The sequence below is a fragment of the Massilimicrobiota sp. An134 genome (assembly GCF_002160815.1).
Classification (GTDB): Bacteria; Bacillota_I; Bacilli_A; order Erysipelotrichales; family Coprobacillaceae; genus Allocoprobacillus; species Allocoprobacillus merdigallinarum.
The window spans coordinates 1-98,103 of record NZ_NFLH01000006.1; the positions used below are offsets into that span (position 1 = coordinate 1).

Here is a 98,103-nt window from a genome sequence, read left to right on the forward strand (position 1 = left end):
TGTACCCATGCCGAACACAGAAGTTAAGCATCACAGCGGCGAAGATAGTAGGCAACTGCGAAAATAGCACGCTGCCAGTCCATGTGAGGGAATAGTCATTCTATTCCCTCCCTTTTTTTATTCACTTATCTTTCCTTTTGTAGTAAAATGATTATAGGAAAGATATCCTTTATTCTTTGATATAATATTGTTTTAGATTGATTAAGAAGGGAGGATTTAATAATTGTTTACAATTATTATGAGTGCCTATGATGAAAGGAAAGAAAAAATATCTTTTAAATATTGCTGTTATTCTTCTGATTGGTGGAACAGTTATTTATTTATCTATAGGAAATCAATGGAAACAAGTTGTTGATGCTTTTGCACATGCTAAGATTTCTTGGATTATAGCAATGGCTATTGTCATGTTTTTATATTATATTTTCGATGCTTTTTCATTGTTATATTTTGGTAGATTTTATAAAAAGGATTATACTTATAAACAATCTTTTATAAATGCTATTAGTGGAACTTTTTTTAATGGAATAACACCATTTGCAAGTGGTGGACAATTTGCTCAAGTGTATATTTTTAATAAACAAGGGATTGCCCCTACGTATTCTGCAAGTATTTTATTGATGTGTTTTATTTGTTATCAGAGTGTACTTGTTATTTATACGGGTATTGTGTTAATATTTAAATATCAGTATTTTATAGAACGTCCTGCTATATTTAGTTTGGTTGTGCTAGGATTCTTAATTAATTTTGTTGTGATTGCGGCTTTGTTTGGTGGTGCTAAATCTAAAACTTTACAGAATTTTCTAACACATACTATTCTTAAATTTTTAACTAAAATTCGTATTATTAAAGATTATGAATCGACATGTTTTAAAGTTAAAACATATTTATCTGATTTTCGTAATCAATTAGGACTTTTACAACGTAATAAACCAGTTTTAATACGTTCTTGTATTTGTAATGTTATTAAGTTAACTATTATTTACAGTATGCCTTTTTTTAGTGCAAAGGCATTAAATTTAGATGTATCATTTTATGATTTTTTTGATTTTATTGGACTTTGTTCATGCATATATTTAATTAATGCATTTTTACCTATTCCTGGATCAAGTGGTGGTAGTGAAGGTGTTTATCTTTTACTATTTAGTTTTTTAGGACCAGTAGGTGTGTCTTCTTCTATGTTCTTATGGCGCTTTATGTCATATTATATGGGACTTATTATAGGAGCATTAGTTTTTTCTCTTGATAAAGAAATAAATCGAACGAGATTGGAGTAATTTTATGAATATAGCTTTATTTAGTGATACTTATTTACCCGATATTAATGGTGTAGCGACATCTACACATATTCTAAAAAAAGAATTAAAAAAACATGGGCATCATGTTTTAGTTGTGACAACTATATTACCTCATAATAGTGATTATATTGATGAGGATGATGGAGTATTACGTTTGCCTGGTATTGATTTAAAAAAATTATATGGTTATCGTGCATCCAATATCTATTCTTTTAAAGGTATGAAAGAATTGAAAGAATTCCAGCCTGATATTATTCATATTCAGACAGAATTTGGGATAGGTATTTTTGGGAAGATAGCTGGTGAAATTTTAAACATTCCAGTTTGTTATACTTATCATACAATGTGGGCTGATTATTCTCATTATATTACGCCTGGGAATTTAAAAGCTGTGGATCAGGCGGCTAAAAAAATTATTGAAAAAATTTCTAAGATATATGGAAATAGCTGTTCTGAGCTTATTGTACCTTCACAAAAGACAGCTGATGCATTGAGAAAATATGGTATTTCTAATTCTATTCATGTGATTCCAACTGGTTTGGAACTAGAGGCATTTGCATTAGAAAATAAAAATCAAGGTTTAGTGGATCAGATTTTGCAGGAATATCATTTACAGGATAAGTTTGTTGTTATTTTTTTAGGTAGAATTGCTCCTGAGAAAAGTATTGAAATTTTAATAGATGCAATGTCTGATATTGTGAAAAAAGAAGATAAGATATGTCTTATGATTGTTGGCGGTGGGCCACAACTTGAAGAATTAAAAACTTTGGTTCATCAAAAAGGATTAGAAAGTCATATATTCTTTACAGGACCAAAAGAGAGTGAGTATGTCCCTTCGTTTTATCATGCAGCACAATTATTTGTTTCGGCATCAGTAACGGAAACACAGGGGCTGACTTTTATTGAGGCTATGGCTAGTGGGTTACCTGTTTTAGCAAGATATGACAAAAATCTGGATGGTGTTATTGTCGATGGTCATAATGGTTATTTCTTTAAAGACCAACAAGATTTAGTTGAGAAAATTATTCATATGTATCATTCTGATTTAACACAACTTTCTACTTGTGCGAGAAACGATGCACAAAAATATAGTAGTGAGAATTTTTATCAGCATATTCTACGTACATATGAACAGGCATTAGCAAAACATCATTATTGTTATAAAGTTGTTTCTATTACTCCTGAAAATAATCATCTATACACTGTTGCTTTTCAATTTGATCATCATCAAATTCTATTGAGTCTATCTGGACAGGTTATTGAACGTTATGGCTTATCTGTTGGACAAGTTGTAGATAGAGAAGAACTAGATGCTTTAAAAGATCAGGAACAAGTTTCTAAAGCTTATAAATTGGCATTAAAGTATTTAACATATAAAGATTATACTTATGCGAAAATGCAAAAGAAACTTATGGATAAAGGAGATTTTGATGATATTCAAGTAGAGATGACAATGGATTTATTGATGCAAAAAAATCTTATTGATGATGCTGAATACACTAGAAACTATTTTCAAAAGGCAAAACGATTGGGAATGGGAATGAACAAAATTATTTATCATCTCAAAAAAGAAGGTGTTTCACCATTTATCATTGATGAGTATTTGGAAGAATATTCCCAAGATTTGGAATATGATAAAGCTGTGGAGTTGGTACAAAAACTTTATAATGAAAATACCACAAGACCACAATACGCATTAATACAAAATATTAGAAATAAATTGTTTAATAAAGGTTTTTCACAAGATGTAGTGGAAAGAGCCATTGAAAATTTTGATTTTTCAATACCTAAAGAACATACTATGAATTTACTGACAAAAGAATATTATCGTGTATATAATCGTTATAAAAATAGATATCAATCTCATATTCTTAAAAGTAAAATTATTACTTTTTTAGTTCAAAAAGGCTATGAATATGATGATGTTATGGAAATTATTCAACAATTATGGGAGGACACAAATGATTAAAATTAAAGATATGAAATGTGGTGACGATAATGTGGAATTTACAGCAATGATTTCACATGTCACTTTAGGAAAAACAAATGGTGCTCATAAAAGTAATTACTTGAGTATTGTTTTTCAAGATGATACTGGGACAATTGATGCCAAGTTATGGAATGCCAGTCAGGAACATATTGAATCTTTAAAAACAGGTGCTGTTGTAAGAGCAAAAGGTGATATTATTAAATATAGCGATGATCGTCAAATGAAGCTTATATCTATTGATGATGTTTCATATCAACGTTCACAACAAATTCAGTTTTTGGTTAAGGCACCAATGGATAGTGAAATGATGATGAAAGAATTAAAACAATATATTCAGCGTATTTCTAATACAAAATTATATGTTTTAACGAAACATCTTTTTGAAAATAATTTTGAAAAACTTAAAGTTTATCCTGCTGCCAGTAAAAATCATCACGAATTTGTATCTGGTTTAGCTTTTCACACATTGTCTATGTTAAGAGTAGCTGATGCTTTAATGAATGTTTATCCTGAATTAAATGCTGATTTGTTATATTCTGGTATTTTGCTTCATGACATTGGAAAAACAGTTGAATTAAGTGGACCAGTTGTTCCAAGCTATACATTTGAAGGACAGATGTTAGGACATATCTCTATTGCACAATCCATGGTTTATGCTGCAGCACAGGAGCTTCATATTGAAGGTGAAGAAGTCACATTATTACAACATATGATCTTATCTCATCATGGGAAAAATGAATATGGTTCACCAGTACTTCCACAAATTAGAGAAGCAGAAATGTTGCATATGATTGATAATATGGATGCCAGAATGAATATGTTTAATAAAGCTTTAGATACATTGGAATCTGGAGAAACTTCAAAACGTATTTTTTCATTAGAGAATAGAACGATTTATAAACCAAAAATGTATGAATAAAAAAGAATTTATAAGTTTAATCACTTATAAATTCTTTTTTTTAGCAATATCGAGATAAAATTCTTTCCACATTTCTTTAACATGTTCTTTAGAATAATATTGACTGATTTCATATGAATAGTTTTGATATTGAGAATAGAACTGAGGATCATTTTTCAGTTTTAAAATATTTTTGATAAATCCTTCGTTGTCATCAGCAACAAGATATTTTTGAAATAAAATATCTTGATAAAGCTCTAAATTTCTTAATAGAAGCGGTTTTTGACTATTAATGGCTTCTAGGATAGACATTGGAAAAAGTTCGTTATATGAGGGCATAAATAGTATATCAGCCATATTATAGATGTCATTCATTGATTCACGAGGAACGATACCGATAAAATGAACATTATGAGGTGGGTTTTCATATATTTCCTTGAGTTCTTCATAACCATCAGTAATTTTTCCAAAAGAAAATCCACCGGCCCAAACGAAAGTTATATCAGGTAATTTTTTAGCAACTTCAATAAAATCTTTGACACCTTTTCGTGTTTGAACTTGTCCAACTCCTAATACAACAAAAGCATTTTCATCAATATGATATTGAGATCTCGTTTGTTGAATATGTTCTTTTTCCTGTTTATAGAAAGTTTCTTTAGATACAAAATTAGGAATATATTTAATTTTATGTTCATCAATTCCAAAACGTACCAAATCCTTTATAAAGATAGGATTAACAACAATCAGATAATCAGCAGTATTATAAAAATGAGTAATGTATTTTTTGAATACTGTTAAAGCTGAATGAGGTAATTGGATACTTCCATCTAATGTATCTGGTAAGAAATGAACATAAGCAACATTAATACCTTTGTTTCTTTTCATTTTCATGAGATACTGAGGTAAAATTGTATGACAATGGATAATATCGGCAGGTTTGGAATCATTAATCACAACATCAAAATAATCACTTAACTCGTTTTTAACTAAAGCAACTTGTTCAAGATAAGCACTCCCCACACCTTGACCACGAACTTTATCAGCATTCGATAACATATTAATTCTTATTTTATGCATAATCTTCTCCTTTTTGATAATTTTCTACTCAATATAAAAACACAAAACAAGAGTTATCAAACTCTTGTTTCTCTTATTTTGTTATTTTTTGATAAATATCATCTAAATTCACATCTTGGCTGCGATCTTGATAGTGAGCTTGAAAACCATCATCGCGATTGTAACGTGGAATAATATGAATATGAAAATGATGTACAGTTTGACCTGCAACTTCATTCATATTTGTTATTATATTAAAACCTTTTGCATGAAGCTGATTTTGAAGCTGTAATGCGACCTTTTGAACAACTTCCATCATATGTGCTAAAGTTTGGCTGTCAACTTCTAAAATGTGAGCATAATGATTTTTAGGAATAACAAGTGTATGTCCATCAGTTGTTTGGCTTAAATCAAGGAAAGCCATACAAATATCATCTTCATAGATAATTTTACCAGGAATTTCATGATTGGCAATCTTACAAAAAATACAGTTATCCATTTTTCATACCTCCTATATTTCATTTTACAATAAAAAAGGAATAAGGAAAAGCCTTATTCCAAATAATTATCAGAAATCTCTTTAATTTCTGTTTTTAATAAATCATCGTGAACTTCAAAATGATATTTCTTTAAATAAGCTCCTTCGGCTTTTTCTTGAACCTCTCCATCACTAGCAAGTGCTGAAACGATGCCATCCGTATTTTTATGAGCAGTATCATATAGATAAACAACAGCATAATTATCATCACTTAATTTAATAGCTTGACTGTAAACACCATCTTTTTCTACTTTATTAAGATCAGATAATTTATCTTTTAAATTATCGTCTAAAGAAGAATTTTTTGTGACAACGCCTGCATCTTCACCGTCACTGCCATAATCTTCTAATAATTGATCAAAAGCTTTTTCATCAGTTGATTTTTCAATGATTTCTAGCGCTTCAGATTCTTTTTCTACAACAATTTTTTTCATGCTGCAAACCTGATATTCTGCAATTAAATCATCTAAATGTTCTTCAATATATTTTTGACGTAATAATTCTTGTTTAACTTCAGGAATCAAAGATTCATTTAAATAATCTTCTTTTGATTCATAACCAAGATTCTGAGCATATTTTTCTAAATCTCCATCAGCATATTCTGCATATTCATCTTCTCTTTGTTGTACGAGTTTATCAATTTCTTCTTGATCAGTAATTTCTTTATCAGCAATATTATCAAGAATAGTTGTGACAATTTCTTGAGCACCATAATTATCTAATAAATATTCAAAATAATCTTGTTTTGTAATATCTAATTGACTTCCACTCATAAGTGAATCTTGAGCATCAGAAACTTGAACACTATAACTTGAAGAAGAACAACCATACAATAAACTACCGCATAATAACAACATGATTAGTTTTTTCATTATGAGTTCTCCTTTCTTAAATCATTGCGAATATCTAAATTCTCATCAACAATATCTTGAATAGTCTGTTTAATTGTATCATCATGGTAATTGATTTCATAAGTGTTAAAAGCAAGATAAACCATATAATCATCATAAGTTAATAATGGTGAATCAACATCAACAGTTTTTAATTCTTTTTTAATTGATTCTTGATCTGTACTTGTACATTTTACAAAATAAACTCCATCTGATCCCTGAATAGCTTCACTGACTTCTCCTTCTTTTAGTGTTCTGGCAGCAGTCTGCACTTCTTCACCATAGGTACTTGATAAATCCGTATTAGCATCAATAATACCAAGACTTCCTTTTGCGCTTTTTGTATTTTCATCATTAGAATAATCATAGGCGATATCTTCAAAACTCTTATTTGTTTTTAATAAAGATTGAACTTCCTTTAATTTGTCATTTTCTTCATTAGTTGGATTTTCTGGATCGCTCATAGATACTTTAATGATATGAACCATACGAGGAGAAGCTTGTTGATAATAATCTTCAAAGACTTCATCAAAATGATCATTAATATAATCTTTCAAGAATTCTGCATATTGTAAAGATTGAATCAAAGAATCTCTATATTCATCTAAATCTTCTACACCTGATGCTTCTAAAGCGCTTTGTAATTCTTCTTCAGCGCTATCTCCATATTGATTTTGATAGTTTGTTTCAATGTTTTTAACAATTTCATCAGCATTTTCTTCCATGTCATCGTTGGCTGGAAAATTATTACGAATAAGCTGGTCTAATACATACGAAAATAAAGCTTGCTTACCTTGAGTAGATGAAGCTAAATCCTGATATAAATCATCAGCTAGAAGACTGACATCATCAATTGAAGCAACAACATCTTTACCATCTTTCTGGACTGTTTTTGAACTACAACCACTGAGTAATAGAATGCTTGCAAGTGCCAAACTTATAAGCTTTTTTTGTTTCATAAGAACCTCCTTAGTATAAACAATATTATTATACACAATCTTTAGATTTTTTCAACTTTTGTAGGCAAGAACACAAAATTTACGATGATTTTACCATAATATATAGTGTGTATAGGAGGAATCATGATGGTAGAAAATTCGAATTGTTTTCATAGTGAGATTACGATAGCTTTATTTATTTTATTAATCATCTTATTTTTAATCAATATAAAGGGGGAATGGATATGTTAGCACATCAAGGGTCTTTTACACTCATTTTAGTTTTATTTATTTTATTGGTTATTATTTGTGGAATCTGCTAACGCAGTGATAAGACAGCAAAATCAATCTGCTGTCTTTTTTTAGAAAGTTTTTTTCAAAAATGGGATATAATAAATTTAATTATCGTATTGCTTGACTGAACAGGCATTTTACGTAAAATATATCTTCGAAAGGGGCGATTTTATGTCGACTTTAAAAATAGAAAATTTACATGTTGAAGTAGGAGAAAAAGAAATCCTGAAAGGATTAAATCTAGAAATAAACACTGGTGAAGTTCATGCGATTATGGGACCAAATGGAAATGGAAAGTCAACTTTACTTTCTACTATTATGGGGCATCCTAAATATACGGTAACACAAGGAAAAATCACACTTGATGGACAGGATGTTTTAGCTATGAGTGTTGATGAACGTGCTAGAGCTGGATTGTTTTTAGGAATGCAGTATCCTCAGGAAATCCCTGGTATAACAAATTCTGATTTTTTAAGAGCAGCGATAAATGCTAAAAGAGATGAACCAATATCTTTATTTAAATTTATTAGAACGTTAGATAAAAACATTGAAGAATTAGGAATGGATGAAAACTTAGCTCATCGTTATTTAAATGAAGGATTTTCAGGTGGAGAAAAGAAACGTAATGAAATTTTGCAAATGAAGCTTTTACAGCCACGTTTTGCATTGTTAGATGAAATAGATTCTGGTTTAGATGTTGATGCTTTAAGAGTCGTTGCTGGAGCTATCAATTCAATGCGTAGTGATGAGTTTGGATGTATTATGGTTTCTCATTATGAAAGAATGTTTGAATTGGTAAAACCAACACATGTTCACGTTCTTGTTCAAGGACAAATCGTTATGAGTGGTGGATATGAATTGGTTGAAAAGATTGATCAAGAAGGATATGAATGGGTAAAAGAATTAGGTTATGATATCGAACAAAACGAAAGACAACCTATTATATTAGAAGCTTGTGGTAAAAAAGGACAATAAAAGAATGCAAGCACAATTATTATCAAAGATTAAGCCCATTATTGATCTTCAGCAAGATCAGCTATCTTACTATATGATTCTTTCATCACAATCATCTATTGAAACCCGCTTGCCTCAAGATGTATTGTTTCAAGATGGTGTTTTAATGTTTCAAAATAAAAAGCCACTCACTTTTTATATGATTTATGCAGGAGATGAAGATTTACATATTGATATCCATTTTCAGGCTTATTGTCAGGTGAATCTGATTGAAATCAGAGTTCTTTCATCAAATTGTACGTTACATAAAACAATGAAACTTGATGAAGGAGCTACTGTTCATGCTTTCAGTGAAAATTTATCAGAGTCTGCCAAGAGTCTGGAAGATGTTTATTTACAGGCATATGCTAACTGTCAGTATGGTTATTCAGAACTGTCAGATGATGCATTTGAAGGTCGCTATCATTTTTATTTAGATGGACCAGAAGCCAACGCAAAAGTCAGAACGGCAATTCTTTCTAAGAATCAGGAAAATAAACATTATGAAATTTTAATTCAACATAATCAACCTATGACTTATGGTCAGATGGATAATTATGGTGTTGTGAAAGATAAAGGACGATTGGTTATTGATGGTATTGGAACGATTACCAAAGGACAACATGGGTCTTCTGCACATCAGACAAATAAAATTATGATGTTTGATGAATCTTGCTATGCATGTGCAAATCCTTATCTGTATATTGATGATTATGATGTTCAGGCTTCTCATGCAGCAGCAGTAGGAAAAATGGATGAAGAACATCTTTATTACTTACAAAGTAGAGGTTTAACAAAAAAACAGGCTATGCAATTGATTACTTATGGTTATTTAATGCCTGTTGTAGAGGTTATTGATAATGACATGATTAAAAAACATTTTGAACAGTCCTTATCAAAGGTAGGTGCCTGAGATGTTTGATGTATATCAGGTAAGAAAAGATTTTCCTATGTTAAATGGAAAAACGATGCAAGGACATCCATTGATTTATCTAGACAATGGCGCAACAACATTAAAACCACAGATTGTTATTGACAGTGTCTGCGATTATTTAACAAATTATTCTGGTAACGCCCATCGTGGTGATTATGATCTATCTCACGAGGTAGATGAGCACTATGAAAAAAGTCGAGAAATTGTTCAACAATTTATCAATGCAAAAAGAAAAGAAGAAATTGTTTTTACTTCTGGTTCAACAGATTCATTGAATATGGTTGCATATGGTTATGGATTGACTCATCTTCAACAAGAAGATGAAATTTTAATCACAGTTGCTGAACATGCTTCTAATACTTTACCATGGTTTGATGTAGCTCGTATAACGGGTGCTGTTGTGCATTATATTGATTTAGATGAAACAGGACGATTAACTTTAGAAAATGTGAAAAAGGCTGTGACTGATAAAACGAAAGTCATTGCAGTAGCTCAAGTCACAAATGTATTGGGATATCAGGCACCGATGCAGGAAATATGTGATTTCGCCCATGAACGCGGTATTGTTGTAGTCGTGGATGGAGCTCAAAGTGTTCCCCATCAGGTGACAGATGTACAAAAAACGGATATTGATTTTTTAGCATTTTCAGGACATAAAATGTGTGGACCCACAGGTATTGGGGTGCTATATGGTAAATATGAGCTTTTAAAAAATATGCAACCAACACGATTAGGTGGAGGATCAAATTCACGTTATAATAGTTGTGGTGTTGTGACATTAAAAAATCCTCCATATCGTTTTGAAGCAGGAACACCTCATATTGAAGGGGCTATTGGTTTAGGCGCAGCTATTCAATATTTGATGGGTATTGGCATGGATAATATTCATCGTTATGAATTGGAACTGAGAAAATATTGCATTGAAAAAATGCAACAATTAGATAATGTTGATATTTATAATCCAGATTCACAGGGTGCTATAGCTTTTAACATTAAGGGTGTCTTTTCACAAGATGCAGCCAGTTTATTTAACAGTTATGGAATTGCTATAAGGGCTGGACAGCATTGTGCTAAAATCTTAGATGAATTTTTAAAAGTTTCAACAACTTTACGCGCTTCATTTTATTTTTATAATACCAAAGAAGAGATAGATGCTTTTATTGACGTATGTAAAAAAGGAGATGACTTTTTAGATGCATTCTTTAAATGATCCTCAATTATTGAGAGAAATTATTATGGATCATTATGAACACCCACGTAATCGTGGCCTTGTTGATGATGATTCTTACCATAAAATTAATATGAATTCAGAAACCTGTATTGATAATTTAGATATTCAGGTGAAGTTTGATGGTGATAAGATTGAAGATGTTCGTTATGATGGAGAAGCATGTGCCATCTGTACGTCTTCAACTTCTATTATGAGTGAGTTGGTTAAAGGAAAAACCAAAGATGAAGCACAAAAAATTATTGATAATTATATGAATATGATTTATGAAAAGGATTATGATCCTGATATTTTGGAAGAGGCTATTGCTTTTCAAAATACACATAAACAGGCAAATCGTATTAAATGTGCTACACTTGGATGGAGTGGTCTTATTGCATTAATGAAAGAAAGTGAGGAATAAATCATGGCAACAATAGATATTGATATTCCTACAACGAATACTGATTATGATTTTAAAGATGAAGATGTTTCTGTTTTTAAAACACCTAAAGGTTTAAATGAAGATATTGTCAGAGAAATTTCTGCTATAAAAAATGAACCAGAGTGGATGTTAGAATATCGTTTAAAATCTTTAAAATGTTTCTTGGAAAAACCAATGCCAACATGGGGTGTTGACTTGAGTCAGATGAATTTTGATGAATATACATATTATAATCGACCAAGTGATCATTTATCAGATAAGTGGGATGAGGTTCCAGAAACAATCAAAAATACATTTAATAAATTAGGAATTCCAGAAGCTGAACAAAAGTTTCTAGCTGGGGCTTCAGCACAATATGAATCAGAAGTTGTTTATCATAATATGTTAGAAGAAGTTAAAGAAAAAGGTGTTATTTTCTTAGATATTGATAGTGGATTAAGAGAATATCCTGAAATCTTTAAGAAATATTTTGATACTGTCATTCCTTATAATGATAACAAGTTTTCTGCTTTGAATGGAGCTGTATGGTCTGGAGGTTCATTTATATATGTTCCACCAGGAGTTAAACTTGATAAGCCTTTACAGTCATATTTTAGAATTAATAGTGAAAGAATGGCTCAGTTTGAAAGAACTTTGATTATAGTAGATAAAGGTTCAGATATCCATTATGTAGAAGGATGTACAGCACCATCTTATTCTAAAGATTCCTTACATGCAGGAGTTGTTGAGATTGTTGTTTTAGAAGGAGCAAAATGTCGTTATACAACGATTCAAAACTGGTCTAAAAATATTTATAATTTAGTCACACAACGAGCTAAAGTCGCTAAAAATGGCTCAATGGAATGGGTTGATGGAAATATTGGTTCAGCTGTGACTATGAAATATCCAACTTGTATACTCGCTGGTGAAGGGGCTAAAGGAACATGTATTACAATTGCTGTGGCTGATAGTCATCAGATTTTAGATTCAGGTGCTAAAATGATTCATTTGGCACCAAATACATCAAGTCAGATTATTTCTAAATCCATTTCACGCAATGGTGGAAAAGTTAATTATCGTGGATTAGTGAGACATCAAAAGAATGCGACAAATGCTAAAAGTAAGGTTGAATGTGATACTTTAATTTTAGATGACAAATCAACGAGTGATACTGTTCCAACAAATATGATGATGAATAACGAATCCATTATTGAACATGAAGCAACAGTATCAAAAGTTTCAGAAGATCAGCTTTTCTATTTAATGAGTCGTGGATTGACAAAAGAGCAGGCTACAGAAATGATTGTCATGGGATTTATTGAACCATTCTCTAGAGAATTACCAATGGAATATGCTGTAGAGTTAAATCAGCTCATTAAATTAGATATGGGAGAAAACAGCATTGGATAAACAAAAGTTGCGTTCTATCATGAAAGAAAAACGTCAGGCTTTATCGCCAAAGACGTTTTCTTTATATAATCAAAATATCTTGTCAAAAGTATTATCCCATCCTCTCATTCAAGAAGCCAAAATCATTGGTTGTTATGTATCTTTACCAGGTGAAGTTGATACCTTTAACATGATTGAAAAACTTTTGACTGAAAAACGAATTTGTGTTCCTAAAGTTATTGGAAATGAAATGGAATTTTATGAAATCCATTCTTTCAATGATTTACAGGAAGGATGTTTTCATGTCTTAGAACCATTCAATTGTGTTAAAATATGCCCACAAGAGATTGATTGCATGCTTGTTCCATTACTTGCTTACGATCAGGATAACTATCGTGTTGGATATGGAAAAGGTTATTATGATCGTTATTTTCAAAAAGATTTTCAAGGTTATAAGATAGGTTTGGCTTATTCTTTTCAATATGTTGATCATATTGATTATGATGAATTTGATCACCCATTAAATGAAATTATTCATGAAGTGTCATAGTCATATGACATTTTTTGTTTTTAGAAACATATAATATTTTGGTGAAATATGATGAAAAAATGGATAATCATTGCCACTTGTATATGTATCTTTTTAACAGTGACTTTAGGAATCATTTATATTCAGCTTATTCCTTTATTAAAAGATTATGGAAAGATGGAAATTGAACGTTTCAATCAGCTTATTATTTCGCATTGTTATATGACTGATCAAAAACAATATGATGATTTGGTTATTATTGAAAGAAATGAAAATAATGAAATTGAATTGATAGATTTTGATATGATTAAAGTTAATCAGTTAGCATCACAAATCGTTTTAGATATTGAAAAAACATATGCTCAAATTGAAGAAGGAAGTTATCAGGCAAAAGATGAAAGTGCATATCAAAAAAGGGTGGAAGAAGTGAGTCAGACTGGAATTATAGCTTCTATATCATTGAATACATTATTTCATTTACCATCTTTTTTCTTACTGCCTAGCATACCTGTCAATTATAAACATCTTTCCAGTGTAGGAAGTTCAATAGTTAAAAACATTGAAAATTATGGTGTGAATCATGTCATGATAGAATTATCCATTGAAATTAGAATGAATATTGCGATGGTTTATCCGTTCTTTGAACAATATCATACACAAGTTATTTCTATTCCCATTTTATTAGAGATTTTTCAAGGACAAGTTCCTTTGGTTTATTCATCATAGAAAGAAGAATGTTTATGCAAGATTTTTTAAAGATGTATTATCATATGGATTGTCATCTTCATTCAACGGGCTACTTTTATATAGAGAAACAACTTTATTATTTATCCTATATTCCAGATCCTCATGAATTTTTAAATCGATATCATTATTATCGCTATTTAATGCATCAGTGTGGTATACAAGGTTATGATATAGTTAAAAATATTTATCAGGAACTTTTGACTCAAAACTATGTGTTGTTGCTTTATCATAAAGAACCATTATCAATAGAACGATATATTCAACAAACGATGATGGTTTATCCATTTCCTAAAATGAAGGTTCAACAAATTAAAGAACAATGGATTTGTAAAATAGACCAGGCCAGAGAAAAGGCAAAAGATTATGCTTATAGTTTTAAACATGACCAGGATATTTTATCATTAATCTATTATTATTGTGGATTAGCTGAGAATAGTATTAATATTCTTAATTATTTATTACAGATTGATAATCAGGCGACTTTGCCAGTATCTTTATCATTATCACAACCAGGTTTTCAATATATTTATGAACTGATCAATCCATGTTCATATATTTTTTCAACCCGTATGCGACATCTTGCCTGTTTAATGAAAAGTCAGATGTTGACGTTTTCACAGCTCCAGCAACTGTTAGAATCGCATTATTTTGATGTTTATGAAATTATTTATTTTTATGCCAGAATGTTATATCCATCTCACTTTTTTCACTGTCTGCTTTGTGGAAACCTTGATGAAAAAATGACATCATTTTTTTATCAACAGATGAAACAGGAGCGAGAAATGTACTATCAAATTTTTCATATTTTATCTTTTTATGTGACTCTACCCAAAATAAGTTGGATAAATCGTTAAAATATGGTATAATATTGCACAGTTAATTGAGAGGGTTGTATGTATGGATTTGATAAATAGTATAAAAAAGAATGAACATATAAGAGAGTCATTGATTCGTTTGAAATCATTAGAACAATGTGATTCTTTGCTTCAAAAAGATCAGCAATTCAAGCAGACATTAATTGAATTCTTATCTCATGAAGATCCTAAGATTCGAAAAAATAGCGCCATATTATTAGGAAAGTATGATGATACGGTTGATATATTATTAGATGCTTATGATAAAGAAAAAACAGAATATGTCAAAGAAGCTTATTTAGCAGGTATATCTTGTCATAATTGTCGTAGCTATATGAACAGACTCAAAGAGATTCAAAATAAGCTCATTCATGCTTCTGAAATGACAAAACATATTCAAGCCCAATTAAAGATATTAAATTCCCTGATTTTAAAAAATCAGGTACATAAACGTAAAATTATTAAATTAAAACATGAACCTGTTGATGTGGTATTAACATCATTGCCATACTATCAGTTTGTCTTATTTGAATCTGTGTTGCATTTAAAATACAAACCTGTTACACAAGGTGTATTGGTTCGTAGTGATTCATTATATGATTTATTGAATATTAGAACATATCGTGATATGTTGATTCCTTTGTCTGGTGCTACTGGATTAAATATTGATTTAGAAAGCATTATGGCTGGTTTTCAACGATGTCATTTGGAAGATATTTTAGATAAACTTTATGATGATCAGTCTATTTTTTATTTTAGAGTGGCTGATGAAACAAGAGAAAAACATCCAACTCTTATTAAAAAAGTTTCACAAGCTATATTTGAACTATATCCACAACGCTTGTTGAATACAACAGATGGTTATGATATTGAAATTGTTTTAAAAGAAATGAAAAAAGATAAGGTTAATGCTTATTTGCGTTTGACACATTTGAAAAGTTCTCGTTTTGAATATCGTCGAGAAATCATTTCTAATTCTATGCAGCCTTATATTGCTGCAACACTTGTTCAACTTGCAAAACCATATATGAAAGACCATGGAAAAGTTTTGGATCCATTTGTTGGATGTGGGACATTATTGATAGAAAGAAATTATGTCGTTCCTGCAAAGTTTGCGATGGGAATTGATGTTTTTGGTAAAGGTATTGAAGCTGCCAGAAAGAACAGCAAAGCAGCGGGACAGAATATCTATTTTGTGCATAAGGATGCATTACGTTTTGTGAATAATGAAATGTTTGATGAGATCATTACAGATATGCCAACATTACCACAAATGAATGATTATCAGCAACTGCAGGAACTTTATGATCGCTTCTTTGAGCGTATTCATCGTTTAGTTAAACCTAAAGGATATGTTTTTCTTTACACAAGTGAAATTTCCTTAGTTAGAAAGAATTTAAGACTTCAAGAGGGATATTTAACTCTTGTCGAACATTATGAAATTCCTCGAGGAAAAAATATGTTTTATTTCTTTATTATGCAGTTAAAATAACCTACAATGTAGGTTATTTTCTATTTTTCTAGTTTGGAGGTGTGTCGTTCATGTTTGCTTTACTTTCATTGCTTTTGATTCCTGTCATTATTTATTTTGCTTTTTATTTTCAAAGAATTATTTCCTTTTTTTATCCACAAAAGAATATTTTTATATCTATCATTTGTTTTTTGATAGCTGTTCTTTTTGTTTATCCAGCACGTAACTTTTTTAGCTTTTGGGCAGTCATTGTTTTGCATTTATTTGCTTTTTCATTATTAACTGATATGATCATGTGGTTGATACATAAAAAGAAAAGTAATCATATACTTGATTCTATTTATCGTTTAGGACTCATTCCGCTGTTATGTGTATGCATATTATTAGGGTATGGATATATAAATATGAAAGATGTTCATGCTGTTCAATATACGATTGAAACACAAAAACAGCTTTCACAAAATTATAAGGTTGCATTTATAAGTGATTTGCATTTTCCTAATACTATGAATAAAAATGAATTGATACAATATTGTAATGACATTTCAAAAGAAAATCCTGATTTTGTCTTATTAGGTGGAGATATTGTTGATGAACGAACAACTTTGCAGCAAATGCAGCAAACTTTCCAGGCTTTATCAACCATTCAAAATCAATACGGTATTTATTATGTTTATGGAAATCATGATCAGGCATTATATGCAAGTCAACCTGCTTTTACGCCTGAAATATTAAAACAGACAATTGAACAAAATAATATCCATATATTATGTGATGATAGTATCCGTATTCGGGATGAAATCACATTGATTGGACGAGATGATCGTAGTCATCAGCGTGTTTCAACTTCAGACTTATTACAGAATGTTTCCTCGGATGATTTTTTGTTGTTGGTGGATCATCAGCCTGTGGAACTAGATACAAACAATCAATTACAAATTGATTTACAAGTTTCAGGTCATACACATGGTGGACAAATGTTTCCTGTTGGCATCTTGAGTGAATGGCTTGGATTTGGTGAAATGAATTATGGCTATCGTCAATTATCACACATGCAAGTTGTTGTATCTTCAGGTATTGCAGGATGGGGATATCCGTTGCGTACAGGCTCTCAATCAGAGTATCTGATTATAAATATTCAAAGTCAACCATAAAAACCAGCTATCCTTGGATAACTGGTTTTTATGGTGCTGTATTTTGTGTTGATGAATGATCTTCATTAGGTATATCTTGATTGGTGTCATCAGTTTCTTCTTGTACAGGATCTTGAGATGGTGTGGTATCTTCTGGAACCTGATTATCTTCTTGAGAATTCTCTTCCTGATCTTGATTTTGAATATCTTGTTGAGATTGTTGGTCTTGTGAAGGTTGTTGATTTTGTGAAGATTGTTCTTGAATCTGTTGTTGTAATTGTTCGATTTCATTTTGTTGTTTCATGTAATATTGATAGCCAACATAACCAGCAAGACATAATGCTATTATAATAACGATAATAAATAGGAATAAAAAGAATTTTGAAAGAAACGAATGTTTCTTTTTTTCTTTAATGACTTTTGTATGATGTTTAGTTTTCTTTTTCGTTTTTTTCTTAACTTTGGTTCTTGGTTTTTGTTTTTTAGAAACAGGTTTATTTTGTGTTGAATGAGAGTTGATATATTCAGTTTCTTTTGGATCTTCATGAGAAGTGTCATGAAGATGTTCATCAAAATCATTATGAAGATCACTATTAAGATCATCATGATAATCATTGTTTTGCTCTTTTAAATCATTATCGTATGCAAAGTCATCATCTTCATCATCAAATGTAAATTTTTTTACCATTTTTATCACCTGTGTATAGTATGAACATTTTCTATGACTTTTATATTAACTTGATAGTTAATTATGTATTAAAATATATTTAGTAATACTAAATAGAAAAGAGCTGATTGAATGGATGAAAGATATGAAAGACAATTAAAAAAAGGAATTTTAGAAATTTTGGTTTTACAGCTTCTTTCACAAGAAAGGATGTATGGCTATCAGATGATTATGTGTATGAAAGAAAAAAGTCATGGTATGTTTGAAATGAAAGAAGGAACACTCTATCCTATTTTATATCGTTTAGAGGATAATGAATTGGTTGAGAGTCAATGGACGCCACCACAAAATAAAGAATTATCACGTAAATATTATTGCTTGACAGATAAAGGGAAAGAACAGCTCAAAGCATTGAAACAATTATGGAAAAATTTTTCAATGGTTGTTAATGAGATATTAGAGGAGAATGAATATGAATAAAGAAAAATATATAAAAAAAGTTATCAGATTATTAAATTGTTCTCAACAACAAAAGAAAAAAATTAAATTGGATTTAGAAAATGACATTGAAATGGCATTAAAAAATGGTGAATCATTTGAAGAAGTCATTCAAAGAATGGGGATACCAAAAGAATTGGCTCATGAATTTAATGAAAACATGGGTGTGAAAACACGTCGTTCTTATAAAAAAATAATTGGCATTATTATGGGTGTTGTCGCTGTATTGATTTTAGGTGTCTATTTATTGGTACGTTCTCTTATTCCTGAGTATCAGACATTAGGAACATCTGGATTATTTGATCAAAAAACAGTTGAACAGCATATGGAAGAAACAATTTTAGATGTATCACATCTTGACATACAAGCCATACTTGAAAATTGTGATGAAAAAATGAAAGAATCTATGTCAGAAAGTCTTCTCAAAGAATCAATTTTATCGTTAGGAGATTTGGGAGATTATCAACGTATAACAAGTCAGAGATATACAGAAATTAAACAAAACAATGATATTTGTGTTGTGGGAGAAGTTGTTGCATTATATGAACAGCGTAGTGTAACATACACAATAACTTTTAATGAAAATTATGAATTAATGGGGTTATATATGAAATGATGAAGAATATAAGTTATCTGTTAATGTCAATCACATGCTTTGTTTTTGCGTATGCACACTTTAAAGGAAATGTTTCGTTGGTTCATAGTTATCATAAAAGAAAAATAGAACAAGAGAATCTGATGTCATATTCAAAGACAATGGGAGTAGGTATGTTGATGTGTGGTTTGGGTTGTTTGATGAATCTTTTAGCTCGTTTATTACGTTTATTTGTGTTGGGTGAAATATTCATGGTTATTGGCATAATAGCGGGTGTTGGAATCATGCTTTATGCTCAATTGAAGTATAATCATGGTATCTTTTAGGAGGCGATAGAATGGGACTTGTGATATCTATCATATTTTTAATAATATCCATCTTATTATTAATGGGAAAAGGATCGTTTTTGATTGCTGGTTATAACACTGCTAGTGAAAAAGAAAAAGCAAAGTATAATGAAAAGAAATTATGTCGTATTGTAGGATTAGGTTTTCTTGTTATGACTTGTGGCTTGTTTTCTTTGTTTATGCTAAAAGATATAGGACTATATATAATGATAGGAACTTTTATTGTTGGAATGGCGATTATTTTTATTGGCAGTGAGTATGCCAGTGTAGAGCGTAATCAAAAGAAAACGAAAATGTCTATAGGAATAGGGGTATTGATTACTGTTATTTTGGGAGCTTTTATTATGGGTGTTATGTTTATAGGTGATATTGATATAGAATATAATGATGACTATGTTCAACTATCAGGAACTTTTGTATCATCTTCAAAAATTGATTATGATGATATTTTAAAAGTAGAATATTGTGATGATTTTGATATTGGTCGTAAGAAAAATGGTATCAATAATGCAGTTGTTGAAGCGGGCAGATATTATAATGATGAATTTGAGAATTATCGTCTTTATGCATACACGCATAGTTCACACTATGTTATTATTTATACAGAAAATGAAATTTTTGTTGTAAGTGGAGAAAATGAAAAACAGACTCAAAATATTTATAATCAACTAAGTTCATATAAAAAAGCAACGTTATCTCACGTTGCTTTTTTTGGCTAGTTAAATAGATGAAATTTTGAAAAAGGGAATAATTTTGAAAAACTAGCACAGTTGAAGTAATGCTCACATTTTATCCAAGAAGGACAAATTTCATAATTGTGAGCTAATAAGAAATAATTATAAGAAACATTCATGAAAAGACCCTCCTTTGATAATAGATCATTTTTTACACTTTTATTATATGATTTTTTATGTAAAAGAAAAGGGTCTGAGAATCTAAATATGATGATTGATTTTTGTGCATATTGCACAAAAGAAGAGTATAATAAAAGAAAGTAGGTGAGATGATGGGATTTACAATAGAAGATGCATTGAATGAAACCAAAGAATTATATCAGCTTACACTATTATGTGGACAAAAAGGGTGTGCCAATGCTATGAGCTGGGTTCACCTTATTGAAGATACAACGACAATTCAACAATTGTGGGGAAAAGAATTGATTGTGACAAGTGGTTTAGGATTTCAAAAAGAAGGAGCACTTTTAAACCTTGTAGAATATTTGGTTAAGTATCATAGTGTCGGGCTTATTATTAATACTGGAAAGTATATTTTTGATGTTCCTCAAGATGTTCTTGATTATTGTGAAAACAATGATTTTCCACTGTTAATTTCACCATGGCATATTCATATGGTTGACCTGATTAAAGATTTTTGTATGCGTTGTTTGTTTTCGCAAAAAGAGGATTATTTGGTTACACAGTATTTTCAAAATATTTTTAGTGATCCACGCACTATTGAAGAAAATAGGAATGAATTAATGCGTAGTTTTGATGTAGATGGAGATTTTCAGGTTTTGTTGATAGATATTGAGGACGCCAGTCAGTATAGTGAAATTGAAAGAAGAAGATTATCTTTACAATTACAGCTCTATTTTGAAAAAATAGAGTGTCCCTATAGCTTTTTTTGGTATGATGGATATTATGTGCTGATTGTCAATAATTTATCTCAAAAGGTCTTTTATCAATTAGTGGAGTCCATGTATCATCGTGCTAAAAATAGAATGAGAGTATCTGCTTTGCATATTGGAATGGGTACCCAATTAAAAGATATCAGAGAATTGAATTTAAGTTATCAACGCGCTTTATCAGCAGTAACATTTGCCAGAATGTTTCAAAAAAATATTATTTGTTTTGATGATATGGGTATTTATCAGATTTTATTTTCTATACAGGATCAAAAAATATTATCTGATATGTATCATCATTTATTAGATACATTGATTCAATATGATCAAAAACATAATAGTGAATTAGAAAAAACATTATATTATTATTTGAAATATGATGGAAGTCCACAAAAAATTGCGAGATCAACATATACGCATCGTAATACTGTTCATTATCGTATTGAAAAAATAAAAACACTTTTAAATTGTGAACTTGCAACTTTTGAAGAAAAATTTCCTTATATGATAGCCTTTTATATTGCTAAAATGATGAAATAGAAGAAAACAGAAAAATGAGACATGATTTCTGTTTCTTTTTTATTTTCATTTTTTTCTTGACGTGTTCATAGTCGTATGCTATTATAAGAGGGCACTAGAAATTGGAGGTTTAGCTCAGTTGGGAGAGCATCTGCCTTACAAGCAGAGGGTCAGCGGTTCGAGCCCGTTAACCTCCACCATTTATGCCGGCTTAGCTCAATTGGTAGAGCAACTGACTTGTAATCAGTAGGTTGAGGGTTCAAGTCCTTTAGCCGGCACCATATACGGGGAGGTAGCGAAGTGGCTAAACGCGGCTGACTGTAACTCAGTTCCTTTCGGTTCGGTGGTTCGAATCCGCCCCTCCCCACCATTTCTGTTGGGATATAGCCAAGCGGTAAGGCAACAGACTTTGACTCTGTCATTGCGCTGGTTCGAATCCAGCTATCCCAGCCATTTGACCCGCTAGCTCAGTAGGTAGAGCATCTGACTTTTAATCAGAGGGTCAGGCGTTCGAGTCGCCTGCGGGTCACCATTCTTTTGCGGGTGTAGTTCAATGGTAGAACTTCAGCCTTCCAAGCTGACTACGTGGGTTCGATTCCCATCACCCGCTCCAATTGAATGAACACAAACTTTGATGAAATATGAGATATCAAGCAAAATTATACAATTCTGTTTGGTATCTTTTTTTATTTATAAAAAGTATAGATGTAAAAAGACTTAATTGAAAAACAAGTTAATCTATTAAATTTATAGTTTTCTAATAGATTATTTCATTTGTATAAAAGTCATATTAATAAATGTTAAGGTATCCTTAATGATTTGAATTGTTTGATTGTTGTTATGTTTTTATGTAAAATGAAGTTTTATCTTATGTAATTCTGGAGATGATTGTTATATTTTGATAAAATGATATTAGAAAAGTCATTAAGATGTAAACCAATAGAACTGGAAGTAAAATGATAATTGAAAAGAAAGGTGGGATGGTCAATGTTAAAATTAAAAAAGATCATATGTTTTATAGTTTGTCTATTGGTTTTTATAGTGGTTCTTGTTTTTATAGACCAGCAAACGACTTATATGGTTGCGGTAAATCAAAATAACGTCGAAGTTTCCAATGAAAATATTGTCATAGAGATGAGTTCAGGAACTTCGGTAGGTTATTTTAAGAAGGCTGAGCTAGAAGAAATAGATGATGGTATTTATAGAATTGAAGCATATTTTTCGTTATTATCAGGGGAATCTTCAGGATATCAATACACAATTGACAACTCAGACAAGCATATTAAAGAGATAAGGCAATATCATTTAGATGAACCTGATGAGTATACTGTCATATATCAAAATAATAACTAAGGTGTGATCTATTTATTAATTTTTGTTCTCTTTTCAAAGAGAACATTTTTTATTGTGAAATGATAGGAATAAAAAAAGAAGTGATCGCTCACTTCTATACACCTGGCTTACCAAGTAATTTAAACATATTTTTCTTATAAACTTCAACACCTGGTTGATTGAATGGATTGACACCTAATAAGTATACTGATAAAGCACAAGCTTTTTCAAAGAAGTATACCATGTATCCAAATGAGTATGGAGTTAATTCATCAAGTGTAATTTGAATGTTAGGAACATTTCCAGTGTTGACATGGGCATCAATTGTTCCTTCACATGCTTTTTTATTAACATAATCAACAGTTTTTCCTGCAAGATAGTTTAAGTTATCTAAGTTATCAGGATCACTAGGAATTTCTAAATCAGAAATTGGATTTGCAATTTTTAAAATAGTTTCATATAAAACTTTACTTCCTTCTTGAATAAATTGTCCAAGTGAATGTAAATCAGTTGAGAAAGTTGCACTTGTAGGTAAGATTCCTTTTCCTTCTTTTCCTTCTGATTCACCGAATAATTGTTTCCACCATTCAGCAGTTTGTGCTAACTGTAATTCATAAGTCACAAACATTTCGGCAGGATAACCTTGTTTTGATAACATTTGTCTTGCAACACCATATTGATAAGCACTGTTTTTGTCTAAGTCAGGATTGCTGTATTCTTCTCTTGCATCAGCAGCACCTTTCATCATAGCATCAATATCAATACCAGCCATAGCGATAGGGAATAAACCAACAGCAGTTAAAACAGAATAACGTCCACCAACATCATCAGGGACAACAAATGTTGTATATCCTTCGTTAGTAGCTAAAGTTTTTAATGCTCCTTTTTCTTTATCAGTAGTTGCAACAATTCTCTTTCTTGCAACTTCTTTACCTTTTGTTGATTCTAGTAATTCTTTAAAGATTCTAAATGCAATAGAAGTTTCAGTTGTTGTTCCAGATTTAGAAATAACATTAATTGCGAATTCTTTATCTTTTACATATTCTTTGACTTGAGATAAGTAGTTAGAAGAGAATGTATTTCCAATATAAATAATTTGCACAGAATGAGTAGGGTATAAACCGTTTAAGGCTTCAATGGCAGCTCTTGCGCCTAAATAAGAACCACCAATACCACATACTAATAAAACATCAATTTCATCTTTTAACTCATTAACTTTTGCTTTAATAGCTTCAACTTCATCTTTATCATAGTTTACAGGTAAGTCAACCCATCCTAAGAAGTCACTTCCTTGTCCAGTTTTGTTATGGATCATATCATGAATTTGAGCAACTTGTTCTTTGTATGAGTCCATACTTTCAGTTAATTTTGCTTTTGATAAATCAACTTTAATCATCATTCTTCCTCCTTGATTACGCCTAGAGTTATCCACTCAGGCAATTTTTCTTTTAATGGATAAAATCCTAAAGGTGTTTCTTGTATCTTTTCTCTCTGGTTTTTATAAGCTCTTTTGTATTTTCTTTTTGCCATATGAACAGCTTTTAAAGAAAGCTTGGCTTGATGTGTTGTATGATCAATATCAATCACTTTTACACGAATGACTTCGCCAACATGTACAAAATTTTCAACATTTCTAACGAATTTATCAGATATTTCAGAGATATGAATTAAACCAGAAGATTGATCGGGTAAAGATGCAAATGCACCATAAGGTTGAATTCCCGTAATGGTTACATCAATAATATCACCAGTTTTGACACGATGCTCCATTGACAGCCCTCCAATCATACTCATTATAGCATAAAGTCATATTTGTGGAAAGTGAAATCAAAGCATTGGACTTTTATTCTTAAAAAATTGTGGTATAATAAGAAAGATTTATAGAGGAGGCTGAAATCATGGATCAAGAAGCAGAAATTAAAAAAGTGATACATAAATTAAGACCTTATTTACAAAGAGATGGTGGAGACATTGAATTTGTAAAATTTGAAGATGGAATTGTTTATGTACAAATGCATGGTGCCTGTGCTGGATGTATGATGTTGGATGCAACTTTAAAAGATGGTGTCGAACAGATTTTAATTGAAGAAGTTCCAGGAGTTTTAGAAGTTCAGGCTATTTAATAAAAATTGAGAAAAATTTGAGAAAAAAACGACGAAAAATATATTATAATTATATTATGTGATAATATCACTTGATTTATAACAAATATTCTTATATACTTAGAAAGTCTTGTTTTGTAGAATAATGTCTACTTATTACGGTTAAAATAAGATTGGTGATAAGAATGAACAGAAAACAAGAACAATTAAAAATTGCATCAATTCTTTATGACTTAGGATTAGACATAGAATTAATTGAAGCTATGACATCTTTAAGTCATGAGGATTTAAAAAAATTATATCAATAATAAAAGCTCTTATTAAGAACCACGAGATGAGGATCTATGAAGTGGTGGCAACCCTTGTGTAAAGAAGGTGCCTTACCTAGCAAGTTAGACTTGAACAATAAGAGGAAAGAAGGCTTTCCTCTTGAAAGCTTTTTTTATTGAAAAGTGGGAGGAAAAAAATGAAGAAAATTTTATTTACGTCTGAATCAGTTTCAGAAGGACATCCTGATAAAGTCTGTGATCAAATCAGTGATGCTATTTTGGATGCCTGTTTGGCTGAAGATCCATATTCACGTGTAGCATGTGAATGTTTTACAACAACAAATCTTTTGGTCATTGGTGGTGAAATTACAACACAGGCACAGGTTAATTATGAACAAATTGCCAGAAATGTATTATGTCAAATCGGATATACAAGTGATGAGATTGGGATTGATGGTCATCATTGTGAAATTAAAAATGTTATAGGTGTACAGTCAAGCGATATTGCTTTAGGAACGAATAAAGAAGTTGGAGGAGCAGGCGATCAGGGAATTATGTTTGGCTATGCTTCCAATGAAACAGAAGGATATATGCCTTTACCAATTTCTATTGCGCATCACTTGGTACGTTATGCAACTGAAAAACGCCATAGTGGTGAATTCCAATGGGCTAGACCAGATATGAAATCACAAGTGACAGTTGATTATACAGATGCTTTGCATCCCCGTATTGATACGATTTTAATGTCTATTCAACATGATCCTGATTTTGATGAAAAAGCTTTTAAGGATTATATTCAAAATGTCATTATGCAAGATGTTGTGAAAAAATATGGCATGAATACAGATTATAAAGTTTTGATTAATCCAACAGGACGTTTTGTCATTGGAGGTCCTCATGGCGATACAGGACTAACAGGTCGTAAAATTATTGTTGATACTTATGGTGGTTCTGCAAGACATGGTGGAGGTGCTTTCTCTGGAAAAGATCCTTCTAAAGTTGATCGTAGCGGTGCTTATATGGCAAGATATATGGCTAAAAATATTGTGGCAGCCGGACTTTGTGAACGTATTGAAATTCAATTGTCTTATGCTATTGGGGTCAAAGAGCCAACAAGTGTCTTTGTCGAAACTTATGGAACAGAAAAAGTATCAAAAGATGTTATTTTACAGGCTATTGAAAATGAATTTGATTTGACACCACAAGGTATTATTGAAACTTTACAATTGCTTAGACCTATTTATCAAAAAACAGCAGTCTATGGTCATTTTGGTAGGGGAGATATTGATCTTCCATGGGAAAAATTAGATCGAGTAGAAAGTTTAAAAAAATATTTATAAGCTCCTAACGGGGCTTTTTTAATTTTTGAGCGAAATGAGTGTTTTTTATATGACAGAAATGGTATAATAAGATTAACGAAGGAGGAATATTTATGAAAGTCAGTATAAGAGGAAAAAATATTGCACTAACTGAAGGGATTGAAACAAAAATCAATAAAAAGCTCAGCATGTTAGATAAGTATTTCATTGTCAGTGATAATGTTGAAGCAAAAGTTTTGATTCGTACTTATCCAGTTGGTCAAAAAATTGAAGTGACTATTCCAACAGAATATGTATTATTAAGAGCAGAAGTTGTTGATAATGATCTTTATAATGCTATTGATTTAGTTATCGACAAATTAGAAGGACAAATTAGAAAGTATAAAACGAGATTAAGTCGTAAATCTAAAGATAATAAACTCGCATTTAATGTTGCTTCTATTGAACCTTTAGAACATGAGGAAGAAGATGTTATTGTCAAAACAAAATCAATCAGTCCTAAACCAATGGATATGGAAGAAGCGATTATGCAAATGGAATTGATTGGACATTCATTCTTTGTTTATCGTGATGTAGAAACAAATGAAATCAGTGTTGTTTATAAAAGACATAATGGTGGTTACGGACTTATTGAAACTCATGAAGCACAATAAAAAAGCTCTATACAGAGCTTTCTAGAAGATACCCTTGATGGGTATCTTTTTCTTTCATCAATTTATCAATATCATTAAGAATTGTTACTTTTTTGATTGACCATAAAGGTGCGACTAAATCTTGTAATGGGGCATCTCCGGTCAGTCTTTCAATCACAACATGACTAGGGATATACTGCAATTGGTCAACAACTAATGAAATATAGTCTTCACGCGTTAACATAGGAAAAGGTTGTTTTTGATATAAACGATGTAAAGCGGTATTTTTCAGCATATAGAGATTGTGAATTTTAAGTCCTTGGATATCTAATTGACCAACCTGTTTTGCTGTTTCTAACATCATATCATATGTTTCATAGGGTAGACCATTAATGATATGAACACAAACATCTAAGTGGCGTTTTCTTAAACGATCAAGTCCTTCTAAAAAAGTCTGATAGTCGTGTCCACGATGAATCAGTTTGGCCGTCTGATCATGGATAGTCTGTAAACCAAGCTCTATGTATAAATCACATTTTTGAGATAATTGATACAGATAATCACAAATTTCATCATCTAAACAGTCAGGACGTGTTGCAATCGCAATGCCAACAACATCTTTCATATCAACAAATGGTTCAAATCTTTCTTTGAGTTGAGCGACAGTACCATATGTATTGCTGTTGGCTTGAAAGTATGCAATAAACTGACAATCAGGCCATTTTTGACGCATTATCGAAGAAATGTCGTGAAATTGTTTTTGTAAAGAATCTTGGACATTTCCAGCAAAGTCACCTGAGCCAGAATCTGAGCAGAAAATACAGCCTCCATACCCGCATGTTCCATCTCGGTTAGGACAGGTAAAGCCTGCATTTAAAGATACTTTCGCAACTTTATGATGATATTTATTTTTTAAAAAGTAGTTATATGTATGATAGCGTTTGTTATCTAATGTATAAGGAAATTGATTCATAGCATCACCCGCTAAGATTATAACATAAAGGAGAATAGAATGTTAGAGTTAAAAAATATTTATAAACAATATGAAACAACCCCAATTCTCAATCATATTTCTATTTGTTTTCCAGACACAGGAATGATTGGAATTCAAGGAAAAAGTGGTTGTGGAAAAAGTACACTTTTGTATATTATGGGATTATTGGATGAAGATTATGAAGGAGATATTCTTTTTAATCATGAAAAAATTGAAGATAAAGAAAAGTTTATATGCGAACATATGTCTTTTATGATGCAAAATAAAGATTTTATTTCTTCTTTAACCATTAAAGAAAATATCATTTTGCCTTGCCATATCAGTCATCTTCATTATAGTTCGTCATTGCTTCAAAAAGTCGTGAAACGACTTGGTATACAAGATTTGTTGTCCCGCTATCCTTCGCAATTATCTGGTGGTCAAATGAAAAGAGCATCTCTTGCGAAGGCATTATTAAAGCAGTCCGATATTATTTTATGTGATGAACCGACTGGGGCTTTATATCACCATCAGGCTCAAGACGTTATGAAATATTTAAAAATGATTTCTCAAGATGCTTTGGTTATTATTGTTTCACATGATCCACAGTTGTTACAGACATATTGCGATAGTGTATTGACATTAGAAGATGGTCAATTAAAAGGACATATGAAGCAATCTCAAAAGCCAAAAGAAATATCTTTAAAGAAACATCAGCATCATACTTTATGGTTTTATCCTATCAGACAAATAGTCTATCAAAGAAACAAACTCATGTTTCTTTTTTTATTTCAATGGATAGTGATTGTAGCGTTCTTTTTGATTGTAACAGCTATTTTTGGTGCGTTTGAAGCAACGTCTCAAAGTGAGCAACAAGCTGTTTTAAAAAATATCATCAATGTTGAAAACAAAGATGGGATGCCATTTGAAACAATGCTTTCTCATGAAGATATTGGTTATATAGATTATGGTTATCAATTAGAACAGTGTCAGCTTTGGCAGTCCCAACAGGAAATCGAAGATACTGCCTTATATTTTTTACCAGTGCAACACACACATGTTCGTTTATTGAAAGGACGTTTTCCACAGGAAGCTCATGAAATTGTTGTCAGTCAGTCATTTGATCAAAAATATCATCAGCAGTCCATTGTTTTAACATATCAACAAAAAAGTATATCTTTAACAGTTGTGGGCGTTCTTCAAAAAGATTTTTTCAGTCAAAGTGAAATTTATCTCAATCATACATTGAAACAAGAAATGCCAGAGTTGATGAATAATCGTGAATTGATTGTAGAAAGTCAATTCAATAAAAATGAAAGTTTATATCAAGCATTATCTAAAGACTATATTGTTTATAGTGAAATTCAAGAAAGAGTATCAAGTTATCAATCTTTATTGTCTTTAGCACAAATTGTAGCAATGATTTTCATTGGAATGAGTTTGTTGATATCACTGATATTAATTGGAATCGTAGAATCCATTATTTATTTTGAAAGAAAACATGATATTGCATATTTATTATCACTAGGTATTTCATCTTTCAGACTGTTTATATTATCTCTTTTTGAGGCAGTACTATTGGGATTGATGATTGCTGGTGGAGGTTGTTTGCTGGCGATGGTTATATATGAATATATCAATCATGTTGTGAATATTTCGCAATATGTTTCTTTTTCATTGTTGTTAAAGCCTATCTTTTATTCACGTTATGATTTATATGTGATTATTTTTATGATTTATCTTGTGATGAGTGTTTTATCTGTTTTGCATCCTGTTAGAAAAATGATGAAAATGACGAAGATTGATGTTTTAAGGGAGGAATAATATGCTTGAAGTTCAACATATTTCAAAAAGATATCACTATCAAAAAGTTTTGGATGACATATGTATGTGTTTTCCAACTTCAGGCATTGTTGCGATTGTGGGTCCTAGCGGTTGTGGAAAAACAACCTTATTACATATTCTAGGAGGCATTGATACTGATTTTCAAGGTGATATTTTATGGAAAAACAAGAGTGTTAAGCATCATTTGACACGTTATCGACGACATCATGTCAGTTTTATCTTTCAACAGTTTCATCTGATTATGTGGCTATCTGTAAAACAAAATATAAGTTTACCACGTTTTTTTCATAAACAGGAAAAAGCATCATTATCACTGGCTTTAGAAACATTAAAAAATCAGTCTTTGCATTCACTTTCACTTGGACAAAGACAGCGTCTGGCATATTTAAGAAGTCACTATCACCGTAGTGATATTCTTTTATGTGATGAACCTACCGGATCGCTTGATCCCCAATATGCACAAGCCGTTATGGAATTATTAAAAGAAGAATCTCAACATCGCTTAGTTGTTTTGGTATCTCATGATGAAAAGCTGGTAAGCCAATATAGTGATGAAGTTTATAAAATGCAGGACGGACAGATTATTGAGCATATATGCTTTCATGAAACAGAAAAAATTGAACGTTTTCCAACTGTGCAAAAGAAGTATTTCTTATGCCATATGCGCCTTGCGTTTGCATCATTATGTTCACATAAGGCACGTTCATTTCAATTGATGATAGGTTTACTATTATCATTATTAAGCATTGTTTTAGCATTAACACTCACTCGTCATCTTGAAGGGCAGTTTCATCAATATATTTACTCACTTGTTCCTGCATCAGGAATCAGTTTTCAATCACGTTATCAGCAATCTCTGTCTTTAGATTTATTAGATCAGATAAAAAATCAACCTGGAATTATGAAAAGTGAGATGTTTTTAGATGATTATGAATGTTTAGGAATTGGTTTTCAATCTGAAAGATATGAACAATCTCAGACTTTATTTATTGGAGATGATACTTCTCCTTATACATATCTGTCATTAAAATACGGGAATTATCCACAGGCACATCATGAAATTTTATTATCTCTTTCAACAGCTAGACATCTTTGTGGACAGCAGGATGTCGCTTCTTTGATTGGGCAGAATGTTTATGCCTGGTATCAACATGATTGGGAAGTGAAAGGTATTTGTTATAAAATTGTTGGTATTACAAATCAAACCACCGCTCTAGATACACTCTATCAGATGGATCATGCTTACATTTATTTATTGAAAGATATTTATCAATATGAGCTTGAACAGGTGTCATCACATTTAGGAATTGTTTATGTACATCCTGACTATCATAGAGATCATGTTATGAAACAGTTGAAAAAACAATTTCCAGATTATGAATTTTTAGCGATAGGAGAATCGACAACTCAAAATGTATCACAAGTTTTAAATCAAGCGAATATCATCTTGCTGTTTTTTTCTCTTTTGGCTATTTTATCTTCTTTATTTTTGATTGGTGAAGTTATGTTTTTAAATGTGATACAAAAGAAAAAAGATTTAGCTATCATGAAATGTTTTGGAGCCAGTTCTTTAGATATTATTAAAATTGTGCTTTATGAGTCTTTCCAAATTCTTATATTAACACAGTCTATATGCATGATTTTGTATTATCAATTGATTCATATGATGAATATCTTTTTACAGAATATGTTTGAAAGTGAATTGTTTTCTATACAGGTAGATATAAATATTATTGCTTTTGTTTTTATTGTTAGTGACTTACTTGTTTTGATAAGTCAGTTACCACCATTGTTGTATATTTTAAAAATGAACACTGTTCAGGCATTAAAAGAGTAAAGAAAAACTTGTTTTTATATAAAAAGTTAGTTATAATAGTAGCGTTAATACGATGAAGAGGACAAGTAGATAAAGAATTTGTATCAGAGAGGAAAACGGTGGCTGAAAGTTTTCTTACAATGCATTTATTGAATTCACCTTGGAGTGCGACTAATCATCGCCGCGAAGCAGCGTTATTGCAGTAAAGGTGCATAACATTTGTTATGAATTAGGATGGTACCGCGATACAATCGTTCCTATGTGGAACGATTTTTTTATTTGAAGGAGGATATTATGGACGAATTATTAAAGATTAAAGAAGAAGCTTTATTGAAGATTCATGATTGTTCATCATTAAAAGATTTAAATGATTTAAGGGTTTTCTATCTAGGGAAAAAAGGCCCAATGCAATCTGCAATGAAGTCAATGAAAGATATGTCTAAAGAACAACGTGCGTCTTTTGGACAAGTATCAAATAAAGTTAAACAAGAGATAACACAAGCTATTGAGGAAAAGAGAAAAGTATTAGAAGAAGCTGAAATGCTTAAGAAAATTCAAAATGAAAAAATTGATATTAGTTTACCTGGTAGTCAATTGCCACTTGGAACAATTCATCCTTTAACAATGATTAGAGAAGAATTAGAAGATTTATTTATTGGAATGGGATATAGTATCGCAGAAGGTCCTGAAGTTGAAAGCGATCATTTTAATTTTGAGCTTATGAATTTACCAAAGGATCACCCTGCAAGAGATATGCAAGATACTTTCTATATTGATGAAAATACTTTATTAAGAACACATACATCACCAGTTCAGGCACATGTTATGTTAGCGGCTAATGGAAGAGGACCAATCAAAGTTATTTGTCCAGGAAAAACATATCGCCGTGATGATGATGATGCAACACATTCGCATCAGTTCAGTCAATGTGAAGGATTGGTTATTGATAAAAATATTACTATGGCTGATTTAAAAGGAACGTTGGAATTATTTGCGAAAAAGATGTTTGGTGAAAAACGTGAAATTCGTTTAAGACCTTCATATTTCCCATTTACAGAACCAAGTGTTGAAGTTGATATTTCATGCTATAACTGTAATGGAAAAGGATGTTCAATGTGTAAAAATACAGGTTGGATTGAAATTTTAGGTGCTGGTATGGTGAATCCTAAAGTTTTAGAAATGTGTGGATTTGATAGCCAGGTTTATCAGGGATTTGCATTTGGTATTGGATTAGAACGTGTGGCTATGTTGAAATATGGTATTGATAATATTAGAGATTTTTATAGTGGTGATTTAAGATTCTTAAATCAATTTGTAAGAAAGGATTAGACATATGGAAGCAAGTTTAAAATTATTAAATCAATATGTAAAAGTTGATGATTTTTCAGCTCAGGAAATTGCTGATCAATTGACATCTATAGGTCATGAAGTTGAAGGAATGCATGTCTTTGCAAGAGGTGATAAACTTGTTGTTGGATATGTAAAAGAAAAGGTTCCTCATCCTGATAGTGACCATTTAAATATTTGTCAAGTAGAAGTAGGAAATGGAGTCACTCAACAGATTGTTTGTGGAGCTCCTAATGTTGCTGCTGGGCAAAAAGTGATTGTGGCTTTACCAGGATGTGATTTAGGTGATGGGTTTAAAATTAAAGAAGCCAAAATACGTGGTATAGAATCAAATGGTATGATTTGTTCTATTGCTGAACTTGGAATTGATCAAAGATTATTACGTGAACAAGATAAAGCAGGAATCCATGTTTTAGATGCTGATGCTCCAGTGGGTGAAGAGGCTTTAAAATATATGGGGTATGATGATACTGTTTTAGATATTGGTTTAACACCAAATCGTGCTGATTGCATGGCAATGATTGCTTTGGCTTATGAAGTAGGAGCATTGTTAAAAAGAGATGTTCATGTTCCAGAAATGAAAACTTTAAATGAATTAGAAAGCGATATTGAAATTGATGTACAAACAGATTTATGTCCATGTTTTGGGGCTAAATTAGTCAAAGGGGTGACAACAAAGGAGTCACCTGAATGGTTAAGAACATTTTTAATGGCAAGTGGTATTAAGCCAATTAATAATATTGTAGATATTTCTAACTTTGTGATGTTAGAAACAGGACAACCTATTCATATGTATGATTATGATAAGTTAAAAGAAAAACGTTTTGTTATTAAGACTGGATTCCATCAAAAAGCAACATTATTAGATGGTAAAGAATATGAAATCTTACCTGAAGATATTATTGTTTCTACTGATCAGGGAATTGGATGTGTTGCTGGTGTCATGGGTGGTGATGACACAAAGATTGATGAAAATACAGTGAATATTGTCATTGAAGCTGCAACATTCCATGGAGCTACATTAAGAAATACAGCCCGTCGTTTAAATTTATTAACAGATGCTTCTCAACACTATATCAAAGGAGCTATTGATACAGCAAATACACCTCGTGTTCTAAATCGTTGTGCTGCTTTACTTGAAGAATTGGCTGATGCTAAAGAAATTTATCAAACAGTCATGACTGATTATGAAATGGCAGAAAAAGTGATTACATTGACAACATCACGTGTCAATGGATTACTAGGAACAACAATTTCAACTGAAGATATTGAAGATATATTAACAAGATTACATTTTACATATACATTAGATAATGAAACATTTACTGTTCATGTTCCATCATATCGTAATGATATGTCAATGGATGCGGATGTCATTGAAGAAATTGCAAGAATGTATGGTTATGATCATATTCCATCTACATTACCGTTAATGGAAATGACAAAAGGGGCTTTAACACCTGTTCAAAGTCATACAAAAGCAATAAGACATTTATTAACAGATTTAGGATTACATGAAGTTATAACATATACGTTGACTTCACCATCTATGGTGGATGATTTTAATCTTTTCCATAAAGATGATCATATTGCTTTAATGTTGCCAATCGGTGAAGAAAGAAGTGTAACAAGAAAATCATTAATTCCATCTTTATTACAGGCAATCAATTATAATACAGCTCATTCTCAAAAAGATGTTATGATTTATGAAATTTCTAATACTTATTCTCAAGGTCATGAAATTCAAAATTTAGCTATTGCATGCACAGGTATGTATCATGATGTGACATGGCAACAAATTCAACAAAAAGCTGATTTCTATTTAGTTAAGGGATTTGTGGAAACAATTTTAAAGAAATTAGGAATTAAAGAATCACGTTATACATTAAAACGTGTTGAAGAAGATAATCAAAACTTCCATCCTGGAAGAAGTGGATATTTAATGATGGGTAATGACATTGTTGGTGTTATTGGTGAAATTCATCCTCGCCTTGCGAAAAAATACGATGTCAAAGATGTTTATGTTGCAGAATTAAATCTATCTGTTTTATTAAATTTAAAGAAACCAGCAATTAAATTTACAGATATTCCACAATATCCTTCAGTAACAAGAGATATTGCTTTGGTTATGGATCAAGATATTCCTGTTCATGATGTTGTACGCTCTATTTGTAAAGCTGGTCAACGTTTCATTGTTGATACAAAGATTTTTGATATTTATGAAGGGGAACGTATTGAAAGTGGTAAAAAGTCTGTTGCTATTGCGTTAACATTCCAGGATGCTTCAAAAACATTGGATGATGCAACAATTAATGCAACTATGGAACAAATTTTAAATGTTGTTTCTAAAGAATATGGAGCACATTTAAGAGTTTAAATTCAATGCTTTGAGTTCTCTTTATGCGGTTTATACTGTTATTTGAAGAACGGATTGAAAACGAACTGATGAAGGCTTACTTTAGAAGTTAAAGGTTTTCAAGCTATCATGATTGATCATGAATGGAGATGATTTTGTTCATCTCCTTTTTTATTTATTATATAATGATATGATTTTATGAATGTGTATAAAATAAAAAGTCATAATACATAGATGCTCATCATCTTAGCATTATAACTTCTTTTATTTATCCCATATCAATAAAATTCTTTGTTTTGATTCTTTTATAAACTTGAAATGCTGTAGAGGAAATTAAAATAGCTAAAGCTAGTGAAAGACTGGTTCCTAAAGTGGATAAAAAGCTTTTCATAAAAAGGTCATTCATCCCTTGTACAGCATACAGCATTGTATAGTAAATACCACTACCAGGAACTAATGGAAAGCAACCGATAACAATAAAAATGGTAGCAGGGGCTTTGAAAAACCTAGCAAAACATTCAGCAAGCAATGATACGCAAAGCATTGCAATAAAACTTTGTAGGAAAATATTGTTGAGTGAAGCAGTTGCTAAATAAATAAACCATCCTAGCGCACCAATAAGAGATCCTGTTAAAGAAAATCGAATATTTTTCTGTATTCTAAATATAAAAGTAAAACCAAAGCAGCCTATAAAAGCTGATAAACACTGTATAAACCCTTCCATTTTAAACTCCTTGTAAAATCATCATCATAATCCCTACACCAATAGCAATGCTGGCAGCTATTAAAATAGCTTCAATCATACGAGATAATCCAGAAACAAAGTCACCGCCAATAATATCCCTTAGACTATTTGTAATAGCAATACCAGGAACAAGAATCATTAAAGTTCCTGTAATCACTGCCTGTTGATTAGTAATGAAATTTATTTTTTGTGCAATAATAGCAATACTGGCTAAAACCATACTTGCTAGAATTGTACGAACGATTCCATTAACATCAAGCTTTTCTAAAAGATATATAAAATAGTATAAAATAAACCCAATAAAAGCAGAAACAATCATTTCATTGATATGTCCACCAAAAAATGCACAGAACATGGCTGCGGATACAATATAACCAATAAGTATGAGACGATAATTCAATCTTTCGGATTCAATTATCTCAATTTGATTTTTGATTTCATCTAGAGATAATTCTTGATTACTGATTTGTCTGACTAAGCAATTGAGTTCATATAAATGATCCAGATGAGTACGATTACTACGTGATCGCCTGGATGATTGATAGGGTGTTCCATCATGCAAAGTTAATGATAAAGTAAAATATGATGGGATTGCGAAAACTTCAATATCAGTAAAGCCAAATCCTTCACACATTCTTTTTAAAGATTCTTCTACACGGTATATTTCTGCACCATGTTTTAATAACAATTGTCCAATTTTATTGATTTGTTGTAAAATGTCTAAATCGTTCATTTTTTCACCCCACAGATAATTGTTATATCATAAACCTCATGATTGAATCAATGGAATATGTGAAAATTCTTCTTGAATAAGTGCTTGTGGGTGAGAAGATAAAAGTGAAAGTAAACGTGTTGCTTTCAGTTCTATTTCTAAAGCAGGGTGATGATATTTTGGCAGGTTGGTAATTAAAGAATAAGGACATGTTTTTTTAATAGTAGATAAATATTGTCTTCCCTTTTGATTCATAGCTAAGACTCTTAAATAATCGACATGCATGGCATTATGAATATCATTTTTTGTGTTCTTCATTAAAATATGAATAAGCATACGCGAAATACGTGGACGTGTATAACGTTTAGAGGATAACTGATTGATGAATTCTTCCATTGATGAACAGGATTGGATATGTTTATATAATAAATTTTCTAAACCTTCATCGACCATATGATAGCTTTTTAGTTCCTGTAAACTGGATGTACAAATTTGATATTGTAAATATGGAAAAAAATCTTCAAGTTGAAAAAGATCACAATGATGATAAAGATCGGCATGAGGCAAGGAATGAGAAAAATCTTGCTTATTTCTTATAGCATTTCTGATAGCTGATGCACTGGCAATGGTTTGAAGATTTAATCCATGATAAGCATTTGTTCTTGGAAAACAATGAGGAGTTATAGGATATTGATGGAAAATAATTTCTTTGACATAACTGAGTCCTAATAAATCATTGGGTGTTTTAATTTCTTTATTCATAATGTATTGAAGTGCCTGATTGCAGGCATCAGCATAGCGTAATCCTTTTTTCATAGCTTTTTGAACATATTCATTATAGATATCTTGATGTTGAAAAATGGCTTGAGCGATATCAACAAAAGTTGAAATACGACCATCTTCACTACCAAAACATATATCAGTGACCCCTATAGCTGCTAATAAATCTATAGCTCCTTTTGCAAAATAGTCTGCACTTTGACAAGTATAAACAAAAGGTAATTCAATCACTAAATCTACACCAAATTCGATTGCTAACTGACTGCGTTTCCATTTATCAATAATAGCTGGTTCACCTCTTTGTACAAATGATGACGACATAATCGCAATTGTATAATCAAATTGTGCCAGAGACTTTGCTTTTTGGATATGATAAATGTGTCCATTATGAAAAGGATTATATTCAACAATTAATCCTAATATTCTCATGGCTTTCACCTCCAAGGGATAGTTTAACATAGTTTAGGAAATAAACATAGTTTTACTTGAAAAGAGTAGAAATATTCAATGAAATATTTAAATTTAGATTGACATATTTCTTACTTTTATATATAATGGGCTATGCGATGTAAAGGGTGATTTTTTTGAAATGGAATTTACAATGGATTATTAAACAAAAAGATGGTTGTTTTCATTTCGATGAAAAATTAAGTTTTCCATCAGAAATGTTCCATAATTTATCCCAAATTAATGGTTTAAAGGATGTTCATGTTCAAGGACAGGGACGTTTAGACACAAAAAATCATCAATTATACGTTGATTTCCAAATAGATGGAGAAATGATTTTACCATGTGCCATATCATTGGAAGATGTGGATTATCCTTTCCATATTGAATCAAATGTTATTTTTGCTTTTTATAAACCACAAGATGATGAAGAGGTTATAGAAGTTAAGAAAAACATTGTTGATTTAACACCTGTCATTTTCCAGGAGATTATGCTGGAAGTTCCAATGAGAGTTGTTAAGGAAGGTGCTTCTTTAAAGACTCAAGGTCATGGCTGGAAAGTATTAAGTGAAGAGGATGAAAAACATGATGAGGATTATATTGATCCTCGTTTAGCGAAGCTTAAAGATTATTTTAAGGATAAGGAATAAGGAGGTGTACCTATGGCAGTACCACAAAGAAGAGTTTCAAAAACAAGAAGAAACAAAAGAAGAACACATGACAAGTTAACAGTACCAAGTGTCGTTGTTTGCCCAGAATGTGGAGAATATAAATTATCTCATAGAGTATGCAAACATTGCGGAACTTACAACGGACAAAAAGTGTTATAAAAACTGCCCCTTATTTCAAGGGCTTTTTTTATGAATAAATGAAAATAAGAGAATAGCGATTTAGCTGTTCTCTTATTTTTTGAAAATTATTTTCGTTGATGAATAAAATTTTGAGGTAACAGTTCATAAAAAATAGCTGAATGCATTTCTCCTTGAGGATCTTTCCAATAATTATATTGAATATCATATTTTTGAAAACCTATTTTTTCATAAACATGTTGCGCACGAAGATTATTCAAATCTGTACTTAAAACTATTTTGGGTACACCTTTTTGAAAGAGTTCATGAATGAATAATGTGAGTATGGTATGACCTAAACCTTGATTTTGCATATTTATTTCACATATTTTAATACCAATTTCAACTGCGTCATGACAAGGAAAAAAGCACATCTCCCCAATGGGGCAATCTTTATATTCGATAATAAGACGATGCTTATGATTTTTTATTTCTTCTTGGAGCTGGTGCTTAACTTTTTGAACGGTCGTATTGATACCTTCTGGAAATCCAGCATGAGCCATTATTTTTCCGTCATTCCACCATTTTGTAAGAATTGTTGCATCATTTTCTTTTGCATCACGAATGAGTATATTTTTATAAAGAATTTTCATTATTATCTTTTTCTTCTACGATTTTTTCTTGTCGCTTGAAATCCTTCTTCTCTTTCTCTATAATTTAAAAAACTTCCTAGATCATAAACATCATAATCTTTCTTTAATAGTTTTTTACAGGCTTTTTCACTGAGTGCCTTGTTAATGGCATATAAATAATATTTCATGTTTTTATTAGGATATGATTCTTCAAATCTATCTAATAAACGAAAAGGAAAACATTCTGCATCAGCAATATGTAATTCATCATAGTCTTTTAATTCATCTAAACATATAATTGTGATTTTATCAGGATTTTTTTCATATTGACGAAATCCTTCATTAATATCTATTTTCTTAATTTCTACTTTTTTTCCAAAACCAAACATTTTATTTCCTCCAATACTTATCTATAATATCACTATTTCTTTATTTTTTCTATTGCTTTTCTATATTTTATATGTTATTATTACAAAGCAAAATCAATTGGCCTGTTGGAGAAACGGTTAACTCACATGCCTTTCACGCATGCATTCACGGGTTCGAATCCCGTACAGGTCACCATATAGGGGCGTGGTTCAATGGTAGAGCATCGGTCTCCAAAACCGTGGACGCGGGTTCGATTCCTGCCGCCCCTGCCATCAGTAAGTTAGAGCGATTGATCGCTCTTTTTTCTTATTCAAATATATTATTTACGACAGAAGTCATCTCATTGCGATAAATAGTAATTGGGTGGCTTTTTATTCAATGAAATCTATATATGATTAATGTAAAAAAATATTTGATAATTTTGTTATTATTTATAGAGATTTCATGTTTTTTAATTGACTTGCAATATCATTTCTCAAATAGAAGTATTTACTTTAACAGGAAATAAACGAGAAATTAAAAAGTATGGTATAATATTTTTATAAAATATAGAAATAGTTATTTTCATGAAATAATCAATGTATCATAAACATGAGTTTTATAAACAATAAATTGAAAATAGAAGAGGAAAGTGATGCTTTATGAGTCTGATTTTAGAAAAAATAGCACAAGATTATAAATTGAATGATAATGATTTATATTTAGCTCAATATATTATTGATCATAGTGATGAAGTGATTCATCTGTCTACGCATCAACTTGCTAAAAATACATACACCAGTGCAACAGCTGTTGTAAGATTCGTAAAAAAACTTGGTTTTGTAAGTTATAATGATTTTAAAATTCATATTCATTCTTTTTTAAATCAATATTACTTGAAAGATATGGAAATTTTATCTCATGAAAGCTTATTTTCAATTAAGGAGAAGTTGTCTGAAATTGAAGTGGGTATTATGAATCAGACAAAGCATATGCTTTCAGTAGATACTTTAAAAGAAGTTATGTTCCATATTTCGCAAAATCAATATATTGATATTATTGCTAATGACACAAATGCCTGCATTGGTGAATATGCTAGTCATTTATTGTTGAGTACAGGAAAAATAACAACGGTTTACCAAAACAGGGATAAACAGTTATGGCTGAGTTTGAATGTGGATTCTCATCATACAGTCATTATGATAAGTAAAAATGGCAAAAATGAACATCTTTTAAATATTGCTGATATTTTGATCAAAAGAAAAATTCCTTTTATTATCATTACAAGTCATAAAGAAAATCCTCTTTCAAAAAAGCAGGCTATTTTGTTACATGGTATGGTTCATGATGAATTTGAAAGCTTAAAGGATATGGTCTTTTATATTTCTTTAAAGTATATTTTTGATCTGATATACAGTATTATCATTTCAGACGATTTACAACAGGCTAAAGAAGTGGATCAGCTTTATGGGTCGCTATTTGATAAGAAGGTGTAATCAAACAGATTATAAGCAGCTCTGACTACTTTTTTTGTTACAATGTAACATTTTTAAAAGGATTTGATTATCAATTTTGTAGCAATATTCCATAATCATTTCTGTGTATTGTATAATTATAAAAACAATGTATGATAAATATGTCAACAGTTTTATGAAAAGGAGAAATTATACATGGTTTTAAGAAAGAATTTTTATGGGGTGGGACCTTAGATGCATATCAGTTTAAATATGTTATTGTGGAAACGTCAAAAGGGTTAAGTATTGCTGATGTAATGATGGTTAAAGCATAGAGTGTATCCTGAGAAACTATTATTTAGATTATGTAGAAATTGAGTTTTATTATCGCTGTAAAGAAGTTATTAAGTCAAATGGAGAAGTATTATGAGAAGAAAAGATCGAGAAATAACAGATTTTAATGAAATCATGAATATTATCAATAAGTGTGATGTGTGTCGTTTGGCATTATTTGATGAAGATTATCCTTATATCGTCCCATTGAATTTTGGTGTAGATAAAGAAGATGATCAATTGTATTTGTATTTTCATTGTGCTAATCAAGGAAAAAAATTAGACTTGATTAAACAAAACAATAAGGCTACTTTTGAAATGGATTGTGAACATAATATTATTCTTTATGATGAAAGAATGTCATGTACAATGGGATATGCAAGTGTAATTGGTCATGGAGAAATTGAATTCGTAGAAGATGAGGATAAATTTGAAGCATTAAAAATATTAATGAAACATTATCATAATGAAGAATTTCAATTTAATACAAATCTTATGAAAGCGACAACAGTCTTTAGATTGAAAGTTTTAGATATGGTAGGAAAAAGAAGAAATAATATTCATCCTGAAGAAAAGACAAAAAGACATATCTCGTTAGAATAAAAGTCTTGATATATGAAATCAAAAATAAAAACATCCTCATATTTTTTGGGTCTCTTAACAAAGTTGTAAATCATTATTTATAAATAAAATGACTTTGATAAAAAAACAATCACTCATATAAAGGTGATTGTTTTCTATTTAGTATTTCTTTTTTAATGCCTTTTTTAATATCTTTAAACCAAAGATATCTTTTTTCTCATTTTTTTCTTTATTTTGATAGACTTCACTGTAATATGCAAAGTTATCTCTAGGATTATCTAAATGATATTTTTTTGCCCAATCTTTAAAATGATTATTAATATAATTATTTAAAGCAACAGGATCATGTTTTTCATGATAAAGTTCAATAAGGTGAAGTGGATCATAGACTGTAATGTTATTTTTTAGAATATAATCAAACATATCAACGACAAGTTTATTATTTAAAATAGAATATGAATATGTATCATTTAATGTCACAATATCTAAATCAATAAAATACTGAAAGAAAACTCCGCCTATTCCATATGCGCCAACACCTGCATGACCTACTGACATAGAACTATACATGGAAATGTTTATTTGTTGTATTTGAGATAAAGGGACAATCACTTCATTATATTTTATATGATCATCATTAAGATAGAGAGTATCATAACCTTTCCATTGATCAAGAGTTTGATTATCAAATGACACTTTCACTCTTCTTCTTTTAATATAATCATTTATTTTTTTGTCTATGTCTTCTAACTTCTTTTTAGAGTTAGAAATAAATTCTTTTTTTGATTCTAGTGCTTCTCTTATAGAGAGTTTGTTGTTGAAAATAAGTTTAATATCATCTATGGATACTTCCATAGAACGTAATAATAAAATTGTTTTTAAAATATTAATATCTTTTTGCATGTAATTTCTATAATTATTTTCATTTCTTTTTGGATGAATAAGACCTTCTTTTTCATAATAGATTAATGATTGTTTTGTGATACCTAACATTTCTTCGACTTCATGTGTTGTCATAGTTTTTTTCTTCCTTTCCAATTTTACTTTACACTATATGCTAGCAATACTGTCAAGATTTTTTTCTATAAAAATTAATACTTTTTTCATTTGTGTGACAATGAACAAGATATTTAAAAATGTGTTATGATATTTTTATAAATGAAATGGAAGTGATTCTTATGAGTTCTAAAGGATTTGGCTATTGTGGATTAGCTTGTGATTATTGTCAGGATAATCCAAATTGTGTTGGCTGCAAAAAGGGAGGCTGTCCTGAAAAGGAAGCTTGTAAAAACTATCAATGCTGTACATCTAAAAATTATAAGTATTGTTTTGAATGTCCAGATTTTCCGTGTGAAGATAGTATTTTACATAAACTAAGGATAAGAATATTTTGTCAATATATTCAAAGATATGGAGAAGAAGATTTAAAAAAGCATTTGGAAGAAAATTATAAAAAGGGAATTGTATATCATTATCAAAATAAGCATATAGGAGATTATGATCAATTTGACACAGAAAATGAAATAATAGAATTTATAAAAAATGGTAGAAAATAGCTAACATAATAAAAAAATGGGTATATAAAAACCACGTATTCATGAAATGGAACCTTAAAAATAGTATAACAATAAGAGATATTCCATACTTTTAAACGTGGTTATCATTTGAAAATGACTATTACTTTTATGGTCTGTATTGAAATTCAGTAATCCATAAGAATGATTTTATGCTGTCATTGAGATTTAATTTCTTGAATATTTGTATAAAATCATATGCCAAATATTTTTGGGTTCATTCATTTGATTTTTTAGTTATTGGATATATAGGGGTTTATTATTATCTATATTTTCATGAAATAGAATTTTTAAAGCAGTGCAAGTGTTTGGAAGTAGATGATAATTGTAAATAAACTCATTGATGTTATAACAAAGTATCCAAAATAACTTTTATGTTTTATAATTTCTTCAATCATTTTAATCAAACCAAAGATAAGAGTAAATGGTGCCCAAATAACACCAAAAGATATAAATCCTTCTAAATATGGGAATAGACTAATTATAACAATGAAGAACAATGGAAGAATCACGATAAAAAAGAGAATAAATTTATATGTCATAAAAGCTTCCTGATCAGTGATTTTATCTTTCATTAAATCAATAATTAATTCATTAGATTCATTCAATAAATCTTTTTTCTCACAATATTCTCCCAACAATAATTCTTGTATTTCTATATCTAAGCATTGGCATAAAGGAATAATCAATGAGCTATCTGGTAAATTGATGCCTCTTTCCCATTTGGATATTGATTTATCTGTAACACCAATTAATTCAGCCAATTCTTTTTGAGTCATGTTTTTTTCTTTTCTACAAGATGCAATAAATTTTCCTACTTTTTTTATATCCATATCTAAAACCTCCTCCTAACTGAATTATAAAACATTTCAAAGTGTAAGTATAGAAACGGAAAGTAGAATGAGTGGAATTTAAGTTCTTATGAGTGAAATAATCAGCTTAATTCTCTCGGTTTAGTGCGATAGTCAATAAAAAAATAAATATATCTAAGTTTTAGATGTTTATTATTATACAAATGTTTCTACAGATGATTGAATCATTGATTATTATTCTTTAAAAAACTAAGATTTCATAAATGTCAAAATATAAATATACGTTATGACTGGTTATTTGATATAATTTCAATAGATTCATTATGAAAAAGCTATATTTTTTAGATAAATATTTGACATCAAGGATAATGTTAAAAAATGTGATGAATTTTCAAAAACAATATATGAAAGGAAAATATTTATGCATTATAAAAAAGTAAAAGGGATTTTATCTTCGTCAAATGGAATGAACTTATATCGAGGATGTACTCATGGCTGTATATATTGTGACTCAAGAAGTCATTGTTATCGTATGGAACATGATTTTGAGGATATTGAAATTAAAGAAAATGCTATTGAATTGCTGGAACAGACTCTAAAAAATAAACGATCAAAGTGTATGTTGAGTACAGGTTCTATGACAGATCCCTATATTCCTCTTGAAAATGAAATAGGTCATATGCGAAAAGCATTATCATTAGCATATAAGTATGGTTTTGGTTTTACTTTCATCACAAAATCTAATCGTGTATTAAGAGATTTAGATTTATTAAAAGCGATTAATGATAAAACAAAATGTGTTGTACAAATGACATTAACAACTTATGATGAAGATTTATGTCAAATGATTGAACCAAACGTCAGTACAACTCGTGAAAGAGTGGAAGTCTTAAAGCAACTTCGTGATGCTGGTATTCCAACAGTTGTCTGGCTTTGCCCAATTCTTCCATTTATTAATGATACGAAAGAAAATATTATAAGTATTTTAAATGATTGTATTGAAGCCAAGGTTTATGGTGTTATCTGCTTTGGGATGGGGTTAACACTTCGTGAAGGTAATAGAGAATATTTTTACAATCAGTTAGATCATTTGTTTCCTCATATGAAAGAAAAATATATACGAACTTATGGAAATCAATATCAACTTTATAGTTTAAAGAATCATCAGTTAATGGAGATTTTTCATCAGATGTGTGAGGAACATGGCATTATACATGATAATAAACAGATATTTGAGTATTTAAAGAAATTTGAAGATAAAACGAAAAATGTTCAATTGAGCTTATTTGATATAGACTGATAAAAGATGTAAGAATGAAGAAATATTTATGTTATTTTCTATAAAAAATATTCATGGTAAAATAGGATTTGTAAGTAAAGGAAGTGAAATGGTGACTTTTGATTATAAAAAAGAATATAAGGAATTTTATATGCCTAAAAAGAACCCCAATATTATAACAATACCTCCAATGAATTATCTGGCAGTCAAAGGGAAGGGAAATCCTAATGATAAAAATGGAGATTATCAACAAACCATTAGTCTTTTATATAATATAGCTTATACAATTAAAATGAGTTATAAAAGTTCGTATCAGATAGATGGCTTTTTTCAATATGTTGTTCCACCATTGGAAGGTTTTTGGTGGCAGGAAGGAGTCAAAGGAATGGATTATCAAAGAAAAGATGATCTGCAATTTATTTCTTTGATTCGATTACCAGATTTTGTCAAAAAGGAAGATTTTGATTGGGCCATCCATACAGCAACGCAAAAAAAGAAACAAGATTTTTCAAGGGTGGAATTTTTAACCTATGATGAAGGGTTGTGTGTGCAGTGTATGCATATTGGCAGCTATGATAACGAACCTCAAACTGTATCACTGATGCATGAATATATGGAAAGTATGGGTTATGAGCTGGATATTCATGATCATAGATTTCATCATGAAATTTATTTAAGTGATCCTAGAAAAGCAAAGGTTGAAAAATTAAAAACAGTGATTAGACATCCTATCAAGAAAAAGTTATAAAAGATATATAGTGATAGGGATTGATTAGTTTTAGATAAAATAAGAAAAGATGTTTATAAATTTTATCATTGAAAAGTTATATACATGAAAGGAGGTGTATAGATGAGTTCGCTATTTGAAAATACTTGTAATACAAGGTTATTATTTAAAAATGATACACGTTTTATAAGAAGTGATGTACCTATAAAGTTAACTGAAGATGAAATACAATGGCTCATTCATCATAGTGTACGTACTATCTTTGATTTACGCAGTGAAAATGAACGTTTCAAGCAACCAAGTTTATTTGAAAACGATACACATTTTATTTATCATCATACACCAGTGACGGGTGGCAATCATATTCCACGTACTCCTGAAGAAGTCAGTTTATCATATATTCATATGGTAGATGAAAACATGTGGAAAATCATATACATGATGCTTCATGCTTCTACACATGTCCTTTATTTTTGTAATGCCGGTAAGGATCGCACAGGAATTGTGTCAGCCATTTTAATGCTTTATTTTGGAATGGATCATGAAAGTATTGTTGAGGATTATTTGATATCCAAAGATAATTTACAAAAAAGATTAGAAATGTATGTTCAAAATCATCCTCATATAGATATGAATGTGATTACACCACGACGTGAATATATAGAACGATTTTTAGAAGATTTTGAACAGCAATATGATTTACAAATGATTAAAAAAATGGAAAATAATTTTTAATTAAAGAGTCATATTTTTTCGAATCTCCAATATCTTTATGTTATAATAATAGTATGAGTAAAGGAGGAATTTGATATGGCTCAAAATTTAAAATTTACTGTTACAGATCCAGTTGGTTTATATGCAACACCTACAACTGAATTGGTTAATACTGTGAAACAGTTTTATTGCCATGTAACATTAAATTATGGTAATAAAAGTGTCAATTTAAAAAGTATGATGGGAGTTTTATCTTTAGGAATTCCAACGAAAGCACAAGTTGAAATTGTTACTGACGGTGAAGATGAAAAAAAGGCAATTGAAATAATTAAAGATAAAATTAATGAATTAGGAATTTCAACAATTGAATAGTTATATAGGGTATTCAGTGATGAATACCTTTTTTTGTAAGGGGAATCATTCAAAAGATTTGAGAAAAACGAATAGATGTGAGATACTAAACAAAAGGGGGTTTGATTCATGATTCAATACATTAGAAAAAGAGATGGACGTATGGATGTCTTTGATGTCAATAAAATTGCAGGAGCTATTTATAAGGCGTTTCAGGCAACAGAAGCGAAATATGGTCTAGATGCAGCTATTCATTTGGCACATATTGTAGAGCAGAAATTAGAGGATCGTCATACAGAATTGCCAACAGTAGAGCTGGTACAGGATACTGTAGAGGAAACATTAATAGAAAAAGGGTATGTACGTATTGCAAAAGCTTATATTTTGTATCGTGCTGAACGTACACGTTCTAGAGATCGAAAATCACGTTTAATGAAAACATTGGAAGAAATTACTTTTCAGGATGCTAAGGATAGTGATTTAAAACGAGAAAATGCGAATGTGAATGCTGATGCACCAATGGGAACAATGTTAAAATATGGGGCTGAAGCAGCCAAACAGTTTAATGAGATGTTTGTTTTAAATCCTTTACATAGTGCAGCACATCGTTCTGGCGATATACATATTCATGATATGGATTTTTTGACATTGACAACAACCTGTACCCAAATAGATATTATTGATTTGTTTAAAGGTGGTTTTTCAACTGGTCATGGAGTTTTGCGTGAACCTAATAGTATTACGACATATTCTGCTTTAACTTGCATTGCGATTCAATCTAATCAAAATGATCAGCATGGTGGACAGGCTATTGTGAATTTTGATTACGGAATGGCTGAAGGAATTAAAAAATCATATCGTAAGTGGTATTTGAAAGCTATTGAAGAAGCATTAACATTATTAACTGATGTCAATGTTGCAGATGTTATGGCACAGTTGAAATCATTAAATCATCAGCCTTCTTTAAGTTGTCAAAATTATGCTATAGAAGAAAAAGATGTATTGATGCATAATCATATATCTCCACAAATTATTGAGCGTATTCAAAAATTTGCAAGTGAAAGAGCATATCAGGATACTGATAAAGAAACGTATCAGGCTATGGAAGCATTAATTCATAATTTAAATACGATGAATTCTCGTGCAGGAGCACAAGTACCATTTAGTTCATTGAATTATGGCATGGACACATCAGTTGAAGGAAGAATGGCTATTCGTAATGTCCTTCTTGCAACGGAGGCAGGCTTGGGTGGTGGAGAAACACCTATTTTTCCAATTCAGATATTTAGAGTTAAGGAAGGCATTAATTATCAAAAAGGTGAACCTAACTATGATTTATTCCAATTAGCATGTCGTGTTTCAGCAAAGCGTTTATTTCCTAATTTTTCGTTTGTTGATGCAACGTTTAATAAACAATATTATAAAGGAACACCAGAAACAGAAATTGCATATATGGGATGTCGTACTAGAGTTATGGGTAATATTTATGATCCAACTCGTGAGATTTCTCCAAGACGTGGGAATTTAAGTTTTACTTCTATTAATTTACCTCGTTTAGCGATTAAATCAAAAGGTGATATTGATGAATTCTTTATTAAGCTGGATCAATTAATAGATTTATGTATAGATCAATTATTAGAAAGATTTGAAATTCAGTGTAAAAGACGTGTGATGAATTATCCATTTTTAATGGGACAGGGTGTTTGGCTTGATTCAGAAAAATTAAAATCAACAGATGAAGTCAGAGAAGTATTAAAACATGGGACTTTAACGATTGGATTTATAGGTTTAGCCGAAACATTAAAATCTTTGATTGGTTATCATCATGGTGAAAGTGAAAAGGCACAAATTTTGGGATTACAAATTGTAGCGCATATGCGTCGTCGTGTTGATGAAGCCTGTCAGAAATATCATTTAAACTTTTCTTTAATTGCCACACCTGCAGAAGGATTATCAGGACGTTTTGTAAAACTAGATAGACAATTATATGGAAAGATTGAAGGAGTCACAGATCGAGAATACTATACGAATAGTTTTCATGTTCCTGTTTATTATCCAATCAGTGCTTTTGATAAAATAAGAATTGAAGGACCTTATCATGAACTCACAAATGGAGGACATATTAGTTATATTGAAATGGATGGTGATCCAACAAAGAATTTACCAGCTTTTGAAAAAATTGTAAGAGCTATGCATGATGCCAATATGGGATATGGGGCTATTAATCATCCTGTTGATCGTGATCCTGTTTGTGGATATAATGGCATTATTAATGATGTTTGTCCTCAATGTGGTCGTAAAGAAGCACCTCATGAAGAATTTGAAAGAATTAGACGTATCACAGGTTATCTTGTAGGAACGCTTGATCGTTTCAATGATGCCAAAAGAGCAGAAGAAAAAGATCGTGTTAAACATGGAATCAACAAAGATTAGACTATATGGTGTTGTTCATGATTCAATTGTAGATGGGCCTGGTTTACGTTATACTCTATTTACACAAGGATGCTTACATCATTGTCCTGGCTGTCATAATCCTCAAAGCTGGGATATAAATGGTGGATATGAAGAAGACATTGAAACTATTGTTGCTGATATTTTAAGCAATCCACTTTTAGATGGTATAACCCTTTCTGGAGGTGAACCATTTTTACAAGTGAAGCCTTTGAAAATATTGGTTTCTCAAATCAAAGCTCAAACTTCTTTACATATTATGATTTATAGTGGATATGTCTATGAAGACATTCTGAAACTTGGACAGGATGCCATTGATTTATTATCATTATGCGATACATTGGTAGATGGACGTTTTGTATTATCACTACGTAGTTTAGAATTGATTTATAAAGGTTCATCTAATCAAAGAATCATAGACATTCATAAAAGCCTCCAACAAGGACGTGTTTATGAACAAAAGGTGAGTGAATATGGAGAATTTATTGATTGAATAAATTCTCTTCTTTTTATAAAAGTTATTTTACTGTATAATAAAAAAGACAAGGAGGACAAGTATGAAGCCATTATTATGTTTTGATGTTGATGGTACATTAAGAGATAATGTTCATCATCAAGTGTCGTTATCAACACAAAAGGCGTTACGTCTATTAAAGAAAAATGGATATCATATGATTATTTCCTCAGGGCGAGGAATTGATTCATTAACACGAACAGGACTTATGGATATGTTTGAATGGGATGGATTTGTTTGTAATAATGGTCAGGTTGTTTTAGATGCCTATAAAAAAGAAATTTTTCACGCATCCATGGATCCTCAGGCCGTACAGGAAGTTTTATCTATAGCGAAACAATATAATTATGCTGTGACATTAAAATCTAAGCAACGTATTATTTCTAAGGAACCTGATGAATATGTTTTGCAGACACAAAGATATTTTCAAAATCAGATTCCTCCAGTAGGAACATATTGTGGTCAAGAAGTCGATGCGATGATTGTATATGGACCACTTGGCTATGATTATGCACCTTTTCAAAAAGTATCTGGAGTTCATGTTTTGCCTGGAGAATCTACATATGCTGATATTACAATTGCTGGATTATCAAAAGCAACAGGAATTCAAAAACTGATGCATTTATTAGGACTTCAGGAATATATTGCTTTTGGAGATTCTTTAAACGATGTCGATATGTTTAAACATGCCTCTCAAAGTGTAGCAATGGGGCAAGGAAATGAAAAATTAAAATCTATCGCTACTTTTATTACAAAACCTATTGATGAAGATGGTATATATTATGCATGTCTTCAACTGGGATTGATTCAAGAAGGAGAGTTATAATGACAAAAGAAGAAGCAACAAAAAAAGCGCATCAAATGAGCGCATATTTAGAAAGTGAGCAGGCTGATGAACAAACACATGATTTTGATGATTTATGGCAAAGTCTCTATGATATTTGTCAGCTGGCGACTTATGGAATTGTAGAATTAACGCCAGAAGAAATAAATGAAGCAATAGACTGGCTTAAAGAAACACAATCACTCACAAAATTATATCAGACAACAGAAATTTATTTTTCATAGGAGGGATTGGAAATGAAAGTTGTTGATATGCATTGTGATACAATTTCTGAGATATATTTACAAAGACAATCAAATCAAGATATATCATTAAAACAGAATAACCTGAATATAAGTTTAGAAAAAATGCAACAAGGTGATTACCTTTTACAAAACTTTGCCATGTTTACACCTTTGCATAAAACTGATAATCCTTTTCAATATGCGCATGATCTGATAGACACTTTTTATCATGAAATGAATCAGTATTCAGATATGATAGGCGTCATTAAAAATTATCAGGATATTATCAATAATATGGATCAGCATCGTATGAGTGCTATGTTAACGCTTGAAGAGGGTGCTGTTGTACAAAATGATCTTCACTATTTACAACATTATTATGATTTAGGTGTGCGTATGATTACGCTCACATGGAATTTTTCTAATGGTATAGGTTATCCTAATTTTTCAAGAGATGATGACAATCATGGCTATCATGCCTGTGATACAAAAAATGGTTTAACTGAATTTGGCAAGGCATATGTTCAAGAATGTGAACGTTTAGGAATCATTATTGATGTTTCACATCTTTCAGACGCTGGATTTGAAGATGTTTATCGTTTGACTACTAAACCGTTTGTCGCTTCACATTCCAATGCGAGAAGTGTTTGTCCACATGCGCGTAATTTAACTGATGAGATGATTTTAAAACTCGCAAGTCGTGGTGGAGTCATGGGGATGAATTATGCTGCTGACTTTTTAACAGAAAATGATGAAGAAAAGTGTTTATCAAAAATAGATGATATTGTCAAACACATTTTATATATTAAAAATTTAGCTGGTATTGACTGTATTGGTTTAGGAAGTGATTTTGATGGTATTCCACCATATTTAGAATTAAAAGATGCCTCTTATCTTCCAAAGTTAGAACAGGCATTAAAAGAAGCGGGATTATCATCGTTGGAGATTGAAAAAATATTCTTTAAAAATGTTTTGAGAGTTTATCAAGATATTCTTCAGTAAATAAAAAAGCAGATAGGTGGGAGTCCTCATCTGCTTTTTTAATATCAGTTTGGGAAAGGATATCATGAAGTAGTCAAATTTGAAGGGAAAACAAATTATTTTTGACTACACATATAATCTAACACATTATTTTGTATAAAATTTCATGCAATTGTCAAAAAATATGTGATTGTTTTTGATGTTACATAAATGGGACTATATTTCATAAATCATTTTGTGATATAATCATATAAAGTCGAAATATGGAGGTTAGCTCTTTATGAAAAAGTGTGTAATGTTTTTGATATGTGTGTTTTTGTTGGTAGGTTGTCAAGTTCATTCCTCACAACCTCTATCATCTCAATCTCATGAAAAACCACTTGATAGAAAAGTTTATCAATATCATGATTATCTTTTATATATTTATGAAAACGATGAAAAGCAAAAGGGTTTTACTTTTGAATTTGAACTCAATCAATCTGGAATCGGGGATTTTGCTACTTATCAGGATGATTCTCATCAACAGGCAACATGTATACTATCTCATCAAAAAGACTGCCAATTGACATTTACTTTTGGCAAGGATTATGTTATTGTGAAAACAACTGATGAAGAAAATTATTTGAGTGCTGATTTGTCTGGACATTATGTATTACAGGAGGATTTATCGTGAAGAATTTGTTTTATAGACTGATTATCTTTTTAGATACAGCTCAAGAAAATGATACCAATTATAATATTGCCTGGTTCATGGCTAATAATTTTTATCGTATTGCGAATATGCGTATTAGTGAGTTGGCCGCAGAATGTTTTGTTTCACCAGCAACGATTTCACGTTTTTGTCGTGCTTTAGGCTATGAAAATTTTGCGCATCTTAAACAGGAATGTTATACATTCCATTCACATGATAAAAAATTTAATAATCTTATTAATATTTCACTCGAAACAATGAAGGATTCTCCTTTACAGGCAACGCAACAATATATCCAACAAGTCATTCAATACATTTCTGACTTACCAAAGCTTTTAGATTGGAATGAAGTTGATGCAATCTTAAAATTAATTCATGATAGTGAATCAGTTGCTTTTTTTGGTACACAATTTTCACAAAGTGCAGCTTTACACTTACAAACAGATTTACTGATGTTAGAAAAGTTTACAATGGCATATATGGATTCTTCACGACAGCTAGAATGTGCAAAACAATTAAATCAAAACAGTGTAGCAATTATTATGACTGTTAATGGATATTTCGCAAACAGTAATGCAAAGATTTTACAGTATATAAAAAAATCAGGATGTCAGGTTGTTTTGATGACTTGTCATCCACAGTTGGATTTAAAAATACCAGTTCATCATAAGTTAGTATTAGGTCAATCTAAAAACAGAAAAACAGGTAAACATAGTTTGTTAACTGCAGTAGAACTTATGTCACTGAGATATTATTGTTTATATTATCCTTCACTTCAAGAATTAAAGGGGCATCTTCTTTAATTCTTTTTTTCTTGTGGTAGGATAGAAAATTATATATAATAAACATAATAAAAGAAGGTGAAAACATGAGGGAAATAAAACAGGAAGATATTATACAGGCAGTCAAAACATTATGCATAGAGGCTAATTATCAATTGCCTCAAGATGTTCGAAATGCGATTGATCAGGCAAGTCAAATAGAAGATGGTCAATTGGCTAAACAGACATTATCTATTTTAAAAGAAAATGCAAAAATGGCTCAATCATTGTCAGTCCCTATCTGTCAGGATACAGGGATGGCTTGTTTATTTGTTGAAATAGGACAAGATGTTCATGTGCAGGGATCTTTACAGGATGCTTTACAGGAAGGTGTTCGACAGGGATATCAGGAAGGATATTTAAGAAAAAGTGTTGTTGATGATCCTGTTTTTGATCGAATCAATACAAAAGATAACACACCTGCCTTGATTCACTATGAAATTGTGGAAGGTGACAAATTGAAAATCATTGTTGCTCCAAAAGGTTTTGGTAGTGAAAATATGAGTCAGGTCAAAATGCTCAAACCAAGTGATGGGGTAGAAGGAATTAAAGATTTTGTTTTAAAAGTTGTTGAAGAAGCAGGACCTAATGCTTGTCCTCCTATGGTGATTGGAGTTGGTATTGGAGGTTCTTTTGATTATGTCACATATCTTGCGAAAAAAGCGATGCTCAGAGATATAGGAACACATCATAGTGATTTACGATATCAACAATTAGAAGAAGAATTATTAGAAAAAATTAATCAGTTAGGTATTGGACCAGCTGGCTATGGAGGGAAAACAACAGCTTTGTCATTGAATATTGAGACATATCCAACGCATATTGCAGGAATGCCAGTTGCTGTTTCTATCTGCTGTCATGTTGCCAGACATAAGGAGGTTATTTTATGATTAAACATATGACAACACCTTTGACGCAATCACAGGCTCTTGCCTTGCAAGCTGGCGATCAGGTTTTATTATCAGGTGTTATTTATACTGCCAGAGATGCGGCACATAAACGCTTGGTGGCTTTAATAGAAAAGGGAGAAGAATTACCCTTTGATGTTAAAGATCAAATTATATATTATGTTGGACCTACTCCAGCAAAACCAGGACATGTTTTTGGCAGTGGGGGACCGACAACATCTGGACGCATGGATGCTTATGCGAAAGCACTTATGCAGCTAGGTTTGCGTGGAATGATTGGTAAAGGCTACCGTCAAGATCATGTCAAACAAGCTATTATGGACTATCAGAGTATTTATTTTGGAGCAATTGGAGGAGCAGGCGCTTATATTGGACAATGTATTCAATCTTGTGAAGTCATTGCTTTTGAGGATTTAGGGCCTGAAGCTATTCGTCGTTTAGTAGTCAAAGATTTACCTTTAACTGTTGTGATTGACTGCTATGGACATGATTTATATGAAATGGGTAGAAGTCAGTATTTAAAGGAGCATAACCATGACAATTCATGATTATAATGAAGTTGATATTTTATATACTCTGATGTCTTATGTGAATGTTTCTTCACCTCAAGACATGTATTATGCGATTGCTCATACTATTTTAACTCATATAGATCAGATTCCAAGTATCAGTATTAATGATTTGGCAGACCTTTGTTATACCTCTCCAGCAACGATCTCACGTTTTTGTAAAGATATGAATTGTAAAAGCTTTGTGAATTTTAAAAACGAAATTGCTATAGCTTTAGAAATTGCACGCAATGAAATTCATTTATCAACTCAGGATGCTCAAAAAGTTTCGGAAGATCCTGATTATTTAAAAAAGAAAATGTATCATGAAGCAATGGAGTCTTTGGCACTTGTTGAAAAATCTATTGATATGAAAGATATTGATCGTATTTGTGAAATGATATACCAGGCTAAAAAAGTACATATGTTGGGTTATCAGTTTAACAAGATTATATCTAATGATTTTCAAATGAAGATGCTAAAACATCGTAAATTTGTTTATGCGTTTGTTGAACGTGGTGATGAAATTCAAAGATTGGATATTATAGATAAAGATAGTCTGGTTATTATTATTACTGTTCGTGCCAGAGAACAGCTGATGAAAGCATTAATAGATAAAATTAAGGAACATCATCCAAAGATTTTATTATTAACAATGAATCAGACATATCAAAATGATGATATAGATTGGATTTATCGTATTGATGGTACTGAAAGTCAATACAGTGAATCTTCATTACAGGGAACAATGAATTTTTTAAGTTTATTGAATTTAATATATGTTCGATATGGATTGTTATATCGAGAATAGGAGAAAGTATGTATAGTTTTTTAAATGATTATAGTGAAGGAGCACATCCTCAAATTTTAGAAGCATTAAATCAGACAAATCTGATTCAGACTGTTGGTTATGGTAAAGATGAATATTGTCATCTGGCTCAAAAAGTCATTAAAGAACGTATTCATAATGAACAGGCTGATGTTCATTTTCTTGTTGGTGGAACACAAACAAATATGTTAATGATTTCATATGCTTTGAAACATTATCAGGCTGTTATTGCCTGTGATGAAGGACATATTCAGGTTCATGAAACGGGTGCTGTTGAAGGAGCAGGACATAAGATTTTAACACGTCCACATGTCCATGGTAAAGTGACATGTCAAATGATTGAAGACATTTGTCAGCAACATACAGATGAACATATGGTTCAACCTCGTATGGTTTATATTTCTCAAACAACAGAATTAGGAACTTATTATACGCGTGATGAATTAAAAGCACTTTATGAAGTCACAAGAAAATATGATTTATATCTATTCTTAGATGGAGCAAGACTTGGAAGTGCTCTGGTTTTACCAGATGCTCCAACGCTTGAAGAAATTGCACAATATGTTGATGCCTTTTATATCGGTGGAACAAAAATGGGTGCTTTGTTTGGGGAAGCTCTCGTTATTATTCATGATGATTTAAAACCTCAATTTCGTTATCATATGAAAAATAAAGGGGCTATGTTAGCAAAAGGACGATTGTTGGGCATTCAATTTTATGAATTGTTTAAAGATCATTTATATGAAGATATTGGTCTTCATGAAAATCGAATGGCTGATATGATACGTCAGGCATTGATTAAAAAAGGAATTCCACTTTATGAGCCTTCTGCCACTAATCAGATTTTTGTGGATTTACCACAAAATGCTTTAGAGGCTATTGAAAAGGAGTTTATGGTGACGCATATGGGAGCTATTCCTGGTGGTGAGCGCGTACGTATTGTCACTTCATGGGCAACTTCTCAAGAAGCTGTATTATCGTTTGTTTCGCTTATTGAAAATCTTTGATGGAAGATAGACGATTGCACTGTACAAGACATGAGACTTGTATTATAATAAGCTCTAGGGAATACCCTAATATACATAGAAATGGAGATTATAGTATGAATAAAAATGAATTATTAGAAAAAGTTTCTTTAGCATCAGGTTTAACAAAAAAAGAATCTGAAGCTGCAATTAATGCTTTTTTAGAAACTTTAACTGATGTATTAAAAGCAGGAGATAAGATTTCTTTAAAAGGTTTTGGAACTTTTGAAGTTCGTACAAGAGAAGCTAGAATGGGACGTAACCCAAGAACTGGTGAAACAATGGAAATCGCTGCTAGTAAAGTTCCTGCATTTAAAGCAAGTTCAGCTTTAAAGAATGTTGTTAATGGTAAATAATGAGATAAAAAAGCTGTGATGACAGCTTTTTTTTATTTTAAGAAATGATTCAACATAATAATAAAAAACCTATAAAGATTTGATTAATCTTTATAGGTATTATTTTATTTTATAATGATTCCTTCGCAAGGTGCACCAGCAGCATTTGATTCATCAGTATCGATATGCATTGCTAAAGCATAGCTATCGCTGACACGGCAGACAACATCACCAAAAACAAGTGAACGGTCAGCTGATTTCACTTCAACACTGACAACATCTTTATCTTGTACTCCAAATTCTTGGGCATCAGCAGGTGTCATATGAATGTGACGTTTTGCAGCAATAACACCACAAGAAATTTCAACTTCACCAGCAGGACCAACCAATTTGCATCCAGCAGTTCCTTCGATATCTCCAGATTCTCTAATTAATGCTTTGATTCCTAATGATCTAGCATCTGTTAAAGAGACTTCAACTTGAGTTTGAGCACGTGTAGGTCCTAAAATAGACATTTTTGTTTCGCCTTTTGGACCAATAACAGTGACTTTTTCCTGACAGGCAAATTGTCCAGGTTGTGATAAATCTTTTTTGTTTGTTAAAACATATCCTTTACCAAATAAAGTTTCTAAATCTGCTTGTGATAAATGTACATGTCTAGCAGAAGTTTCGACTAAAATTGTTTTTCCCATAAAATATCCTCCTATAACATACTTATCTTACAACTTTTTTGTGTGTTTGCAAAGGAATTTGTTTCTTTTTGATAAAAAATATGAAGTTCACAAAATGAAGATATAGATTTTCAGGAAATGAAAAAGGTAACGTTTTACTTTTGATGGAAAACTGATATAATAAAAAAGAAATGTAGGTGATAAAGATTGAATCTTAGTGTTGTGATAAATTTTATAAGATCAGCGATAGATTTGATTGCAGTATGGTTTATTTTATATTACTTAATTTCAATGTTTAAGACAAATATGAAAACCATGCAATTATTTAAAGGTGTTCTTTTTATTTTGATTGTCAAAGTATTAACAAGTTTGCTTGGATTAACGACACTTAATTATCTTGTTGATAGTATTATTAATTGGGGTGTATTAGCCATTATTATTATTTTTCAGCCAGAAATTAGAACTCTGCTGGAAAAGATGGGACAAACCAAATTAGAAGTTAAAAAAGAAATAAGTAATGATGAAAAGGAAAGACTGATGGATGAATTGGTAGATGCGATTTCGACTCTTGCAAAAGAGCAGACAGGAGCATTAATTACTTTTGAAAGAGGTCAATCCATGATTGATTATATCAATACAGGAACAAAGATCAATGCCGATATACGTAGTGAACTTTTCTTGACTATTTTCTGGGAAGGGACACCGCTTCATGATGGGGCAACAATTATTCAGGGGGATCGTGTAGCCTGTGCGGCAGCGTTTTATCCACCAACAAATAAGGAACTCAGTCCTAAATATGGAGCACGTCATAGGGCAGCGATTGGAATTAGTGAAATTACAGATTCATTAACTGTTGTTGTCAGTGAAGAAACAGGAACCATTTCTTTTGCAACGAATGGTGAATTAAGAAAGATTCCTATTAAGGAATTAAGGGCATCATTAGTGAATGAATTGCAATGGTTTAAATCTAGTGATGAAGGAGGTCAAGCTCATGAGTCCTAGAAATCAAAAAAATAACAGACCTTTAAAAGATACAACAACTGACTTTTTCTTGAAAATTATTGAAAAAGAAAAAGACCAGACAAGTAAAGATACATCTAGTAAAGAAAGTGTCAATGAAAAAAAAGTGAAAGCTATTGATACGGGAGCACGCTTTTATAACTATATGAATCAGCTTTTAGATAAAATATTATCAAGTAAGGTCTCAATTACAATTTTATCTTTTGTTATGGCTGCAGTTTTATTTTATAGTGTATCAGGAAAAGATATTCTCACAAGTCCAACTTCAGGAGCAACATTAGAAAATGTTCCTGTTTATGTAGAAAATCTTGATGATTCTTTGGAAGCATCAGGCATACCTGAAAGTGTATCAGTTGTTTTGGTTGGACCATCGCTAGATATATATAAAACGAATTTTTCTAGAGATTATCAGGTTTATCTAGATTTGCAGGATTTAGATGAAGGAGATTATGTTTTGAATCTAAGAACACGTAATTTCCCTGAATCGTTACAGGTTGTATCCATTCCTAGTTCAATTAAGGTAACGCTTGCTAAAAAAGTAACGCGTACATTTGATTTAGGATATCGTTTTATTAATGAAGATCAACTGGATAGTAAATATTCGGTCAGTGTGAATCAAATGGATTTGGATACTGTAGAGTTACGAGCAAGTGAAGAAACTTTATCTAGAGTCGAAACGGTTGAGGCTTGCATTGATGTATCTGATAAGACTGAAGATTTTGAACAAAATGCAAGAATTAGAGCTTATGACAGTAATGGTGAAGAATTAAATGTAGAAATGAGTCCTGAGTCTGTCCATGTTACATGTCAGGTATCATCTTATAGTAAGACAGTTCCTATTCATGTTAATCTTGTAGGGAACCTGCCAACGGGATATCAGGTATCTCAGTATACACTGTCACAAAGTGAAGTTACAATTTTTGGATTAGAAGAACAATTAAATGAAATTCAACAAGTTGAAGTTGATGTTGATATCACAGATTTAAAATCAAGTACAACAATGACGAATCTTGCATTGAAAAAGATAGCAGGTATTAATAAATTTTCACAGGATGCAATTGATGTCAGTGTGGAAATTGAAAAAGTCATTACAAAAAAATTCGATAACATTCCTATTAAGGTGTTGAATAATTCGCGTGATTATAAGGTTTCGTTTGCTGGCCAAGGACAGAATGCTTCAGTATCAGTGACGGGAACCGAGGATAAAATCAATACTTTAAAAGTTGATAATATTCAAGCAACAATTGATATTGATGGTTTGGATGTTGGAACACATCAGGTGAATGTTAAAATAGCTGGTGATGATGAAACATTAACGATGAAATTATTGTCATCATCTAAAGTTACAATTAATATAGAAAGGAATTAGAAAAATGGGAAAGTATTTTGGAACAGATGGATTTAGAGGAGAAGCAAATATAGATTTGACAGTAGAACATGCCTATCAGGTAGGAAGATATTTAGGATGGTATTTTTCACGTTCTCATCGAGCAAGAATTGTGATTGGAAAGGATACAAGAAGAAGTTCTTATATGTTTGAATATGCTCTTGTAGCTGGATTAACTGCAAGTGGAGCTGATGCATATTTATTACATGTGACAACAACACCTTCTGTTTCTTATGTAGTAAGAAGCGAAGAGTTTGATTGTGGAATCATGATTTCTGCTTCACACAATCCTTATTATGATAATGGTATTAAAATTATCAATGGAAAAGGACATAAATTAGAAGCAACAATAGAAAACCTCATCGAGCAATATATTGATGGTTTAGCAGATCCTATTCCATTTGCTACAAAAGATAAGATTGGACGTACAATTGATTATTCAATGGGAAGAAATCGTTACATTGGATATTTAATGAGTATTCCAACACGTGCTTTTAAAGATATCAAAGTTGGTCTTGATTGTGCCAATGGTTCATCAAGTGCCATAGCAAAAAGTGTTTTTGATGCTTTAGGTGCTCAAACACATGTGATTAATAATCAGCCTGATGGGTTGAATATCAATACAAATTGTGGTTCTACACATATTGAAGTTTTACAGAAATATGTGGTTGAAAATGGTTTGGATGTTGGTTTTGCTTATGATGGTGATGCGGATCGCTGTATTGCAGTAGATGAATTTGGACGTGTAGTCAATGGTGATTTGATATTATATGTTTGTGGTTTAGAAATGAAACAAAAAGGTGAACTTTTAAATAACACCATTGTTACAACAGTGATGAGTAATTTTGGATTATATAAATCATTGGATAAGGCTGGTATTCAATATGAAAAAACAGCTGTGGGTGATAAATATGTTTATGAAAATATGGTGAAAAATGGACATTGTATTGGTGGAGAACAGTCTGGTCATATTATTTTCTCTAAACATGCAACAACAGGTGATGGTATTTTAACATCATTGAAAATCATGGAAACAATGGTTGAAAATAAGAAAACATTAGCTCAATTAACTGAACAGGTTGAAATTTATCCTCAATTATTAATCAATGTAAGAGTGAGTGATAAAGCTTTAGCTCAAAATGATCCTGATGTTCAAAAAGCAGTCAAAGAAGTTGAAGAAGCATTAGGTGATGAAGGAAGAATTTTAGTACGTGAAAGTGGAACTGAGCCAGTTGTAAGAGTCATGGTCGAAGCACAAAGTGATGAAATCTGTCATGAATATGTCTTGAAAGTTGTTAATACAATCAAAGCAAAAGGGTATGCTGTAGAAAAATAATATAATTTCACATATTATCACAAAATATTGCCATTTTATATGGCAATATTTTGTATATAATGAATGAAAGAGGTGAGGAATGTGAAATACCGTATTAATATCATAGATGATGAAAAAAATTTAAATGATCTTGTCAGAACTTATTTAGAAAAAGAAGGATATATTGTTTATTCTTTTTATACATATGAAGAAGCTTTTTTGCATAAAGATGATGATGTCCATTTATGGATTGTAGATATTATGTTAGATAAAAATAGTGGTTTTGATTTACTGAATGAAATCAAAGCTTGTAAGCCTGATATGCCTATTGTTTTTATGAGCGCCAGAGATCAGGAATTTGATCGTATTATTGGATTGGAAAAAGGCTGCGATGAATATATTACCAAGCCTTTTAATATTAAAGAATTGATTTTAAGAATACATAATGTCTTAAAACGTGTTTATAAGGATGATCCAGCCTTGATTAATATTGATGGATATGCCATTGATGAAGAAAAAAGAAAGGTTTTATTTCAAAATACTGAAATTGAATTAACGACAAAAGAATATGAGTTATTACTTTATTTTATTAAAAATAAAGGATTGGCTATTTCACGTGATCAGGTTTTATCTAAAGTTTGGGATGAAAACTATTTTGGTAGTGACCGAGTTGTAGATGATACATTGCGTCGTTTAAGAAAAAAGATGCCTGATTTAAATATTAAGACGATTTATGGATTTGGATATAGATTAGATTAATATGGAAAAAATAAAATCAAAATTATCTTTTTTTAAAAAATTATCGTTGGTTCAACAGTTGATTGTTGTATTATGTTTTGTTGGATTATTATTGGTTGCTGTATTAATGCCTATTGTTGATTATAATGTGACTTCAATTGTTGATAAGCAGATGTATGAACGTTTAACAATTTCTCAGTATTCTATCATATATAATAATATTATGCCCTATAAACAGGAAAAAGAGGTCTATCATATTATTTATGATACGTCCAATAATTCTTTTGTTCAATCTAATATAGGGAGTGTTCAGGTTGTTTATGATTTATACTCTTATCTCTTTAAAGATGATTTAGCTAAAATTGTCAATACAGATCAGGAAGTTTTAAAGAATAAAGGGGAGTATGATGAAAGAACATACTATTATATGATCACGAAAATCAATAATACTTCAAAATATTTGATTTCACTTGTGGATAGTGAATACTCTGTTTCCTTGATTACTTCATTACGTAATCAGATTATTTATATTCAATATGGTTTCTTTATTATTTTTGCATTAGTGATGATTCTATGGGTTTTAACATTAATCAATCCTTTGAAAAAGATAAAAAATTATATTGATAATATTAAAGATAGAAAAGATAGTGATTTGATTTTGAATCGTGAAGATGAGATTGGAATTGTTTCTAAGGCTTTGGTCGAAATGAAAGAAGATCTAGATAAACAGGAAAGTATTAAAGAAGAAATGATTCACAATATTTCTCATGATTTAAAAACACCTATCGCTCTTATTCAAACTTATGCACAAAGTATTAAAGATGATGTCTATCCTTATGGAGATAAAGATAGTTCTATTGATATTATTTTGGAAAATGCTGATCGTTTAGAACATAAAGTCAAATCATTTTTATATTTAAATCGTTTGGATTATTTGCAGGGTGAAGATAATGAAATAGGATCTTTTGCTATTCAAGATTTAATTGAAAAAATTGTTTTGCAGATGGATTTCATGAAGCCAGATTTACATTTAGAAACAGAATTAGAAGATGTTCAATTTGATGGTGATGAGGAACATTGGCGAGTGGCTATAGAAAATATTATTGAAAATGCTTCACGCTATGCAAAATCTGTTATTAAAATTACGCTTAAGGAAGATTATCTGGAAATATATAATGATGGTGAAAATATTGATGAAGCCACTTTACCATATTTGTTCGATCCATATGTTAAAGGAGTGAAAGGACAATTCGGTTTAGGACTTTCTATTGTTAGTAAGATTGCTTCTATGTTTCAGTATTCTGTGACTGCAAAGAATCATGATGTTGGTGTAAGTTTTATCTTTCAAAAGAAAAAATAAAGCATATCAGTTATGACTGACATGCTTTTTTTGTTTATTGTTTGTTTTTTGGATCTTTAACTATTTCAGCAATAGATGTTACAGCACCAGCCATACCTTGTAAATCAGTTGGAATAATAATTTTTGTTGATTCTCCTTTAGCAAGGTTTTCTAATGCTTTAAATCCTTCTAATGTAATATAAGCTTGTTGAGGTTGAGAACTATTGATATATTCGATACCTTTAGCTTGAGCTTCATAAACAAGTCTTAATGCTTCAGCTTCACCTTCAGCACGAGCAATCTGTGCTTCTTTTTCTGCAGTGGCTTCAAGAATCATAGATTCTTTTTTACCTTCAGCAGTTAAAATAGCAGCAGTTTTTTTACCTTCAGCCTGTAAGATGGCTTCACGTCTTTCACGTTCTGCACGCATTTGTTTTTCCATAGCTTCTTGAATATCACGTGGAGGAATAATGTTTTTAACTTCAACACGATGAATTTTAATTCCCCAAGGATCTGTAGCTTCATCAAGAATAGAACGCATTCTTGAGTTGATAATATCTCTAGATGTTAATGTTTCGTCAAGTTCAAGATCACCAATAATATTACGAAGTGTTGTGGCAGTTAAGGTTTCAATAGCATTCAATGGTCTGACAACACCATAAGTAAATAATTTTGGATCTGTGATTTGAAAATAAACAACAGTGTCAATTTGCATTGTGACATTATCTTTTGTAATCACAGGTTGAGGAGCAAAATCTAATACTTGTTCTTTTAAAGAAACTTTATTTGCGATTCTGTCAAGCAAAGGAATCATAATATGCAACCCAACTGTACATGTACGATTATAAGCTCCGATTCTTTCTACAACATATGCATAAGATTGAGGAATAATACGAATTGTTTTTGCGATAATGACAACAACTAATACAACTAATAAAATAATCCATAAATATCTAAAGATTCCATCTAACATGAAGTATCATCTCCTTTGTTTATTTTTTTTACGACAACATGTGAACCTTCAATTGAAATAACTTCAGCATAATCGCCAATTTGAATTGTTTCATTATTAAGGCTTGTTGCTGACCATAAGTTTCCCATGACTTTGACTTCACCTTTTTGATCAGCAGTAATTGTTTCAGTGACTAAACAATGTTTTCCAATCATACGATCAAGGTTTGTTTTGACAGTATTTCCACGTAAGTATTTTTTAGCCAGTGGTCTTGAGGCAACAATACAGACAATGGAAACAATCGCAAAAATAACAATTTGCAAAACTTCTCCAACACCAAAGAAATGACAGATTAATGCAGCAATGGCTCCAATCCCAAACCAGATACTGACCAAGTCAATTGTAATGGCTTCGACAATGACCGCAATGACAAGAATAATAGTCCATACAAGAGTAATTGACATAATCATTTCCCCTTTCTCTTATAGTTGAACAATCATAATAGAATGAACAATATCATATGTAGCCTTGTACTTATAACATTGCTGTTTTGAAAAATCTAGATCAAATTCCACACTGAGGTCTAATACAAATGATTTGTTAGAAATTCTTCCATAGCTTTTTCCTAGTGAAATACGATGTAATTGACTCTTTGGGTAAATATTTTCATCTATTTCCTGTTTGGTAACAGGTTTGATTCCAATTTGTCTAGCGGTTCTATCTATCCCTAAAAGAACATAATTCACGTCTTCAAAATGAACACAGGCTGCTTTGTTTAAAGTTAAATTTGTTTCATAAATAGTAACAGTCATTGTGGCTATATCATTTGTTGACCATTCAAAGTTCATTTATATCCTCCTCCTTAAATATATTATATTATTAAAATTATTTTTTTTCAACAAAATTAAAAAAAGATTTTAAATGTGTGAGTATACAATTTGGATAAGATAGTTTATAATACATGTAAAAGGAGAAAAGAATGAAAAAGAAAATATTATTTATATTATCAATGATGTTATTAATGGGGTGTCAATCAAGTCAACAACCCATCAATAAAATAACATTAACTCAACCAGCGACATTGCTCTATTTTTATATTGAAACATGTTCAGAATGTCAATCTTTCCAGGATGATGCTATTCCATATTTACAAGAAACATTTGGAGATACATTAACGATTCAACAATATGATCTTGATGATGAAGCGACACAGGCTATTTATGAAGATGTCATTACACAGCTTGATCAGTTTGACCAATCGCTTTATGGTATGGGTCCAATGTATGCCTTAGATGGTTATTTTGCGAAAGTTGGCTATACTTCTGGTGATGAAGAATATTTAGTCAAAGATATTGATAACGCTATAAATGATAAAGCGTTAAGTGATGAATTAAGTGGACTACGTTTTCTTTATCAACAAGAATAATTGAAAAAGTTATTTCTTGTTTTATTGCTTTTTTTGAGTGGTTGTCAAAATCGACCACAATATTATTTATATGTTTATTATGCGAAAACATGTCCACATTGTCGTTCGTTTATTCAAGTTGTCATTCCTGAACTGGAAGAAGAATATGGTAGCCAAATGGATATTATCCAGCTGGATATTGATGAGGAATCATCAATCGAATCTTATGCGAAGACCTGTCATTTATTAGAGGATTATGTTGTGAATGATAACTCAGGTAGTGTGCCTTTTATTGTATTAGATGGTTATTTTGCATGGGTAGGTTATCAGATGGGCGAAGATCAGGAATTTTTAGAAATGGTTCGTCAGGCTATTGCTGGAGAAGAATTATCAGTTGATAATCATGAAATATATTTTTTTAAAGAAGGTCAGACATTTCACGAAGGAGGATGATGAAAAATGTCAACACCACATAACCAAGCACAAAAAGGAGAAATTGCGAAAACTGTTTTAATGCCAGGAGATCCGTTGCGCGCTAAATTTTTAGCAGAACATTATTTAGAAGATGTACATCAATTTAATGCTGTAAGAAATATGTTTGGATATACCGGATTTTATCATGGTAAAAAAGTTTCTATTATGGGTTCTGGAATGGGGCAACCATCTATAGGAATATATGCACATGAATTGTTTACGCAATATGATGTAGAAGCTATTATTCGTATTGGATCTTGCGGTTCTTTACAAAAAGATGTTCATTTAAGAGATATTATTATTGTACAAGGGTCTTGTACAGATAGTAATTTTGCTCATCAGTTTGAATTGCCAGGTACTTATTCTGCGATTAGTTCATATGATTTATTAGAAAAAGCTGTAGAACAGGCCAAATTGAAAGGTGCCAGCTATCATGTTGGAAATGTCATTGCATCTGATATTTTTTATCATGCTGATCAGGATTCAGGGAAAAAATGGGCATCTATGGGCTGCTTAGGTGTCGAAATGGAATCTTATGCTTTATTTGCAACAGCGGCTTATCTTGATAAAAAAGCATTGACATTACTTACTGTTTCTGACTCTTTAGTGACTCAGGAAGAAACAACTGCTCAAGAAAGAGAACAGACATTTACGACAATGATGGAAATAGCTTTGGAGATTGCTTAATGCTAAAGAAAGTTGCTTTATATGATTTTGATAATACAATTGCTTCAGGAGATACAATCGTTCGTTTATTGAAATATGATTTAAAGAAGCATCCTGTACATTTTTTCTATTTTTTTAAAGTCGCATTTTATTACTTTTTATATTTATTACATATCAGTAGTTTTGAAAAAGCCAAATCTGCTTTATTATTTCCACTTGATCATATGGATAATTCACAATTAAAAACATTTTATGAAAATGAAGTGGTTCCAAGCTATTATCCACATATGATCAAACAAATGGAAAAAGAGCATCAACAAGGCTATATTGTGATTGTCTGTACAGCTTCTTGTGAAGTTTATATGAAATATCATCAGTTACCTGCTGATTATTTAATAGGAACTCGAACATTCACAAAAAATGGTCAACCAACAAGCACAGTTATTGGTAAAAATTGTAAAGGTGAAGGAAAAGTACCACGTATTCTTGAATGTTTAAAATCACAGAATATTGAAATTGATTTTGAAAACTCTATTGGTTATTCTGACTCTACTTCAGATTTACCTATGTTAGCTCTTGTCAAAAATAGAAAAAGAATTGCTTTAAAGACTGGTAAAATAAGTGATTTTTAAAAAAATCATCATATAAAAAAGACAGAACGTCTAGAAGATATACTTCAAACGTTTTGTCTTTTCTTTATCGATCTAAATCAGTAAATAATAACATAATATTAATAATACCAGCAATTCCTACAATCATATAGATAATGGCACTTAAAAGCGCATCGCCAAAAACAGCTTCTACAAGATTAAAATTAAAGAGGCCAATGAGTCCCCAGTTGATTGCACCAATAATGGTAAAAACTAAAGCAATTTTCTGTATCATATTCATTTTTTCTATCCTCCTAATGATATTATAACCAAACCTCATATCTTTATTCATAAAAATATTGACAAATCATAAGATGTGATGAGGAGGAATAATCATGAATAAAAAAATCATTGCTATTGCAGTGAGTGTGATTGTTGTGATTGTTATAGGTGTAAGCTGGTTTTTTTTGAAATCTACATCACTTAATGATTTGATTGAAGAAGCGAATCAATGTCAAAGTTATCAACTTGTAGGAAATATGGAGATGTTAGAGAATGATGAATTAAAATCTTATCAGGTCACATCAACTTATGCACGTATTGATAAAAAAGATTATTATAAAGTTGAGCTTTACGATAAATCATTAAATCAATCACAAGTGATTGTTAGAAATGATGAAGGTGTGTTTGTCTTAACGCCATCACTGAATCAGGCTTTTCAATTTCAAAGCGAATGGCCTCATAATTCACCTAAACCATACATCTATCAATCACTTGTATCATTTTTAAAAGATAATAAATCTGAAAAAGTAAAAGATGGATATCTGGTTCAAGGTGAAATGACTTATGAAAATGATGAACGTGTTAAAAGTCAGGAAGTGAAGTTTGATAAAACTTTAAAACCAGTATATATTAGTGTGTTTGATCAGGATGGAACAGAAGTTATTAAAGTTGATGTCACATCTTTTGAAATGAATCAGGATATGAAAAAAGATAGTTTTTTACAAAACAATATCATTAAAGAAACAAAAACAGAATACACAGATAGTGTGGCAGCATCATTACCACTTTATCCAGTATCTTTAATGGGATCAACACTAGAAAATGAAAAAGTATCTACAATTGATGATGAAATTAATCATATTTTAAAATTTACTGGTGAAAAATCATTTACTATCGTTGAAAAAACATCAAAAGAAAATGATGATTTACAAATTGAAAGTATTGATGGCAATATGATAGATATGATTGATGGAGTAGCTTTTGAAAATGATCAGCAAATGACATATATTTCATCAGGGGTTGTTTGTTCTCTTTATTCTAATGATTTAACATCACAAGAAAAACTCGCTGTTTTATCAAGTATGCAATCATCACAAGTGAAATAGGGGAAAACCCTATTTTTTCTTGAAAAAAAGAGTATGATGGATTATACTAAAACAATGAAAAGGGGTGAAAATGTGATACATTATCGTGATACCTATGCCTGCATTCGTCTAGATTATTTACAGGATAATGTTGAAACATTATATCAAAAAGTACGTAAACCGCTTATGGCCATCATTAAGGCTAACGCTTATGGACACGGTTATCAGCAGGTTGCCAATATTTTAAAGGATAATCCACATATTTCAATGTTTGGTGTTGCAACACTGAAAGAAGCTATTGATTTAAGAAAGATTGGAATTCAACAGGATATACTTGTTTTAGGAGCTATTCCTATTGAAGATTTGGATTTGGTTATTCATTATGATATTACTTTATCGCTATTTTCAAAGGAATATATGGCTGAAATTCAAAAGCTTTATCATCATCATAAACCTGTGAAAGTTCATATTAAAATAGATACTGGAATGAATCGTATTGGTTTGAAATCAAAAGCAGAATTTGAGGATATTTTGGCTTGTTGTCAAAATTCTATGTTTCAGGTTGATGGTGTTTTTACGCATTTTGCAACTGCTGATGATGAGATGCAAAATGATGCTTATGAACAGCAAATTCAGATGTTTTATGATATTATTGGTCAACATTCTTTTCGATATATCCATTGCCAAAATTCAGCTGCTATGATGTATCATCAAGATGACCGCTCTAATTTGGCACGTATTGGTATAGCTATGTATGGCGTTGATCCATCTGGTGAAGAATGTCAAGCACTCAAACAGGTGATGTCTTTATATACACGTGTTTCAATGATAAAACAGGTTAAGAAGGGTGAACGCATTGGCTATGGACTCACATATACAGCTTTAGAAGATGAGTATATAGCCACATTACCTATTGGATATGCCGATGGATTGATTCGTGCGAATCAGGGTAGAGAAGTTTATATAGAGGGACATTATTATCCAATTGTTGGTAGAGTTTGTATGGATCAAATGATGGTTAAGGTCGATCAGAATGTTCATTTACATGATCGTGTGGAAATTTTTGGCGAACATATAACACTGGCTCGTATGGCTAAGGAATTATCAACAATTCCATATGAAATTGTGTGTTTAGTGAGTGAACGTGTTGAAAGAATTTATAAAAAATAAAAATTCCATTGAAAAATATGATGGAGTTAAGAATTTGATGATTTTTGAGGAGTATATAAATATGCTTCTCTTTTTTCTATATATGAGATAAGAGACAAAATATTTTTGTATGAAAAATAAAAGGTAAAAAGTCATATCTCAAGTTTGTCATTGTCATGGTCAGTGAGAATACAATAATAAAAACCAGAAGAGAATATCACTTCTGGTTAAAATAGTGTCAACTTCATTTTATAATATTGTTTATTTTTTATTCGAAATTTTCTTTAACGAAATCATATAAAGAATAATATTGATTGTATCCTTCTTTTTTGGCAGTCATCTTTCCATCTTTAATAATAAGAGTTGCTGGATAAGTTACATTTGTATCAAATGTTTTTTCTACATAACTGTCAATATTATCAACTTCAGATGTATCTAGATAATAAAAAGGTGTAGAACGATTTTTGGTTGTATATGTCGTCATGATGTCTTGATAACTGACCATTGTGGAATCAGTTGAATCTCCTAATACAACGACAAAATCTTCTTTATCTTCTATCATTTGAGTTAATCGACTTTCTGATACTGTCTTATAATCTTTAAATGTTGCCTGACGATATATAAAGAGTCCTAAGAATATCAAAAGCACTAATCCAAAGACACTAATTTCTTTTGCAAACTTCTTTATAAAATTCATGTTTGATGCCTCCTAATGTTCATATTCTAACAAATTTCAGGACATATGACAATAAGAAGATTGTGTGAATGTTTGGGCTTGTTTCAAAGTCCTGTTTCTTTTATAATAAAAAAGAGGTGGTCATTATGAACGAACACGATTCAACTCGCTATCTTTTTGCACAAAGTATTAAAGATTTAATGGCAAAACAGTCATTAGATAAAATGACTGTTACAGATATTGTGAAACATAGTGGAATGACAAGACAAACTTTTTACCGCTATTTTAAAGATAAATATGATTTGGTTAATTGGTATTTTGAAAAACTGGCTGATAAGTCATTTCGACAGATTGGGAATTCTTCAACACTGAGAGAAGGACTGATTAAGAAATTTACTTTTTTACTGAATGATAAAATCTTTTTTATGCAGGCGTTTCAATCTAAGGATTATAATAATGTCGAAAATTATGATTATCAGTGTATTTTAGAGTTTTATCAGAATATTATTTATAAAAAAATAGGAAATATTCCTACGGATATTATGTTTTTATTAGAAATGTACTGTCATGGTTCTATCACAATGACAGTGGAATGGGCGATTTCAGGAATGAATAAGACACCTGAAGAAATGGCTGATTTATTAATTCAGGCTTTACCTCCTAAATTAGAACAATTGTTGTCTGATTTATAGTTTTGATGAGCCTATATGAGTCATGTTAATATAAAATTCTTATGAAAATGTTTTATGAAGTAAAGTGACAAACGCTTTCATTTGTCACTTGTTTTTATTTTCACAAGAATGTTAAAATAGAATCAGCAAAATAAAGGAGATGTAATAAAAATGGCAAACAGATTTGTATTAAATGAAACAAGCTATCATGGAAAAGGAGCAATCAATGAAATTGTTACTGAAGCAAAAGCAAGAGGTTTTCAAAAAGCATTGGTTTGTTCTGATCCGGATTTAATTCAATTTGGAGTTACAAAAAAAGTAACAGATTTATTAGACGAAGCAGGATTAGTTTATGAAATTTATTCAGATATTAAAGCTAATCCAACAATTGAAAATGTACAACATGGTGTAGAAGCATTGCATAATGCAAAAGCTGATTATATTATAGCTATTGGTGGTGGATCATCAATGGATACTGCTAAAGCGATTGGAATTATTGATCGTAATCCAGAATTTGGAGATGTAAGAAGCTTAGAAGGTGTTGCTGATACTAAAAATCCATGTACACCAATCTTTGCAGTACCTACAACAGCAGGAACAGCAGCTGAAGTCACTATCAATTATGTTATTACTGATGCACAAAAAGATAGAAAAATGGTATGTGTAGATGTTCATGATATTCCAGTTGTTGCTTTTGTTGATCCTGATATGATGGCAAGCATGCCTAAAGGTTTAACTGCTGCAACAGGTATGGATGCATTGACTCATGCGATTGAAGGATATATTACTAAAGGAGCATGGGAAATGAGTGATATGTTCCATTTAAAAGCAATCGAAATCATTGCGAAAAACTTAAGAGGAGCTGTTGAAAATACACCAGAAGGTAGAGAAGGTATGGCTTTAGGTCAATATATCGCAGGTATGGGATTCTCTAATGTTGGTTTAGGATTGGTTCATAGTATGGCACATCCTCTTGGAGCATTATATGATACACCTCATGGTGTGGCAAATGCAATTATTTTACCAACAGTTATGGAATACAATGCACCATATACTGGTGAAAAATATAAAGATATTGCTGAAGCAATGGGTGTTGATACAACAGGTATGAGCCAAGATGAATATCGTCAGGCTGCAATCAATGCTGTTAAACAATTATCACAAGATGTTGGTATCCCAGCTGATCTTAAAGATATTGTGAAAGTTGAAGATTTAGACTTCTTAAGTGAATCAGCTTTAGCTGATGCATGTTGTCCAGGAAATCCTAGAGATACAAGTGTTGAAGAAATTAAAGCATTATATCAATCTTTATTATAATAATTCACAAAGTACATCTGTCATGGGTGTACTTTTTTTGTTATAATAAAAATGGAGTGTGAAAATAGATGGAAATGATTAACCAAACATTAATAATGTCTTTTTTAGGGATGATTGCAGTTAGCAGTATTGTTTTTCCTATTCTTTTTCTTGTACAAAAACGTAAACAACATCGTGAATGGATGCAGTGGTTAGAGATGAAAGATAAAAATAAATCTTAAGATGGATTTTATTGATAATTTTAAAAATGATATTATACTATAAAGTAGAGGTCGTTTGACAATTCAATGGTTTTATAGTAATATTTAGGAAATTTATGTGATGAGAAGGAGATATGTATCAAAATGGACTCGAGTCAGATAGTCATGATTTTTACTTTTATTGTGCTTATTTCATTATCGGCTCTTTTTTCAATGAGTGAAACAGCATTTATGTCAATCAATAAAATAAGAGTAAAGACATTGGCGGAGGAAAATAATAGGAAAGCGATTCTCATTCGGTCATTATTAGAAGATCAGACACGTTTATTAAGCTCGATATTGGTAGGAAACAATTTAGTCAATATTGCTGCTTCTTCTTTAACGACATCGTTTGTGATTAGTATTTTAGGTAATGAAGGAACGGGTGTTGCACTTGCAACAGGTGTTGTGACTTTAATTATATTAATTTTTGGTGAGATTACGCCTAAATCTCTAGCTACGCAAAATGCTGAATCTATTGCTTTTGGAGTATGTCGTTTCATTAAGTTTATCATTATTATCTTTACTCCTGTTGTGGCTATTTTAAATATTGTTTCAGGCTTTTTTGTTCGTCTTTTTGGTGGTGATGCTAACAAAGGTCCAACAATGACAGAAGAAGATTTAAAAACCATCGTTACTGTTTCTCATGAAGAAGGCGTTTTGGAAGATGAAGAAAAAGAAATGATTCATAATGTGTTTGAATTTGGTGATACTGAAATTAAAGAAGTCATGACCCCAAGAATTCATGTTGAAAGTATTTCTGATGATACGACTTATGATGAAATCATTTTAGCTTTTAGAGAATCTCAATTTTCAAGATTACCTGTTCATAATGATTCATATGATGAAATTATAGGTGTATTATATATTAAAGACTTGTTTTTATATGATGTTCACCGTGAAGATTTTGATGTAACAAAAATCATGCGTGATACTTATTTTGTTTATGAATTCAATCAGATTTCTGATGTTTTTGAAGCTATGCGAAAAGATCATGTGTCATTAGCGGTCGTATTAGACGAATATGGTGTCATGAGTGGAATTGTAACTTTAGAAGATATTGTAGAAGAAATCGTTGGCGAAATTGATGATGAATATGATGAAGTTGAACAGTCCATTGTTGATTTGGGTCAAGGTGAATATCTCATTGATGGAAGTTTGAATATTGATGAGGTTAATGATGTTTGTGAAACATCATTTGATTCAGAAGATTTTGAGTCTATTGGTGGTTTGGTTTTAGGACAGTGTAATGGAAGTCCTGAAATCAATCAGGAAATCATTATTGATTCGGTTATATTTACAATCAAAGAAATTGATAAGAATAGAATTGTATTGTTGCATTTAAAAAAGGGATTTGAAAATGAAGACGAGAAAGGGGAGGAAAAACAAAGTTAATGTTTTTCCTCTCTTATTGGTGGGAGGCCATTTATGAGAGAATTCTATGAGCGATGTACAATTATATATGATGATTATCGTACTGCTATACCATCGTATGCAGCTGCGGCCTTATCTTTTTATCTTCTGTTGCTGTTAATACCAGCATTTACATTGATTGCAATAGGAACATCACTGTTTAATATTGATATGACTATCTTACAGAATATTATTGAACAATTTGTAGTCAAAGAATATGCACAAATGCTGATAGATATTTTACAGTCACGTTCTTTTAATACTGTTGCCTTTGTCACAATCCTTGTATCTATTTATACAGTATCAAGAGGTGTTGGTAACATATATGAAATTAGTAAACGTATGTATCACCCAGAAACAGAAGAAACTATTTTAGGGTATTATATATATACAATTAAAGTAACAATTTATCTGTTATTGTTATTGATTGGTGTCATCGCAATCACAGCAATTGGTCCTTTAGCGTATATTTTTAATTTTTTATATTCTTATGCGGGTATTCGTCATATTTTATTATATGCTTTGATTTGTTTTTGTTTGACGGGCATTTATATGATTGTACCAAGAATGAAAATTCATTATAGCGATGCTTTTCAAGGGGCATTGGTTGCCAGTGTATTACTATTGATATTATACTATGCATTGAGTTTTTATTTTCAAATTGCTGATTATCAGTCCGTATATGGACCATTGGCTTCTATTGTAATTGTTTTGTTTGTTTTTAACTGGACTGCCGAATTTTTCTATGTTGGCATGTATATTACAAATATATTATATTTCAGGAGGATCTCTGATGAGAAAAGAAAGAGTAGAAATAAAGAAATTGGGAATTAATGGTGAAGGAATAGGGTATATTGAAAAAAAGATATGCTTTATTCAAGATGCTTTGCCAGGTGAAATTGTAGATGTTGAAATCATTGAAAGAACACGTCAATTTACAAAGGGAAAAGTTGTCAGATATATTCAAAAGTCACCATATCGACAACCATCAGTTTGTAAAGAGTACACCAATTGTCAAGGTTGCGCTTTAACAACGCTTGAATATTCAAAGCATTTATCATTTAAAAAAGGATTATTGAAAGATGCCTTAAAGAAATACACACATTTTGATGTAGAACGTTTACCTATTCAAAAAACAATAAAAGCACCTGAAACTTTACATTATCGTCAGGTTGTGTCTTTGCCTATAACATATTTTAAAGGAAAAGTACATGCTGGAATTTTTCAGCGTGAAACAAAATATTTAACTTTAATGAATCAATGTTCAATGCAAGATTCATTGATCAATACATGTATTCAAAAAATTGAAGATATTTTAAATGAACATCATGTCAGAGATTATAACGATAAAGTTAAAAAAGGTTTACGCTTTATGCGTATGCGAAATATTGATGGACAAATTCAAGTTTTATTTGTGACTGGACAGGATGGCATGAAACAGGAAGTCATCAATGATATTAGTCAAATTCCTGAAGTGAAAAGTATCTGGTATACAATCAATACAACACGTTATCAGCAATTTGAAATGCAAGGATATAAAAAGGCTTATGGACAATCTTATTTGCCATTCCAGTGTTTTGATCAGAAGTATTTATATTCGATAAAATCTGAATTTCCTGTTTATCCTCAAATGGAAAAAATAAAACTTGATACAATTCGTTCTTTATTATCTGAAAATTCAAAGATTTTATCATTGAATTGTGGAATAGGTTTATTAGAACTTTCTTTAAAACAAAATATTGTTGCTGTTGATGAAAAGAATTATCATATTCGTGATGCAAAAGAAAATGCAAAATTCTTGGTTAAAGATAATGTTCAATGGATTTGTCAAAATGTTCATGAAGCATGTATTCAACAATGCAAGAAGAATCATTTTGATGAAGTGATTGTAAGAAGTTCTGAATTAAGTGATGCTTTTAAACAAAGTTTTATCTTATCAAAAATAAAACATATTATATATGTCAGTGATCACCCATCTTCTTTAGCGAAAGATTTAGAAGAATTGGATAAATATTATCGTATAGAAAAGATCATTCCTATAGATACATATCCATATTCTGCCAAATTTGATACAGTGGTTAGTCTGATTAGAAAATAGTTTCCTTTTATGGGAAACTTTTTTTGTGAACATTTTGTGAACATAGGATATAATTCTATTTCCAAATACATAAAAAAATGCTATACTATACTAGTATTTTAAAGATATGGAGGGATATAATGTCAATTTTATCTGGAAAAGGAAAAGTAAAGTTAGATGGCCAAAAAGGCTTAACTAAAGATAAACCTATTTTGACTATCGAAACACCTGACGTTATTTATGTTCCCCTTGTTTTAGGAGTTGCAACAGATTTTGATGTTCATGTTAAAGAAGGAGATCATGTCTGCATTGGAACAAAATTGGCAACACGTAAAAGTATGTACGTTCCAATTTATTCTCCAGTTTCTGGAACAGTTAAGGGAATAGAAAAACGTATGCATGCTTCAAAGCGTTTACAAAATCATATTGTGATTGAAAATGATCATAAAGATGAAAGAGTAAAAGCATATGAAGTCAGTGATCCTGATCATATGAGTCAGGAAGATATTATTAAAGCCATTAAAGAATTGGGAATTGTTGGATTAGGTGGTTCTGGATTCCCAACATATGTTAAATATGAAAATGTTCAAAACATTGAAACAATTTTAATTAATGGTGTAGAATGTGAACCATTCTTAACAAGTGATCATGTCGCTATGAAGAGAGATATTAAAGCACTTTTTGATGGGACACATTATTTAATTCAAGCTGCGGGAGCTAAAAAAGCCATTATTGCTATTAAGGAACATAAACCTGATTTAATGGAACTCTTAGTAGAAGAAGCTAAAAACTATGATAACATTGAACCACGTGAAGTTCCTGATCGTTATCCTATGGGATGGGAAAGAGTATTGATTCGTACAGTCTTTAAAAAGGAATATGATCGTTTACCTGCTGAAATAGGTGTTATTGTCAATAACTCATCAACAGCAATTGCTGTTTCTAAAGGAATTCGTCAAGGCGAAGCAATTACACGTCGTGTTGTGACATTCTCTGGAAATGGTTTGAAAGAACCACAAAATGTTGATGTCGCAATTGGAACACCAGTTAATTATATTGTTGAAAAAATTGGTGGATATATTGATGAAGATTGTGATGGATTCTTAGTTGGTGGTGGACCAATGATGGGAAAATCTGTTATGAATGATACATTTGTAATCTATTCTCATAACAATGCCATTACAGTTATGAAAAAAGAAAATATTCAACCATTACCATGTTTGAAATGTGGTGAATGTACATTGCACTGTCCAATGCATTTGCAACCTGTACGTATTATGCAGGCAGAAAAGGCAGCCAATGTTGAACTTATTGAAAAATTAGATACATCTCGTTGTGTTGAATGTGGTATGTGTACATATATTTGTCCAAGTAAGATTGAAGTGACAGATATGGTTGCAAAAGCAAAACGTCGTTACCAGTTAGCACAAAGAAAAAAGAGTGCGTAGGGAGGGTGAAGATTAATGAAAATTACTTTACAAAGAACATCACCAAATTATAGACAAAAGCTCTCTACACATCGTATTATGAGAGATTTGACAATTGGTCTTTTGGTGCTAGTTGCTTATTCTTTATATTATTATTACTATAACTTTACAACAAATGATCCATTGATGCATGTTGCATTGATGTATATTGTTTCTTTGGTTGTTGCGATTGCAACTGAAGCTGTATGGGCACTTATTCATAAAGAAAAAGTTCTCACTTATTTGAAAAATAGTTTTGCATGGGTAACAGCTATTATCTTTACATTAACATTGCCAGCTGGAACACCTTTATATGTGACAGCTATTGGTTCATTTATTGCTATATTCTTTGGTAAATTAGTTTATGGTGGTTTTGGACACAATATCTTCAATCCAGCTTTAGTTGGTCGTGTTGTTGTACATTTGGCTTATGGTGCAGAACTGATTGCAAATATTCCTGATACTGTAAATGGTATTGATATTGCAACAAAAGCAACACCAACAACAATGTTGGCTGGAACTTCATGGCTAGGTGGAGAAAGCTTCTCTTATACTTTAGGTGATTTATTCTTCGGTAATCATACTGGTGCTTTAGGAGAAACTTGTATTGTATTGATTTTAATTGTTGGAATTATATTAGCTATCAGAAAAGTTTATGATGCGAGAATTCCAGTTGCTTATATGGGAACAATCTTAGTTTTAGCTGAAGTGTTTGCTTTAGTGAATGGATTAGATCCTATAAGTTATCCATTAATTCATTTCTGTTTAGGTGGAGCAATGTTTGGGGCTGTCTTTATGGCAACGGACCCAGTTACATCACCATCTAGTCCGTTAGGAAAGATTATTTATGGTATTTGTTTAGGATTTTTAACAATGATTATTCGTTTAAAAGCAAATTATCCTGAAGGTGTATTATTCTCAATTTTAATGATGAATATGTTAACACCATTAATTGATTCATTTGTTTTAGGTAGAACTGACCAAAATGTTGGTAAACAATGGGCTGCTATTGGTATTAGCTTAGTTGTAGCTGTTGCATGTGTCTTTGGTATTAGCACAGGTATTAAAAATGATGTTGCTGCAGCTGAACAGGAAGCATTAGAAGCTCAAAAAGCAAAAGAGGAAGAAGAAAAGAAAAAGGCTGAAGAAGAAGCTAATAAAGTTCAATGGACATATCTTGAAACAACTGATGATGGATATGTCATGCAAGTTAATGGATTTGGTGGAAGTGCTAATCCAATGAAAGTGGCAGTTAAAATTGATGGTGATACAGTTGAATCTGTTAAAGTTCTTGAATACGCTGGTGAAACAGGTGGATTTGGAAAAGATTTAATCGAATCAGGAACAGGTGGAAATTTAAATGAAAAAGCCAAAACTTTCTATGATCAAGTGTTAAATGGTAGTCTTTCTACAAGTGATGTTGATGGTATTGATACATCAACAGGTGCGACAGTCACTTCAAAAGGAATTGTCAATGCTATAAAAGGTGCGATTGAACAAGCTCAAAAAGCACCGGTTGTTGATGGTGATACTTACACATATACTTTAACAGCAAAAGGATTCGGTGGAGATGCTAATCCAATGACAGTTAAAGTTTCTGTGAATAAAGCAAATGAAACTGTCACAAAAGTAGAAGTTGTTGAATACGCTGGAGAAACAGGTGGATTTGGAAAAGATTTAATCGAATCAGGAACAGGTGGAAGTTTAAATGAAAAAGCAAAAACTTTCCATGATAATGTTTTAAATGGCGAAACAAAATGGGCTGATGTTTCTGGAATTGATACATCAACAGGAGCAACAGTTACAACAAAAGGAATTGTCAATGCTATTCAGGAAGCTATTGATCAAACAAAGTAGGAGGGAAATAAGATGAAAAATATTGTTAAATTAACTGTTTTCCTTGCAATTGTGGCTGGCTTAGCTGGAGGCGCTTTGTCATTTGTTAATGGCATGACAGATCCCATTATTCAAGAACAAAAAATTGCCAGTGTTAAGGAAAATTTAGTCAAAATTTATTCTAGTGGTGAAGAATTTAAAGCTTTAGATGTTTCTTTAAGTGATTATCCTGCTTTGGTTTCAGTATATGAAGCCGATAAAGGTGGAAGTGCTGTAGGATATATTTATGAAACTGCTGCTCAAGGATATGGTGGAGAAGTTAAAGCTTTGATTGCTTTAGATAAAGATGGAACATATAAAGGATTACAGATTATTGATTGCAGTACTGAAACAAAAGGTATTGGTGATCAAGTTGCTGGTGAAGCATTTATTAGTAGTGTTGTAGGTAAGAACATTGGTGATTCTATTGATACAATTTCTGGTGCTACAATTTCTTCAACAGCTGTTGTTGAAGGAATTGAACAAGCAACACAACATTACAATGAAAACTATAAGTAAGGAGGGAACATAGATGAAGAAATTTGATATATTTAAAAAAGGATTAATTGCTGAAAATCCAATCTTTGTTTTATTGTTAGGTCTATGTTCATCCCTAGCAATTACAACTTCATTAACAAATGCAATTGGTATGGGAATGGCTGTTATTTGTGTTTTGTTAATGAGTAACTTTATTATTTCTTTATTAAGAAAAATCATTCCTAACGAAATTAGAATACCTGTATTTATTGTTATTATTGCAACACTTGTTAAATGTGTTCAAATGCTTATGAATGCATATACACCTGCTTTGTATGAATCATTAGGTGTTTTCATTCCTTTAATTGTTGTCAATTGTATTATTTTAGGAAGAGCAGAAAGCTTTGCTTCTAAAAATGGTGTTGTTGACTCTATTTTAGATGCTTTAGGAATGGGGCTTGGATATACATTTGCAGTTGTGATTATTTCATTCTTTAGAGAATTAATTGGAACAGGTGGTTTATCATTATATAATCCATTTGATGCAAGTCAGATTATTTTCCAATTTAGTTTCTTTAGTGATTATGCAATCAGCTTGTTTACTCAACCTGCTGGAGCCTTCATTACTTTAGGAACAATTCTTGCGTTTATTCAATTCTTAAAAGTAAGAAAAGCTAATAAAGCAAAGAAAGCGGAGGTCAAATAGTTTATGGAATTAGTAAGTTTATTTGTAGGTTTAACGTTTGTTAATAACGTTGTATTAAGTAAGTTTTATGCTATTTGTCCATTATTAGGTGTTTCTAAGAAACCTAAAAATGCTTTGAACATGGGATATGCTGTTACATTTGTCATCTTCTTAGCATCAATTATCACATATCTTTTATACTATTATGTATTAACTCCATTAAATATTACTTATTTGGATTTAATTACATTTATCTTGGTTATTGCGTCTTTAGTACAATTTGTTGAAATGTTCTTGAAAAAGACAAGTCCAGAAATTTATAAATCAATGGGTGTCTATTTACCTTTGATTACAACAAACTGTGCTGTATTAGGTGTAGCATTAGATAATATCAGTGCTGGTTATACATTTATTGAAGCTATGGTTGCAGGTCTTGCAGTACCAATTGGATTTACAATTGTTATTTATGTTTTTGCGACAATTCGTGAAAGATTAGACATTGCAAATGTTCCTGAAAGCTTTAAAGGAACACCAATTGCATTAATTACTGCTGGTATTATGGCATGTGCTATTGCCGGAATCGCAGGTCTTGTTTAATGACTATTTGGGCAATTATTTGGCTAGTTATTTTAATAGCCATCTTTATTGGAACATATTTATTAAATAAACACACACCAAAACCAGAAGGGTGTGAAGATATGAGTGAATGTGTAGGATGCAATAACATTGCTTGTTCTCATCACAGTGCTCATCATAAGGAGGAAGTCAAAGATGCAGATTAGTGCTATTTTAGCATTGCTTGTTATTGGAGCTGTACTTGGATGTGTTTTGGGTATAGCGAATCAATATCTTCGTGTTGAAGAAGATAACCGTATCAGCGATGTTACAGAAATGTTGCCAGGTGCCAATTGTGGTGGTTGTGGTTATCCAGGATGTGCTGGTTTTGCTGGTGCTTTGGTTGAAGGAAAAGCATCAAAAGTGTCTGCCTGTGTTGTCAGCAATCAGGAAACAAGAGAAAAAATTGCAAATTATTTAAATGAAACACCTGGACCAGATGGAAAAACAGTAAACGTTTCAATTTAAATGTTTCATATGGAAATTGACTATGAAGTGTCAATTTCCTTTTTTTATATTTTTGTTTTGAGTGATCATTTTAAAAATACTGGACTTCTTATATATTAATGCTTTACATTCAAAAAAATGTGTATTATAATACTGTTCGTAACCGAACAATGGAGGTGGTACGATGTTTAGAGATCCAATTGGATATCGTATTAAAACATTAAGCAATTTAATGAAAAGAAATATGGATAAACATTTGGGACCCCAACATGATAGAGCGACAATGATGCAAACCTGGATCATTGGTTTTGTTCAATTAAGAGACAGTGAAGGTAAAGATACTTTTCAAAAGGATATTGAAGAGGAATTTTCTATTAATCGTTCAACGACTTCTGAAATGCTGACCTTGATGAATAAGAGGGGGTTGATTGAACGTGTTCCTGTAGATTATGATGGACGTTTGAAAAAAATTGTTTTAACCAAAAAAAGTTTAGAGATTCATGAATGGATTAATCAGGCTATGATGCAACTTCATGATAAATTAACTGATGGTTTAACAACTCAACAAATTGAAACATTTATAGATGTTGCGGATCATATGATTCAAAATATGTCTAAAAATGAACAGGAATCTACAGATTAGCAATCGTGTTGGTTACAAAATCGTTAAAGAAGGGGTGGTTATATGGTTATTAAAACATTGATGAAACAAATCAAACAATATAAAAAAGATTCTTTTTTAACAATGTTTTTTGTTATCGTCGAAGTTATTTTGGAGATTTTGATTCCTTTGTTAATGGCAAGAATTATTGATTTAGGAATTGAAGCTGGAAATATTAATGCTGTATATAAATATGGATTTATCATGTTTATTATTGCAATTGGAACTTTATCAACTGGTTTTTTAGCTGGGAAATATGCTGCAAAGGCTTCAACAGGATTTGCTGCTAACTTAAGAGATGGAATGTATACAAATATTCAATCATTTTCATTCTCTAATATAGATAAATATAGTACTGCTGGACTTGTTACACGTTTAACAACAGATGTGACGAATGTTCAGATGGCTTATCAGATGATTATTCGTATGTGTATTCGTGCACCAATGAACTTAATTTGTGCGCTGACAATGGCTTTTATGATTAATCATGAATTAAGTTTGATTTTTGTTGGAGCAATGGGATTCTTAATTATTGTTTTAGGATTTATCATGATTACAGCGACACGTTATTTTAATCAGGTCTTTCCTAAATATGATGATTTAAATGAAAGTGTTCAAGAAAATGTTGTCGCTATTCGTGTTGTCAAATCATTCGTCAGAGAAAAATATGAAAATGAAAAATTTAAAAGAGCTGCACAAAATATCTATCGTTTATTTGTAAAGGCTGAATCTGTATTGGCTTTAAATAACCCTGCTATGATGACAGCTGTTTATGGATGTATTTTACTTTTATCATGGTTAGGAGCAAAGAGTGTTGTTGGTGGAACTCTAACAACAGGAGAATTGACGACATTATTTAGTTATATTATGAATATTTTGATGTCATTAATGATGTTATCTATGGCATTTGTTATGATCACAATGTCATTTGCTTCAGCAAGACGTATTGCCGAAGTTTTAAATGAAAAATCAGATTTGGTTTCTCCTGAAAATGCCTTAAAAACAGTGAAAAGTGGATCTGTCACTTTTGATCATGTGACTTTTTCTTATAAACATGGAACAGGTGAACCAGTACTTAGAGATATTGATATCCACATTCACTCTGGTGAAACAATTGGAATCATTGGAGGTACAGGAAGTGCCAAAAGTACCCTTGTCAGCTTAATCAGTCGTCTTTATGATGTTGATCGAGGAAGTGTTATTGTTGGTGGTGAAGACGTTAGAAAATATGATTTGGAAGTATTAAGAAATGAAGTAGCTGTTGTTTTACAAAACAATGTCTTATTCAGTGGAACTATTTTACAGAACTTAAGATGGGGAAATGAAAATGCGACTTTAGAAGAATGTCAGGAAGCATGTCGTTTGGCTTGTGCTGATGATTTTATTCAAGATTTCCCTGATAAGTATAATACTTATATTGAACAAGGTGGAACAAATGTTTCTGGTGGACAAAAACAACGTTTATGTATTGCCAGAGCATTGTTAAAGAAACCAAAAATATTAATTCTGGATGATTCAACAAGTGCTGTTGATACTGCGACTGATGCAAGTATTCAAAAATCATTTGAAGAACGTATTCCAGATACGACAAAAATTATTATTTCACAGCGTGTATCAAGTGTGCAAAATGCAGATCGTATTATTGTACTAAATGATGGTGTTATTGATGATTTTGATACACATGAAAATTTATTAAAAACAAGTGGTATTTATCGTACAATATATGAAACACAGACAAAAGGAAAGGAGGAAGCATAATATGAAAAAACAAAATGTTTTAGCACGTCTTTTAAAGAAAGTCTTTAAACGTTATGGTTTGGCTATAGTTATTGTTTTAATATGTATTATTGGACAGGCCATTTGTAGTGTACAGGGCCAGGTATTCCAACAAAGATTAATTGATGATTATATTATGCCTTTAATAGGGCAGCCTTCTCCTGATTTTTCTGGATTGTTTTCTGCTCTTTCTGTTATGGCTTGTTTCTTTTTGGCAGGAATTGTTTTTGCTTATGCCTATAACCGTATTATGGTTACTGTTACACAAGGTTTCTTACGTGATTTACGTGTAGAAATGTTTGAACACATGGAATCATTACCAATTCGTTATTTTGATAGAACAACTCACGGAGATATTATGTCTGTTTATACAAATGACATTGATACTTTAAGACAATTAATTAGTCAATCTATTCCACAGTTTACTTCAAGTGCTATTACAATTATTACTGTTCTTATATCAATGTTAATGTTAAATGTGACTTTAACATTAATAAGTGTCATTATGGTTTGTATTATTCTCTTTATTTCACGTTCTATTGGAAGACGTTCAGCAAAATATTTTATTAAACAACAAGAAACATTAGGAAAAGTCAATGGTTATATTGAAGAAATGATTTCTGGACAAAAAGTTGTTAAAGTATTTAACCATGAAGAAAAAGCTATTGAAGGTTTTAGAGATATTAACGAAGAATTACGTCAAAGTTCATATCAAGCTAATAAATTTGCCAATGTTTTAATGCCAGTTACCATTCAGGTAGGAAATATGTCATATATTTTATGTGCGGTGATTGGAGCTGTTTTGGCATTATCTGGTTTTGAATCTTCATTAACAATTGGAACACTTGTTGCATTTATGACATTGAATAGAAGTTTTAATAACCCAATTGGACAAGTGTCTATGCAAATCAATTCTATCGCTATGGCACAAGCTGGAGCGAAACGTATTTTTGAATTGCTAGATCAGGAAAAAGAAGTAGATGAAGGTATCGTGACATTATGTCGTGTAGAATTTGTTGATGGAAAAATGGTGGAAACTGATAAAAGAACAGGACATTGGGCATGGCGTCATCCAAGAGCAAACGGTGAAGTAGAATTGGTTGAAATGAAAGGTGACTTGAAATTAGAAAATGTCAACTTTGGTTATTTTGATGATCATATGGTTTTACATGATATTGATGTATTTGCTAATCCTGGTGAAAAAATTGCTTTTGTTGGAGCAACTGGTGCCGGTAAAACAACTATTACAAACTTAATTAATCGTTTTTATGATATTCAAAGTGGAACGATTACTTATGATGGTATTGATATCAAATTAATTAAGAAAGATGATTTACGTCGCTCATTAGGTGTCGTATTGCAAGATACACACTTATTTACAGGAACTGTTATGGATAACATTCGCTATGGACGTTTAGATGCGACTGATGAAGAATGTATTGAAGCTGCTAAACTTGCTAATGCAGATGCTTTTATCAAACATCTACCTGATGGCTATGATACAATGTTAACTGGAGATGGAGCGAATCTTTCTCAAGGGCAACGACAATTGATTGCGATTGCTCGTGCTGCAGTTGCGAATCCTCCTGCTTTAATCTTAGATGAAGCTACTTCATCTATTGATACAAGAACAGAAACTCTTGTTCAAAAGGGTATGGATGGATTAATGGAAGGAAGAACAACATTAGTTATTGCCCATAGATTATCTACAATTAAAAATAGTGATTGTATTATGGTTCTTGAACATGGTCATATCATTGAAAGAGGTAACCATGAAACATTGATGAAACAAAAAGGTAAATATTATCAATTGTATACAGGAGCTATTGAAATGGATTAAGGTCTTAGGACCTTTTTCTTTTTAAGCACATTCGTTGTAAAAATAAGAAGTCTATGTTAAACTCTGTATGTAATCAAAAAAAGAAAACTATAATAAAATAAAGGAGGGCATTTTATGTCAGAAGTTTTACATGTTAACAGTCAGGAATTTGAAAATGTTATTGCTCAAAATGATGTTGTTTTTGTAGATTTTTTTGCAAACTGGTGTGGACCATGCAAAATGTTAGCTCCAAGTATTGATAAATTGGCACAGGAACATCCTGAAGTCAAAGTTGTGAAAGTAGATGTAGATCAGGAACCTTCTCTTGCAATGCAATTTGGTGTACAATCTATTCCAACATTGATAACTTTTAAAAAAGGACAAGCTGTCAATCGTCAATTAGGATTTGTTCCTTATGAAACTTTAGAAAATATGTTGAAATAAAAAATATCTCCTAGATTTTTTCTGGGAGATATTTTTTAAGTCTTTTTTTTCCTTCGTCTGATAAAACAATATCTGTTTCAGCAAAGTATTGGGCTAAGACATCAGCGTCTTTAAGAATCTCACTATATGCATCATCAACTTTATCTTTTTCACTATGTCTAGCAATGGCTTGTTGAATAATAGCTTTTTCATCATCCTGAAATTCACTTAAAATACTACTGATCCATTCACTACATCTTAGACCATGCTGGAATGAGGAATGTTGAGTGAATTGAATGTAGTCATGAAATAATCCAATGATGCCTGCAAGTTCAACATCTAAGTGATGTTCTAAGGCAAGTTTCTGACATAAAGTAGAGACTTGAATGCTGTGTAGTAAAGCTTTTTGCTTATAAATACCATGACATTGTTCTTCAATATGTGTAAAGAAATAGTCTTTTAATGTTTCATAACGATTCATCTTCTTAACCCCTTTGGATATAAGTTTTTAGCTAAGCCTTGACTTTCTTTATAAAAAGAAAGAGGATAATCTTCTACAAAAATGACACCATAACCTTTGTGGTTTGATCCCTGGATGGCTTCTCCATGCAAATACTGTTTGATTTCATCATCATTTTCATGAAAACGATAAAACTGTTTGACGTCTTTTTGAGTTAATGTTAAAGCTAAAGCAAGACTTGGTTCAAATCTGTTTTTCTTACATTCCCCTAGATAAAGTCCATTGCGTAAAACACGTATTCCTTGTAAATCAGGGAATTGAGGCATGAGAGCATAAATATGATTATGATTGTCATAAAGATAATCAGGAGTAGGAATGTTGAGATATTTCTGATAAAATTCATCAACCAGTTTTTGATTTTGTTTAGAAATATGAGGTTTCATAGGCTTGTATTTTTTAGATACAGACTGACCATTTTTTTGAATGCAGGCAATGAAATGTCCCTCGCCCTGATAATGATGCGGATATAAACGAACAACTCCATCTAGTCCAATGCCATTAGCCATTCCATGACTTCTTTTGAGTGGCTTTAAACAACAATCATATCGTTCAAGAATATATTTGATCTGTTCTTCATTTTCTTTTGTATTATATGTACAGGTAGAATAAATCAGTGTTCCTCCAGGCTTTAATAATTGCATCGCCTGATCAATCAATTGTCGTTGAATATAGGCACATTCCTGTACTTTTTCAGGAGACCATGTTGTGATAGCCTGCTCGTCTTTTCTAAACATTCCTTCACCACTACAAGGTGCATCTAAAATGATTTTATCAAAAAATTCAGGAAGAATTTTTGTAAATTGAATAGGATCACAATTGGTTACAATGGTATTTTTTAAACCAAATCTTTCAATATTTTCAGAAAGAATTTTGGCACGCAATGTATTGATATCATTGGTAATCATTAAACCTTGAGGACCTAATCGACTAGCTACTGCACAGCTCTTTCCTCCTGGAGCACCACACATATCTAAGATATAATCATCTTTTTGAATATCTAAAAAATGAGCAACAAGCATGGCACTTGGTTCTTGAATATAATACAAACCACAAGAGAAAAAAGGAGATTTTCCTAGTGGGTATTTTTCATAATCAAAATAATATCCATCTTGTACAACTGGATGAGGAGAAATAGCATCCTGATTGAAATAATGTAAACAATCCTTTTTTAAAGGATTTAAATAAAAAGCTTTAACAGGAGGCTTTTGTAATGATTGTATAAAATCATCATATTCATCTTTTAATATTGTTTTCATTTCATTTTTAAATAATTCATTCATTTTGTTCACCAATGCTATTATACAAGTGAAAAATGTCTATGTAAACTAGAAAAGATATGTTAAAATAAGAAACGGTGATGGTATGAAAAGGTGTCAATGGGCATATAATGAGCGTTTAATCGCTTATCATGATCATATATGGGGTATTCCTCAACATGATGAAACGCAATTATATAAAATGTTAGTTTTAGAAGGCTTACAGGCAGGACTGAGCTGGGATATTATTTTAAAAAAAGAAGAATTATATGATAAGGCTCTTGATCATTTTGATTATCATCGCATTGCCTTATATGATTCAAAAAAATATGATGAGTTAATGCAAACAGAAGGATTGATCAAGAACCGTTTAAAAATGAAGGCAATTATAACGAATGCCAAAGCTTTTCTTGAAATTCAAAAACAATATGGAAGTTTTGATTCTTTTATATGGTCTTATGTTGATTTTCAACCGGTTCAACATCATTATCAGACATCACAGGATGTTCCATCAAGTGATGATCTGTCTATACAAATCTCTAAAGATTTAAAAAAACATGGTTTTTGTTTTGTAGGTCCAACAATTATATATAGTTATTTGCAGGCTATTGGTATATATAATGATCATGAAATAAATTGCGATTTTTATTGATTTTTAAAAAGATATGTAATATAATAAATAAGCAATTTGATTTGCCTGAGTGGCGAAACTGGTATACGCACAGCACTCAAAATGCTGCGACCTATGTCATGTCGGTTCGAGTCCGACCTCAGGCACCAATTGAATACAAAATCATGGAAAAGATTTCTTTTTCATTAACATGAAGGTATCGAACAAGATAAAGAATTTTGTTCGATATTTTTTTATGGCTCAGGACATATTTTTATACACAAGATGATGAAATTGGTTTGACTGATAGCTATTTCAAGGATTTTTGCGTGATAGATTTTCATATAAAATTCGACAGGATAAAAGAAAAAATGACTATATTTGATAATATTCTTGCAAAAAAATGACGAAAAAGTGAAGAAAATAGATCAAAAACATATGTTATTCTATGAATATTTTGGAAATATTGTAAAATAAAATCAGGAGGTGTAAAAATATGTTAGAAAATCATATTTTTGAATGTGTTGATCATATTTATGATGATATTATTTTAAATGGATCTGATGAATTAAAAGATATTATTCGTCAATTTGAAGATGTAGCAGGAGATGAAAGTCCTTATTTTTTAAAGAAAGGTATTATGTTAGCCATGACATTATGTTTGAATCAGCTTCAATTTCAGGATGAATTGTTTGAAGGTGTTTTACAGGAATATTTAGAACATATGATGGAAGCTATTCCTGAAATGAAGAAAACAGTTATATGTCGTATTGTGGTTAGAGAGTTAGAAAAGTATATTCATCGCCAGGTACGTATCCCTTATCATATGCCTTTAGATGAATTAGCATATTATATATTAACCATGTTTCAGGCAGAGGGTACTCATCTTTTTACATTTATAACTGATCAGGGAAAATTTGGTTGTGATCAATGTGATGAAGAAATGTTAGATGATTATGCATCAGATGTTTTCTTAGATGAACTAGATTTGAAAAAGGGAGATACTTTTTCGTTATGGTATGATTTTGGTGATGATTATATATTTGATATTCAGATTCAAGATATTGAACAACACCCAAATGTACAAACTCTTCATGATATAGAAATTATGGCTGGAGAAGGCTTTGGTATTTGGGAAGATGAACATTCACTTTTGGATATGTATTATCATGATAGACAAGCTTTCGTTGAGCATATTCAAGATTTAGGTTTGAATTTGGATGACTTTATTTTTGAAGAATTTGATGTAAATACAGCAAATGGTGCTTTATTTGATGATTATGAATTTTTAAAACATGCTTATATGTATGATGAATATGAAATGTAATGGTTTGTGTTTTTGAATGGAGACTATAAAAACGTGATTTGAGGATGGAAAATAAAGATAAAATAGATATTCTGTTGATATTGAAAAAAATATTTGACAATATAAAAAAGCTTGTTATAATGTATTAGTGCAATAAATGATAGCAGCACATAGAGGGTTAGCCCATGCGTTTGTGACAAAGGGATGTAGAGTATCTTGCTGCAAAGAGAAATACTTAGTACAAACACACCCTAACTGATCTATGCATGTTGTTGTTTTATGCCAAATAAAACAATAGGAGGAAAGAAAATGTCACGTTATACTGGACCACAATGGAAAAAATCTAGACGTTTAGGTTTTTCAACATTAGAAACTGGTAGAGAATTAGCAAGAAGACCATATGCACCTGGTCAACATGGTCAAAAAAGAAAGAAATTAACAGAATATGGATTACAATTAGCTGAAAAACAAAAAGTAAGACATATGTATGGAGTTAATGAAAAACAATTCCATAACACATTCAAAAGAGCTGGAAAAATGGAAGGAGTTACTGGTTACAATTTCTTCTGTTTACTAGAATCTAGATTGGATAATATTGTTTATAGATTAGGTTTTGCAACAACAAGAAGACAAGCAAGACAGTTAGTTAACCATGGACATATTTTATTAAATGGAGTTAAAACTGATATCGCTTCTTGTCAAGTTAAAGTTGGAGATGTTATTTCTGTTAAAGAACGTTCTCGTTCATTAGAAATTATCAAAAACGCTTTAGCTTCTCAAACACATGTACCAGGATTTGTTGAAGTTGATGCTGATAAAATGGAAGGTAAATTCATCAGATTACCTGAAAGATCAGAATTAAATCAAGAAATCAATGAATCACTTATCGTTGAATACTACAACCGTTTAGGATAAGATGATCAATATCAAAGTATTGGACAGTTATTTTGTTCAATACTTTTTTCTTTTGATGGCAGTATATCTCTTGTCTATGTAGGATTTTGGAAAAAGATGATGAAATACCTTTCTATTTATGATAAAATAAAACTTAGGAAAAGAGAGGAATTTTAAATGATGGATAATATTATGAGATTGATTGAACAAATAGGTATACGTAATCTCATTTTTATAGGTATAGGTATTGTTGCGCTTGTAATACTACTTTTATTTTATAGGGGAATGAGATTAAGAAAATATAGGAAATTAATTGTGGATGTAGAAAATCGCATGAATGGCATTAAATCACTGCCATTACAATATCGTTTAGGAAGAGTCCACAGTATTTCTAAAAATATGCCAGAGGTTCTGGAAAAATATGAAGAATACGCTCAGGAATTTGAACGTATTACAGATTATCAGAAAAATCAATTAGGTGTATTGGTTAATGAAGTAGATGAACAGCTTTTTTATGGTAAACTTAGAAAAATATCTTCTAAAATGAAAGAATTAGAAAGCATGCTGAAAATCTATGAAGATGATTCTCAAGCTTTACTGGCAAAAATTGAAGAAATTACTGAAATTGAGAATGTTCAAAGAATTGAAATTATTCGTGTGAAAGAAAAGTATCGACAATTGATAGATCACTATGAAACAATCCGTTTTAAAGTAGAAGATTTTGTTAAGGGCATTAAAAATATTTTTAATAATCTTGATGATTCTTTTGTAAAGCTTGAAGATATGATGAATAATCAGAGGTTTGAAGATGCTAAAAATTTAACACAGGATATTGATAAAAAAGTAGACTGGTTAAATGCCCGATTACAGGAGTTACCTGATTATATCGCTATTGTCAGACAGTATATTCCTAAAAAGATTCATTATTTGGATAATTTGATTAAAGATATGTCTAATGGAGAATTTGCGTTAGAAAAGTTAAATGTATCTGCACGTTATCAGGCCATCCAATCCACTTTAGAAACAACAACTCAACATATTCAACAATTACAATTAGAAAATGTTGGCGAAGTCTTACAGAAATTAGTTGATGATATTGATGCTATTATTAAAGATTTAGAAGTTGAAAAACAATCATATGATGATTTTAAAACAAAATGGGATGAATCTTATACAGTTATTACCCAGATTTATGATCAGTATAAACAAGCTTTAATTGATCAGAATCGTATTGAAAATTTATATTTGATTAATGAAGATTATGTTGATATTCAAGAAAAATATAAAGACTTTGATCAGATTTTAAGAGAATCTTATGATTTAGAAGAAGAAATGAATGCAGGTAATTTTTCTTACTTACAAATGATTGACAAAGTTGAAAAGATAAAAAATGCAGCTTTAACTCATCAGGATGACTTAAATTCATTCTTTGCATTTCGTGATCATTTATATTTACAGGAACAGCGTGCTATTGATGAGTTAGAAAATATTAATATTGTATTATTGGAAATCAAATCTGAAATTAAGAATAAACACTTACCTATGATCAATGAATCTTACAAAGATTATATTCAGGATTCATACGATAAAGCAGCACAGATTCAAGCCTATCGTATGCACCGTCCAGTGGAATTATCTGAATTATCTAAACGTGTTGATAGTGCAAGAGATATTATTTATAAATTATATGATAATGTCCATAACTTAATTGTCACAGCTGAAATGGTTGAAGAAGCTATTGTTTTTGGAAATCGTTATCGTTCTACTTTTTTAGAGGTGAATACTGAATTAACAAAGGCAGAAGTCTTATTTAGAAATGGTGAATACACAAAAGCTCTATCAACTGCAGTAGATATTATTGAAAAGATTCAGCCAGGTTCATATGAAAATTTAATTCAAAAAACAAGCGAAAAGTCCTAATTTGGACTTTTTTAGTGGCTTTTTCTTAATAAAAATGGTATATATACATATAATGAACTATGGAGGAAAGATATGATTTATTTAGATTATGTATCAACAACACCATTGAACCAAGAAGTGAATCATATGTATCAGTCATTATTAAATGATTATTTTGCTAATGCTGATTCGTTATATTCTTTAGGATTAAAAACAAGTGCTTTAATGGAAAAATCAAGAGAATTAACAGCACAATTATTACATGTTTTACCAGAAGAAATTATTTTTACAAGTGGTGCCAGTGAATCTAATAGTGCAGCTATTAAAGGATGTGCTTTTCAATATCAAAATAGAGGAAAACATATCATTACAACCGCAGTAGAACATTCCAGTGTTTATCAGTCATGTATTCAATTAAGAGATGTCTTTGGTTTTGAAGTTGATTTTATATCAGTAGATGCTTCAGGAAATCTTGATTTAAAACAGCTGGAAGAAGCAATCAGACCAGATACAATTTTAATCACGATGATGTATGTGAATAATGAAGTGGGAATGGTTTTTCCTATTGAAAAGGTTTATCAGATGATTCAAAAGATCAATCCAAAAATAAAATTACATGTCGATATGGTACAGGCTTTAGGAAAGATGCCTATTGAACTCACTCATGTAGATTTAGCGAGTTTTTCAGCACATAAAATTTATGGATTAAAAGGAAGTGGTGTTTTATATAAAAAAACATCTACGTCATTAGTTCCATTAATTAATGGTGGTCAGCAGGAACATCAATTGCGTGGAGGAACATCTAATACAGCTACACATACAATGTTTGCGAAAACATTAAGATTAGCTCTAGAAAATTTAGAACAGAAATATCAATACGTGACTTCTTTGAATCATTATATAAGAGAACAGCTCACTCAGATACCTGATATTGTCATCAATACACCTAGTGAGCATGTTTCACCATATATTCTCAATTTTTCATGTGTAGGGTATAAACCAGAAGTGATTTTACATGCTTTAGAAATGTATGAATGTTATGTATCAACCAAAAGTACCTGTTCATCTCATAAAAATGATATTTCAAGAACATTACAGGCGATGGGAATTCGAGAAGATATTGCTAAAAGTGCGATTCGTATTAGTTTTTCTCATCATACGACACAAGATGAATTAGATGAATTTTTATTTTATTTAAAGAAAACTTTAAAAACTATTAAGAAACAGAGGTAATTGTCAATGGAATGTAGTCATATTTTAGTCAGATTTGGAGAACTAACAACAAAAGGGAAAAATCGTAAACTTTTTATTCGTAAATTAACACAGAATACAAAGGAAATATTAAAAGAGTTTTCACATTTAAGATATGAAATGTCTTTTGATCGTTTATATATTATGTTAAATAATGAGGATCCAGAGGCTGTATGTCAGAAGTTACAGACAGTCTTTGGCATTTATTCTTTTTCAGTTTGTTATAAAGTGGAAAGTGATTTAGAAAAAATAAAAGAAGTATGTTTACAGATTGTAGAGAAAAATGAAGGGCATACTTTTAAAATCAAAACAAAGCGTAATGATAAGGATTATCCACTTCACTCACATGATATCAATACGGCTATTGCTGGATATATTTTTCATCATACATCAAAAGAGTTAAAAGTAGATGTTCATCATCCAGAAATATTAATACAAGTTGAATTGCGTAAAGAATGTACCTATGTTATGGATAATGTGATTCAAGGTGCTGGTGGTTATCCTGTTGGTATTGGTGGAAAAGCTTTATTGATGTTATCAGGTGGGATTGATTCACCAGTTGCCGGATATTTAACATTAAAACGTGGCGTTGATATTGAATGTATTCACTATGCTTCACCGCCATATACAAATGAATTGGCAAGAGAAAAAGTATTAGATCTTGTTGATGTTTTAAGACATTATACTCATGGAAAAATCACTGTACATATTATACCTTTTACAGATTTGCAGTTAGCTGTATATGATCATTGTGATGAAAGTTATGCGATGACAATTATGCGTAGAATGATGTATCGAATTGCTGAAGGAGTGGCACATCAAAATCAATGTTTAGCATTAGTGAATGGTGAAAGCATTGGACAAGTGGCTTCTCAAACTTTAGAAAGTATGTCTGTTATTAATGAAGTGATTCATATGCCAGTTATTAGACCAGTTGCTTGTATGGATAAATTAGAAATTATTGATATTGCTCAAAAAATTGGAACATATGATATTTCTATTCGACCACATGAAGACTGCTGTACAATTTTTACACCAAAGCAGCCTGCTACAAAACCAAAAAGCTATAAAGCTGAAGCATTGGAAGAAACATGGGATTATCAAACGATGATTCATGAATGCATTGAACAATGTGAAACAATTGTTATTGATGATCATTATAAAGAAGTAGAGGATTTATTTTAATGAATGATGAAATTTGGGATTTGTATACGCAGGATCGAGTAAAAACAAATCAAAAGATGATGAGAAGCGAGAAGATTCCTTCTCATCTTTATCATCTTGCTGTTCATATTTGCCTTTTTAATGACCGAGATGAAATGTTGATACAACAAAGATTTAAGAAAAGAAAAACATGGTCAGGATTATGGGATATGAGTGCTGGTGATAGTGCATTGATGAATGAAACGAGTTATATGGCAGCTGAAAGAGAAGTTTATGAAGAATTAGGTATTCAATTATCTTTAAAAGATATAAGACTTTTTTGACAATTCATTTTGATCAAGATCTTGATGATATTTATCTTATCCGTTATCTTGTCAATATTCAAAATTTAGTTATACAAGATGAAGAAGTACAAAATGTGAAATGGGCAAGTCTTGAAGACATAACAAATCTTTTGAAACAAGAAAAATTCGTTCCATATCATCAAAATCTTATATCATTATATTTTGAAATGAAAAATAAACATGGAGCACAAAGATTATAAATATAAAAAGTTTTTTTTATTTTGAATATATATGATGTTTTGTTAATTTATAACCGATTATTCAAGTCAGGTTGCTATGTTGAAAGGAAATCTTATATGCAAAAGTTATTAAAAGATATATCGACTCAATTTCATTTGCTACCTAAATGGGAACAAAGAATCTCATGGTGGTATGTTATCTCGGTAAGTTTGATTTTAGTACAATATTTCATCAATCGTCAATTAGATATTCATACATATTTTCACCCATTTATAAGTATAATGATTAATATACTTGTGATTATAGATATTTTTCTTATACCTGTTATTCTTGTGGTTATAGAGATATTAAGTGAAAAAATGAATTTATTACTTAAATTGATTCAAATCTTTTTATCAATTGCAGGGGTAGGTATAATAACACTTATCTTATCTATGATGTTCTTTATGACGAATAAATCTGCAATCAGTAGTAATACTGTAAATATTTCTTTTAGTAATAATAAAGTTTATATTGAAAATGGTGTGTGGCTAGAGAGTAGAAATCATATTGATGTATATCAAATTGAAAATTTAATTTTTATAAAAATCTAACCCTAGATAAATGTTGGTAACTATATTTAAAATATATTGATTATATGGTCTTAAATGAAAATTCATTTGTAAAGTCACTATATCTTAGCTCACACATGGAGTTCAT

Annotated in this window: 109 protein-coding genes, 9 tRNA genes, 1 rRNA gene, 1 riboswitch and 1 other annotated feature; of the genes, 96 read left to right on the forward strand and 23 right to left on the reverse strand. The window is 31.0% G+C overall.

Annotated features, from left to right (window positions below; all coding sequences use genetic code 11):
• The 4 genes from rrf to B5E79_RS03895 all read left to right on the forward strand — a co-directional run.
• Window positions 1–80: ribosomal RNA gene (rrf, locus tag B5E79_RS14000) — 5S ribosomal RNA — on the forward strand; the annotation flags it as partial.
• 171 nt (window positions 81–251) lie between these two features.
• Complete coding sequence (locus B5E79_RS03885) at window positions 252–1,274, forward strand: lysylphosphatidylglycerol synthase transmembrane domain-containing protein (protein WP_087297120.1); 1,023 nt, start codon at window positions 252–254, stop codon at window positions 1,272–1,274.
• 4 nt (window positions 1,275–1,278) lie between these two features.
• Entirely contained in the window at window positions 1,279–3,264 is a 1,986-nt protein-coding gene (locus tag B5E79_RS03890; RefSeq protein WP_087297054.1) for a glycosyltransferase, read from the forward strand.
• Window positions 3,257–4,204, forward strand: coding sequence for a 3'-5' exoribonuclease YhaM family protein (locus tag B5E79_RS03895; protein ID WP_087245603.1), 948 nt, complete (start codon window positions 3,257–3,259; stop codon window positions 4,202–4,204). The genes B5E79_RS03890 and B5E79_RS03895 overlap by 8 nt, the downstream gene beginning before the upstream one ends.
• 24 nt (window positions 4,205–4,228) lie before the next feature.
• On the opposite strand, the gene B5E79_RS03900 is transcribed toward B5E79_RS03895, so the two are convergent.
• From B5E79_RS03900 to B5E79_RS03915, 4 genes are all read right to left on the reverse strand, one after another.
• On the reverse strand, window positions 4,229–5,260 hold the full coding sequence (locus B5E79_RS03900; RefSeq protein WP_087297055.1) for a glycosyltransferase family 4 protein: 1,032 nt from the start codon (window positions 5,258–5,260) through the stop codon (window positions 4,229–4,231).
• 73 nt (window positions 5,261–5,333) lie between these two features.
• Window positions 5,334–5,738 carry an HIT family protein gene (locus B5E79_RS03905; protein WP_087245607.1) on the reverse strand — a complete coding sequence of 135 codons (405 nt, stop codon included), beginning with the start codon at window positions 5,736–5,738 and terminating at the stop codon, window positions 5,334–5,336.
• A 53-nt stretch (window positions 5,739–5,791) separates the two neighbouring features.
• Complete coding sequence (locus tag B5E79_RS03910) at window positions 5,792–6,649, reverse strand: peptidylprolyl isomerase (RefSeq protein WP_087297056.1); 858 nt, start codon at window positions 6,647–6,649, stop codon at window positions 5,792–5,794.
• Entirely contained in the window at window positions 6,649–7,626 is a 978-nt protein-coding gene (locus tag B5E79_RS03915) for a peptidylprolyl isomerase (RefSeq protein WP_087297057.1), read from the reverse strand. The genes B5E79_RS03910 and B5E79_RS03915 overlap by 1 nt, the downstream gene beginning before the upstream one ends.
• A 224-nt stretch (window positions 7,627–7,850) precedes the next feature.
• On the opposite strand from B5E79_RS03915, the gene B5E79_RS14005 reads away from it, so the two are divergent.
• The 11 genes from B5E79_RS14005 to B5E79_RS03970 all read left to right on the forward strand — a co-directional run bounded on the left by B5E79_RS14005 (window position 7,851) and on the right by B5E79_RS03970 (window position 17,601).
• Window positions 7,851–7,928 carry a YjcZ family sporulation protein gene (locus B5E79_RS14005; RefSeq protein ID WP_081652836.1) on the forward strand — a complete coding sequence of 26 codons (78 nt, stop codon included), beginning with the start codon at window positions 7,851–7,853 and terminating at the stop codon, window positions 7,926–7,928.
• Window positions 7,929–8,070: 142 nt separating this feature from the next.
• On the forward strand, window positions 8,071–8,874 hold the full coding sequence (gene sufC / locus B5E79_RS03925; RefSeq protein WP_087297058.1) for a Fe-S cluster assembly ATPase SufC: 804 nt from the start codon (window positions 8,071–8,073) through the stop codon (window positions 8,872–8,874).
• Window positions 8,875–8,878: 4 nt separating this feature from the next.
• Entirely contained in the window at window positions 8,879–9,805 is a 927-nt protein-coding gene (locus B5E79_RS03930) for a SufB/SufD family protein (RefSeq protein WP_087297059.1), read from the forward strand.
• A 1-nt stretch (window position 9,806) separates the two neighbouring features.
• The gene (locus B5E79_RS03935) at window positions 9,807–11,036 is read left to right on the forward strand and encodes an aminotransferase class V-fold PLP-dependent enzyme (RefSeq protein ID WP_087297060.1); all 1,230 of its coding nucleotides are present in this window, start codon (window positions 9,807–9,809) and stop codon (window positions 11,034–11,036) included.
• A complete protein-coding gene (gene sufU, locus B5E79_RS03940) occupies window positions 11,020–11,457 on the forward strand; it encodes a Fe-S cluster assembly sulfur transfer protein SufU (protein WP_087245621.1) in 438 nt (145 codons plus the stop codon). Before B5E79_RS03935 ends, sufU begins: the two co-directional genes overlap by 17 nt.
• Window positions 11,458–11,460: 3 nt before the next feature.
• Window positions 11,461–12,867, forward strand: a complete 1,407-nt coding sequence (gene sufB, locus B5E79_RS03945; protein WP_087297061.1) for a Fe-S cluster assembly protein SufB — start codon at window positions 11,461–11,463, stop codon at window positions 12,865–12,867.
• The gene (locus B5E79_RS03950) at window positions 12,860–13,396 is read left to right on the forward strand and encodes a 5-formyltetrahydrofolate cyclo-ligase (protein WP_087297062.1); all 537 of its coding nucleotides are present in this window, start codon (window positions 12,860–12,862) and stop codon (window positions 13,394–13,396) included. Before sufB ends, B5E79_RS03950 begins: the two co-directional genes overlap by 8 nt.
• 51 nt (window positions 13,397–13,447) lie before the next feature.
• Window positions 13,448–14,101 carry a sporulation protein YunB gene (locus tag B5E79_RS03955; protein ID WP_087297063.1) on the forward strand — a complete coding sequence of 218 codons (654 nt, stop codon included), beginning with the start codon at window positions 13,448–13,450 and terminating at the stop codon, window positions 14,099–14,101.
• A gap of 14 nt (window positions 14,102–14,115) precedes the next feature.
• On the forward strand, window positions 14,116–14,976 hold the full coding sequence (locus B5E79_RS03960) for a hypothetical protein (protein WP_240924510.1): 861 nt from the start codon (window positions 14,116–14,118) through the stop codon (window positions 14,974–14,976).
• A gap of 43 nt (window positions 14,977–15,019) precedes the next feature.
• Complete coding sequence (locus tag B5E79_RS03965) at window positions 15,020–16,468, forward strand: methyltransferase domain-containing protein (protein WP_087297065.1); 1,449 nt, start codon at window positions 15,020–15,022, stop codon at window positions 16,466–16,468.
• A gap of 50 nt (window positions 16,469–16,518) precedes the next feature.
• Window positions 16,519–17,601: a metallophosphoesterase gene (locus B5E79_RS03970; RefSeq protein WP_241147445.1), complete on the forward strand. Its 1,083-nt coding sequence runs from the start codon at window positions 16,519–16,521 to the stop codon at window positions 17,599–17,601.
• A 28-nt stretch (window positions 17,602–17,629) separates the two neighbouring features.
• Here B5E79_RS03970 and B5E79_RS03975 read toward each other — a convergent pair whose 3' ends face one another.
• Window positions 17,630–18,268: a DUF2371 domain-containing protein gene (locus B5E79_RS03975; protein WP_087297067.1), complete on the reverse strand. Its 639-nt coding sequence runs from the start codon at window positions 18,266–18,268 to the stop codon at window positions 17,630–17,632.
• Between the two features lie 111 nt (window positions 18,269–18,379).
• Between B5E79_RS03975 and B5E79_RS03980 the strand changes: the two genes are divergently transcribed.
• The 12 genes from B5E79_RS03980 to B5E79_RS04035 all read left to right on the forward strand — a co-directional run bounded on the left by B5E79_RS03980 (window position 18,380) and on the right by B5E79_RS04035 (window position 23,183).
• Complete coding sequence (locus B5E79_RS03980; protein ID WP_087297068.1) at window positions 18,380–18,727, forward strand: PadR family transcriptional regulator; 348 nt, start codon at window positions 18,380–18,382, stop codon at window positions 18,725–18,727.
• Window positions 18,720–19,361: a DUF3887 domain-containing protein gene (locus B5E79_RS03985; RefSeq protein ID WP_158095464.1), complete on the forward strand. Its 642-nt coding sequence runs from the start codon at window positions 18,720–18,722 to the stop codon at window positions 19,359–19,361. The genes B5E79_RS03980 and B5E79_RS03985 overlap by 8 nt, the downstream gene beginning before the upstream one ends.
• A complete protein-coding gene (locus B5E79_RS03990; protein ID WP_087297070.1) occupies window positions 19,358–19,666 on the forward strand; it encodes a hypothetical protein in 309 nt (102 codons plus the stop codon). The genes B5E79_RS03985 and B5E79_RS03990 overlap by 4 nt, the downstream gene beginning before the upstream one ends.
• A gap of 11 nt (window positions 19,667–19,677) precedes the next feature.
• The gene (locus tag B5E79_RS03995; protein WP_087297071.1) at window positions 19,678–20,406 is read left to right on the forward strand and encodes a DUF3784 domain-containing protein; all 729 of its coding nucleotides are present in this window, start codon (window positions 19,678–19,680) and stop codon (window positions 20,404–20,406) included.
• A 287-nt stretch (window positions 20,407–20,693) separates the two neighbouring features.
• Window positions 20,694–21,851 (forward strand): PucR family transcriptional regulator, encoded by a 1,158-nt coding sequence (locus tag B5E79_RS04000; protein ID WP_087297072.1) that lies wholly within the window; start codon window positions 20,694–20,696, stop codon window positions 21,849–21,851.
• 103 nt (window positions 21,852–21,954) lie between these two features.
• Window positions 21,955–22,030, forward strand: a tRNA-Val gene (locus B5E79_RS04005).
• A 5-nt stretch (window positions 22,031–22,035) separates the two neighbouring features.
• A tRNA-Thr gene (locus tag B5E79_RS04010) sits at window positions 22,036–22,111 on the forward strand.
• Window positions 22,112–22,116: 5 nt separating this feature from the next.
• Window positions 22,117–22,200, forward strand: a tRNA-Tyr gene (locus tag B5E79_RS04015).
• Window positions 22,201–22,207: 7 nt separating this feature from the next.
• Window positions 22,208–22,283, forward strand: a tRNA-Gln gene (locus tag B5E79_RS04020).
• Window positions 22,284–22,286: 3 nt separating this feature from the next.
• A tRNA-Lys gene (locus tag B5E79_RS04025) sits at window positions 22,287–22,362 on the forward strand.
• A gap of 7 nt (window positions 22,363–22,369) precedes the next feature.
• Window positions 22,370–22,443 (forward strand) — tRNA-Gly (locus B5E79_RS04030).
• 374 nt (window positions 22,444–22,817) lie between these two features.
• Complete coding sequence (locus B5E79_RS04035; RefSeq protein ID WP_087297073.1) at window positions 22,818–23,183, forward strand: hypothetical protein; 366 nt, start codon at window positions 22,818–22,820, stop codon at window positions 23,181–23,183.
• 94 nt (window positions 23,184–23,277) lie between these two features.
• Here the strand turns inward: B5E79_RS04035 and B5E79_RS04040 are convergent, their stop codons facing one another.
• Together B5E79_RS04040 and B5E79_RS04045 are read right to left on the reverse strand one after the other, a co-directional pair.
• Window positions 23,278–24,558 (reverse strand): glucose-6-phosphate isomerase, encoded by a 1,281-nt coding sequence (locus B5E79_RS04040; protein ID WP_087243086.1) that lies wholly within the window; start codon window positions 24,556–24,558, stop codon window positions 23,278–23,280.
• Entirely contained in the window at window positions 24,558–24,932 is a 375-nt protein-coding gene (locus tag B5E79_RS04045) for a CvfD/Ygs/GSP13 family RNA-binding post-transcriptional regulator (RefSeq protein ID WP_087243084.1), read from the reverse strand. Before B5E79_RS04045 ends, B5E79_RS04040 begins: the two co-directional genes overlap by 1 nt.
• Before the next feature lie 128 nt (window positions 24,933–25,060).
• Here B5E79_RS04045 and B5E79_RS04050 point away from each other — a divergent pair, with 128 nt between their 5' ends.
• The 4 genes from B5E79_RS04050 (at window position 25,061) to hpf (ending at window position 27,505) form a co-directional block, all read left to right on the forward strand.
• Entirely contained in the window at window positions 25,061–25,285 is a 225-nt protein-coding gene (locus B5E79_RS04050; RefSeq protein ID WP_087243082.1) for a NifU family protein, read from the forward strand.
• 164 nt (window positions 25,286–25,449) lie between these two features.
• Complete coding sequence (locus tag B5E79_RS13795) at window positions 25,450–25,572, forward strand: flagellar transcriptional regulator FlhC (RefSeq protein WP_241147446.1); 123 nt, start codon at window positions 25,450–25,452, stop codon at window positions 25,570–25,572.
• A 6-nt stretch (window positions 25,573–25,578) separates the two neighbouring features.
• Window positions 25,579–25,676: riboswitch (SAM riboswitch) on the forward strand.
• Between the two features lie 54 nt (window positions 25,677–25,730).
• A complete protein-coding gene (gene metK, locus B5E79_RS04055; RefSeq protein WP_087297074.1) occupies window positions 25,731–26,873 on the forward strand; it encodes a methionine adenosyltransferase in 1,143 nt (380 codons plus the stop codon).
• A gap of 92 nt (window positions 26,874–26,965) precedes the next feature.
• Window positions 26,966–27,505, forward strand: a complete 540-nt coding sequence (gene hpf / locus B5E79_RS04060) for a ribosome hibernation-promoting factor, HPF/YfiA family (protein WP_087243078.1) — start codon at window positions 26,966–26,968, stop codon at window positions 27,503–27,505.
• A 7-nt stretch (window positions 27,506–27,512) separates the two neighbouring features.
• On the opposite strand, the gene mnmL is transcribed toward hpf, so the two are convergent.
• Complete coding sequence (mnmL, locus tag B5E79_RS04065) at window positions 27,513–28,457, reverse strand: tRNA modification radical SAM protein MnmL/YtqA (RefSeq protein ID WP_087243076.1); 945 nt, start codon at window positions 28,455–28,457, stop codon at window positions 27,513–27,515.
• Between the two features lie 39 nt (window positions 28,458–28,496).
• Between mnmL and B5E79_RS04070 the strand changes: the two genes are divergently transcribed.
• The 4 genes from B5E79_RS04070 (at window position 28,497) to pheT (ending at window position 35,842) form a co-directional block, all read left to right on the forward strand.
• Window positions 28,497–30,281, forward strand: a complete 1,785-nt coding sequence (locus B5E79_RS04070) for an ABC transporter ATP-binding protein/permease (RefSeq protein ID WP_087297075.1) — start codon at window positions 28,497–28,499, stop codon at window positions 30,279–30,281.
• Between the two features lies 1 nt (window position 30,282).
• On the forward strand, window positions 30,283–32,139 hold the full coding sequence (locus B5E79_RS04075; protein WP_087297076.1) for an ABC transporter ATP-binding protein/permease: 1,857 nt from the start codon (window positions 30,283–30,285) through the stop codon (window positions 32,137–32,139).
• Window positions 32,140–32,182: 43 nt separating this feature from the next.
• Window positions 32,183–32,380, forward strand: a binding site (T-box leader).
• A gap of 32 nt (window positions 32,381–32,412) precedes the next feature.
• Window positions 32,413–33,447 carry a phenylalanine--tRNA ligase subunit alpha gene (gene pheS / locus B5E79_RS04080; protein WP_087243070.1) on the forward strand — a complete coding sequence of 345 codons (1,035 nt, stop codon included), beginning with the start codon at window positions 32,413–32,415 and terminating at the stop codon, window positions 33,445–33,447.
• 4 nt (window positions 33,448–33,451) lie between these two features.
• Window positions 33,452–35,842, forward strand: coding sequence for a phenylalanine--tRNA ligase subunit beta (pheT, locus tag B5E79_RS04085; protein WP_087297077.1), 2,391 nt, complete (start codon window positions 33,452–33,454; stop codon window positions 35,840–35,842).
• A gap of 247 nt (window positions 35,843–36,089) precedes the next feature.
• Here pheT and B5E79_RS04090 read toward each other — a convergent pair whose 3' ends face one another.
• The 3 genes from B5E79_RS04090 to B5E79_RS04100 are packed head-to-tail and all read right to left on the reverse strand — an operon-like array spanning window position 36,090 to window position 38,487.
• Entirely contained in the window at window positions 36,090–36,545 is a 456-nt protein-coding gene (locus tag B5E79_RS04090) for a threonine/serine exporter family protein (RefSeq protein WP_087297078.1), read from the reverse strand.
• Window position 36,546: 1 nt separating this feature from the next.
• On the reverse strand, window positions 36,547–37,299 hold the full coding sequence (locus B5E79_RS04095; RefSeq protein WP_087297079.1) for a threonine/serine exporter family protein: 753 nt from the start codon (window positions 37,297–37,299) through the stop codon (window positions 36,547–36,549).
• 36 nt (window positions 37,300–37,335) lie between these two features.
• A complete protein-coding gene (locus B5E79_RS04100) occupies window positions 37,336–38,487 on the reverse strand; it encodes a nucleotidyltransferase (protein WP_087297080.1) in 1,152 nt (383 codons plus the stop codon).
• Between the two features lie 146 nt (window positions 38,488–38,633).
• On the opposite strand from B5E79_RS04100, the gene B5E79_RS04105 reads away from it, so the two are divergent.
• Together B5E79_RS04105 and rpmF are read left to right on the forward strand one after the other, a co-directional pair.
• Window positions 38,634–39,155 (forward strand): YceD family protein, encoded by a 522-nt coding sequence (locus B5E79_RS04105; protein WP_224759511.1) that lies wholly within the window; start codon window positions 38,634–38,636, stop codon window positions 39,153–39,155.
• A 12-nt stretch (window positions 39,156–39,167) separates the two neighbouring features.
• A complete protein-coding gene (gene rpmF, locus B5E79_RS04110) occupies window positions 39,168–39,335 on the forward strand; it encodes a 50S ribosomal protein L32 (RefSeq protein ID WP_087243058.1) in 168 nt (55 codons plus the stop codon).
• 86 nt (window positions 39,336–39,421) lie between these two features.
• Here the strand turns inward: rpmF and B5E79_RS04115 are convergent, their stop codons facing one another.
• Window positions 39,422–39,946 (reverse strand): GNAT family N-acetyltransferase, encoded by a 525-nt coding sequence (locus tag B5E79_RS04115; RefSeq protein WP_087243056.1) that lies wholly within the window; start codon window positions 39,944–39,946, stop codon window positions 39,422–39,424.
• Window positions 39,947–39,948: 2 nt separating this feature from the next.
• Window positions 39,949–40,314: a hypothetical protein gene (locus B5E79_RS04120; protein WP_087243054.1), complete on the reverse strand. Its 366-nt coding sequence runs from the start codon at window positions 40,312–40,314 to the stop codon at window positions 39,949–39,951.
• A 99-nt stretch (window positions 40,315–40,413) separates the two neighbouring features.
• Here B5E79_RS04120 and B5E79_RS04125 point away from each other — a divergent pair.
• The 4 genes from B5E79_RS04125 to B5E79_RS04140 all read left to right on the forward strand — a co-directional run bounded on the left by B5E79_RS04125 (window position 40,414) and on the right by B5E79_RS04140 (window position 42,663).
• Window positions 40,414–40,489 (forward strand) — tRNA-Glu (locus B5E79_RS04125).
• 3 nt (window positions 40,490–40,492) lie between these two features.
• Window positions 40,493–40,566, forward strand: a tRNA-Trp gene (locus tag B5E79_RS04130).
• 369 nt (window positions 40,567–40,935) lie between these two features.
• Entirely contained in the window at window positions 40,936–41,769 is an 834-nt protein-coding gene (locus B5E79_RS04135) for a MurR/RpiR family transcriptional regulator (protein ID WP_087297082.1), read from the forward strand.
• 384 nt (window positions 41,770–42,153) lie between these two features.
• A complete protein-coding gene (locus tag B5E79_RS04140) occupies window positions 42,154–42,663 on the forward strand; it encodes a pyridoxamine 5'-phosphate oxidase family protein (protein ID WP_087297083.1) in 510 nt (169 codons plus the stop codon).
• A gap of 138 nt (window positions 42,664–42,801) precedes the next feature.
• On the opposite strand, the gene B5E79_RS04145 is transcribed toward B5E79_RS04140, so the two are convergent.
• Complete coding sequence (locus B5E79_RS04145) at window positions 42,802–43,659, reverse strand: MerR family transcriptional regulator (protein WP_087297084.1); 858 nt, start codon at window positions 43,657–43,659, stop codon at window positions 42,802–42,804.
• 161 nt (window positions 43,660–43,820) lie between these two features.
• Between B5E79_RS04145 and B5E79_RS04150 the strand changes: the two genes are divergently transcribed.
• Window positions 43,821–44,198: a DUF3795 domain-containing protein gene (locus B5E79_RS04150; protein ID WP_087297121.1), complete on the forward strand. Its 378-nt coding sequence runs from the start codon at window positions 43,821–43,823 to the stop codon at window positions 44,196–44,198.
• A gap of 308 nt (window positions 44,199–44,506) precedes the next feature.
• On the opposite strand, the gene B5E79_RS04155 is transcribed toward B5E79_RS04150, so the two are convergent.
• A complete protein-coding gene (locus B5E79_RS04155) occupies window positions 44,507–45,049 on the reverse strand; it encodes a helix-turn-helix domain-containing protein (RefSeq protein WP_087297085.1) in 543 nt (180 codons plus the stop codon).
• A gap of 400 nt (window positions 45,050–45,449) precedes the next feature.
• Here B5E79_RS04155 and B5E79_RS04160 point away from each other — a divergent pair, with 400 nt between their 5' ends.
• The 16 genes from B5E79_RS04160 (at window position 45,450) to B5E79_RS04235 (ending at window position 58,291) form a co-directional block, all read left to right on the forward strand.
• Window positions 45,450–46,328, forward strand: coding sequence for an SPL family radical SAM protein (locus B5E79_RS04160; protein WP_087297086.1), 879 nt, complete (start codon window positions 45,450–45,452; stop codon window positions 46,326–46,328).
• A 28-nt stretch (window positions 46,329–46,356) separates the two neighbouring features.
• On the forward strand, window positions 46,357–47,055 hold the full coding sequence (locus B5E79_RS04165) for a GyrI-like domain-containing protein (protein ID WP_241147447.1): 699 nt from the start codon (window positions 46,357–46,359) through the stop codon (window positions 47,053–47,055).
• Between the two features lie 102 nt (window positions 47,056–47,157).
• Window positions 47,158–47,769 carry a tyrosine-protein phosphatase gene (locus B5E79_RS04170; protein WP_087297087.1) on the forward strand — a complete coding sequence of 204 codons (612 nt, stop codon included), beginning with the start codon at window positions 47,158–47,160 and terminating at the stop codon, window positions 47,767–47,769.
• A 75-nt stretch (window positions 47,770–47,844) separates the two neighbouring features.
• Window positions 47,845–48,120, forward strand: coding sequence for an HPr family phosphocarrier protein (locus B5E79_RS04175; RefSeq protein WP_087297088.1), 276 nt, complete (start codon window positions 47,845–47,847; stop codon window positions 48,118–48,120).
• 108 nt (window positions 48,121–48,228) lie between these two features.
• Window positions 48,229–50,532 (forward strand): anaerobic ribonucleoside triphosphate reductase, encoded by a 2,304-nt coding sequence (locus B5E79_RS04180; protein ID WP_087297089.1) that lies wholly within the window; start codon window positions 48,229–48,231, stop codon window positions 50,530–50,532.
• Window positions 50,513–51,043: an anaerobic ribonucleoside-triphosphate reductase activating protein gene (gene nrdG / locus B5E79_RS04185; protein ID WP_204209628.1), complete on the forward strand. Its 531-nt coding sequence runs from the start codon at window positions 50,513–50,515 to the stop codon at window positions 51,041–51,043. Before B5E79_RS04180 ends, nrdG begins: the two co-directional genes overlap by 20 nt.
• 64 nt (window positions 51,044–51,107) lie before the next feature.
• On the forward strand, window positions 51,108–51,890 hold the full coding sequence (locus tag B5E79_RS04190) for an HAD family hydrolase (RefSeq protein ID WP_087243036.1): 783 nt from the start codon (window positions 51,108–51,110) through the stop codon (window positions 51,888–51,890).
• Window positions 51,890–52,132, forward strand: a complete 243-nt coding sequence (locus B5E79_RS04195; protein ID WP_087243034.1) for a hypothetical protein — start codon at window positions 51,890–51,892, stop codon at window positions 52,130–52,132. The genes B5E79_RS04190 and B5E79_RS04195 overlap by 1 nt, the downstream gene beginning before the upstream one ends.
• Before the next feature lie 12 nt (window positions 52,133–52,144).
• Entirely contained in the window at window positions 52,145–53,134 is a 990-nt protein-coding gene (locus tag B5E79_RS04200; RefSeq protein WP_087297091.1) for a dipeptidase, read from the forward strand.
• A gap of 259 nt (window positions 53,135–53,393) precedes the next feature.
• Entirely contained in the window at window positions 53,394–53,786 is a 393-nt protein-coding gene (locus tag B5E79_RS04205; protein ID WP_087243030.1) for a putative periplasmic lipoprotein, read from the forward strand.
• Window positions 53,783–54,607 carry a MurR/RpiR family transcriptional regulator gene (locus B5E79_RS04210; RefSeq protein ID WP_087297092.1) on the forward strand — a complete coding sequence of 275 codons (825 nt, stop codon included), beginning with the start codon at window positions 53,783–53,785 and terminating at the stop codon, window positions 54,605–54,607. The genes B5E79_RS04205 and B5E79_RS04210 overlap by 4 nt, the downstream gene beginning before the upstream one ends.
• A 65-nt stretch (window positions 54,608–54,672) precedes the next feature.
• Window positions 54,673–55,515, forward strand: coding sequence for a fumarate hydratase (locus B5E79_RS04215; RefSeq protein ID WP_087297093.1), 843 nt, complete (start codon window positions 54,673–54,675; stop codon window positions 55,513–55,515).
• A complete protein-coding gene (locus tag B5E79_RS04220) occupies window positions 55,512–56,081 on the forward strand; it encodes a Fe-S-containing hydro-lyase (protein ID WP_087297094.1) in 570 nt (189 codons plus the stop codon). The genes B5E79_RS04215 and B5E79_RS04220 overlap by 4 nt, the downstream gene beginning before the upstream one ends.
• Window positions 56,068–56,892, forward strand: a complete 825-nt coding sequence (locus B5E79_RS04225; RefSeq protein WP_087297095.1) for a MurR/RpiR family transcriptional regulator — start codon at window positions 56,068–56,070, stop codon at window positions 56,890–56,892. The genes B5E79_RS04220 and B5E79_RS04225 overlap by 14 nt, the downstream gene beginning before the upstream one ends.
• 8 nt (window positions 56,893–56,900) lie before the next feature.
• Window positions 56,901–57,917: a threonine aldolase family protein gene (locus B5E79_RS04230; RefSeq protein ID WP_087297096.1), complete on the forward strand. Its 1,017-nt coding sequence runs from the start codon at window positions 56,901–56,903 to the stop codon at window positions 57,915–57,917.
• Window positions 57,917–58,291 (forward strand): HU family DNA-binding protein, encoded by a 375-nt coding sequence (locus B5E79_RS04235; protein WP_158095465.1) that lies wholly within the window; start codon window positions 57,917–57,919, stop codon window positions 58,289–58,291. The genes B5E79_RS04230 and B5E79_RS04235 overlap by 1 nt, the downstream gene beginning before the upstream one ends.
• A 104-nt stretch (window positions 58,292–58,395) precedes the next feature.
• Here the strand turns inward: B5E79_RS04235 and pduL are convergent, their stop codons facing one another.
• Entirely contained in the window at window positions 58,396–58,962 is a 567-nt protein-coding gene (gene pduL / locus B5E79_RS04240; protein WP_087297098.1) for a phosphate propanoyltransferase, read from the reverse strand.
• A 186-nt stretch (window positions 58,963–59,148) separates the two neighbouring features.
• Here pduL and cdaA point away from each other — a divergent pair, with 186 nt between their 5' ends.
• The 5 genes from cdaA (at window position 59,149) to B5E79_RS04265 (ending at window position 64,761) form a co-directional block, all read left to right on the forward strand.
• Window positions 59,149–59,943: a diadenylate cyclase CdaA gene (gene cdaA, locus B5E79_RS04245; RefSeq protein ID WP_087243014.1), complete on the forward strand. Its 795-nt coding sequence runs from the start codon at window positions 59,149–59,151 to the stop codon at window positions 59,941–59,943.
• Window positions 59,933–61,330 carry a CdaR family protein gene (locus tag B5E79_RS04250; protein ID WP_087297099.1) on the forward strand — a complete coding sequence of 466 codons (1,398 nt, stop codon included), beginning with the start codon at window positions 59,933–59,935 and terminating at the stop codon, window positions 61,328–61,330. The genes cdaA and B5E79_RS04250 overlap by 11 nt, the downstream gene beginning before the upstream one ends.
• Window positions 61,331–61,334: 4 nt before the next feature.
• On the forward strand, window positions 61,335–62,684 hold the full coding sequence (gene glmM, locus B5E79_RS04255; RefSeq protein ID WP_087243010.1) for a phosphoglucosamine mutase: 1,350 nt from the start codon (window positions 61,335–61,337) through the stop codon (window positions 62,682–62,684).
• An 81-nt stretch (window positions 62,685–62,765) separates the two neighbouring features.
• A complete protein-coding gene (locus tag B5E79_RS04260) occupies window positions 62,766–63,422 on the forward strand; it encodes a response regulator transcription factor (RefSeq protein ID WP_087243008.1) in 657 nt (218 codons plus the stop codon).
• 1 nt (window position 63,423) lies between these two features.
• Window positions 63,424–64,761 (forward strand): HAMP domain-containing sensor histidine kinase, encoded by a 1,338-nt coding sequence (locus B5E79_RS04265; RefSeq protein ID WP_087297100.1) that lies wholly within the window; start codon window positions 63,424–63,426, stop codon window positions 64,759–64,761.
• A 34-nt stretch (window positions 64,762–64,795) separates the two neighbouring features.
• Here B5E79_RS04265 and B5E79_RS04270 read toward each other — a convergent pair whose 3' ends face one another.
• From B5E79_RS04270 to B5E79_RS04280, 3 genes are read right to left on the reverse strand one after another with little or no spacing between them, the layout of a single operon-like run.
• Window positions 64,796–65,713: an SPFH domain-containing protein gene (locus B5E79_RS04270; RefSeq protein WP_087297101.1), complete on the reverse strand. Its 918-nt coding sequence runs from the start codon at window positions 65,711–65,713 to the stop codon at window positions 64,796–64,798.
• The gene (locus B5E79_RS04275) at window positions 65,707–66,156 is read right to left on the reverse strand and encodes an NfeD family protein (RefSeq protein ID WP_087242998.1); all 450 of its coding nucleotides are present in this window, start codon (window positions 66,154–66,156) and stop codon (window positions 65,707–65,709) included. The genes B5E79_RS04270 and B5E79_RS04275 overlap by 7 nt, the downstream gene beginning before the upstream one ends.
• Before the next feature lie 18 nt (window positions 66,157–66,174).
• The gene (locus B5E79_RS04280) at window positions 66,175–66,540 is read right to left on the reverse strand and encodes a hypothetical protein (protein ID WP_087242996.1); all 366 of its coding nucleotides are present in this window, start codon (window positions 66,538–66,540) and stop codon (window positions 66,175–66,177) included.
• 131 nt (window positions 66,541–66,671) lie between these two features.
• On the opposite strand from B5E79_RS04280, the gene B5E79_RS04285 reads away from it, so the two are divergent.
• From B5E79_RS04285 to B5E79_RS04300, 4 genes are read left to right on the forward strand one after another with little or no spacing between them, the layout of a single operon-like run.
• Complete coding sequence (locus B5E79_RS04285) at window positions 66,672–67,118, forward strand: hypothetical protein (RefSeq protein ID WP_087297102.1); 447 nt, start codon at window positions 66,672–66,674, stop codon at window positions 67,116–67,118.
• On the forward strand, window positions 67,119–67,550 hold the full coding sequence (locus B5E79_RS04290; RefSeq protein WP_087242992.1) for a YbbN family protein: 432 nt from the start codon (window positions 67,119–67,121) through the stop codon (window positions 67,548–67,550).
• 6 nt (window positions 67,551–67,556) lie between these two features.
• Window positions 67,557–68,258, forward strand: a complete 702-nt coding sequence (gene deoD, locus B5E79_RS04295) for a purine-nucleoside phosphorylase (protein WP_087297103.1) — start codon at window positions 67,557–67,559, stop codon at window positions 68,256–68,258.
• The gene (locus tag B5E79_RS04300; protein ID WP_087297104.1) at window positions 68,258–68,869 is read left to right on the forward strand and encodes an HAD family hydrolase; all 612 of its coding nucleotides are present in this window, start codon (window positions 68,258–68,260) and stop codon (window positions 68,867–68,869) included. The genes deoD and B5E79_RS04300 overlap by 1 nt, the downstream gene beginning before the upstream one ends.
• Before the next feature lie 64 nt (window positions 68,870–68,933).
• On the opposite strand, the gene B5E79_RS04305 is transcribed toward B5E79_RS04300, so the two are convergent.
• A complete protein-coding gene (locus B5E79_RS04305; RefSeq protein ID WP_087242987.1) occupies window positions 68,934–69,128 on the reverse strand; it encodes a DUF378 domain-containing protein in 195 nt (64 codons plus the stop codon).
• A gap of 94 nt (window positions 69,129–69,222) precedes the next feature.
• On the opposite strand from B5E79_RS04305, the gene B5E79_RS04310 reads away from it, so the two are divergent.
• Both B5E79_RS04310 and alr read left to right on the forward strand, forming a co-directional pair.
• Window positions 69,223–70,215, forward strand: a complete 993-nt coding sequence (locus B5E79_RS04310; protein ID WP_087297105.1) for a LolA family protein — start codon at window positions 69,223–69,225, stop codon at window positions 70,213–70,215.
• Window positions 70,216–70,287: 72 nt separating this feature from the next.
• Window positions 70,288–71,364 (forward strand): alanine racemase, encoded by a 1,077-nt coding sequence (gene alr, locus B5E79_RS04315; RefSeq protein ID WP_087243106.1) that lies wholly within the window; start codon window positions 70,288–70,290, stop codon window positions 71,362–71,364.
• A gap of 247 nt (window positions 71,365–71,611) precedes the next feature.
• Here the strand turns inward: alr and B5E79_RS04320 are convergent, their stop codons facing one another.
• Window positions 71,612–72,040, reverse strand: a complete 429-nt coding sequence (locus tag B5E79_RS04320; RefSeq protein ID WP_087297106.1) for a hypothetical protein — start codon at window positions 72,038–72,040, stop codon at window positions 71,612–71,614.
• 125 nt (window positions 72,041–72,165) lie between these two features.
• Between B5E79_RS04320 and B5E79_RS04325 the strand changes: the two genes are divergently transcribed.
• The 17 genes from B5E79_RS04325 (at window position 72,166) to trxA (ending at window position 88,001) form a co-directional block, all read left to right on the forward strand.
• Window positions 72,166–72,711, forward strand: coding sequence for a TetR/AcrR family transcriptional regulator C-terminal domain-containing protein (locus tag B5E79_RS04325; RefSeq protein ID WP_087242981.1), 546 nt, complete (start codon window positions 72,166–72,168; stop codon window positions 72,709–72,711).
• 150 nt (window positions 72,712–72,861) lie between these two features.
• Window positions 72,862–74,007 carry a lactaldehyde reductase gene (gene fucO / locus B5E79_RS04330; RefSeq protein WP_087297107.1) on the forward strand — a complete coding sequence of 382 codons (1,146 nt, stop codon included), beginning with the start codon at window positions 72,862–72,864 and terminating at the stop codon, window positions 74,005–74,007.
• Between the two features lie 68 nt (window positions 74,008–74,075).
• Entirely contained in the window at window positions 74,076–74,228 is a 153-nt protein-coding gene (locus tag B5E79_RS13575; protein ID WP_164483495.1) for a hypothetical protein, read from the forward strand.
• A gap of 123 nt (window positions 74,229–74,351) precedes the next feature.
• Window positions 74,352–75,641 (forward strand): HlyC/CorC family transporter, encoded by a 1,290-nt coding sequence (locus B5E79_RS04335; RefSeq protein ID WP_087297108.1) that lies wholly within the window; start codon window positions 74,352–74,354, stop codon window positions 75,639–75,641.
• A gap of 33 nt (window positions 75,642–75,674) precedes the next feature.
• Complete coding sequence (locus B5E79_RS04340) at window positions 75,675–76,493, forward strand: YihY/virulence factor BrkB family protein (protein WP_087242976.1); 819 nt, start codon at window positions 75,675–75,677, stop codon at window positions 76,491–76,493.
• Window positions 76,453–77,757, forward strand: a complete 1,305-nt coding sequence (gene rlmD, locus B5E79_RS04345; RefSeq protein WP_087297109.1) for a 23S rRNA (uracil(1939)-C(5))-methyltransferase RlmD — start codon at window positions 76,453–76,455, stop codon at window positions 77,755–77,757. The genes B5E79_RS04340 and rlmD overlap by 41 nt, the downstream gene beginning before the upstream one ends.
• Window positions 77,758–77,876: 119 nt before the next feature.
• Window positions 77,877–79,184, forward strand: coding sequence for an RnfABCDGE type electron transport complex subunit C (locus B5E79_RS04350; RefSeq protein ID WP_087297110.1), 1,308 nt, complete (start codon window positions 77,877–77,879; stop codon window positions 79,182–79,184).
• 15 nt (window positions 79,185–79,199) lie between these two features.
• Window positions 79,200–81,059: an RnfABCDGE type electron transport complex subunit D gene (locus tag B5E79_RS04355; protein WP_087297111.1), complete on the forward strand. Its 1,860-nt coding sequence runs from the start codon at window positions 79,200–79,202 to the stop codon at window positions 81,057–81,059.
• 12 nt (window positions 81,060–81,071) lie between these two features.
• On the forward strand, window positions 81,072–81,596 hold the full coding sequence (locus B5E79_RS04360) for an RnfABCDGE type electron transport complex subunit G (protein ID WP_087242969.1): 525 nt from the start codon (window positions 81,072–81,074) through the stop codon (window positions 81,594–81,596).
• Between the two features lie 13 nt (window positions 81,597–81,609).
• Complete coding sequence (gene rsxE, locus B5E79_RS04365; RefSeq protein WP_087242967.1) at window positions 81,610–82,260, forward strand: electron transport complex subunit RsxE; 651 nt, start codon at window positions 81,610–81,612, stop codon at window positions 82,258–82,260.
• A 3-nt stretch (window positions 82,261–82,263) separates the two neighbouring features.
• Complete coding sequence (locus tag B5E79_RS04370) at window positions 82,264–82,836, forward strand: electron transport complex protein RnfA (protein WP_087297112.1); 573 nt, start codon at window positions 82,264–82,266, stop codon at window positions 82,834–82,836.
• Window positions 82,836–83,021 (forward strand): hypothetical protein, encoded by a 186-nt coding sequence (locus tag B5E79_RS04375; RefSeq protein ID WP_087297113.1) that lies wholly within the window; start codon window positions 82,836–82,838, stop codon window positions 83,019–83,021. Before B5E79_RS04370 ends, B5E79_RS04375 begins: the two co-directional genes overlap by 1 nt.
• Window positions 83,011–83,322 carry a (Fe-S)-binding protein gene (locus B5E79_RS04380; RefSeq protein WP_087242961.1) on the forward strand — a complete coding sequence of 104 codons (312 nt, stop codon included), beginning with the start codon at window positions 83,011–83,013 and terminating at the stop codon, window positions 83,320–83,322. Before B5E79_RS04375 ends, B5E79_RS04380 begins: the two co-directional genes overlap by 11 nt.
• Window positions 83,323–83,485: 163 nt before the next feature.
• On the forward strand, window positions 83,486–83,944 hold the full coding sequence (locus B5E79_RS04385; protein ID WP_087242959.1) for a MarR family winged helix-turn-helix transcriptional regulator: 459 nt from the start codon (window positions 83,486–83,488) through the stop codon (window positions 83,942–83,944).
• Between the two features lie 42 nt (window positions 83,945–83,986).
• Window positions 83,987–85,720, forward strand: a complete 1,734-nt coding sequence (locus B5E79_RS04390) for an ABC transporter ATP-binding protein (protein WP_087242957.1) — start codon at window positions 83,987–83,989, stop codon at window positions 85,718–85,720.
• Between the two features lies 1 nt (window position 85,721).
• Window positions 85,722–87,578: an ABC transporter ATP-binding protein gene (locus B5E79_RS04395; protein WP_087297114.1), complete on the forward strand. Its 1,857-nt coding sequence runs from the start codon at window positions 85,722–85,724 to the stop codon at window positions 87,576–87,578.
• A gap of 114 nt (window positions 87,579–87,692) precedes the next feature.
• Window positions 87,693–88,001, forward strand: coding sequence for a thioredoxin (gene trxA, locus B5E79_RS04400; protein ID WP_087242953.1), 309 nt, complete (start codon window positions 87,693–87,695; stop codon window positions 87,999–88,001).
• Window positions 88,002–88,011: 10 nt separating this feature from the next.
• Here trxA and B5E79_RS04405 read toward each other — a convergent pair whose 3' ends face one another.
• Both B5E79_RS04405 and B5E79_RS04410 read right to left on the reverse strand, forming a co-directional pair.
• Window positions 88,012–88,461, reverse strand: coding sequence for an HD domain-containing protein (locus B5E79_RS04405; RefSeq protein ID WP_087242950.1), 450 nt, complete (start codon window positions 88,459–88,461; stop codon window positions 88,012–88,014).
• Window positions 88,458–89,780, reverse strand: coding sequence for an RsmF rRNA methyltransferase first C-terminal domain-containing protein (locus tag B5E79_RS04410; protein ID WP_087297115.1), 1,323 nt, complete (start codon window positions 89,778–89,780; stop codon window positions 88,458–88,460). Before B5E79_RS04410 ends, B5E79_RS04405 begins: the two co-directional genes overlap by 4 nt.
• An 82-nt stretch (window positions 89,781–89,862) precedes the next feature.
• On the opposite strand from B5E79_RS04410, the gene B5E79_RS04415 reads away from it, so the two are divergent.
• The 10 genes from B5E79_RS04415 (at window position 89,863) to B5E79_RS04455 (ending at window position 97,997) form a co-directional block, all read left to right on the forward strand.
• A complete protein-coding gene (locus B5E79_RS04415; protein ID WP_087242944.1) occupies window positions 89,863–90,408 on the forward strand; it encodes a DNA-3-methyladenine glycosylase I in 546 nt (181 codons plus the stop codon).
• 43 nt (window positions 90,409–90,451) lie between these two features.
• Window positions 90,452–90,536 (forward strand) — tRNA-Leu (locus B5E79_RS04420).
• A 326-nt stretch (window positions 90,537–90,862) separates the two neighbouring features.
• Window positions 90,863–91,693, forward strand: coding sequence for an IS1096 element passenger TnpR family protein (locus B5E79_RS04425; protein ID WP_087297116.1), 831 nt, complete (start codon window positions 90,863–90,865; stop codon window positions 91,691–91,693).
• Window positions 91,694–91,981: 288 nt separating this feature from the next.
• Window positions 91,982–92,587 (forward strand): 30S ribosomal protein S4, encoded by a 606-nt coding sequence (gene rpsD / locus B5E79_RS04430; RefSeq protein ID WP_087242940.1) that lies wholly within the window; start codon window positions 91,982–91,984, stop codon window positions 92,585–92,587.
• Between the two features lie 264 nt (window positions 92,588–92,851).
• On the forward strand, window positions 92,852–94,486 hold the full coding sequence (locus tag B5E79_RS04435; RefSeq protein ID WP_241147448.1) for a septation ring formation regulator EzrA: 1,635 nt from the start codon (window positions 92,852–92,854) through the stop codon (window positions 94,484–94,486).
• A gap of 72 nt (window positions 94,487–94,558) precedes the next feature.
• Complete coding sequence (locus B5E79_RS04440) at window positions 94,559–95,698, forward strand: cysteine desulfurase family protein (RefSeq protein ID WP_087297117.1); 1,140 nt, start codon at window positions 94,559–94,561, stop codon at window positions 95,696–95,698.
• Between the two features lie 6 nt (window positions 95,699–95,704).
• A complete protein-coding gene (gene thiI / locus B5E79_RS04445) occupies window positions 95,705–96,901 on the forward strand; it encodes a tRNA uracil 4-sulfurtransferase ThiI (RefSeq protein ID WP_087297118.1) in 1,197 nt (398 codons plus the stop codon).
• Window positions 96,901–97,203 carry an NUDIX domain-containing protein gene (locus B5E79_RS13800; protein ID WP_241147449.1) on the forward strand — a complete coding sequence of 101 codons (303 nt, stop codon included), beginning with the start codon at window positions 96,901–96,903 and terminating at the stop codon, window positions 97,201–97,203. The genes thiI and B5E79_RS13800 overlap by 1 nt, the downstream gene beginning before the upstream one ends.
• Window positions 97,200–97,424 (forward strand): NUDIX hydrolase, encoded by a 225-nt coding sequence (locus B5E79_RS13805; RefSeq protein ID WP_241147450.1) that lies wholly within the window; start codon window positions 97,200–97,202, stop codon window positions 97,422–97,424. Before B5E79_RS13800 ends, B5E79_RS13805 begins: the two co-directional genes overlap by 4 nt.
• A gap of 96 nt (window positions 97,425–97,520) precedes the next feature.
• Entirely contained in the window at window positions 97,521–97,997 is a 477-nt protein-coding gene (locus B5E79_RS04455) for a hypothetical protein (protein WP_087297119.1), read from the forward strand.
• Window positions 97,998–98,103: the final 106 nt, after the last annotated feature.

What these genes read in the sequence shown, in the direction of transcription:
- B5E79_RS03885 (WP_087297120.1), top strand. Translation starts at nt 252, where the DNA reads ATGAAAGGAAAGAAAAAATATCTTTTAAATATTGCTGTTATTCTTCTG.
- B5E79_RS03890 (WP_087297054.1), top strand. Translation starts at nt 1,279, where the DNA reads ATGAATATAGCTTTATTTAGTGATACTTATTTACCCGATATTAATGGT.
- B5E79_RS03895 (WP_087245603.1), top strand. Translation starts at nt 3,257, where the DNA reads ATGATTAAAATTAAAGATATGAAATGTGGTGACGATAATGTGGAATTT.
- B5E79_RS03900 (WP_087297055.1), bottom strand. Translation starts at nt 5,260, where the DNA reads ATGCATAAAATAAGAATTAATATGTTATCGAATGCTGATAAAGTTCGT.
- B5E79_RS03905 (WP_087245607.1), bottom strand. Translation starts at nt 5,738, where the DNA reads ATGGATAACTGTATTTTTTGTAAGATTGCCAATCATGAAATTCCTGGT.
- B5E79_RS03910 (WP_087297056.1), bottom strand. Translation starts at nt 6,649, where the DNA reads ATGAAAAAACTAATCATGTTGTTATTATGCGGTAGTTTATTGTATGGT.
- B5E79_RS03915 (WP_087297057.1), bottom strand. Translation starts at nt 7,626, where the DNA reads ATGAAACAAAAAAAGCTTATAAGTTTGGCACTTGCAAGCATTCTATTA.
- B5E79_RS14005 (WP_081652836.1), top strand. Translation starts at nt 7,851, where the DNA reads ATGTTAGCACATCAAGGGTCTTTTACACTCATTTTAGTTTTATTTATT.
- sufC (WP_087297058.1), top strand. Translation starts at nt 8,071, where the DNA reads ATGTCGACTTTAAAAATAGAAAATTTACATGTTGAAGTAGGAGAAAAA.
- B5E79_RS03930 (WP_087297059.1), top strand. Translation starts at nt 8,879, where the DNA reads ATGCAAGCACAATTATTATCAAAGATTAAGCCCATTATTGATCTTCAG.
- B5E79_RS03935 (WP_087297060.1), top strand. Translation starts at nt 9,807, where the DNA reads ATGTTTGATGTATATCAGGTAAGAAAAGATTTTCCTATGTTAAATGGA.
- sufU (WP_087245621.1), top strand. Translation starts at nt 11,020, where the DNA reads ATGCATTCTTTAAATGATCCTCAATTATTGAGAGAAATTATTATGGAT.
- sufB (WP_087297061.1), top strand. Translation starts at nt 11,461, where the DNA reads ATGGCAACAATAGATATTGATATTCCTACAACGAATACTGATTATGAT.
- B5E79_RS03955 (WP_087297063.1), top strand. Translation starts at nt 13,448, where the DNA reads ATGAAAAAATGGATAATCATTGCCACTTGTATATGTATCTTTTTAACA.
- B5E79_RS03960 (WP_240924510.1), top strand. Translation starts at nt 14,116, where the DNA reads ATGCAAGATTTTTTAAAGATGTATTATCATATGGATTGTCATCTTCAT.
- B5E79_RS03965 (WP_087297065.1), top strand. Translation starts at nt 15,020, where the DNA reads ATGGATTTGATAAATAGTATAAAAAAGAATGAACATATAAGAGAGTCA.
- B5E79_RS03970 (WP_241147445.1), top strand. Translation starts at nt 16,519, where the DNA reads ATGTTTGCTTTACTTTCATTGCTTTTGATTCCTGTCATTATTTATTTT.
- B5E79_RS03975 (WP_087297067.1), bottom strand. Translation starts at nt 18,268, where the DNA reads ATGGTAAAAAAATTTACATTTGATGATGAAGATGATGACTTTGCATAC.
- B5E79_RS03980 (WP_087297068.1), top strand. Translation starts at nt 18,380, where the DNA reads ATGGATGAAAGATATGAAAGACAATTAAAAAAAGGAATTTTAGAAATT.
- B5E79_RS03985 (WP_158095464.1), top strand. Translation starts at nt 18,720, where the DNA reads ATGAATAAAGAAAAATATATAAAAAAAGTTATCAGATTATTAAATTGT.
- B5E79_RS03990 (WP_087297070.1), top strand. Translation starts at nt 19,358, where the DNA reads ATGATGAAGAATATAAGTTATCTGTTAATGTCAATCACATGCTTTGTT.
- B5E79_RS03995 (WP_087297071.1), top strand. Translation starts at nt 19,678, where the DNA reads ATGGGACTTGTGATATCTATCATATTTTTAATAATATCCATCTTATTA.
- B5E79_RS04000 (WP_087297072.1), top strand. Translation starts at nt 20,694, where the DNA reads ATGGGATTTACAATAGAAGATGCATTGAATGAAACCAAAGAATTATAT.
- B5E79_RS04035 (WP_087297073.1), top strand. Translation starts at nt 22,818, where the DNA reads ATGTTAAAATTAAAAAAGATCATATGTTTTATAGTTTGTCTATTGGTT.
- B5E79_RS04040 (WP_087243086.1), bottom strand. Translation starts at nt 24,558, where the DNA reads ATGATTAAAGTTGATTTATCAAAAGCAAAATTAACTGAAAGTATGGAC.
- B5E79_RS04045 (WP_087243084.1), bottom strand. Translation starts at nt 24,932, where the DNA reads ATGGAGCATCGTGTCAAAACTGGTGATATTATTGATGTAACCATTACG.
- B5E79_RS04050 (WP_087243082.1), top strand. Translation starts at nt 25,061, where the DNA reads ATGGATCAAGAAGCAGAAATTAAAAAAGTGATACATAAATTAAGACCT.
- B5E79_RS13795 (WP_241147446.1), top strand. Translation starts at nt 25,450, where the DNA reads ATGAACAGAAAACAAGAACAATTAAAAATTGCATCAATTCTTTATGAC.
- metK (WP_087297074.1), top strand. Translation starts at nt 25,731, where the DNA reads ATGAAGAAAATTTTATTTACGTCTGAATCAGTTTCAGAAGGACATCCT.
- hpf (WP_087243078.1), top strand. Translation starts at nt 26,966, where the DNA reads ATGAAAGTCAGTATAAGAGGAAAAAATATTGCACTAACTGAAGGGATT.
- mnmL (WP_087243076.1), bottom strand. Translation starts at nt 28,457, where the DNA reads ATGAATCAATTTCCTTATACATTAGATAACAAACGCTATCATACATAT.
- B5E79_RS04070 (WP_087297075.1), top strand. Translation starts at nt 28,497, where the DNA reads ATGTTAGAGTTAAAAAATATTTATAAACAATATGAAACAACCCCAATT.
- B5E79_RS04075 (WP_087297076.1), top strand. Translation starts at nt 30,283, where the DNA reads ATGCTTGAAGTTCAACATATTTCAAAAAGATATCACTATCAAAAAGTT.
- pheS (WP_087243070.1), top strand. Translation starts at nt 32,413, where the DNA reads ATGGACGAATTATTAAAGATTAAAGAAGAAGCTTTATTGAAGATTCAT.
- pheT (WP_087297077.1), top strand. Translation starts at nt 33,452, where the DNA reads ATGGAAGCAAGTTTAAAATTATTAAATCAATATGTAAAAGTTGATGAT.
- B5E79_RS04090 (WP_087297078.1), bottom strand. Translation starts at nt 36,545, where the DNA reads ATGGAAGGGTTTATACAGTGTTTATCAGCTTTTATAGGCTGCTTTGGT.
- B5E79_RS04095 (WP_087297079.1), bottom strand. Translation starts at nt 37,299, where the DNA reads ATGAACGATTTAGACATTTTACAACAAATCAATAAAATTGGACAATTG.
- B5E79_RS04100 (WP_087297080.1), bottom strand. Translation starts at nt 38,487, where the DNA reads ATGAGAATATTAGGATTAATTGTTGAATATAATCCTTTTCATAATGGA.
- rpmF (WP_087243058.1), top strand. Translation starts at nt 39,168, where the DNA reads ATGGCAGTACCACAAAGAAGAGTTTCAAAAACAAGAAGAAACAAAAGA.
- B5E79_RS04115 (WP_087243056.1), bottom strand. Translation starts at nt 39,946, where the DNA reads ATGAAAATTCTTTATAAAAATATACTCATTCGTGATGCAAAAGAAAAT.
- B5E79_RS04120 (WP_087243054.1), bottom strand. Translation starts at nt 40,314, where the DNA reads ATGTTTGGTTTTGGAAAAAAAGTAGAAATTAAGAAAATAGATATTAAT.
- B5E79_RS04135 (WP_087297082.1), top strand. Translation starts at nt 40,936, where the DNA reads ATGAGTCTGATTTTAGAAAAAATAGCACAAGATTATAAATTGAATGAT.
- B5E79_RS04140 (WP_087297083.1), top strand. Translation starts at nt 42,154, where the DNA reads ATGAGAAGAAAAGATCGAGAAATAACAGATTTTAATGAAATCATGAAT.
- B5E79_RS04145 (WP_087297084.1), bottom strand. Translation starts at nt 43,659, where the DNA reads ATGACAACACATGAAGTCGAAGAAATGTTAGGTATCACAAAACAATCA.
- B5E79_RS04150 (WP_087297121.1), top strand. Translation starts at nt 43,821, where the DNA reads ATGAGTTCTAAAGGATTTGGCTATTGTGGATTAGCTTGTGATTATTGT.
- B5E79_RS04155 (WP_087297085.1), bottom strand. Translation starts at nt 45,049, where the DNA reads ATGGATATAAAAAAAGTAGGAAAATTTATTGCATCTTGTAGAAAAGAA.
- B5E79_RS04160 (WP_087297086.1), top strand. Translation starts at nt 45,450, where the DNA reads ATGCATTATAAAAAAGTAAAAGGGATTTTATCTTCGTCAAATGGAATG.
- B5E79_RS04165 (WP_241147447.1), top strand. Translation starts at nt 46,357, where the DNA reads ATGTTATTTTCTATAAAAAATATTCATGGTAAAATAGGATTTGTAAGT.
- B5E79_RS04170 (WP_087297087.1), top strand. Translation starts at nt 47,158, where the DNA reads ATGAGTTCGCTATTTGAAAATACTTGTAATACAAGGTTATTATTTAAA.
- B5E79_RS04175 (WP_087297088.1), top strand. Translation starts at nt 47,845, where the DNA reads ATGGCTCAAAATTTAAAATTTACTGTTACAGATCCAGTTGGTTTATAT.
- B5E79_RS04180 (WP_087297089.1), top strand. Translation starts at nt 48,229, where the DNA reads ATGATTCAATACATTAGAAAAAGAGATGGACGTATGGATGTCTTTGAT.
- nrdG (WP_204209628.1), top strand. Translation starts at nt 50,513, where the DNA reads ATGGAATCAACAAAGATTAGACTATATGGTGTTGTTCATGATTCAATT.
- B5E79_RS04190 (WP_087243036.1), top strand. Translation starts at nt 51,108, where the DNA reads ATGAAGCCATTATTATGTTTTGATGTTGATGGTACATTAAGAGATAAT.
- B5E79_RS04195 (WP_087243034.1), top strand. Translation starts at nt 51,890, where the DNA reads ATGACAAAAGAAGAAGCAACAAAAAAAGCGCATCAAATGAGCGCATAT.
- B5E79_RS04200 (WP_087297091.1), top strand. Translation starts at nt 52,145, where the DNA reads ATGAAAGTTGTTGATATGCATTGTGATACAATTTCTGAGATATATTTA.
- B5E79_RS04205 (WP_087243030.1), top strand. Translation starts at nt 53,394, where the DNA reads ATGAAAAAGTGTGTAATGTTTTTGATATGTGTGTTTTTGTTGGTAGGT.
- B5E79_RS04215 (WP_087297093.1), top strand. Translation starts at nt 54,673, where the DNA reads ATGAGGGAAATAAAACAGGAAGATATTATACAGGCAGTCAAAACATTA.
- B5E79_RS04220 (WP_087297094.1), top strand. Translation starts at nt 55,512, where the DNA reads ATGATTAAACATATGACAACACCTTTGACGCAATCACAGGCTCTTGCC.
- B5E79_RS04225 (WP_087297095.1), top strand. Translation starts at nt 56,068, where the DNA reads ATGACAATTCATGATTATAATGAAGTTGATATTTTATATACTCTGATG.
- B5E79_RS04230 (WP_087297096.1), top strand. Translation starts at nt 56,901, where the DNA reads ATGTATAGTTTTTTAAATGATTATAGTGAAGGAGCACATCCTCAAATT.
- B5E79_RS04235 (WP_158095465.1), top strand. Translation starts at nt 57,917, where the DNA reads ATGGAAGATAGACGATTGCACTGTACAAGACATGAGACTTGTATTATA.
- pduL (WP_087297098.1), bottom strand. Translation starts at nt 58,962, where the DNA reads ATGGGAAAAACAATTTTAGTCGAAACTTCTGCTAGACATGTACATTTA.
- B5E79_RS04250 (WP_087297099.1), top strand. Translation starts at nt 59,933, where the DNA reads ATGAGTCCTAGAAATCAAAAAAATAACAGACCTTTAAAAGATACAACA.
- glmM (WP_087243010.1), top strand. Translation starts at nt 61,335, where the DNA reads ATGGGAAAGTATTTTGGAACAGATGGATTTAGAGGAGAAGCAAATATA.
- B5E79_RS04265 (WP_087297100.1), top strand. Translation starts at nt 63,424, where the DNA reads ATGGAAAAAATAAAATCAAAATTATCTTTTTTTAAAAAATTATCGTTG.
- B5E79_RS04270 (WP_087297101.1), bottom strand. Translation starts at nt 65,713, where the DNA reads ATGTTAGATGGAATCTTTAGATATTTATGGATTATTTTATTAGTTGTA.
- B5E79_RS04275 (WP_087242998.1), bottom strand. Translation starts at nt 66,156, where the DNA reads ATGTCAATTACTCTTGTATGGACTATTATTCTTGTCATTGCGGTCATT.
- B5E79_RS04280 (WP_087242996.1), bottom strand. Translation starts at nt 66,540, where the DNA reads ATGAACTTTGAATGGTCAACAAATGATATAGCCACAATGACTGTTACT.
- B5E79_RS04285 (WP_087297102.1), top strand. Translation starts at nt 66,672, where the DNA reads ATGAAAAAGAAAATATTATTTATATTATCAATGATGTTATTAATGGGG.
- deoD (WP_087297103.1), top strand. Translation starts at nt 67,557, where the DNA reads ATGTCAACACCACATAACCAAGCACAAAAAGGAGAAATTGCGAAAACT.
- B5E79_RS04300 (WP_087297104.1), top strand. Translation starts at nt 68,258, where the DNA reads ATGCTAAAGAAAGTTGCTTTATATGATTTTGATAATACAATTGCTTCA.
- B5E79_RS04305 (WP_087242987.1), bottom strand. Translation starts at nt 69,128, where the DNA reads ATGAATATGATACAGAAAATTGCTTTAGTTTTTACCATTATTGGTGCA.
- B5E79_RS04310 (WP_087297105.1), top strand. Translation starts at nt 69,223, where the DNA reads ATGAATAAAAAAATCATTGCTATTGCAGTGAGTGTGATTGTTGTGATT.
- B5E79_RS04320 (WP_087297106.1), bottom strand. Translation starts at nt 72,040, where the DNA reads ATGAATTTTATAAAGAAGTTTGCAAAAGAAATTAGTGTCTTTGGATTA.
- B5E79_RS04325 (WP_087242981.1), top strand. Translation starts at nt 72,166, where the DNA reads ATGAACGAACACGATTCAACTCGCTATCTTTTTGCACAAAGTATTAAA.
- fucO (WP_087297107.1), top strand. Translation starts at nt 72,862, where the DNA reads ATGGCAAACAGATTTGTATTAAATGAAACAAGCTATCATGGAAAAGGA.
- B5E79_RS13575 (WP_164483495.1), top strand. Translation starts at nt 74,076, where the DNA reads ATGGAAATGATTAACCAAACATTAATAATGTCTTTTTTAGGGATGATT.
- B5E79_RS04335 (WP_087297108.1), top strand. Translation starts at nt 74,352, where the DNA reads ATGGACTCGAGTCAGATAGTCATGATTTTTACTTTTATTGTGCTTATT.
- B5E79_RS04340 (WP_087242976.1), top strand. Translation starts at nt 75,675, where the DNA reads ATGAGAGAATTCTATGAGCGATGTACAATTATATATGATGATTATCGT.
- rlmD (WP_087297109.1), top strand. Translation starts at nt 76,453, where the DNA reads ATGAGAAAAGAAAGAGTAGAAATAAAGAAATTGGGAATTAATGGTGAA.
- B5E79_RS04350 (WP_087297110.1), top strand. Translation starts at nt 77,877, where the DNA reads ATGTCAATTTTATCTGGAAAAGGAAAAGTAAAGTTAGATGGCCAAAAA.
- B5E79_RS04355 (WP_087297111.1), top strand. Translation starts at nt 79,200, where the DNA reads ATGAAAATTACTTTACAAAGAACATCACCAAATTATAGACAAAAGCTC.
- B5E79_RS04360 (WP_087242969.1), top strand. Translation starts at nt 81,072, where the DNA reads ATGAAAAATATTGTTAAATTAACTGTTTTCCTTGCAATTGTGGCTGGC.
- rsxE (WP_087242967.1), top strand. Translation starts at nt 81,610, where the DNA reads ATGAAGAAATTTGATATATTTAAAAAAGGATTAATTGCTGAAAATCCA.
- B5E79_RS04370 (WP_087297112.1), top strand. Translation starts at nt 82,264, where the DNA reads ATGGAATTAGTAAGTTTATTTGTAGGTTTAACGTTTGTTAATAACGTT.
- B5E79_RS04375 (WP_087297113.1), top strand. Translation starts at nt 82,836, where the DNA reads ATGACTATTTGGGCAATTATTTGGCTAGTTATTTTAATAGCCATCTTT.
- B5E79_RS04380 (WP_087242961.1), top strand. Translation starts at nt 83,011, where the DNA reads ATGCAGATTAGTGCTATTTTAGCATTGCTTGTTATTGGAGCTGTACTT.
- B5E79_RS04385 (WP_087242959.1), top strand. Translation starts at nt 83,486, where the DNA reads ATGTTTAGAGATCCAATTGGATATCGTATTAAAACATTAAGCAATTTA.
- B5E79_RS04390 (WP_087242957.1), top strand. Translation starts at nt 83,987, where the DNA reads ATGGTTATTAAAACATTGATGAAACAAATCAAACAATATAAAAAAGAT.
- B5E79_RS04395 (WP_087297114.1), top strand. Translation starts at nt 85,722, where the DNA reads ATGAAAAAACAAAATGTTTTAGCACGTCTTTTAAAGAAAGTCTTTAAA.
- trxA (WP_087242953.1), top strand. Translation starts at nt 87,693, where the DNA reads ATGTCAGAAGTTTTACATGTTAACAGTCAGGAATTTGAAAATGTTATT.
- B5E79_RS04405 (WP_087242950.1), bottom strand. Translation starts at nt 88,461, where the DNA reads ATGAATCGTTATGAAACATTAAAAGACTATTTCTTTACACATATTGAA.
- B5E79_RS04410 (WP_087297115.1), bottom strand. Translation starts at nt 89,780, where the DNA reads ATGAATGAATTATTTAAAAATGAAATGAAAACAATATTAAAAGATGAA.
- B5E79_RS04415 (WP_087242944.1), top strand. Translation starts at nt 89,863, where the DNA reads ATGAAAAGGTGTCAATGGGCATATAATGAGCGTTTAATCGCTTATCAT.
- B5E79_RS04425 (WP_087297116.1), top strand. Translation starts at nt 90,863, where the DNA reads ATGTTAGAAAATCATATTTTTGAATGTGTTGATCATATTTATGATGAT.
- rpsD (WP_087242940.1), top strand. Translation starts at nt 91,982, where the DNA reads ATGTCACGTTATACTGGACCACAATGGAAAAAATCTAGACGTTTAGGT.
- B5E79_RS04435 (WP_241147448.1), top strand. Translation starts at nt 92,852, where the DNA reads ATGAGATTAAGAAAATATAGGAAATTAATTGTGGATGTAGAAAATCGC.
- B5E79_RS04440 (WP_087297117.1), top strand. Translation starts at nt 94,559, where the DNA reads ATGATTTATTTAGATTATGTATCAACAACACCATTGAACCAAGAAGTG.
- thiI (WP_087297118.1), top strand. Translation starts at nt 95,705, where the DNA reads ATGGAATGTAGTCATATTTTAGTCAGATTTGGAGAACTAACAACAAAA.
- B5E79_RS13800 (WP_241147449.1), top strand. Translation starts at nt 96,901, where the DNA reads ATGAATGATGAAATTTGGGATTTGTATACGCAGGATCGAGTAAAAACA.
- B5E79_RS04455 (WP_087297119.1), top strand. Translation starts at nt 97,521, where the DNA reads ATGCAAAAGTTATTAAAAGATATATCGACTCAATTTCATTTGCTACCT.